The sequence below is a fragment of the Vibrio sp. Vb1166 genome (genome assembly GCF_033338695.1).
In the GTDB taxonomy this organism is placed as follows: Bacteria; Pseudomonadota; Gammaproteobacteria; order Enterobacterales; family Vibrionaceae; genus Vibrio; species Vibrio alginolyticus.
Genome location: NZ_JAWOTE010000018.1, coordinates 1 through 101,697 on the forward strand (window position 1 = coordinate 1; position 101,697 = coordinate 101,697).

Sequence of the window (101,697 nt, forward strand, 5' to 3'; positions counted from 1 at the left end):
TTCGATATTATCCATGACCATCCATATTCAATTTTATCGTGCGCTATAACGCCCTGTTAAGGGGTGAGCAACGCAATACCTAAGCTGCCGCATACCACCTTAAACACTAAACGCAACGCATAGTGAAAATGCCACGCGTTGCGAATCCCTCTTAAACAGTTTGTTAGCTGTGTTTTACAACACGAGCTTTGCTCCCAACATACCGAGTACTGCGATAGCTACCATCGTAAACCAAAGGTAAATCATAAAAGATAGGCATAACGAAAATAAACCTCTCACAGCTTTACCTAGATTTGCACCTTCATCGCGCTGTAAAAAATATGCTAGCTCTGCTGTAGGTATTGATCCAGCAAAACTCTTAAATTTGAGCTTTACCATCATCAGGCCCATTGAGACTGGAAGACTAGATACTAGTAAAATGATTCCCACCGAAATCCAGACATTCTCGGGGGATTCATTACCTAAAACTACTGCTGCCCCGAACAACACAAAAAGCATTCCCAGAAAACCCTTAAAAGATGACAACAACGAGTCTCTTGTTTTTATATACAGCCAGAATAGCGGCTTATCGTATTTTCTCATTTTTTCCTTAAACAGCTAACGCCCTGCTAAGGGGTGAGCAACGCAATACAAAAGCCGCCGCATACCACCTTAAGCACTAAAATCAACGCATAGCAAAAATGCCACGCGTTGCGAATCCCTCTTAAGCAGTTTGTTATGTGTCAAATTTTAAACTCGAACTTAGCTTTTTTAGGGCCAGTTTCCCCTTTTTTGGAAGGCGCATACTTCCGTTTTGATAATATTCGCACAGCTTCAGCATCGAATACTCCTTTAGGTACAGAATCAGTAACCATTATGTCAATCACATCACCCTGACTATTAATATTAAACGTGAGTACAACAGTACCGACTAATTTGTTTTTCCTTGAACCTTTATGATTCCTCGGCGATACACTGTCCCGAGCTTTGTGTTCTCGATAATTTGGGGAACTAGCACTTTCAATTAAACCAGCGCAGCCAGACAATAATGCCGCTATAAATAATATTAAAATCTTCATACTTAATCTTTGACAACATAACGCCTTGTTAAGGGGTGAGCAACGCAATACCGATGCCGCCGCATGCCACCTTAATCACTAAAAGCAACGCATAGTAAAAATGCCACGCGTTGTGAATCCCTCTTGAACAATTTGTTAGCTTAAATTATGTAGCACCAAACCAGACCACCCCAAAACAGAATATTCAAAGTCCAGACCATTACACTCTGAACTGGAAGCATATGAAAAACTAACTGGGGACATGCCTTAAGTTCACTAGGAGAGAACAGCATTTGCGGCTGAAAATCCCAACTAGTAGCTAAACGCAGACCTCTTTTGAATCTAGGATGATTCACCAAGTATTCAGCGTAGGATGAATAAATTGTCCATAACCCCAAAAAGCCTAGTAACTCAATTAGGGATATCACTTCCAAGCTAAATGGCAATAGTGAAGGTCCACCAATGAGCAAAATAGCTGCAAATATCCATTTTCTATTTCTCATTACACATCCTTTTTAATGATTTAAGCTAACGCCCTGTTAAGGTGTGAGCAACGCAATACCGATGCCGCCGCATACCACCTTAATCACTTAAACCAACGCATGGTAAAAATGCCACGTGTTGCGAATCACTCTTAAACAGTTTGTTATACCCGTGCTAGATTTTAGCTAGAATGTTCCAACTGCTATCAGCCAATAGTGCATCAATAACTGCTTCAGCCTCAAACTCAGTGAGTTGTTCGATTTCTACGAACGAAAATAGATATGACAAACAAAAGTTGAGAATGTAGGTTTCCCTTGCGTTCGGATCAATTGCAATGTCTCTGTCCACACCACCAACAGCATAATCGTAGATTCGGTCGAACAAGTGCTCGTCTTCAATACTGTTCTGTAAAGTACAATAATATGTACCGCACTCATACAAACGATCGAGACTATCAACCCCAAGAGAGCCACTGTGGAAGTCCTCAATCGCGAGTTCAAATGTATTTTTAACCCTGACCTTCCAGATTTCTACATCCATAACTTCTCCCGTTTTAGATAAAGGGTATAACGCCCTGTTAAGGGGTGAGCAACGCAATACAAAAGCCACCGTATACCACCTTAACCACTAAATTCAACGCATAGTAAAAATGCCACGCGTTGCGAATCCCTCTTGAACAGTTTGTTATGTGCGTTGCTCAAATTCATACTCTGTAAGACACCATCGCTTTGGACTTGACCAACTGATTTCTTTGAATGATGTTCTTAGGTCACCGCTCAATAAAAGTTGCTTCATAAAATGGCTAGGTGAAATATAAGCTTTATCATCGTAAGCAAACACAAAACCCTGCTTATTGAGCTCAAGCATCATCTGTTTGGTTTCCTTTGATTGAATCCCACCATTGAGATCAAGCTCATCAATACGACTGCTTGTATCACCATCTCGACTGCTATTGCTTAACTTTATTGAGGTATTATCTATGGCAACAACGTGCGCCGGAGGGACTTCTCCTGATTGACCAAACTCAACTTTGTAAGGAGGCTGTTTTATCATTTGATCTCCAAGCACATAACGCCCTGTTAAGGGGTGAGCAACGCAATACCTAAGCACCCGCATACCACCTTAAACACTAAACCCAACGCATAGTAAAAATGCCACGCGTTGCGAATCCCTCTTGAACAGTTTGTTAGGCGACATTTCTACGTTTAACTTCTTTCTCATACGAAGATTCGTTGTATAGCCAAATAGCCCAAAATGCGAAAAACATCCCGATCGTGTAAATTGAGTAATTAAGAGCATTATCCGATAAGAAAATCGTAATGCTTGCCGCATCAGAAGATGGATAAAGGAAAATAACATTAAAAATTATGTACAAAATGGCTGTGACGAAAGTTGTTCTGAAAAGCCAATTTAAACATCCTTTCTTTCGAGATTTTTGCCAATTATCAAATGCTTTACCATTCATTAATCCACTCCTTTTCTATTAACTGAATCTAGATTCACGCCAAGATACTATCACTACTCTATCGTTTATCTCATGTCGCCTAACGCCGCGTTAAGTGGTGAACAACGCCAACCACCATACCTAAGCCATTGTACCTTAAACACTTAAGCTAACTTGAACTGAAGTCGCCAAGCGTTGTGAATCCGCCTTAAACGCCTTGTTAGGCGAAGTTTCCTACCAGTGTTTAAGATGTTTTGAAAGCAGATTACCCGAAACAAAATAAGCTACCAAAAACCCGCTGACTTTTTGTGATTCAAGAACCATAAAAGCCACTATGTTTCAGCTCATTTACCCACAACCACGAAATGCGACCTTTCAGCGACAAAGTAGCTTTTGAACCTGAGAAACTAAAAGCTGCAAACTAGCAGCAAATTAGAAAGCTTCAGTTGACTTGCCCTTGCCACGCTTTGAGCCAGTGAGATTCACAACCAACCGACTGTGAAAACCAATGAGGCAACCAGCGAATATTGGCATGTTTTACGGCTGGAGAGATTCAAGAATTTGAGCCGACAATGTTGAATTGCCGACATAGAAAACCGAAAGCTCAAAGAGAACTAAGAAGATGAGAACAAAGAACTTTTCTGCCCGTCGCCTAAAGCCCTGCTAAGGGGTGAGCAACGCAATACAAAAGCCGCCGCAAACCACCTTAATCACTAAATTCAACGCATAGTGAAAATGCCACGCGTTGCGAATCCCTCTTGAGCAGTTTGTTAGTTTGCAAACCCAAAGCGTTGATTTTACGTTATTTTAAACTTTGCAAACAATAAGCTTTAAGTGTTTTGATGCACTTAAGCCAGGCGTAGTCTCAAAGCGGCTACTCAATGAAACCACGTGGAACAAACAACGCCGCAGAAAACGAACTTACAACACCAAAAAGCGCTTTTGGAAAACTAGTCTCACAATGCGGACTTTCAACGAAGTCACTGAAACCACATGAACTTACCACACTAGAGAAAACGTCCTCGCAGCGAGTAAATCGGCTTTTGCACCAATAAACTCAACGAGCAGAATTTCAGCAAAAAAGTTCGACTCAGTTAACCCGAAAGTCACCGCACCAAAGAACAAATCAACCGTTGAAACGACGCTAATTTGGGATTTTCACCACGCTAATTAACACTGAAATTGAACACCGATACGACAATTTCGACTTTGAGCTTTTACCACTAGATTTTGCTTTATAGCTGCGTTTTTCCTCTTGCAAACTAACGCCCAATTAAGGGGTGAACAACGCCTCCACCCAAACCTAAAGCATTGTGCCATAAACACTAAAACTGAAGTAGAAGTAAAAGTGCCAAGCGTTGTGAATCCCTCTTAAATTGCTTGTTAGGGCTATTTTACTTCGCTATACATCGTAAGTAACTGCTTAGAAAGATCTGAAATCGTTTGATCTTTCAGTGTTGTGTTCGAATCTTCGATTTTTTCTAAAACCTGAACACTCATGCCTACCGCATTGATGCGTTCCAAGATAGCTACATACTCTTTGGCTTGTGACATTGTCGATTTATAGAGCACTAAAAATGTTGCCCCTATGAAATTAACAAGTAAACCACTCACGGCTGATAGCAAAGCGGGTGTCAGTAATTCTGGATTTTCAAATGCTTTAACAACACCAAAGCCTATGAGAAAGAACCCTACTATCATAACAAGGCTAGTAAGCCAGAAAATCGAACGGACTTGATTCAGGTTTCTATTTAAATATGATTCGAGCTTTAACCGAGCGAGGTCCCAAGCTGCTTTAGGTTGATTAGGACTTTCAATTACTCTTTTTTCAGCTTCAACTACCTTCGCATCATCAGCGACAATTTCAATTGAACGTTGAAACGCAAAAATCACACTAACGATTGCGGCACTGATTGCAGCAAACGTGATAGCAGTACCTTCAAATAAGGGCTGAAATTCCCAAATGAACTTACTCAATGCTAGTGCTGCAATTGAGAGTAGAACGCTCACACATGAAGCGACTATTGCAGCTTTCACTAATTTATTACCGCGATTCCAAGCGATAAATAGCTCTTTCATTATATCGATGATTAAGTTCATCGAACCTCCAAACTTTTGATAGCCCTAACGCCCAATTAAGGGGTGAACAACGCCTTCCCCCAAACCTAAGCATTGTGCCATAAACACTAAAATTGAAGTAGAAGCAAAAATGCCAAGCGTTGTGAATCCCTCTTAAATTGCTTGTTATGTGCTTTTCTTGTTACGTTTCTTAACCTTAGAACCCCATGACTGCCAATGCTTCCCACCAATTGCCTGAGCGCTATGCCCCCGAGTTAGCTTCAGGTTTAACGAAGTATTGATCGCCCATGTTAAGTATTCTTTGGTACCGTCATTTTTTGCAGATGACATGATCTGTTCAAACTTACGCTTTGATTCTAGCGCCTTTTTATTCGCATGTTCGTCAGGAGACTCATACTCACTGATAGTGCTTTCTCGCCAAACTGCCATCATATTGTTCTGTCTAATGGCATGTCTCAAAGGTTCTAAGTCTATCTTTTTCCGCATATTTACTTTTTCCGAAGACTGGCACATAACGCCCTGTTAAGGGGTGAGCAACGCAATGCCGAAGTCGCCGCATACCACCTTAAACACTAAAACCAACGCATAGTGAAATTGCCACGCGTTGCGAATCCCTCTTGAACAGTTTGTTATGTGCGTGCTTAACCTGAACAACTGTACTCTCAGAACAGCTAATCGATATAAGAGGCGACCGCAACTGGACCAAAATAGAGTTCAAGAGCGAAGTAAAAAAGTACACTTTTAGAGACTTTCTTCTTTAAAAGCACTTTAACCATAAGAAGTGTGACAATGATGTATACGATGGCAACTAACATTCTATCCCTACATGTAGCTTGAGCCTAACCGACAACATTTAGTAACCCGAACAATCAAGATGCTGGAAATGCAAAAAAGATATACAAGACCGCACCAAATACCGAGCCAGCCATGAACAAACCCAACTTAAGTGCTGTACTTTTATCCGATTCCTTTTTGGACATAGTAATTCCTTTTACTAATTTAAAATGACTTGCATACACATCTAAACGTTACGAACACCAAAGCACATAACGCCGCATTAAGGTGTGAGCAACGCTACTACCAAACCTTAACCATACCACCGTAAACACGAAACCAAACCATGAGCTGAAAATGCCAAGCGTTGGGAATCACTCTTAAATGCTTTGTTATGTGAATTTTTACTCGTACTTTTTACTGTTGTGCTTTAACCAACCATGCGGGTGCCTATTGTTGGGATCGTGGTGTGTCCAGTGCATTACACCACCCTTTTTATTCCATTCATATTCACCGTAAAACTGAACTCGATCGCCGACTTTTAGATTGGGAATTCTTGGTGCTAAGTCGATGTTATGAGCAACAAGTAAAGTTTGCTTACTATCTAATTTGAGTATGAATTTTTGATGTCGACTTCCTTTGTTGTCATCTGGCAATAGGCGAATTACTGTTCCTGAACCTCGAACTTGAAGGTCACTTTGATGATTTTCAAACGCCTGTCCGAGCTTGTAGTCATTCGCTAGAGCACCAACTGAAACTAAGCAAAAAGCTGCTATAAATATTGCGAAGAACTTCTTCATATACTCAATTTCTCCAATTCACATAACGCCCTGTTAAGGGGTGAACAACGCTACCACCCCAGCCTAAACCATTGTGCCGTAAACACTAAAGCTAATTCGAACCAAAACCGCCAAGCGTTGTGAATCCCTCTTGAACAGTTTGTTAGTTGCCAAGCCTAAAGTTGCCAAGCCTAAGGCTTTAACTTGAAGTTGATTGCAGCTTTGCCAACACCGTCTTTGTGTGTTTTGAAAAACTCAAATCAGGCGCAGTTTCAAAGCGCCTGTCACTGAAACCACTTGGAATTTACAACGCCGTAGAAAACGGACTTTGAACACCAAACAAACCTTTTGGAACGATAATGTAGCAGAGCAGACTTTCAACACGCTAATCAGCGTCTGAAACAGAAAACTCAAACCGTACAAGGAACCAAAGCACGATTTTCACAAACCCAAAAACTAGGAATCGAAATACGAAAACCTAGTCAAAAACACATGGACATTAGCCTTAAAAATTCTGCTTTAGCTACGTTTTTCTCGTTGGCAACTAACGCCCAATTAACGTGTGAGCAGCGCAGACACTGAACTTGAACACTGCGCCGTAAACACTAAATTCAACCCGAAGTGAGAGCGCCAAGCGTTGCGAATCACTGTTGAATTGTTTGTTATGTTTTACCACAAACACATGATTTACTTGAGAAAGAACTGCTATTTCAAGCCAGTTTTCTGAACCAAACCACAACGCAAGAACCAACTTGGCCGCCAAAAGCGACTAACCCAAAACCAGAAATTCCACTTCCCTGCCCAATGAGGCAACCCGATCAATTAACAACAAGCGCCCTGTCTTTCCAACCAAAGCGCAAAACAATGCTGAATTGCCGAGGCAACTGCCAAGCTGAAACGCTGCTTGATTATGAACCTGAAAGCGACTTTGAGCCAGTTAAACACGAAGCCGACCACCACGACCTGACAATGAAGCAACCCGCGAACATTGGCATGTTTTAAGGGTATAGAGATTCAAGAAATTAGACCGACAATGCGAAGTTGCTGAGTCTACTAGGGACGAATCGCCAGAGGGACAAAGAACTAAAGCCTAAGATCTTTAAGCCTTTGAAATACAAGTAAACATAACGCCGCGTTAAGGGGCAGCAACGCGCTACCACCAAACTTCAATTTACCACCATAAACACAAATACCAAGATTTGAGCCAAACTCGCCACGCGTTGACTGTCCCTCTTGAACGCCTTGTTAGCTGTTTGTTACACCACTTCTTTTAGTGAACTTTTTATAGCCCAAATCAGCGATAGCCCAGAGCACAATAAATACGCCAAAATCTATAAGAAGCTTGGTTAAATCAAATGAGTCTGACATGAAGTTATAATTAAAATTGAAAAAGCTGAAAATCAAATTTGACCCAAGATAGGCAAATAAAAATAGGACAATATATTTCATGTTTAACCTTATGAGGAACTTTATATGCTTCCAGTGACTTTCTGAAAAATTCAACGGTCGTTAGAATAGATTACTTTTCTTGCAAAGTTAGTGCTTTTAAAACTCGCTCTCCAAATTTTAGATGCGCCACACAAACTTTAGCAAAGACAAAATAGCCTCACATGGAGTAAATCCACCCAGAGCAGCTAACGCCGCGTTAAGGGGCAGCAACGCGCTACCACCAAACTTCAATTTACCACCATATACACAATTGCCAAGATTTGAGCCAAAGTCGCCACGCGTTGACTGTCCCTCTTGAACGCCTTGTTATGAGCGTGGTCACCACTACCAAACGAACAATTTAAAGCAACTAAGAATTACAAAGGCGGTTAGCAGCCCCAGCCAACCAAGAGTCTTAGTGACAACTTCTGGTGAACTTGTGTTGAAATGAGGGAAAAGAATGACCCCAAAAGATAACATTGGTAAGAAACCATAGAGCTGCCCCATATATTTCGACGTTACTTCTGGAAATGGACCAATCAATTGATAAATAGCCAGATATGCCCCATAAACGCCAATAGCAATGCAAACCTCCTTTCGAGACGTTTCACTACCATCTGAGTAAAAATAGAACCCTACAAGGACAAAAAATACAATTACATCAATCAATGTAGATATCCCTTCCTTTCTTTGAAGCTCATAACGCCGCGTTAAGTGGTGAACAACGCCAACCAGCACACTTAAACCATTGTACCTTATACACTTAACCTAACTTGAACTAAAATCGCCAAGCGTTGTGAATCCGCCTTAAACGCCTTGTTAGTTTGTTGATAATAACTCCCTAATTCTCGTTTCTTGCCTTCTGACTTCACTCCAAAAACTTACAGGGGGGAAAACTAGACCACAGAAAAACATTATAATTGGTATAAATAATGGTAATTCAATATTCTCAGCACGATAGAGCATAACAACACTCGAGGCGCCAATAAAAACTAACCAGAAGAGCGTGAGGACTATGATAAGCGGGTGCATTCTCATTAAAATAGTTATTCTCGCCCCTGCATCTATATCTTCGACGCAGCCCTTAATTATTGGTGAAAAAGAGTTCCTACGGCGCAAATTTTTACTAATATCAAATGAATTAGTAAATACACTGCCAGTAAACTCTTTTCTCTTCCGTCTACGAAGCATTGTGGGCTTGTCTGTACGATCCTGAATTTTGTTTAATACTTCGTCTTTGGATAATGCACTATCAAATTGAAAGTCATGATACGGGATGAACTTCATACTTGCCTCAATAAACTAACGCCGCGTTAAGGGGTGAACAACGCTATGCCACCCAACATCAACCATTGTGCCATAAACACTTTAGCTAAACTTTAAACCAAAACCGCCAAGCGTTGAGAATCCCTCTTGAACGCTTTGTTATGTGACATTTTCAATAGCTTGTGCTGCGCTAAGAGTAACTTTACCCAAATCAGATTCTGTTTGTATAGCAAGATATTCACAGCCTTTGAACTCAAGTTGCATATACTTTGCTGTCAATTCAAATGGCTGTACGAAACAATCAGGCAGTTCCAAATTGTAACCTGTAGATAGAACTGAAATAGACTTACCCTTTAGCCTACGCCCCAATTCCTTTTCAATCGTTAAAAGGTCAGATAATCGGTCAAAGAAGACTTTTAGCTGTGCTGACATTGAGTACCAATACACAGGAGAAGCAAACACCAGATGATCCAAACTGAGTAGTTCATGGATTATGGGAAGGAAGTCATCGTTTTTATTTTCATGCGAATAGTCATAAAAACTTACGTTGAAATTAGATAGATCAAACAACTTTGCACCAGACTGTTCTACAAAAGAGTCTACTAATTTTCGGGTATTTCCGTCAGATTTAGAAGTACCCAAAATGACTGCAATATTCATTAAACCTCCATGTTACATAACGCCTTGTTAAGGTGTGAGGCACGCAATACCGAAGCCTCCGCATAGCACCTTAACCACTAAAACTAACGCATAGTAAAAATGCCACGCGTGCCGAATCACTCTTGAACAATTTGTTATGTAGCCGACTTTCAGCTTAGTGCTTTCTGCCCAATTAGGATTTTGGGGACAATACCAGCTTTGCGATACAAACCTAAAGCAGATTCATTGAAGGAATATACTTCTAAAAACAGCTCTTCTCCGCCGTTAGAAATAGCCCTTTCCTCAAATGCCTCTATTAGCGCCAATCCAACGCCTTGGCTTCTAAAGCATGAATCCACTACTATTTGTTCAATGCTCGCGATTTTTCGCTGTTTGAGCGTCCAAGACTTACGAACCCATAGCTCACCAAAAACAAAACCTACTAACTGCCCTTTGCTTTCGGCTACCAGAAAAATCGAGCTTTCACTTTTGATTATCTTGTGTAGGTCTATTTTTTGTTCAATTTCTTCCGGTGATAAAAAGTCATCAGGTAAATTTGCTTGATGATACTCATTAAGCTGAAACTGTAGTTTCTTGATAACACTGATATCTTCAATGCGAGCTTGCCGAATATTTAACATATATAAATCCTTTTAACTTACCGTCCTCTCGCGGCTACATAACGCCTTGCTAAGGTGTGAGTAACGCAATACAAAAGCTACCGCACAGCGCCTTAATCACATAAGCCACCGCAAAGTAAAAATGCCACGCGTTACGAATCACTCTTAAGCAATTTGTTAGTACATGCGCTACTTCTATTTATGCGCTCCAAGATATTGAAAACTAGCATAATATGAAAGGCTTTGAACACTGAAGTGAGACGGGCAGCTACAAAACTTTACCGCCATTAAGAGACGAAATTGAGCTAGAAGAAAAACGCACTGAATTCCCCTACTTTTACTTGCTTCAAATTAGAAAAGGATTCTTTCCTCGTACTTCAACAGCCACACCAAAAGTAATCAAGGTTCTCTCAAAAGCCACCACGAAAATGAAGAAGCGCCAAAGAAATAGACTAAGAGTTAGAAACCGTAAACGGTGAAATCAAAGCAAACACTCCGCATTTAGTGCCACCGGAAAGAACGTGAGCATCACTAACTGAAAGGTGTAAAGACGAGCGCCAAAACAGATAAACACCAAAACTTATGACCTTTGATGTCAAACCCGTACTAACGCCCTGTTAAGGTGTGAGCAACGCAATACCGAAGCCACTGCATACTACCTTAAACACTAAAACCAACGCATAGTAAAAATGCCACGCGTTGCGAATCACTCTTAAACAGTTTGTTATAAATCAATTCGTTTTGGTTTCGACTATAGCTGATGGCGCTTGAAAGTAATCTTGATAGAAAGCAGAATTTCCCACTTTGATACCAGCAGTGAATACCGCAATAATAAAAACAGCTGCACCTAGCCAGTGTTTCACTTCCACATGTTTAACCAACCATAATAAAGTTACCTTCTCGGGATAAGCAACACCATTGCTCTCTTGCTGTACACCTGCTTCAAGTTCGCTCGCTGTTTTTATTGTTTTACCAAAAACAATAGCTTGATTAACTATACCTATCGCTTCATTAATGTTGTTAACAGCGTCTTGCTTGCTTCCTATCCTGTACGTAACTAAAGCAGCCGATTTAGCTTGTTCAAATACACGTTCGTGCTTTTGGCTGAAGTGTAATAGTGGCTGCACTTCATCGCACCATGCTTCAAAATTTTCTATGCTGCCAAAGTTATAACCTCGGCGCTTTTGGTGCTTTTCTAACTCTTCAATAAATTCCACAAAACCTCCGTGATTTATAACGCCCTGTTAAGGGGTGAGCAACGCAATACCGAAGCCGCCGCATACCACCTAAAACACTAAAACCAACGCATAGTGAAAATGCCACGCGTTGCGAATCCCTCTTGAACAGTTTGTTACATGATTGTCACTATTTAATCCCAAAGCCAATCAAACACTTTCTTAACGCCGTACCCAACACCAACAGCAATAGCGACAGGCGCAGCAGCTGAGGCAAGAGACCCAGTAGCAACAGCGGCGACAACACCAGTGGCAGCTGAACCTCCTACTGTACTAGCGGCTGTTACACCAGCTACAGTTCCTGCTGTTGTAGACACAGCTGTCTTCGCAACTGCAGAAGTTAAAGCTACCTCCGCTGTCTTGGTTGCGGTCATTCTAGTTGCTTGCTGTGCCACTACTGAAGCTGTAGTTTCTACAGCTTTTCTTTTCATGTATTCATGTCCTGCTGCCCCAGCTACTGAAACAACATTATTTACTTGCGAGCTAGATTTAAAACCATTAAAACACCAGTTAACAAAATGCTCGCAATTATTAAAAACTAAGTTGTAACTATCTTCTCCGAGCTTTTCGTAAGCTCTCTGAACCCTTTCTTCTGCAGTATAAACTGGAACCAAATGAGTTTTAATACTCACATTATGTCCTTGTGAGAATTCGCTAAGCGTCGTGATTTCAATACTACCTTTATCCAAAAACTCTGAAAAACCCGAATAGTGAATAACCATACCGTCTCCGATATATAAGCCATGATGGGTGTAGCCCAACCGGGGTGAAACTAAATGATCGCCTTCATTCATAACTATATCCTTAAGTTTTGTAGCACTCTTTAAACGCTAGCTCAGATATTAAAAAGCATGTAACGCCCTGTTAAGGTGTGAGCAACGCAATGCCGAAGCTCCCGCATGCCACCTTAAACACAAAACGCAACGCATAGCAAAAATGCCAAGCGTTGCGAATCACTCTTAAACAGATTGTTATGCTTATGACTCGGAGGAGTTTGAGCTAGAGTTACTTGAACTTGGCATCATAGCTGCCGCGCCAGTTGTTTGTGACTGAGCTGATGATTGCTGACTCGTAGTTCCTTGAAGACCACTAGCACCTTGAAAACTCTCGTGTAGATCAGATGCGCGAGAACAACTGTTAGTCGCCAATTCTTGATTTAGTTGCTTGTTATCCGACATTGGTGTTTCCCCTATTGTAAACATACCTTGTGATGTTGATGCACCAAGCAATATAGTCATGACTATTGCTAGGTAAAATGAGCGTATCGCAGTTTTATCTAAAATATCGAGCTGGTATTGTTTAACTGACACATCCCTTTTGTTTACTAGCTCAATAATGAATGTAGAGTTCTTGCCAAAAATTGAGAGTACACAATAGATCGCGATTAAATAACTAGTAGCAGCCACCAAGAAAAAGCCAAGCTCATAGTATGAAATGCTTTTTGTTAACTGAAGTAGCGTTAGTAAGAAGCCAGTGCCGGCAACAGACAGAGTTAAGATGCTCTTATCTTTTTCTAATGTCGTATTGTAAAAAGAAGCATAAGATTGACTCTGAAACTCTACACTTGACAGCTGTTCAACTTCTTTGTCTGATAACCCTTCAACTTTCTCTGTCATGAAAATTCCATCGATAAAAAATAGACTGCGACATTATAACACGGCATACCAAACTGGTGGAATAAGCATAACGCCGCATTAAGGTGTGAGCAGCGCTTGGCTATACTTGAGCGAAGCGAAACTGCCAAGCGTTGCGAATCACTCTTAAATGCTTTGTTAGGCGATTGTTGCACGCAGATACTCCTCGTGCACTGACTCTCTCAAAGTCAACATATACTCAGATGTCCTATTTTCTGGAAGGTTAGTTTTTCTTTTAAGGCTGTCCGCATTTTCTTGCCAATAACGAAACCTTTGGAAAAGTTTACTCCCATGACCATATTTCTTCCCCCACATAGTAGAGAATGTATATTCAAGCCTGTCAAAGTAATCTTCTGGCTCTTCAGTAGAGCGAGGAAGCATCATATTTGCTGTTTTAGCAACAGCTTTGTCCATGCTAGCCAATAGCCACAACTGCTCAGGATCTTTGTTAGCTAATGTAAGCCAGTGCTGAAGTAATGCTAAATCCCAACCAGCATTCCTGACGCTTTTCATTGAGTTAGACTTGAGCATTCTAGGAACTTTCTCGCCACTAAAATATATAGCCATAAAGAAAAATGCAGGTGCACAAAACACATACTCCTCAAACATCCATTCTAATAATAACTTCACAGCTTCGTAATCGTTTTTGCACTTAGAACGGATACTCAGCCCCTTTTTGATGACGACTAGATTGAACTCAAAAGCTTTGACACGGTATTCCTTGTCAAAGTTAGCCAACTCGCCTGTTTGATAGCGAGGAGCAGCTTCAGAGGGGATAGAGTTAATGTTATTTAATGCAATATCCAAATATAAGTTTGCATCCAAATTATCTGCTGAACGGAAATAGCTCAGCTCTTCATCTGCACGTTCGACAGAAGAGTTCTCTATGTATTCATGATATGAAAGACCCGGTTCAGATTTTATATTTGAAGCATTGAAAAAGGCTTGAAGAGCGGCGGTCAGCCTATGACAACGGCTTGCTTCAAAGTCTGGCGACAAATCAATACCTTTAACCAAGTCAATTAAATATGAGACGATATTTCTATCAAGCAAACAGCTAACCTTTTGGTTACTGTTCAATAAATAATTTTCAAGTTTATATGCATGGTCAGAATCAATTCCATAGGGATTGAGTAAAACTTTTGAGTCAATCAATAGCTTTTCAATTTCTTTAAAATCGCTGAGCCTTTCTTGATAGATTAATACTTCCATACTTTCCTCAAATCGCCTAACGCCCTGCTAAGGGGTGAGCAACGCAATACAAAAGCCGCCGCATACCACCTTAAGCACTAAAATCAACGCATAGCAAAAATGCCACGCGTTGCGAATCCCTCTTAAGCAGTTTGTTATGTGTCAAATTTTAAACTCAAACTTAGCTTTTTTAGGGCCGGTTTCCCCTTTTTCGGAAGGCGCATACTTTCGTTTTGATAATATTCGCACTGCTTCAGCATCGAACACTCCTTTAGGTACAGAATCAGTAACCATTATGTCAATCACATCACCCTGACTACTAATATTAAACGTGAGTACAACAGTACCGACTAATTTGTTTTTCCTTGAACCTTTATGATTCCTAGGCGATACACTGTCCCGAGCTTTGTGTTCTTGATAATTTGGGGAACTAGCACTTTCAATTAAACCAGCGCAACCAGACAACAATGCCGTTATAAATAATATTAAAATCTTCATACTTAATCTTTGACAACATAACGCCCTGTTAAGGGGTGAGCAACGCAATACCGAAGCCGCCGCAAACCACCTTAAACACTAAAACTAACGCATAGTGAAAATGCCATGCGTTGCGAATCCCTCTTGAACAGTTTGTTAGGCTAATGATTCAATGGCTTGGAACCGAACTATACAAAAGTCTCTTTGAAAAAGATGCTTGAGGTTATTGAGTAACTCTTGTTCGGAATAACTGCTATCTATGTGAATTTCAGCTCCAACGACTGATGTAGAGTTTATCCCTTTAATTGCTTTAAAATCTTCAGCCAACAGTTTTAGTTGCTCTTCATATCGATCTTGCTCTAATACTGGAAATGGGCAATCTCGTCCCAAATCGTTTTCAGTTAACTTTCTAGTTTTAATAACAAAATTCATTTGATACTCCCATTAGCCTAACGCCGCATTAAGGTGTGAGCAACGCTTGGCTATACTTGAGCGAAGCGAAACTGCCAAGCGTTGCGAATCACTCTTAAATGCTTTGTTAAGTATAATTATTAAAGTATTACTCCCAAAATTGATGCAACTACTCCTAGCCACCCGCATATAAGTCGTCCAGTTGCCCTCAAGAAAAATGGTTTCGATTCGAAAATCGAATCAAGGTTCGAACGCTTCCAATTAGAGAAGAGTGAAACAAAGTAAAAAAAAGTAGCACTTACAATGATAGATTTTGGTTGTAAGAGGTAGTCCATCATGTCTCCTCCACTATTTTCGTATTCTATAGCCTCATTGAGGTGATTAACCTGCATAATTATAGAGTGGATAAAGACAAAACCAACGAGAAGCAAGACAATTCGAAAAAGCCAAATTTGAGCTTTTAAGACTAGTTTTTTGACTCTGTTTTCAAACTTTACGTTTACTTCACTAGGAAACATAACCGTGTACCCTAGTAACAAAATCCCTAACACACTAAAAAATTTGGAAATATCCAAAACACTCCCCTTATGATACTTAACGCCTTGTTAAGGTGTGAGGCGCGCAATACCGAAGCTTCCGCATACCACCTTAACCACTAAAACCAACGCATAGTAAAAATGCCACGCGTGCCGAATCACTCTTGAACAATTTGTTATGTACGTGCTAAAGGTACACTACTGACTCCACATTGTTGCCCTCAGGGTCAATCAAAAACGCAGCGTAGTAGTTTGGAGCATAGTGTTTTCGTAAACCAGGCTTACCGTTGCATTTACCACCTAAAGATAACCCCGCTTGATGAAACGCAGAAACTTGTAATTTGTTTGATGCAGAAAAAGCAATATGGCACTTAGAATTACTGAAGCCTTTTTCAATTAGAAACCTTACATTTGGCTCGCTCGAAAGCCCAAAGCCAGCAGCATTTTCATCTGACCACTTGAGTTCAATACCCAATGGCTCTAGCACATTCTTGTAAAACACACGACATTCTTCGAATGCAACTACCTTAATTTCAAAATGATCTATCACTCTCACTCCTTTAGAGTTGGTTACAATTTTCCTTAAAGTACATAACGCTCTGTTAAGGTGTGAGCAACGCAATACCGATGCCGCCGCATACCACCTTAACCACTAAAACTAACGCATAGTAAAAATGCCACGCGTTGCGAATCACTCTTAAACAGTTTGTTATGCCTTGCCCCACTCAGCTCGAAGGACTGCCAAAACCACTGTATCCCACCACTGTTCTTTGAAAAAACGATGTTCTCTAAAATGTGCTTCTTGGCACATACCAAGAGACTTACAGAGCTTAATAGCTGGCAGATTTTTACTGATTGTCTCCGCATAAATGCGGTGAACTCCCAACTCCGAGAACCCGAAATCTGCCAGAGCCAAGGCGGCTTCATGACTTAACTTATTGCCTTGAGAGAGTCTGGAAAATGCACAACCCATCGAAGCCTGTTGATTGTCCTCTAGCCGTAAACAAACAGTACCAACAAACTCACCTGATACCTTACACTCGACAGCTAATTGGTATGATTTTCTTGGTTTCTCAGAAGCCTGAGCGATAAACAAGTGTGTTAACTCTCGGTATTTATTAGGATCACAATCGCTTTCGTCATAGAATCGCTGATATTTAGCATCCTGAGACATAGCAACAAAAGCGTCTTCATCATTTGGAGTCATATCTCTGATAATCAGACGCTTAGTCTCGATTTTAAACATCGAAAGTTCCTTTTCCTTGCGAGGCATAACGCCCTGTTAAGGTGTGAGCAACGCAATACCGATGCTGCCGCATGCCACCTTAAACACTTAAACCACCGCATAGTAAAAATGCCACGCGTTGCGAATCACTCTTAAACAGTTTGTTATAGCGCTTTGCCGTTTACAAGTGACCAATGATGAGGCATTAATTCTCGTATAGTTTTGAAAACCAATGCATTCTCTGGAGTCGTAATTGCTGCTTTGACATCCCCACCCCAATGGACAAGGCGCTCTTGGCAAACTCCGCATGGTGACAAGATTAGAAATTCATCGTTCTCGCTCTCACGACACAAGCATAATGAGTGGGTCACTCGCTCATTGAGTTTGTGAGCCTCTAAATACGCTCCCACTTCCATGCATAGTGAAAGAGTATCGTTTTTAGTATCAGGAGCAATGCTTGTTAATATTTTTCCTGACTCTGTTCTAACAGCCGCAGCTCCACCCCAACCAGAAGGATATCGCATATTTACTAGTTCTATTGCTGCTTGATAGAGCTCTTTTTCGATATTATCCATGACCATCCATATTCAATTTTATCGAGCGCTATAACGCCGCATTAAGGGGTGAACAACGCCACCACCCAACCTAAGCTATTGTGCCGTAAACACTAAAGCTGATTCAAACCAAAACTGCCAAGCGTTGTGAATCCCTCTTGAATGCTTTGTTAGTTGCCAAACCTAAAGCTTTGATTTGAAGTTAATTACCGCTTTGCCAACACTTGCTTTACGTGCTTTGAAAAACTCAGTTCAGGCGCAGTTTCAAAGCGCCTGTCACTGAAACCACTTGGAACACGCAACGCCGTAGAAAACGAACTGACAACACCAAAAAGACCTTTTGGAGAAACAGTGCCACAAAGCTGACTTTCAACAAGTAAACCGGCTTCTGAAACGGCAAACCAAACTAGGAAAAGATCGAAGCTCAATTTCCGCGAACCAAGATCCCGAAGTTCGAAGTGCAGAATCAAGCAAAGCACACGAACGATTAGACCTAAACACTCTGTTTTAGCTGCGATTTTCTCGTTGGCAACTAACGCCTTGTTAAGGTGTGAGGCACGCAATACCGAAGCCTCCGCATAACACCTTAACCACTAAAAACAACGCATAGTAGAAATGCCACGCGTGCCGAATCACTCTTGAACAATTTGTTAGCAGTCAATTATTTCGACACTCTCATCTATATTTATACTCCCTTTAAATAAGACATGCGGTGTTCTGAAATAGAGAAGAGGGCTAGCTCCGATAGATATTTGTTGCGCATAGTAACGCTCAGTTTCTGGCGGCAAGTCTGACATCTCACTGAGCCGAGCAACATCAAACTTGAAGTAATCACTTTCTTTAGCAGACCACTCACCAAACTTTTGCTCTTTTGACCAAAAGAAAGTGCTATTGCATTCGTTCAACCCTAAGTTCAACGCCTCGAATCTAAAATAGCGCCCTAAATTCGATAGCTGCAGACCTTGTTCTATCAAAGCTTTTTTAATCTTATGAGGATGTATCGGACTTAAATGAAGTACGTCATTCCAGAGACAGTCTAGAGGTAATACCCTACGCTCTAATGCTCCCCCTCTGTCTCGATATTTCTTCACGTGAAACTGATACAAGTTGTCATGCACTTGTTTCAACTCATTGAGTGGAAACAGCATATTGCCTTGTAAATTGACAGGTACTCTGTGGTATAGATACATATTTAAATCCACCCATTGACTGCTAACGCCGCGTTAAGTGGTGAACAACGCAACCACCCAACTTAAACCATTGTGCCGTAAACACTTAAGCTGATACAAACCAAAAATGCCATGCGTTGTGAATCCGTCTTAAACGCTTTGTTATACGCGCAGTTCACGCAAGATCTGCTTCCGTAAAGTTCGTTTTAAACGTGAAAGCAAATGGCGTATCTCCGTTGTCTCGCAAATGTTGAAGGCGGGACAAAGCTTCTTGTGACGTTGGAATATGGCCGTCTTCAACCCACCATAGAACATAGGTATCTTCTGCCAATCGATGAAACCATTCGCTTTTACGGCGCATGAAATCTCTATGGCCAGTGCGAAACATAAAATTTTTAAGTGAGTCAGTAGTTTCCCAAACTGACATATTTACAATCATGTTTGGGTCATCAAACAACTTAATGTTCGTAGCATCACCGGAGTCGTCTTTTAAACGCCAGATAAAGCCTTCACTTTCTTCAGCTATGCCATTAACTAGGTCTAAATTGTCTACAAATTCTTTAATTTCAGGCGCATCCAAAGGATATTTGGCAAGCGCAATATTTAACTGTGCTAATTTCATTTCATGACCCTCCTTGGTCGATAAGCGTATAACGCCCTGTTAAGGTGTGAGCAACGCAATACTGAAGCTGCCGCATACCACCTTAAACACTAAACGCAACGCATAGTAAAAATGCCACGCGTTGCGAATCACTCTTAAACAGTTTGTTATGTGTTTTAGTCGTAGTTCCTGAAATTACTGATAACTTTATACGTAATACTACGGTTATTTGCTTTTAACACCTCAATAGTTGCACCTTGATAGCTGATAAAATTGCTTTCATTTAGGTCGTACTCAACATCCGTTGTAAACGGCATTCTTGCTGTGCTGCCACTAAATTCACGATAGGTAAAACGAATACGGTTATCTACTTTACCCGTATAAATTAAAGTTTGCTGAAAGGCACTAGAATCATAGATATTTTTATCGTAAATACGCCCTTGTGACGTGACGTTGTCAAGACTACTGCAGTCAGTTGCTTCAAGCATTAGTCCCATACTTGGATCATATAGGCAAGCCAGTTTGTTTTTTTCATCTACAACAAACATTGCCGTAGAGAAAGCACCTGAGAATGCGTGCCCTTTATCTTCTGGCTCAAAAATAGCCCGATTTTTAGAGCTTCCGACATAACCTGTTTGTATATACTTATTGGGCATCAACGTCGCCAATGAAATTGAAACCTCGTTGTATATATCGATAGCTCTTACTTCACTACTTAGCCCTTGACGTAAAAGGTTTTCCCCCAAAGAAACTGTTACCTCCCGCTCTAAAGGAGGATAGCTAAATTTTTTAGGTACAGGTCGTTGATATGTAGGAGAACCAGCACAGCCAGCGAGCGTTGCCGCAATGAAAAGAATACAAAAAGGCTTAATCATAAATATCTCAAATGTGTATATATTAGAGTGACTTATTATAAAGATCGCCCAAATTTAAAGTAAGGGGGGTATCAAGCAAATTTCACACATAACGCTCTGTTAAGGGGTGAGCAACTCAATACCAAAGCCGCCGCATACCACCTTAAACACTAAAACCAACGCATAGTGAAAATGCCACGCGTTGCGAATCCCTCTTGAACAGTTTGTTAGGCGACATTTCTACGTTTAACTTCTTTCTCATACGAAGATTCGTTGTATAGCCAAATAGCCCAAAATGCGAAAAACATCCCGATCGTGTAAATTGAGTAATTAAGAGCATTATCCGATAAGAAAATCGTAATGCTTGCCGCATCAGAAGATGGATAAAGGAAAATAACATTAAAAATTATGTACAAAATGGCTGTGACGAAAGTTGTTCTGAAAAGCCAATTTAAACATCCTTTCTTTCGCGATTTTTGCCAATTATCAAATGCTTTACCATTCATTAATCCACTCCTTTTCTGTTAACTGAAGCTAGATTCACGCCAAGATACTATCACTACTCTATCGTTTGTCTCATGTCGCCTAACGCCTTGTTAAGGGGTGAGCAACGCAATACCAATGTCACCGCATACCACCCTAACCACTAACACCAACGCATGGTAAAAATGCCACGCGTTGTGAATCCCTCTTGAACAATTTGTTATGTGAACATGCAAACTCAGTATCCAATATCTAGGATCAGAAGCAACGTTAATAAAAAAGGAGACCAGTACCATATGCTCCCTTTCCATTGACGAACTACTAAAGTTTGGTACAGCAAAGCGACAATTAATACTAGTTCTAAAAAAAGCTGGAAAGGAAAGATCAACAATGGGTAAACCATCCCATACCCAGGAGCTTGGCCTGCTTCACTAGGGTTACTCATTACACCGTTGATAAAGTGCTCGAAATATAAGTAAATGAAATGGTTCAGTGTTAGTGCAACTAAAACAAACCTCACAATGCTGACGCTCCAAGTTTATGATTTGAATTAGTATTTGTTCCAGTTCAGAAACTGTCGAGCATCATTTTTTCGTAAACTCGACATCAATCTCAGTTTTGTTCACATAACGCCCTGTTAAGGTGTGAGCAACGCAATACCGATGCCGCCGCATACCACCTTAAACACCAAACGCAACGCATAGTAAAAATGCCACGCGTTGCGAATCACTCTTAAACAGTTTGTTATGCCTATTTTAAGCTGAAGGGCTCAATCCCGATATCATGTGCTTTGTCAAACCGCTCAATCTTGTACAAAAAGGCATCGAAGTCATCTTTATTTTTCATCAGTAGATAATCTGAGTACAGCTTATAATAACTTTCTTCACCAATGTAAGGTCTAACGATATGCATACTTTTGATTGAATACTTTCTAATTTTAAATACCGAAGACTGATTGGATAGTAAAAATATAGAAAATATCAGCAAGCTAACTCCTACAACCACACCGCTCCAGCCCTTAACATATGTTGAAAGTACAGAGTTTATTGCCTTAGCTAAAAAACTATTGGGAAGGCTTTTTGTAGCGCTAAATATACAAAATAAACTCAAAATCATTACACCAAAGACAACGATAACAACAGATTGTCCCTCATAAGAGATCGTTGATGCAGTGGCATATATAGAGTCCTCATAGCTCTTAGACATAGAAGACAGAAAGTATGTTAATCCGCCTAAGAGGTAGTTAAGTAACGGAGATAATAACTTCTCCCAAACTCCACTCCCTATGGCACCTATAAGTATGGTTCCGCAAAATGCGAAGATGACTTTGAATATTTTATTCATTTAGTTCTATGTATCCTCCAATGAGCCAAATTTCATTAATAGGCATAACGCCCTGCTAAGGGGTGAGCAACGCAATACCGAGGCCGCTGCAAACCACCTTAATCACTAAATTCAACGCATAGTGAAAATGCCACGCGTTGCGAATCCCTCTTGAGCAGTTTGTTATGTGTTTTCATCCGAAGCTTTTGGAGCAGTGTTCTTTGCTATCTGAATCAATGTATATGATATGCCACATATGAAAAATTTGGCTATCCATAGCATTATCCCAGAGACGAGAGCTCCAATACCTAGTTGAATTCCATGCAAGACAGTGGAAAAGATACCAACTGCCACTATTAGTACTGCTAGACATGTTACAACAACATCCATGATTCTGATTAGTGACTCAAATCGCTCGACTTTTTTCATTTACACTCCCTGTAATTCATTTAAAAGCGGATATTATCTCATTTTAAGTAGCTGGCTCGACGCAATCCTGACCAATACACATAACGCTTTCTATACGGCGATTTGCCGTTTTTCTGGCAGGCTACCGCCTTCTTTCTTATCAAAAGCGCTATCAATCGTAGCACTTATATGCATGAAACAAATAGAAAAACAGTATGAATATGTGTGGTGGCGCGCGCAATTAGGCGGCGCACAGCACGCTAATTTCAAAAGTGGTGATACATTAACGGAGCTGTATAAATAAACAGGTTAATTTATCATGAAAAGTCAGTTTTTACTTAGTGTAAAAGAGCACATGCTTACTCGTCATTATGCGAATAAAACTATCGAAAGTTATCTATTTTGGATAAAACGTTTTATCACTTTTCACCAGCTCGCCCACCCATCAACACTAGCAGAAGATGATGTCATTCAATTTCTGAGTTACTTAGCGGTAGAAGAAAAAGTTGCGGTAAAAACGCAAGCTTTGGCGCTGAACTCAATATCATTTTTATATCGTGATTATTTTAAAACCCCACTATCACTTGATATGAGATTTCAGAAATCCTTGACCGAAAAGAAACTTCCCGTTGTGTTAACCAGGGAGGAGATCCGAAGATTCGTTCAGCATATCGACCCGAGGTATAGACTCCATATTCAGCTACTTTACGGCTCCGGGCTTCGAGTTATGGAATGTTTACGCTTAAGAGTTCAAGACATCGATTATGATTATGGTGCAGTTCGCGTTTGGCAAGGAAAAGGAGGTAAAAATCGTACAGTCACATTAGCCAAAGAACTACATGAACCACTCAAAGCTCAAGTTAATTTAGCAAGAAACTACTACTTTAAAGATAGGCACATGCCTGGTTATGCGGGCGTATATATCTCTGAAGGTTTACGACGTAAATACCCAAAAGCGGAGCTAGATTTTAACTGGCACTTTTTGTTTCCATCAACAAAGTTAAGCGCAGATCGAGACACTGGTGAACTCAGAAGGCATCATATCAATGAAAGCGCAATACAAAGAGCGGTAAAGCGCGCGGCAAGCGACGCAAGCATTGAGAAAACTGTAACTTGCCACACACTAAGACACAGTTTTGCCACGCATTTATTGGAATCTGGCGCAGACATTAGAACTGTTCAGGAACAATTAGGGCATACTGATGTAAAAACCACGCAAATCTATACTCACGTTATCGAGCGCGGGGCTGGTGGTGTGTTGAGTCCATTATCCAGCCTTTAGAAAAACAAAGCCACCTCGAAAGGTGGCTTTGTTTTATAACTCTTTATTGACGAACACCGAGTTTCACATTGCCTTTTGAATCAAACCAAAGTGCTTGCGAACGGCGACGTCCTATTAGTATCGGACCATCGTCATAAAAGAGAAAGTTCTTCCAGTGCTTTTTAAAAATAGACCATTTCGTTTCGATGACATTGTACTTCTCGTAGCAAAAGTAAACGGTTACATCGTCTTGCCAATCGATATGTGCCTCAGCTTCCGCTGGCATGTCAGGATCATCCGACTCCCACGCAGCCATCCAATCCACAGTTTCAGACCAATTCGCCTCATTCATTGGCCAGTCTTGGGAACTAAGTCTATCCATATCAGGGCTTTGAGCACTGATATTTTCTTTCCAAAATTGTGCTGAGCGGGCTTGGCTCATCGGCTTAATAAAAGCCAAATCTTCTTCTGGCACAGGCATCGACTGATGCGTAAAAATCCATTTTCTTTGGTATTCGTCCAAAGGCAAATAAGACATTCAGTCTCCTTTATTACGATTTCAGCCAACCTTTCTCTGTGGCTTCTTCAATCAACTCTTTCGCTTTGTCCCATAAGGTAACAGAGCCAAATTCAATTCGTTTATTAATGGTAAGTGCTTGTTCGCGTGAGACACCATGTTCCTTCCAACTCTGACCATTATTATGGTAGTTCAAGAGCATTGGAATTAACCGATCGAGTGCTTTTGCATACTTAGCATCATCGGTCTGCGCGGCTTCAAATTCATGCCAAAGCGCCAATAGCTCTTGCTCCTGATCGCTGGGTAACATACCAAACAAGCGCTCTGCGGCTCTGATTTCTTTTTCTGCTTGCTCTTGAGACGCAGCAGTATCATAAACAAAGGTATCGCCCGCGTCGATCTCTACTACGTCATGTATCAATAACATTTTCATCACTCGGCAAATATCAACAGGTGCATTCGCATGCTCTTCCATCAATATTGCCATCAGTGCGACATGCCAACTATGCTCACCACTATTTTCGAGGCGCCCTTCAGCACTTTTAACTCGAGTTCGGCGCAAAATGCTTTTGAGTTTATCGAGCTCGATTACAAGTGCTAACTGCTTTTCCAATCGTTCCATACTATCGTCCTTCTGGCTGCCAATTCGGATTAATAAGCGACGTTAGGACGTGGTCTTGCCACTCACCATTAATCAAAAGGTAATCTTTTGCATACCCTTCTCGGTTGAACCCTACATGCTCTAACACAGATTCACTACGTTTATTGTGAGGCATGTAGCCAGCTTGAATACGATGCAGTTTCTGGACATTAAACATGTAGTCGCAAGCCATGGTTAATCCACGACGCATATAACCATGCCCTTGCGCTTTTTCAGCGAGAGAATATCCGACGTTACAAGAATAAAAAGGGAAACGACTCAAACTACTAAAGGATATCGTACCTAGCATTTCACCCGAAGAGGCTCTGACTAAAAGGCAATAATACCCCAATCCCATTCGATGCAGCTCATTGAGCTTGATAAGCTTTTGCAACCAACCGTTCACTGAGAAAAAAGCCTCTTCACGTTTCGGTTCAAACGGTTTCAGGTATTCTCGGTTCGCTTGAAAATATTCGGCAATCATATCTGCGTCACCGATTTCAGCGGTACGAAGAAGCAAGTCACCGTCCAACTTATGAACGGCGATAGATGAGCTGTTATCTTCCATTACAAATGATTAATTCCGTCTTTTCGTTCAATTCGATTAATTCTTACGTATACCGTAATCACGCAGTTTATTAGCGATTGAGGTATGCGATACATTCAAGCGCTTAGCAAGCTTGCGGCTTGATGGGAATGACTGATACAAACGTTCCAGAACTTGAGATTCATAATCACGCATGATCTCATCCAAAGAACCGTCGATGTTAAGCGTTGCACTACCAGCGCCGACTGACTGAGGCTGAGGTAAATTGAAGTGATCCGCGTTTAGTATATCACCATCCATTTCCGTGAGCGCTCGAAGAACCATGTTATCCAGCTGGCGCATGTTTCCTGGCCACTGATAATTTGCAAGGGCATCAACTAGACCATCATCAAACTCTGGCTTATCAATCCCAAGCTGTTGAGCATGTTTCGCCACAAACAACTCAAGCAATGGTGCAACGTCGTTTGAGCGCTTACGTAACGGAGGAATGCTGAGCGTAAGTACGTTGAGACGATAATACAAATCTTCACGGAACATTCCTGCTTCAGAAAGCTCGGCAAGGTTATGTTTTGTTGAAGCGATGATACGAACATCGACATGCATCTCATCTTCTGCACCGACACGACGGAAATTCCCATCCTGTAGAAAACGTAACAGCTTGATTTGAAGGTGCGAACTCATTTCACCGATTTCATCAAGAAATACCGTGCCGCCATTTGCTTGCTCAAAGATGCCTTTGTGGCCTTGTTCATGATTGAATGAACCCGGCGCATGACCAAAAAGTTCGGTTTCTGCTACATCGTCAGGCATCGAAGCACAACTCAAAACTAGGAATGGCTTGCTCGCGCGGCTAGAACGGCTGTGGCAAGCTTTAGCAAGCATTTCTTTACCAGTCCCCGTTTCGCCCTCAATCAACAATGGTTGGTCAAGCACAGACAGCTTTTTAGCTTGGTTCATTAGTGCTTTATGACGGTTCGATATACCAACAAAGTGCTCAAAACCCAGAGGATTATGCAGCGGTAGTGCTTCTTCAATTCTGGCAACTTGCTGACTAGAGCGAATCGTCATTAGAGTACTCGCTAGAGTCGAGTTTTGCGCTTCGTCTCGGATATAAACGGGCATCAACTCTAGAACATAGTCCAAGCCATCAATCACAAGGTTTTCCCGCGTTCGACCATTAACACCTTCAGACCAACGAGAGAAACGAACACTTGGTAACAAAGCACCGATTTGAGTACCAATCACTTCTTGCTTGTGAAGGCCAAGCAATGAAAGTGCAGACATGTTTGCCATGTCTACGGCACCTTTAAGATCAATGGCAAAAACCGGATCGGGCAAGTTATCAACTAACGAGAGCAGCTCCGTATTGTGGCGCTCCATCGGCATAAACTGGATTTTACGTACGTCTTTCACCCCCGGAATACGGCGGATTTCAGCCATCAGCTCACTAAACGTATCAAAATCAATATCTGGGCAATTCAAATAGATAATACCGCTAATATCGATTTCGATACCACGCAAGTCGATGCTTTTAGACGCTAAAATATCGAGCAGTTCTCGGGTCAAGCCGAGTCGATCTTCACATAAGACTTCAAGACGCACTTAAAATATCCCAATTCACAACTGTCAGGAAAAGTTGACAGTAGTTTCTATCATGCTTGGAATGGCGTCAAGCAATCCTATCCATCAAAGTTGATATTCGTTACGGTTTCATCGTAATTGATGCAACTTTCGCCGCCACTGCCTTGCGTATGGTGCCCAACTTAACCTGACGGTCAGGATACCAGGGTAGTGGACGCAATAAGGTCATCGCTTTCAAGCCCAAACGTGCCGTTAGAATACCAACACCTAGTCCCTGCCCTGCACGAGCAGAAACTTTGCCAGCAAGATCCATCGACATCAAATCCATACTGGCATCAATAGCGAGCTCACTGGCTCCAGCCGCCGCCATATTGACAAATACCGCTCTTAGTAACTTGATGCGAGAGGCATAACCTAGCTCTACCCCATATACTTTGGAGAGGTTGTCGATCATTTTGAAATTTCGCCACGCCACCAGCAACATATCAGCGGCAGCCAGAGGGCTCACGGCGACTAGGGCCGCACACTCGGTTGCGTGCTGTGATACGATTTTCGTTGCCAACTTGTCTTGTTGGCTCACCACCATCGAGTCATACATATCAAGAATTTCAGCGTCACTATGAGCAGGGTTAATACTGTTCTGCCAACGATCAAAGCCCGGATTCTCTGCCATCACACCACTTTGTTCTGCTACGGTTTCGCAAAAGGCTTTCCCTTTCCCAACGCTCTCACTATTAACAAGTGCTTCTGCTTCTTCTTGAACACTAAAATGATTTCGTAGTTTTCGCAGTTTCCAAAGCTCTTTACCCATAGCTCCTAAACCAAGCGAAGCGATCGCAGCAATAAACCCCGTCCAGCTTAAGGCCAGCCAATCAGAAGCCTGAATTGCGGTTATAACCGAGTCCACCGCTTGCCAGCCAACCAAACCAGCAAAAGTTGCAAATGCGCCAGTCGCGAGCCATTTTCTGCCCGATTTTGGACGAATGACATGCTCGAGTTGCAATTCCTGTTCGGTCTCCTGGTGCGCTTCTTTAACTTCAACAGGTACAAATGTTTCTTTTTCGCCGAATGTTTGCTGCGCCGTCAACTCCGGTTGATTCGATTGCTGCTCTTTTTCCATTACCTTTTCAGAGAAAACTTGTTTTTGCTTCAACTCACTCATTTCAATTTATCTCCAATCAGGTAATCCAGTGCTTTGTCTAAGCGTATGTGCTTCACTGGCTCATCATTCGGTGAGGGCATCGGACGAAACGACGTAAAATCAAACCCGTTGTTTTGCCAATAAGCTGCATTTGGTAGCTTTTTCGGCACCTCTCCGGGAAACATAGTCATCGGCTCACCACCCAATGTTGTTCCTTGTAACGCCGGGATGGTCTTATCTCCAGAGGAAATAAACCCCGTCGTGGTTGCTTGGATGGAAGCGATACTCATGCAGCTCATCTCAATATTCTCGTAGGCTGCCGTTTGCCATGCTGGATGCACCATTTGTTGGAGCAGAGACACCAAATTTGGGTGCTGATCGGGCGTGATATGATCCGCTTTTGTAGCAGCAAACAACACTTTGTCGATTTTTGGTGAGAACAAACGACGCAAAAAGCTACTACGACCATAACGGAAGCTATGCATGATCTGTTCTAGCGCTTGGCGCATGTCGTAAAACGCTTCATCACCAGCATTGAGAGGCTGCAAACAATCCACCAGTACAATCTGGCGATCGAAGGTCGCAAAATGATGCTTATAAAACGCTTTCACTACTTTCTGTTGGTATTCCTGAAAACGGGCTTCTAGCATCGCTAAGTTACTGCCCTTGGACGCTTTGCTTTCCGAATCAACGCGACACGGGAAAAACTGTAGTACCGGCGCACCTGCTAGTTCACCAGGTAATACAAAGCGGCCAGGCTGAACCCAATGAAGGCCAACGTCTTTACAAGCATGAAGGTACTCGGTGTATGTGTGTGCAACTTTCTCAAGTAGTTTCTCATTCACTTCTGCAAAGAGATCCACTTTCTCCAGTTCAGAAAGCCAAGCTTTGGCTAAATCGCCACGCTGGCCTTTAAGTGCATCAAACTGAGTTTGCGACCACGTTGCAAAGTCCATGTCCAATAAAGGCAGGTCGAGCAACCACTCTCCTGGATAGTCGATAATATCAACATTTAAAATTGCGGTTTTACTCAACAGCTTTTTCGTAGTTTTATTTGGTTTGTACTTGAGCGCTAAGCGAATCTCACTCACATCACGTGTCGGTACTGGCCACTGAGGTGGAGTGGCATGAATTTGGCTCATCGCCTCATCGTAAGCAAAGCGTGGCACCATCATATTCGATTGAGGCTCACGCTTCGCCCCAATAAGGCGCTTATCTCTAGCCGCAGTCAAAAGAGGCAAATTGTCATGGGTTGCAGTATGAAGAAGCTGATTCACTAATGACGTGATGAATGCCGTCTTACCGGCACGAGAAAGTCCGGTGACAGCAATTCGAACATTAGAGTCCATACCTCTGTTGATAAAGTCATTAACTTCTTTCTTTATTCTCTTCATTACGCTTCTTTATCTTACTCCACTTTAAAACAACGTTGTCAGCGACTTCGAATTTCGATCTATGAATACTGTTCTATCCCGAATTCTATGAGTTTAACTTTATATACCTTAATAAAAGATGAACAAAACATCCGGCTTGATGCTGTATTAAAAAAAGAAAAGCCCCTGAGTGGTTCAGAGGCTTACTTAATCTACAGCATTAGTAACTCTATATGCGCTGATTACTATGTTAAACAGGAACCCGCTTTCTTTAAGCCTAGTCGTCTTCGATCAACTTATAGATAACAAATAGAGCGATTTCCAAAATCAACCACAACACACATGTGATGGTTACGTACTTTTCATCAAAGATGCTGATACCGTGAAGAATCAAGTCATAGCCAACAAAGCCACCTATCACTACAGCAAGAATAATTTGTAGAATCTGAATAAAACGAGGCATGCCGTCTCCTAATTATTGTTCGCATAACGTTTGATTGCTATGCCTAAAGGTTTATATCCTTAATTATATAGACAAAAAGTGCAGGTTTCGCTGCACTTTTGTCAATTGTTTGCTAGGTAAATCAGCACCTTGTCACATTCTCTCTACTGAGACGCAGCAAGATTGCCCTTTGCCTTATGCTTCCATCTCTTGAATTTTCACTTTCCAAGTGTCTGGACCGATTTGGTGCGCGTTAACACCATTTGAGTCGACAGCCACTGTTACTGGCATATCTTCAACTTCAAATTCGTAAATCGCTTCCATACCTAAATCTTCAAATGCGACAACGCGAGCTTTCTTGATCGCTTTCGCCACCAAGTACGCAGCGCCACCGACAGCCATTAGGTAAACCGCTTTGTGATTCTTGATAGATTCAACCGTTGCAGGGCCACGCTCAGCTTTACCGATCATGCCCATGATGCCTGTTTTTTCTAGCATCATATCGGTGAATTTATCCATACGCGTTGATGTTGTTGGGCCAGCAGGACCAACGACTTCATCACCAACTGCATCGACAGGGCCTACGTAGTAAATAAACTTACCGTTTAGATCTACGCCTTCAGGTAGACCTTCGCCATTATCTAGCATGCCTTGAATACGTTTATGCGCAGCATCACGACCAGTCAGAATTTTACCTGATAGAAGAACCGTTTCGCCTGTCTTCCACTCTTGTACTTCTTCTTTAGTAATTGTGTCTAAGTTTACGCGACGCGTATTTTCGCCCGCTTCCCAAGTAATGTCTGGCCAATCTTCTAGTTTAGGTGGTATTAGCTCTGCTGGGCCGCTACCATCAAGCGTGAAGTGTACGTGACGAGTCGCCGCACAGTTCGGGATCAAACAAACAGGCTTAGAAGCCGCGTGCGTTGGCGCAGTTTTGATTTTAACGTCGACAACAGTCGTCAAACCGCCAAGACCTTGCGCACCGATACCAAGTTTGTTCACGCGATTGAAGATATCCAAACGAAGCTCTTCTTCTGCGTTTTGTGGGCCACGGTCAATAAGCTCTTGAATATCGATGTGTTCCATTAGAGATTCTTTTGCCAATACCGCTGCTTTTTCAGCCGTACCGCCGATACCAATGCCAAGCATGCCAGGAGGACACCAGCCCGCCCCCATTGTTGGTAGCGTTTTTTCTACCCACTCAGCAATATCGTCAGATGGGTTTAGCATCACCATCTTAGTTTTGTTTTCGCTACCGCCGCCCTTCGCAGCGATCTGAATTTCAACTTTATCGCCCGGAACCATGTTGATATGTACGACGGCAGGCGTGTTGTCTTTGGTATTAATACGTTTACCAGCAGGGTCCATAAGTACTGACGCACGCAACGGGTTATCAGGGTTCGTGTACGCTTGTCGAACACCTTCATCTACCATCTGCTGAACCGTCATGTCGGTCGAATCCCATTGCACGCCCATACCGATGTTGACGAAACACGTCACAATACCAGTATCCTGACAAATTGGACGGTGACCTTCTGCGGACATTCGGGAGTTAATTAGGATCTGAGCAATCGCGTCTTTCGCGGCTTGACTCTCTTCGCGGTGATAGGCTTTTTCAAGAGCTTGAACAAAGTCTAGCGGGTGGTAGTAAGAAATATACTGTAGCGCATCAGCGACACTGCTGATCACATCCTGCTTGCGTATTACCGTCATTACATGCCTCGTTATAGTTATGCTTCCATTATTGGCTTGGCTTCAATCGTGTTTGTTAAGCTTATTGCTCTTTTGAGCTTCGTTTTTTATAAACAATTGTCGAACGGCTGATATCGACACACGAAATGCTGAAGTTGCCTACTTGTAAACCATCTCAAAACCCTATGAATAGAGGGAGTTTGGCTACACAGAGGAATATGATACTCTTGCTGCCCATGACATGCCATGCAGTGAACGATCTCTTTGTCACAAATTACACAAATGAACAACATGGACAATCAATTCATTGATTTTAAAGCGTTGGAATACGCACCAGAGTTTGCTCTTCACCTTTTTTCTCGCATTCAACACCTACCTTGGGCGATGTTGCTGCGTTCTGCATCAAAAACGCATATCGATAGCCGCTTCGATGTGTTGGTCGCCAACCCGATTGCAACGTTAGAAACCACTGCCGACAACACACAAGTTGAAACGCCATCGAATGCCTATTCAACTCAAGATGACCCATTCACGCTGCTTCATCAATTGCAAGAACAGTGGCTTCCTCACGTAGAGTTAAATAAAGAATTGGATTTGCCTTTTGTTGGTGGTGCGCTCGGTTACTTCAGTTACGATTTAGGTCGCCGCGTAGAAACGATGCCAGAAGTGGCAGAAAAAGATCTCAACACGCCGGATATGGCGGTAGGTCTGTATGAATGGGCCGTTGTTGTTGACCACAAGCTTAAAAAAGCATGCCTAGTTGGTCAGAATATCGAGCAAGCTTGGCAGTGGTTAAACGAGCAAAAAGCAGAACAAACCGTTGACTTCGCTTTGTCTGGTGCTTGGCAGTCAAACATGACGAAAGAGAGCTACGCTACTCGCTTTGACAAGGTGCAAGAATACTTGTTGAGCGGTGACTGTTATCAGATCAATTTGGCGCAGCGCTTTAACGCACCGTATCAAGGCAGCGAGTGGCAAGCGTATCTGAAATTGGAGTCCGCCAACCAAGCGCCATTCTCAGCGTTTATCCGTATGCCTGAGTCTTCGATTTTGAGTATCTCTCCAGAGCGCTTTTTAGAGCTCAAAGATCGCGTCATTGAAACAAAACCAATCAAAGGTACTCGCCCACGCAGCGAAGATCCAACGAAAGATAACGCTAATGCCCATGACTTGCAGACAGCGGAAAAAGATCAGGCAGAAAACCTGATGATTGTCGATTTGCTGCGTAATGATATTGGTCGAGTTGCATCACCGGGTAGCGTCCACGTGCCAAAGTTGTTCGATATTGAAAGCTTCCCTGCCGTGCATCATTTGGTGAGCACCATTCGTGCAAATTTGGATGAACAATACGCTCCTGCGGATTTGCTGCGAGCGTGTTTTCCAGGCGGTTCAATTACGGGCGCACCTAAAGTTCGCGCAATGCAGATCATTGAAGAACTGGAGCCGCATCGACGCAGCGCGTATTGCGGCAGTATTGGCTACATTTCACGCCATGGTCGTATGGACACCAGCATTACTATCCGAACTCTTGTAGCGGAACAAAACAAACTTTACGCTTGGGCTGGCGGCGGCGTCGTGGCAGATAGCGATTGCGCCTCTGAGTATCAAGAAACGTTGGACAAGCTTTCAAAGATTTTACCAGCGCTGCAATCGTAGATTTCAACCGCGGACAACGTCGCTTTAATGCTATTGACGAAAACAATCTAAAATGCCTCCAGAACGGATAATGCCGCTCGTTTAACAGCGAGTGGCATATTTCTGTATCTCATCACCCTGCACAGCGACGAAAGAGCGTGATACAGGTTCTTCTATTCAAGCACTTTGTGGTCAAATTTGTTTCATTACCCGCTCATCGTGCTGCTACTAGATTCTCAGTATCGCCAAGGCTCGCTAGAATAACCCAAAAAACATCGTTAAATGATCGACATTATCCAGCGTGGTGCGTTTTTTGTGTGCTTTATTTGCATGTACTTTAGCTTTTAGCCGTTGGCCAACAAAAATTCTTTTTTAAAAGGCAGCGTCTACTGCTCAAGCCACTTACACATAATCTGTTCAATATCGGTTGCGGTGTACGGCTTAGTGAGGATGTCGTCCATGCCTGAATCAATACACTTTTGACGCTCTTCGATGGTAGTGCCAGCGGTTAATGCAATAATAGGATGAGTAAAGCCACGCTCTCTCAGATACATCGTCGCCTCATAGCCATCCATTTCTGGCATTCGGCAGTCCATGAATATCAGTTCGTAGTCTTTACTTTTCACCGCTTCTAATGCTTCTTTGCCGTTGGCTTTTAAATCAGGTGTGATGTCGAGTTTTTTCAGCATTTGAGTAACAATGACTTGATTCATTCTGATGTCATCAACCACTAATATTGAGCGTCCTGCTAAATCGCTTCGCTCTATGGTGACCAATTCCCCCTCTGCTGTGCCTTGTGCTTGCCCTTCCTCAAGAGGAATAGCAACTTTAAAAGTTGTCCCTTTGCGCTCTTCACTTTCAAAGCTAATTTGACCTTGCATCAAATCCACAAGGTTTTTACAAATCGCGAGACCTAAACCTGAACCTTCAAAGCTGCGTTTCGCCGAGCGATCAACTTGGACAAATGGATCAAATAGTGACGGCTGTGCTTTTATTGGGATGCCAATACCAGTGTCTTCAACCTCAAAATAAGCCGTGCCGTTAAGCCATTCCACCCGTAACACGACGCCACCCAAGTGAGTAAACTTAATCGCGTTTCCCACCAAGTTAACCAAAATTTGTGTAATGCGCTCTAAGTCACCGACTAAAAATTCTGGAATCCCCAGCTTTTTGTCGATAGAGAAATGGATGCGTTTTTCAGCAGCCTTAGCTGCAAATACACCCATGATGGCTTTTTCAAGCTCCTCCCAGGCAAAAACTTTATGTATGATTTCCATCATACCGGCATTCATCTTACTGAAATCAAGAAGATCATTAATGATAACTCTCAATAAGTCCCCTGATTGAGTCAAATTGCTCAAGTATTGACGCTGCTCTTCTTCTAATTGGGTTCGACTCAATAACTCCGCACTACCCAATACGCCATTGAGAGGAGTTCGCAGCTCATGGTTAATCATGGCGACAAACTCCTTCGTCGCTTTTTCTGATTCCTCAGCCCGCTTTCTCAGCTCGACCTCTCGCTCTAAACTTAAGTGTCGACCAATAACACCATGAACTAAGTCAGACACGAGCTCCATCTGTTTGGAAATAAAAGACTGATCGATTTGATCTTGCAACACAGAGAAAATCAACTCCCCAACCGTTTCCCCATCAATGATAACTGGCAAATGCAAATTCTCTCCCTGCCAATTAGGAGAGGTTAAAATCTCGTTGTTATGACGAAGCTGTAAGTGACCAAAGTGATGACGACGTAATGAGCTCAGCTTTGCAGCGTCAAGAAACAAGTAAGCCGCAGAAATGATCGAGTTAGAAGTGAGCTGCTCAATAAAGCTCGCTATCATTGCTTCATCGAACGTGCTCGATAAAAAAGTACGACCGAACTTAATCAACGTGGCATCAATTTGCTCTTCAAACTCAAACTTACGAAGATCCTTTTTAGATTTCAGCTCTAGCTTTTTCAATGCAACACTGAGTTGCTGGTTGGATTCATATAACTCTAAGCTTTTCTGTTCCAACAGCTGCTCAGCTGCTTTTCTTGATGCAACTTCTCGTTTGAGTTTCCTTTCTAATGAGGAACTTCCCGTCATATCGTTCTTATTGAGCCTCTAACCAAAAACGTACTTTGCTGCCATCTTCTGACTGGTTTTGATGTTTGATATGAACTACCTCACCAAAATGTGCAGCACAGCCTTTTATCAATCCTAAGCATACGTGAGACATACATCTTGCGCTGTGGTAGTCAAATACCAATTGGGATTGGTTTTCACTAATGAAATCAAATTGCGGAGGGTTAGCATCAGGATAAAGCTTCTTAACTTCGACATGAATAAAGTCTTCAACATGGCGAACAAATTGAAACGTCGTTTCACACTGTTGTAAACTGGCGTGACTAGGAATGGAGCGAAGTAAATTCAAAAAGACGCACTCTCCAAACACCTCTTGTAGTTGCTCGGGCGGAACACCAGATACTTTACTGAGATTCACGATCAACTTAACTAAGTCTTTGTGATCGTAACTACCAACAGCGGTGTAAACACCTTCATCGTTAGAAAGATCGAGAACTTGGTCTAACACATCAAGACCGAATTTCTCTTCTACTAACTCCATGAACTCGGTGAAAATAATCCCTTTCATTGGCCAATACTTGCCCTATAGTGACGTCCTAAAATAAAGAATGGTGTATAACCTTATAAGTTTCAAATTAATATGTTCAAGCAGAGTGAGACACACAACACAAAGAGGGAAAGTGCTGGCGAGTGCTTTAATGCGAATGTTTTATTTGGTAACCAGTAACGATAACGCCATACGCTTTGCCGTCTTTGAGTATAATAAATAATGGTTAGGCACGATAAATAAGGACTCAGTTTGGTTATCGACAAAACTCATTTACTACAGAACTTTCAATTTCGGCTTCCAACGGGCTACCACAAAGAGTCCCTTGCACGACTGAAATGGATGAAAGAAAAGTCCCTGAGAGATGCGGCAGTCTTAATCGGTTTTGTGGAACGCGATGACGGGTTACAAGTCATTCTGACTAAGCGTGCAGCCCACTTACGCCATCATCCGGGACAAATCAGCTTTCCCGGTGGCAAATATGAGCAGGAAGATATTCAGCTCGTGAATACCGCTTTAAGGGAAACCAAAGAAGAAGTTGGGATAGAAGATGAGCATATTCATGTGTTTGGTCAACTGCCTACACTACCAACGATTAGTCAATTTAATGTGACACCTTTTTTGGCTTTTGTTTCTCCGGAATATAAAACGCATATTGACCCAAATGAAGTAGAGTCAGTTTTTGAGGTTCCTGCCAACCATATTCTGAACCCCAAAAAATTGTATAGCACCAAATTTGACCTAAAAAGAAGCAGTCATCGTGTATTTGCTATCCCATATAGACAGCATTTCATCTGGGGCATGACGGCACAAATTATCGAATCAATGCAAAAACATATTATTTCACATTAAACAGTTGTTGATATCGGTGCTTTTATAGGCGCGATCATTATGCGCATCAATATTAATAAAACGTTGCTTCATAAACATTCATTCACATTAGATTAATTTTCCATTTTCACCGCAAACGCTTGCGGTGAAATAAATTTATACAAACAGCCCTATTGATAAGTTTTTCTAATTTTACTCATTAGCAGAAATCACGAGTAGCACATCATTTTCGTGATAAAAAGCAGGTTTTTGACATATCATTCAATAAGCGTAAGCAATAAATGATTTAGATCTAATTTTCCTAGTGTAAAATCTTGCAAAATTACTCCCGACTTATTTCCTGTTCCCAAAATGAGTAACTAAAAAATGAATACAACTACTTCTGCGGTTTCTACCGCACAATCGTCTAGTAAGTTTTCTTACAAAGACTTTACCTGGTGTCTGTCCCTTTTTGGTACGGCAGTAGGTGCAGGTGTACTGTTCCTTCCTATTAAAGCAGGTGCAGGTGGCTTCTGGCCATTAGTAATCCTAGCCCTAATCGCAGCACCAATGACTTGGTTCGCACACAAATCTTTAGCTCGTTTCGTTCTTTCTGCGAAAAACCCTGAAGCGGACATCACCGACACAGTAGAAGAGCACTTTGGTAAGACTGGCGCAAACCTTATTACGTTCGCTTACTTCTTCGCTATCTACCCAATCGTACTTATCTACGGTGTTGGTATCACAAACACAGTTGACTCTTTCCTAGTTAACCAAATGGGCATGGAATCTATTCCTCGCTGGCTACTTTCTGGTGCACTTATTGCTGCAATGACAGCAGGCGTAGTATTCGGTAAAGAGCTTATGCTGAAAGCAACTTCAGCAATGGTTTACCCTCTCGTGTTCATCCTACTAGCACTGTCTGTATACCTAATTCCTGGTTGGAACACTTCAATGATGGAAGTGTCACCTGACTGGGGTGCAATGCCAGCTATCGTTTGGCTAGCAATCCCTGTTATTGTGTTCTCTTTCAACCACAGCCCAATCATTTCTCAGTTCTCTAAAGAGCAACGTCGTGTATATGGTGATGACGCAGTTAAGAAAACTGACGCTATCACTGGTGGCGCAGCAATGATGCTGATGGGCTTTGTTATGTTCTTCGTTTTCTCTGTTGTACTTTCTCTGTCTCCAGAGCAACTAGCAACGGCGCAAGAACAAAATATCTCTGTTCTCTCTTACCTAGCAAACGTGCATGAATCTCCACTGATCTCTTACATGGGTCCATTGGTTGCTTTCGCAGCGATCACCTCTAGCTACTTTGGCCACTTCTTAGGTGCGCACGAAGGTCTAGTTGGTCTAGTGAAATCTCGTTCAAAATCACCAGTAAGCAAGATCGAGAAGATGTCTCTAATCTTCATTGTAATCACAACTTGGATCGTTGCTATCGTTAACCCAAGCATCCTAGGTATGATTGAAACAATGGGTGCACCAATGATTGCGGCAATCCTATTCTTGATGCCAATCTTCGCAATGCAAAAAGTTCCTGCGATGGCTAAGTACAAAACTTCAGCACCTGTGCAAATTTTCACAGCAATCTGTGGTCTTGCTGCAATTAGTTCTGTAATCTACGGCGCTCTTTAATCATCTCTGCCCAGTGCAGTATGATTAATCCAAAAATATAACGATAAAATTAAGCCTCCCAACTCCCCTTGGGAGGCTTTCTTCTGAGGTAATCGATATGATTAGTGTTTTTGATATCTATAAAATCGGTGTTGGACCTTCAAGCTCACACACTGTAGGCCCAATGAAAGCGGGTAAAGAGTTTATTGATGATCTTCGTGCAATGGGAAAACTGCGCGACATCACTAAAATCACCGTTGACGTTTATGGATCACTATCACTGACAGGGAAAGGTCACCACACAGATATTGCTATCATCATGGGTCTTGCAGGCAACACTCCTGAGAAAGTTGATATCGATTCTATCCCGGGCTTTATCGCTCGTGTAGAAGAAACTGAACGCCTTCCTGTTGGCATGCACTGTCACACAGTATCGTTCCCACGTGAAGGTGGAATGAACTTCCACAAAACAAACCTAGAGCTACACGAAAACGGCATGCAGATCCACGCGTGGATCGAAGACGAAAAAGTGTACTCAAAGACTTACTACTCTATCGGCGGTGGTTTCATCGTTGATGAAGAAAATTTCGGTAAAGAAGCTGAGAACCCAGTAAAAGTACCTTACCCGTTTACAACGGCAGAGGAACTGGTTAACCAATGCCACGAAAGTGGATTGTCCATCAGCGCACTAACCATGAAGAATGAGCATGCGCTTCATTCAGATGAAGAAACTCGTACTTATTTCGCGAACATCTGGCGCACAATGCGCGAGTGTATGGATCGCGGTATGAATGAAGAAGGTATTTTGCCTGGTCCACTACGCGTGCCTCGTCGTGCAGCAGCACTTCGCCAGCAGCTACTTACTTCAGAAAAGACGACAAACGACCCAATGTCTGTTGTTGATTGGGTAAACATGTTTGCTTTCGCAGTAAACGAAGAGAACGCAGCAGGTGGCCGCGTTGTTACAGCACCAACTAACGGTGCGTGTGGCATCATCCCTGCGGTACTGGCTTACTACGATAAGTTCATCCAAACTGTGACTGAAAAAGATTACATCCGTTACTTTGCGGCTTCTGGCGCAATCGGTGGTCTTTACAAGCGCAACGCGTCTATCTCTGGTGCAGAGGTTGGCTGTCAGGGTGAAGTTGGCGTGGCATGTTCTATGGCAGCAGCAGGCCTTGCTGAGCTTATGGGTGGTAGCCCAGAGCAAGTATGTATGGCAGCAGAAATCGCGATGGAGCACAACTTAGGTCTAACGTGTGACCCAGTTGCAGGTCAGGTTCAGGTTCCATGTATCGAGCGTAACGGTATTGCGGCAGTAAAAGCAATCAACTCAACTCGCATGGCACTACGTCGCTCTTCAGCTCCAACTGTTTCTCTAGATAAGGTTATCGAAACCATGCTAGAAACAGGTAAAGACATGAACGCGAAATACCGCGAAACATCTCAAGGTGGTCTAGCAATCAAAGTGATTTGCTAATACGACTTTCTGAATACCAATCAAAACCCGAGTTTATGCTCGGGTTTTTTTATACCCCAAAAACCTAGGAGAATACGTTATCAGGACAAGTAAAAAAAAACCTAAAACGTTGAATATATCCAAATATTATGGATATCTCAGTAAAAAATCACATCTCTTCCCTAGCTTTATTGATAACGTAGCCAAAAATTAAACTTGGAGCACATCAACACATGATTAGGTTTGAAATTGGAAACCAAATCTGCGTTTGCTTGTCCGAAAACGAAATATCTCTAGAGCTCAATCAGTCACTCCACCACTCCATTCCTGTCAACCCAAATGAGTACGCCATTCTGTCAACTATCGCCACATACGGCAGTTTAAATACGCCGATTAGTCAGCGGTTAATAGAAAGCAAAATCACTCAACAATACAAAATGACACTGCCTGAAAATGGCTTTAAAAACGCGGTGGCCGCTCTAAGAAAGAAATTTCGCAAGCTCACGGAAGAACATTTAACCACTAACAAAAACATTATCGAAAACATTCACCGGACCGGATACTTCATTCCTTTTACTATGCAAAATAACCATCAGAATGGCATCGAACATCAACAGAAGATCAATCAATACACAACCAATAGTCTTCGCAAAGCGCTTCGTATTTGCCTGCGTAATAAAAAGATCTATTCAGAAGCAATGTGGGTTGTGTTGATCACTGCGATCATTTTCTTTGCTATCTGTTACTACGCGATAAACAGCATCGTTAAACATAATTATCTGGATAACGCCTTCGAAATTGCAGAGAACCTTTCCCGCAGGAGTTGCTTTGCTAATGAAAGCGAACTGAAGTCACTATTTGATAATGTGAAGTTGGTGGAGTCGAGCATGATGCTAGATCGTTTCAATATTCGATGCTTAGTCACTCCAGAAACCGTTGTCCCTGTCAGCAAAAAAGCGTTTGAAGAGTGGAGTAACAATAGCAATTACACTACCCAATCATTTGACTTAAATAACGCAACTGTTTTGGTTCGTGTTAAAAACATTAACTTATCCGACAATGTTGAAAATCATATTTCACGTTTTTTTCTTTCCGGTATGAAGCTATCAACGAATACCGGAACGTCGTTAGAGATTGGTAACACCAATGAACGCTTTTTCAATTATCACGTAAAGAATAGTGGCTATAAAGAGGTGTATTACATCTCTGGGCCGTTTCAAAGTATCATTCTACTGAGCTTACTTTTTCTCATTATACTGCGTCACCGCTCCCTACAAGCCTTTATGGCTTACTTGTGCGCAATTCGACAGTTCAAAATAAAACTGGAGCCGATTTATAACACTTCGGCACAAAAGATTGTGCACTACGAAGCTCTCTCCCGGTTTAAGGTAAAAAATACGCAACGGTTTATTGAAACACTGATCCGCAATGGATTGCTGCTAACTCATACCTTACTGGTGATTGATTCCATCTACACCAAACAAAAAGCGTTGCCCATCCCTATCAGCATTAACGTTTGTCCTTCTTTGCTGCGAGGGCGTAACTTTTCAATCCTATATAGAGAGCTATCTAATCGGGATTGCCGTTTGCTGACAATCGAAATCACAGAAAATGCATCGATGTACTATACCTCTGAGATTTATGACAATGTCGCGAAACTAAAAGCTCTGGATTGTAAAATCAGTATTGATGACTTTGGCACCGGCAATAATAATGTGGCGCTTATCAGCAAGCTGAATCCGGACTACCTCAAAATCGACCGAGAATTTGTTATTGGCCTAAAATCTGATGATAAAAAGATAGAAACCTTGCGTCAGTTAATTGCTATGGGCAATACGTATCGCTGCACGGTCATTGTTGAAGGCGTAGAAACGGCAGACAGTGCTCACTTACTCACAACATTGGGCGCCTATATTCACCAAGGTTATTATTACCCTCTTCATTGCTAGCTTTTCTTCACTCGGTTAGTTACTTAAAATAGATCTAATACTCTATAAAAACTCGTGGTGGCATAAAGGTATGCCGCCAATTTGTGATTGAGCGATGATTGCGATTAAACCCACCAAACTGAAAGATTTTTCAAGTTTGATGCAATTGGATGTGCAAGAAGAGCAAAAAGGATTTTTTACACCGTTTGAAATGGCTTATCAAAAACGTAGTAAGTCAGAGGCGTTCTTTACGATTTATTCTGATGATCTATTAGTAGGCTATCTTGTTATCGATAAAGGTTTCTCCCAACATGCGCCGTTTGCTAAACGATACGAACTGGAGCTTAAGTACTTGATGATTGATCAACGTTTCCAACGTCAAGGGGTTGGGAGTGAGGCATTGCGTAAACTGTTCCTTTATGCGTATACCATTAACCCTAAAAGCACCTCTCTTTGCGCCACTGTTCCACAAAGTCAGCAATACGCTATCAGTTTTTTTGATGCGTGCGGATTCATTAATACAGAGGAAACAACATTGGGTGATAATGAAAAAGAATGGATTCTACGACACCCATTAAGCTAACTGGTGAAGCATAATCAAAATTGGGCCATTCAGATACAACAAAGGCAAGCTTCTCGCTTGCCTTTGTTTAATGCTCAATAGAAAGTGACTTATTCGCCTTTGTAAATACAACCCGCTGTGCACGTTTCTTTGATTTCTACTTTACTTAGCAGTGGTAAGCTTGGCTTAAGCTGCTGCCAAATCCATTTTGCTAACACTTCGCTAGTCGGGTTCTCTAACCCTTCAATGTCGTTTAGGTAGTAATGGTCTAAGCGATTGTAAATTGGTTTAAACGCAGCTTTGATCTCTGCAAAATCCACTACCCAACCTGTATGTGGATCAACTTCACCTTCTACATAAAGACGAACAAGGAAAGAGTGTCCGTGCAAACGACCACACTTGTGACCTTCTGGTACGTGTGGCAAATGGTGTGCTGCTTCGAACATAAACTCTTTGTATAATTCTGTTTTCATCTTGATTCTCAGGCTTTAAAAAGACAGGCAATACTAAGGAATTCGCTGCCAAGAGACAAGCGTTACCCCATACAAGCGTAGCAAAAACTTCCGCTAGTTCCCGGCCTCTTTGCTATCACTCACACCAAAGCGCCGTATTTCTGTCACGCGCCAAACATTTGATTACACAGCACTCACATCACAATTACATATCCCCAACATGTGTGGGGTCACAATCATTCATTTCGTTGTTCGCAGTGCGCATTTGTGCACATTAATATTGTGCAGTTCGTTCCAATTACACTTATAAATTTATGCGCTCAACTATCACTTTTAAGCTCTTACTGGCGTTAATTGCTGTCTTCAGCTGCGTTCTAGCTGCCTCTACGGCTTACCAATACCATCAACAAAAAACCTTAATCAATGATGTTCTTAGTGAACAACTCCATGATAAGGCTAGTAATTATTTCGATAGCCTAAATATGATGATGCTTACGGGCACCATGTCGCAAAAAGAGACCTTACGTCAAAAAGCCCTGGCCCAAGAAGGCATTGAAGCAGTTCGCGTGTTGCGAGCTGATACTGTGACCAAACTTTACGGACCTGGGCAACAAAACCAGCAGCCTGTCGATGATATTGATCAACGAGCGTTGAATGGTGAACTGGTGATTGAACCAATCTCAGCCGATTGGGGCAAAGGGTTAGTAGTCGCGCTACCAATGAAATCGAGCGAAAATTACCGTGGCACCAACTGCGTTTCTTGCCACGTTGCACCAGCAGGAGAAGTGTTGGGCGCGATTCGCTTGGAATACAACATGAATCATGTCAATTCAATGATCAGTAAACAGGCAATGTTTGCGATGGGAATAATGGCCGTAATCGCATTTGTGGGCTTCATCATAACGATGAGTTTGATTCAGAAAATCATTGTACGACCAATTCAAAGAACGTCGAAATTCATGTCGAATGTGAGCCATAGCAAAGATCTATCTCAACGACTTATGCATCACCAACAGGATGAAGTGGGCCAACTTTCTACTGCCATCAATTCATTCATGGATACGGTCTCCGAAAGCTTAGAACGTGTGCAAGACACCTCTCACTCACTTGCCGACTCCGCGAGTAAACTAACTGCTGTCGCGCAGTCCACAGATAAAGCTGCCAATAACCAACAGCTAGAGACCAGCGAAGTACAAAGCAATATCACCGATATGCTGCAGCAACAAACTGCGGTTGAGGACTCGACTAACAACGCTACTGTTTTGGTCAATCACACCGTTGATGTCGCCACTCATAGTGCAAGCCAAGCACACAATGTAAGTGAAGACATCAAACAACTAGTAAGTAACATTGATACCGTACGGGAAAAAATCAGCTCTCTAAATCAAAGAACCGAAGAAGTGTCGTCCATTCTTGTGGTTATTAAGGGTATTGCAGAACAAACCAATCTGCTCGCGTTGAATGCTGCTATTGAAGCCGCCCGAGCCGGAGAGCAAGGGCGCGGTTTTGCGGTCGTCGCGGAAGAAGTGCGTAACCTGGCTTCTAGGACGGCTGAGGCCACTGGTAATATTGAACATATCATTTCTCAATTCCAGCAAGGAAGTGAAGAGTCATTAACTTCTGTTGATACCGTCTGCCAGTTTGCTCATCAACGCTCTGTCGATGTCGAGGCACTATCAGCCACAATGCATAACGTTGTTGACGAAATGCGCCAAGTGCTCAGACATGCAGAAGATATCCAAAACCAGACGCAAACCACATCTGATGTAAGTCAGCATATTCAATCTAAAATAGATGTGATCACACTGCATGCTAACGACACATCGCAATCAGCATCGCACACGCGTGATATTAGTGTTGATTTAGAGCATCTATCCGAACGTTTAGAGCAATTACTAAACCAATTCACACTTTCAGAGCACAAAAGAGTGAATAAATAGAGAGATTCTCCCCATCAAAACGAATATAAAGGTTGATGCGAGCGAATTGACAGGTAATATGTCTCGTTGAATCTGTAAAATGCTACCCAACTCAGCGCTTAGCTTGTTTTTTGAACAAAAATGTTATTAGACAAGTACTTTAAGTAAGCGTTGAGTTGAATTTTTACCTCAATGGAGAATATTGAAAACATGACTTACGCGCCTGTATCAGACGTATTGAAAGGTCAGCTAGCAGTAGACAGCGAAGTGACTGTTCGTGGCTGGATCCGTTCACGTCGTGATTCCAAAGCTGGAATCTCTTTCCTTGCCATATATGACGGCTCTTGTTTCGACCCGATTCAGGCCGTGGTCCCAAATAATCTTAATAATTACGAAGACGAAGTATTAAAGCTAACGACTGGCTGCTCTGTTGAAGTAACTGGTAAGATTGTTGAATCTCCTGCAAAGGGTCAAGACTTCGAACTTGCTGCCACTGACGTTAAAGTGGTTGGTTGGGTTGAAGATGCTGAAACTTACCCAATGGCAAAAACTCGTCACTCAATCGAGTACCTACGTGAAGTTGCGCACCTACGTCCGCGCACAAACGTAATCGGTGCAGTAGCACGTGTACGTAACTGCCTATCTCAAGCAATCCACCGCTTCTACCACGAGCAAGGTTACTTCTGGGTATCTGCGCCGTTGATCACGGCTTCAGATGCTGAAGGCGCTGGTGAAATGTTCCGCGTATCTACGCTAGACATGGAAAACCTTCCTCGCACTGACGCTGGTAAAGTGGACTACAACGAAGACTTCTTCGGTAAAGAGACGTTCCTAACCGTATCTGGTCAGCTAAACGCAGAAGCTTACGCTTGTGCGCTAAGCAAAGTTTACACTTTCGGCCCTACTTTCCGAGCTGAAAACTCAAACACAAGCCGCCACCTAGCAGAATTCTGGATGGTTGAGCCTGAAGTTGCGTTCGCAGAACTGGATGATGTAGCGAAACTGGCTGAAGACATGCTCAAGTACGTGTTTAAAGCGGTGCTTGCAGAGTGTCGTGATGACCTTGAGTTCTTCGCTCAACGCATCGACAAAGAAGCAATCACTCGTCTAGAGCAGTTCGTTTCTTCTGACTTCGCACAGGTTGACTACACTGACGCAATCCAGATTCTTCTTGATTCAGGCCGTGAGTTCGAATTCCCAGTTGAATGGGGTATCGATATGTCTTCTGAGCACGAGCGTTTCCTTGCTGAAGAACACTTCAAAGCACCTGTAATCGTTAAGAACTACCCGAAAGATATTAAAGCATTCTACATGCGTGCTAACGATGACGGTAAAACAGTTGCAGCGATGGACGTTCTTGCACCGGGCATCGGCGAAATCATCGGTGGTTCTCAGCGTGAAGAGCGCCTAGACATTCTAGATGCACGTATGCGTGAAGTGGGTATCGATCCTGAACATATGAGCTGGTACCGCGACCTACGTAAATACGGTACAGTGCCACACGCAGGCTTCGGTCTAGGCTTCGAGCGCCTAGTATCTTACGTAACTGGTATGGGCAACGTTCGTGACGTGATCCCATTCCCACGTACTCCTCGCTCTGCGAACTTCTAATCACTTTTTAGTGATATTGAATTAAAAAGACCTCCCATGTGGAGGTCTTTTATTTTGTACGATTGATTTTCTAGCAACCGGTGTATGCACTCTAGTTGTTATCTTCGTCGTCATCCTCATCTGCTCGCGCTGCGTATTTTACTCCAACCACACACAAGCCAAACATCACAAATGGGATAACGGCAGCAGTGTATTCCGTCCAAACCATATGAGAAAAAGATTTCGCCAATATCAAATGTGCAAACACCAACAAAAATGCGCTAAAAATAGCAACACCCATCAACCTAAGTTCATGCTTTACCAACTGCTTTTTCATTACGGCTCCTAACCTAAATGGTTGTCTGCCCATGATTGAAACACAGCTTCGGTATCGTCCACTGATACAGTTTGAGCAAAAAACAGGTAAACAGTTGGCTAATGAAGTAATTCTCCGACCGTCTTCACGGCTTGTTCTAATTCATCATTTACAGGTAACGATGTATTAAGCCTCAGGTAGTTCTCATAATTTGGAGCGACAGAAAACAACTGACCAAATGCTACAGTGATGTTCGCTTCCAATAACTTTTGATAAATCGCTTTTCCGCACTTTGTTTTCGGCAGTTCTATCCAAAGAAAATAGCCGCCTTCCGGTTGCGTGTAACGAATCGATTGGGGAAAGTACTTATCAACCAGTTCAATAAACGCCAATTGCCGCTGCTCAAGATTCTTTCGCAGTTTTCTAAGATGGCTATCATAACTATCGTTTTGCAAGTAATGCGCGATACCCTGCTGGATTGGTGCACTGCCTGACAACGTCGAGATAAGTTGCAGCTTTTGAAGTTGCTCATTGAAGCGTTTGTTTACCACCCAGCCCAGCCTATAGCCAGGACAAAGGCTTTTTGAAAATGATCCACAATGCAACACGCGCTCTTGTGTATCAAAAGCTTTAAGTGAGCTTGGCTTTTTTTCAGAAAAATAAAGCTCTGAATACGCATCATCTTCGATCAAGTACACATCGTATTTATCAGCCAGTTCGACGATACGTTGCTTCTGCCCGTCACTTAATAAGGTTCCTGTTGGATTGTGAAAGTTAGTCATTAACCAACATGCGCGAACATCATTGTCGGCAAAAGTCGCTTCAATTTGATCCACTGAATGTCCAGTTAACGGATCCACCGTTATTTCTATCGCCTTTAGACCTAAACGTTCAATCGCTTGAAGTGCGCCATAAAACGTCGGTGATTCAACTACAACAGTATCTCCAGGCTGGGTCACGGCCTGAAGGCTTAAATTCAACGCTTCTAATGCGCCAGAAGTAACGACAATATCATCATGGGTAAACACCATACCTTGTTGGATGTACCGTTGAGCAATCAAACGGCGTAGAGACTCACAGCCCGGCGGCAAGTTATCCAATAACGTCTCTACCCCCATCTTCCTGCCTGAGCTGGCTAGGTTGCGGTTTAGCGCTTCTAATGGGAACAATGCTGGGTCTGGAAACGCGGAGCCAAACTTCACCGCATTCGATGAGGCCTGATTTTTGAGGTAGTCGTAAAGTTCATCGTTGATGCTGGAGCGATAAACGGAAGTGGCTGGAGAACTCGGTTCGAAGCGGTCCAACTCCGCAGTCACAAAGTATCCAGACTGAGGTTTCGCTGCGACCCAACCTTGTGCTTCGAGCAGCTGATAAGCTTGTAATACCGTACCTGCGCTGACAGAATGGTTTCGGCTTGTTACACGCACTGATGGCAGCTTTTCCCCTGCTCTCCAAGTATTTTGCTGAATCTGCGTTTTGAACAGCTCAGCCAGTTGACGGTATCGGTTCATGTTTCCCTCATTTCACTTACAGCCGCACCATAGCATACTTCGCGCCAGCATTCTGATATGGGAGTATTCAATTTAGCAACGTAATTTATCAAGCTTATAATAGATATTTCAGCCACGAAGTGAGCGTTTATATCCCATACTTTGACCGTTACACACATATTGCCTCACATCTTTGCAATACCTAAAAGCAAGGTTTTACGTTGGACTGAGTGCGTTAAACTCACTTCGAGCTACGGTCTTTAAATCAGGAGGAAGCGATGAAAGTTTTTACAATGGACGATCTCTCGTATCGCGGAAAACATAAAGGTGTACATAGTTGGGACCATCCTGGCAGTACCACCCCTTATTATTGGCATCCTGATTGGCTGCATATCGCTGAAGATGCTTTGGGTGAACACAAAAAGGCTGACCTTGAAGTCCCTGATGGAGAAACAGCGACAGAAGAGCATGCAAAAGCGGCGATTCTCAAACACTTGAATGACAAGTAGTTTAGGCTCTATCACCGTTCAAGAATAGCATTAGGTAGGCGAATCCATCGTTGTATGCTTTAAACACAAATAAAGCTAAAACCTGCTAAATAGTAAATTCTTCTGAATGAGAAGTACGCACCTTCTATAGCGTTCAAAGGGCAAAATAAGTCGATTGTTATCACATTAATTTTCATTACATCTGTTACATTTAAATAGTAATGGTGATGCACACCTCAACTCATGGATTATGAGAGAAAACAATAATGGCGAAATACAACGAAGAAGATATTAAATACAAAGGTGAATCCAACGGCGTACATTCTTGGAGCTCTCCTTCCGGCCAACCTTATTACTGGCATCCAGATTGGTTACACGTTGCAGAAGATGCGACGGGTACGCATCCGAAGCAAAAACTTGAAGTTGAAAAGACAGAAGTACCAACCGAAAAGCACGCGTTAAAAGCGATCTTAAAGCATATGAATGACTGGGCGACTGAAAAGCTTTCTTCTAACCCTGACATCGAAACCAATGCGGTTGAGTCGGAAATCAATCTGAAGAAATAACCCCAACCGATATCCATACTTCTAACAGTAAACGCTCCACCTTTGGTGGGGCGTTTTTGTCTCAACAAATCCTCACTAGACAACTATAAACGCGTTAACGCAAAGCACTGAATTGAAACGATTGGGATGTGTGCAAAACTTCTCCAACCATGGCATAAATGCCCTTCAAACTCTGTGCCTACCAAACGTTTTCATGGCAAAAACTTTAGTTATGTTAGAATTCTGTTTCAAATCGCAACTTTTTTAGGTTTTCTTTTCAGTAACGGTTGTAACCAATATTGCTGAAAGGTATAAATGTTAGCACACCCCTTCGATTAACATGGATGAAGATTATGTTTGAAAAAGTAGTTGCCGCTCCGGCTGACCCTATTCTTGGCCTTACTGAAGAGTTTAAAAAAGATGCTCGCGCAGACAAAATTAACCTTGGCGTAGGTATTTACAAAAACGAGCAAGGCGAAACTCCCGTTCTTGCGACAGTAAAGAAAGCTGAAGCAGCACTTGTTGAAACTGAAAAAACCAAATCTTACCTAACCATCGAAGGCACAGCAGAGTACGGCATTGCAGTGCAAAAACTGCTTTTCGGCTCTGATGCAGAAATTGTAAACGAAAAACGCGCTAAAACAGCGCAAGCTCCGGGTGGTACTGGTGCACTACGTGTTGCCGGCGAGTTCATTAAACGTCAACTAGGCGATGTAAAGATCTGGATCAGCAACCCAACTTGGGCGAACCACAACGGCGTATTTACTGCTGCTGGTATCGAAACGGCACAATACAGCTACTACAATGCTGAAACAAAAGACAAAGACTTCGATGCGATGCTAAATGATCTGCAATCTGCGTCTGAAGGCGACATCGTGCTTCTACACGGCTGCTGTCACAACCCTACAGGGATCGATCCTACGGCTGAAGAATGGGAAACATTGGCGAAACTTATCGCAGAGAAGAAATTGCTTCCTCTGTTCGACTTCGCCTACCAAGGCTTTGCTAAAGGTGTGGAAGAAGATGCTGCAGGTCTTCGTACTTTTGCTAAATACAACAAAGAAATCCTAGTCGCGAGCTCTTTCTCGAAAAACTTTGGCCTATACAATGAACGCGTAGGTGCCTTCACGTTAGTAGCAGAGTCAGAAGAAGTCGCAACAACCGCATTTTCTCAAGTTAAAGCCATTATTCGCTCTATCTACTCTAACCCACCTGCACACGGCAGCGCTGTCGTGACTCACATTCTTGGCAACGCCGAAATGCGTGCGGAATGGGAAGCTGAAGTAGCAGAAATGCGTGACCGCATTCAAGAAATGCGTGAACTATTTGTAGCGACACTAAAAGCAGAGGGTGTGGACGCAGACTTTAGTTTCATCGAACGTCAAAATGGTATGTTCTCTTTCTCTGGTCTTTCTAAAGAGCAAGTTAACCGCCTTAAAGAAGAGTTCGGTATTTACATTGTCGGTTCTGGCCGAATCAGTGTTGCTGGTATGACGAAGTCAAATATGGGCCCTCTGTGTAAAGGCATTGCAGCGGTTTTATAATCGACTGTCGCATACTTCATTAAAAGGAAAGGTCAGCATAAGCTGACCTTTTTTGTTTTAACTTAACGCCAAAAACGAACCCGTCCGATCTAGTAGACAAACTTCAAACTCAGCCCAACTTCATTGACGTAATCTGAGCTTTCACCGCTGTAATCAGTATCTCTAAACTGATAAAAAAGACCAGTGCCGATGACTTTATGCCATTGGTAGTTAAGACCGATCTTAAAATTGTTCTCATCAACGATATCACTACTGTTCAACTCCACTTCAGCTGTCGCAATAAGCTTTTCACTGAGCAAGTAATTCACCCCAACAGTTACAGCTTGAATCAATTCGCTATCGGAAGACAACGTATTATCCGTTTTGTCGTCCGTCGCTTTCGCTTTGATTGCGCCTATTCCATATAGCCCGTAGATATCGAATTGCTCTGTAACTCCATAACGGTAACCACCACCAAACAAAAGGCGGTCAATGCGAAGAGTAAAATCATCCGGATGGAAAAACTGCGCTGAGTAATCAACATTAAACAACCAGTTCTCAGTAAACAAATAGTTACCACCGAGTCCAACTGTGGTCGCATTAGAGTTATCTAACCATTCTTCGTTTGTCGTTCCGGCACCAACATCCAAATGAATGTGTTCGTACCCAAATTTTTCTGCTTGGTCCATGACCGCTGCGCTTGATATCGCCGGCAAAGCAGCTAAAGAAACAAGCAATAAATTTCTCACCATTCGACTTCCTTTCATGAGAATTATCTAAACACTGTATTCCATCGCCTGAGCTACTTGGCTCAAAAAGAATAGCGTAATCTAAAGACGTGATAACGATCTGAAACAGCCAAAGAGCTAATCATTCATCACGAAGAAAACATATCGACGACGTCTTTTTCAATTGAGGTGATCATATAGTAGTAAAAATGAAGCTCCCTTATCGTGCGATATGTCAGAATCTTATGACTGAGCACGAAAATCGCGGTTCAGATAAGACTCTGTTTTAAAACTAAGTTAAGATTACTTTATTATTTGCGAACTAAAAGGCGCCTTCGATGGATGCAGAACTTCTCGAGATTTACAACTTTCTCGCCAAGTATCCCCCGTTCAATGAACTCCCTGAAGAAACACTAAACAAGGTGACAGAGAGTGTCGAAATCTCGTACTACCGAGAAGATACCCCCATCATCCATTTTGGAGACTATATCCAAGATTTATACGTGGTGCGAAGCGGTGTTGTTGAAGTTTATCGACGCAAAGGTGAGCTGTATAACCGCCTTGACGAAGGTGACCTATTTGGCCAGATGGGCATGCTCACCAATAACAAAGTCCGCTTTCCGGTAAAAGCCATTGAGGATACCCTGCTCTACTGTATTCCTGGTGACATTTTCCAAGAAATTTACGATAACTTTGATTCCTTTGCGGATTTTGTTGAAGTTGAAAATAGCGCTCGTTTACGCCAAGCCATTTCAGAAAACAAAGACGCCAATGACCTGACGACGTCAAAAGTGAAAACCTTGCTGACTGGCGATGCTCATACGATTGATCGTGGTCAGACAATCCAGCAAGCCGCGCAGCAAATGGCGAATGACAACGTATCGGCTTTACTTATCGTCGACCCAGATTTCGTTCGTGACGAAGACGATCCACAGTCCCCAGTACTTGGTATCATTACTGACCGTGACTTGTGTACCCGTGTGTTAGCTGAAGGTTTGTCCCCACAGGACGATGTGTCTAGTGTGATGACCACGGAGGTCATGTCTCTTGACCACAACGCTTACATCTATGAAGCAATGTTAACGATGCTGCGTTACAACGTACATCACCTACCAGTGGTAAAAAACCAATTACCAATCGGTATTATCGAAACAACCGACATTGTTCGTTATGAATCTCAGAATTCGTTGTTGTTGGTGAGTAGTATTTTCCAACAACAGACTATCGAAGATTTAGCAGTTGTTGCCGAAGAAGTGAAAAGCAGCTTCGTGCGTTTGGTCAATGAAGATGCCAACTCTCACATGGTGGGTAGCGCGATGTCGGTCATTGGCCGAAGCTTCAAACAGCGTCTGCTAGAAATGGCAGAAGAAGAGCTTGGCCCACCGCCAATTCCTTATTGTTTCCTTGCACTTGGCTCAATGGGGCGAGATGAGCAACTGTTGGTAACTGACCAAGATAACGCCATCATTCTAGATGAGACTTATCAAGAAGAGAAACATGGTAAATACTTCGAAGCCCTAGCAAAATACGTCAGCGATGGGTTAGATGCCTGTGGCTACAAATATTGCACAGGCGATATTATGGCAACCAACCCACTATGGCGCATGACTCGTTCAGAGTGGGAAGAGTGTTTTGCTGACTGGATTGATAACCCGAACCCGAAAGCACTACTCAACGCCTCCATCTTTTTCGACTTGGATGGCGTCTATGGCCGCTTAAAATGGGCAGAACAGTTAACCAGCTTTATTGTTCGTCGCGCTCGAAAGAACAACCGCTTCTTAGCGTGTTTGGCTCGTAACGCACTAAACAGAACACCACCTCTGGGCTTCTTTAAAGACTTCGTGATGGAAAAAGATGGCAGACACAACAACTCCATCAACCTCAAACGTCGCGGTACTGCTCCTCTGGTCGACTTAATTCGCGTTCACTCTCTGGCGGTTGGTTCACGTGCACAGAACTCGTTTGAGCGTCTTGACGACATTATTGATGCTGGCATTTTGCCAAAAGGTCGAGCACAAGACTTAAAAGACGCGTTAGAATTTATTTCCATGGTACGTATTCGTCACCAAGCGACGGATGTGGAACTAGGCATTGAGCCTGATAACAATATCGAACCGGAAAACCTCTCTGAGTTTGAACGTCGCAACCTAAAGGATGCATTCCAGATCCTAAGCAATGGTCAAAATTTCCTTAAGTTCCGCTACCAAGCGAACAAGAGCTTTAAGTGAGGTTTAGCATGATTAAAAAGCTCTTTCAGAAGCCAACCATTCAGTGGCCAACGAAGTTTGAACAAAAGCTGGAGATGGCGAAGGATGAGAATTTAATTGCGTTTTATAGCAACAAGCCGCCTGCTCCAGAAACACCGTTATCTGAGGTGGAGTTCGTGGCGTTAGATTTCGAAACGACGGGTTTGAATCCTGAAAAACATGACATCATTACTATTGGTTTGGTGCCGTTTAACCTGAAGCGAATTTTCCTACGTAACTCGCGTCATTGGAAGGTACGTCCACAGCGTGCACTCGATGAAGATTCAGTCATTATACACGGTATTACTCACAGCGAATTGATCGATGCACCTGACTTAGGCGATATCTTAAGCGAGCTGCTACCATGCTTAAGCGGGAAAATCATTGTTGTTCATTACCGTCGTATCGAGAGAGAGTTTCTGGATAAAGCGCTCAAAAGCCGTTTAGGGGAAGGTATTGAGTTTCCTGTTTTAGATACGCTGCACCTTGAAGAAACGATTCAACAGAAACGTTCAGGCTCTCTCTGGGAGCGTTTAAAAGGGAAAAAACCAGAATCGGTTCGGCTAGCGCAATCTCGACGCCGTTATGGGCTGCCAGACTATACGCCTCACCATGCATTAACCGATGCAATTGCTACCGCAGAGCTACTGCAAGCGCAAATCGCCCATCATTACAGTGAAGAGCAACCCATCAGTGAGTTCTGGCTGTAATATACTTCACGCTTAATAGCGATCAAAAAAGGAGCCAGATGGCTCCTTTTTTTTGCTTAGCTTGAGACAAGATTACAGCTTAAAGCGTTGAATCTCTTGTTCAAGTTCGTGTGATAGCTCAGACAGGTGAGCAGCTTGTTCTGCTGCTTGATGAGCTTCGACTGACAACTCGTTAGACACGTCACGAATACCTTCAGTGTTACGAGTGATCTCAGTGGTTACCGATGCTTGCTCTTCTGCTGCTGAAGCAATCTGCGTTGCCATATCACTGATACGCTCAACAGCAGTGTGGATTTGCGTCAAGCTCGCTGCAGCCGCATTGGCATCATCAACACTGGTATCAGCTAGACGACGACTGTCACCCATAATACCGACCGCTTTGGCTGTTGTGCCTTGTAGCATCTCGATAGTTTCTTGAATCTCTTGCGTTGAAGCATGAGTACGTTGGCTCAATACGCGGACTTCATCTGCAACCACAGCAAAACCACGGCCTTGCTCACCTGCACGTGCCGCTTCGATCGCCGCGTTAAGTGCAAGTAGGTTCGTTTGCTCTGCAATGCCTTGAATCGTTGATAGAATCGTATTGATGCTATTTCCGTGTGCTTCTAGCTCTTGAATCACATCAGTAGCAACTTGAACTTCTTGCGCTAAGTTCTGAATAGAGCCTTGCGTTTGAGTTACTTGGCTTGAACCGTGTGAACAAGCTTGAACCGCTTCTTCTGAGTTACTTGCCGTACTATCAGCATTACCTGCAATTTCTTGTGTCGCTGCTGCCATTTCGTTCACAGCCGTCGCCACCATGTTGATTTCATCTTGCTGGTAAGAGATACGCTGACTACGCTCCTCAGCTTGCTGTGCTGTCGTGCGTGCTTGCTCTGAAAGCGCAGAAGATACGTGGCTAAGCTTAGTAACCATTGTGTGCATGTTGCCAACAAAACGGTTGAAGTTTTCCGCCAGTTTACCTACTTCATCATCACTGCGTGGTTCTAGGCGTTGCGTTAAGTCACCTTCGCCAGATGCAATTTCTTCCAGTGCATTTGATACGCGGTTCAAGTCACGGAACAAGAAACCAACTAGCCAAGAAACTGCAAGAATAACCACAATCGTGATCGCCACAGCAGTGAACAATAGATCTCGTAGCAATACCGCATGACCTGCTTCTTCTGTTGCGCGATCCATTTCAATCGCAAACATCCAATGCGTACCAGGAACTTTATTGAAGTAGTAAAGCTTCTCTTTTCCTTTGATTACCGTATCTTCGATACGACCTTCATCGGCGGCGCGCTCAATTGCCTCTTCTGAAAAATCTTTTAGAACACTGGTGATAGGCTTAAGCGTCAAGCTTTTATCTGGATGCGCTAAGAAGGTGCCTTCATTCATGTCGATTAGCATCGCATGCGCGTTTTCACCTGCATCTAAGTTAATCACATCGCTGATAAGCTGATCGATCAGTACGTCCGCACCAACAACACCAACAAACTGACCATTTTTCATTACTGGCTCAGCAATGGTCACAAGTAGTGCATTCGTGATTGCGTCTTGATATGCGGCTGTGATGATTTGCTTACCCGCGGCATCAGCATCCTTGTACCAAGGACGTGTGCGAGGGTCATAATCAGCACGGTTACGCTCCGGATGAGAGCGGTACATATCACCGTTTGGTGTACCAAGGAAGATGTCATCGAAGCCACCAGCCTTGCGAGCTTGTTGTAGGAAAGGAACAACGTCTTGCTCGGTCGAGTAGTCGTTGAACGCAGTGGCAATATCTTTACGGATATTGACCCAATCAGAAATTCCCTCTGACGCAGTAGTACTAAGACTTTGCGCACGTGAATAGACACCTGAACGAGTCTGATCAAATAATTGACCAGCCGACAACCAAGTAAGTGCTGTTGCCATCACAACAACAGCAGAAAGGCTTGCGCCTATAAGCTTTTGTTTTAATGATAATTTCATATTTATAGTTTTTTGAGTTGGGAGAACAGTTAAGGTGCATGAATATTACACACTTTTTTACGACTATTCACTAATTTTTAAAAAACAAAATAGCACATTAACTCTTTGTAAAATATGAACTTTCATGTGTCATTTTTTTGTCTCGAGCGTCATAAAAACCGCACAAAAAAAGCCAGCAAATTGCTGGCCTTTTGATTAATTGTTAGTCAAACGGTTTTATAAAATGCCGAATTACTGACGCTCAGTTCGCATACCCATCAATAAGCTCACACACATTGCAAGCAGAATGAAGGTAAATGGCAGTGCTGTAGAAATGGCACCAGCCTGAAGAGCTTGAACCGCCTCGGAGCCACCAATCCATAGCAGAGCAACCGCAATTGCACCTTCCATGAATGCCCAGAAGACACGTTGAAGTACAGGTGCATCGACTTTACCACCTGCCGTGATACTGTCGATAACAAGTGAACCAGAGTCAGAAGACGTAATGAAGAACACAAGTACCAGCACAACAGCGATGATAGAAAGCATGCTACCAAATGGAAGAACATCAAACATTTGGAACATAGCAAGTGATACGTCAGTCAAGCCATTTGTGCCCAGCTCACCTACTTTATCAACAACTTGCTCGATCGCCAGGCCACCAAATACAGACATCCAAACAACGGTAACCGCCGTTGGAACCAGCAGAACTGCTGTGATGAACTCGCGAACGGTACGGCCACGAGAAACACGCGCGATGAACATGCCTACGAATGGCGACCATGAAATCCACCAAGCCCAGTAGAACACTGTCCAGCCTTGGAACCAAGCTTCGTCCGTACGACCAAACGGGTTACTTAGTGGGATGATATTCTCTACATATGCCATAAGTGTGGTTGGAATCGAACCTAGGCTCGCCGCCCAACCGATAAGACCAACAAGGAGAAGTAGCAAGAACGCCACAACCATGTTGATGTTACTAATGACTTTAACACCACCATCGATGCCGCGTACGACTGAAACAACAGCAAGTAAAGTCACCACGGTAATAACGACGATTTGCAGACCTAGGCCTGGCTCAACACCAAATACGTGATGAATACCACTTGCTGCTTGCTGCGCACCTAGACCTAGGGATGTAGCAAGACCAAATAAAGTCGCAAGCACAGCCAGAATGTCCACAATGTGGCCAGCCCAACCCCATGCACGATCACCCAGAAGTGGGTAGAAGATCGAACGCATAGATAGCGGTAAACCTTTGTTGTAGGCAAAGAATGCTAAAGAAAGTGCTACAACACCGTAAATTGCCCATGGGTGAAGGCCCCAGTGGAACATCGTTGCACCCAGTGCCAATCTCGCGGCTTCTGGTGTATTTGCCTCAACACCAAGTGGCGTTTCATACCAACCGGTGAAGTAAGCGACAGGTTCTGCAACACTCCAGAACATTAAACCGATACCCATACCAGCTGCAAATAGCATTGCAAGCCATGACATAAACGAGTAATCGGCAACAGCGTCTTTACCACCTAGTCGGATCTTACCCATTGGTGAGACGATAAGCGCCAAACAGAAAATAACGAAAATGTTACCTGCAATAATGAACAACCAATCGAATGAACCAATAATTTTCCACTTCAGCCCATCAAGTGCCGTCTTTGCGGTATGTGCATCTAGAACTAATGCAGCGACAAGAAACAGCGCAATTAAACCTGCACTAATACCAAAAACTGGGTTATGAACATCAAAACCCCATTTTTGAACGTTGTCCTGACCTACCGTATAGTCGGTACTATCGATACTGTACTTATCTATACCCTTTGTCATCGTTCCTCTCTATTTTTGTAGTGTTTTTACGTACCAAACAAAAAATCTTTCGAACACGATACGTTTTGCATTCCGTGAAGGCGCAAGATCCTATCATTTGACACGTTTTTGTCTATCTTTTTGCTATTAAAAAAATCCAATAACTTACTTTTCACTGTGTAGTTACGGCCTTTGATAGAACAAATCACTACTACAATAGTTAGACCACAAACATTTATTGCTATAATAATTTTAGCTCTTCTTATTTTGTCGAAAAGGCGCGACAAAATGGTATTGAGGACACGGCGTAAAATTGTAGAGGTAATTTTTGATTTCCCCCCTTTAAATAAGGGCGCATTTAAGTTAGTGTCGCCTCGATAAATGTTCCCTACAGACTGGATGAATAAATTGGAAAAGTACGAAGAAGTATTGGTCTCGATTCGTCAGATCATCCGCGCTATTGATTTACATTCTAAAAAGCTGAGCAAAGAGTCTGGATTGACTGCTCCACAGTTGATTTTGATGCGCGCTATCAATGACTTAGATAACGTGACGATTAAACAGTTGTCTAGCCACACTAACATGAGCCAAGCGACCGCAACGACCATTCTAGATAGACTAGAACGAGGCCAGTTTGTTGAGCGTCAGCGCAGTGTTCAAGACAAGCGTAAAGTGCATGCTGTACTTACGAGCAAGGGCCAAGAAGCCTTAAAACAAGCACCAACGCCGCTGCAAGAGCACTTCATTAATCGATTCCAAAAATTGGAAGAATGGGAGCAATCCCTTCTACTATCTTCCGTTCAACGCATCTCGACGATGATGAATGCAGAGGACATCGATGTTGCTCCAATGCTAGAGCTTGGTAGCATTACCAAAGCCGATTAGTTTCGCTCCCACGTGCTCGCTTTTTGCGGGCACTACTCTCCTACTCAGTCAACCCAGTTTCAAACGCATATTTTGCTAACTCTGCCGTCGAATGTAAGTCCAACTTGTGCTTAATGTTATGGCGATGCGTCTCTACCGTTCGATAACTAATATTGAGTAAAGTGGCGATTTTCTTGCTGCTGTTTCCTTGAGCAACTAATTTAAGTACCGCTTCTTCCCTGCGGCTGAGAGGATTCGTTTTTTGCGTGGCAGGCACCACTTCTTGGGTAAAGAGTGTTTGTGTGACGGATTCACAGAAATACGTCGAGCCTTGGTTCACCGTTTTTATTGCTTGCACCATTTTCTCGGCCGAGATTTCCTTGAGCATATATCCTACGGCACCAGCTTGCATAACCTTCATGATGTACTCGCGATTATCGTGCATGGTCAACATAAGTATTTTGCTCTCTGGGCGAGCTTCTTTAATCACACCAGTCGCTTCAATACCGTTCATTATTGGCATGCTGATATCCATCAATATGACATCCGGTTGCAAGTGCTTTGCGACCTCTATCGCTTCCAAACCATTACTTGCTGTACCCACCACTTCGATGTCAGGCTCTAACTCCAAACGAGCCATGAAGCCATCCAACACCACTTGATGATCATCGACAATCACTACACTAATCGGTTTATCCATAAACTATTTCATCCAAATTAAGCAGCACGGTAATCTCTGTTCCCAAGCCAAGCTCACTCATTAGCTCAAATTCACCACCGATGAACTCTACACGCTCTTGCATGTTCCTTAACCCAATCCCTTGTTGGTGCACTGCTTGGTTAACCACAAATCCAACGCCATCATCACGTATGAGTAATTGCAGCATATTGCCCATTTTTTGCAAAGTAACTGTTACTTTTTTCGCTCGCGCATGTTTTTCAATGTTATTCAAAGACTCCTGAGCGACGCGATATAGCGTCGTTGCGACTTCCGAAGTCAGTTTGTGCTGCTGAGTATCGAAATTGCTCTCGATATCAATCCCGGAATGGGAATGAAAATCCTGTAGCAAGGTCGTCAGTGCTGCTTCTAAACCGATATCATCGAGGGCGCTTGGACGGAGCTGATGAGAAATATGCCGCACCTCATTTATCGCGGTGACGAGCGATCGTTGTGATTTATCTAAGTGGGATTTGAGTTTTTCGTCTTCCAGTCTATGACTCATTAAGTCTAAATGACATTTACTGGAGACTAACAACTGATTGATTCCATCGTGCAGTTCTCGCGCTAAATGCTTTTTCTCATCTTCTTGGAACATCACGGTTTTATGTGCCAATTCTTTCAGGTTCTTATCAGCGAGGCGATGCTCGTGCAGATTGATCGCCAGAGTGAGAACAATGATTACAGCAACGGTCACCGCTAAGATCACGACGACTGAGAAAAATGTCGTTTCGATATTTTTGTTCACTGCCGCGCGCATATTGGCGACTTCTCGGCTGACATCCTCAATATACAGCCCAGTCCCTATCATCCACTCCCACTTATCGAGCCATGCAGCGTAACTAAGCTTAGGGACGACTTCACCCGTAGATGGCTTTTGCCACAGGTACTGATGAAATCCACCACCTGATTGCGCTTGATACAATAAAGCTTCGATTAAGCGATCGCCATTTTCGTCTTCAAGATAGAGTAAGTTTTCCCCGACAAGCTCCGGAAGAACTGGGTGTACAAGGTTGGTACCATATTTATCATAAGCAAAAAAATAGCCGTCCGACCCATAACTCAAACGATTTAAAATCGCTTTCACACGCGTTTTGGCAACACTCTCTTCTAAAGTCGGATCGTTGTAGATGTAAGAAATGGAGTCAAAAGCGACGTCGACCGTATCTTTCAGCGCCGCTTCTTTTGATTGGATCAGGTTTTGATGAAAGATCTCCACCTCCCTTTTGCCAAGGGTCTTAGTTTGATAGATAGAGATCCAGCTGATACTCGCTGACACCAATACCACGGGTATCAGTGTCAGCAGAATTAACTTTGCTTTGAGAGGCATCCCTTCCCTCCATGAAACGCTGCCTTTACAGCTTACTATCTTAGCAGTACAAACGAATCGATTGTGTCTGCATAGACATAATTAACAGCTTAACAACTTGTCTCAAAAGGTAAAAACTCTCAGTTCACAAAATCTCTTTATTATCGAGTGATTAACTCATACCGTAAAAACCTGGGAAAAACAGCAAAGACGCCAACACAACAATCTGAATCGCGATGAATGGCATCACACCTTTGTAGATATCACGCGTAGTAACCCCTGCTGGAGCGACACCTTTTAGATAAAACAAACTAAAGCCAAATGGCGGTGTGAGGAACGACGTCTGCAAGTTCATCGCAATAAGAATCGCAAACCACGTCATATTAATGCCCATCAATTCAGCGACTGGCGCAATAATTGGCACGATGATAAAACAGATTTCAACGAAGTCGATAAAGAAACCTAAAATCAGAATCACCACCATGGTAATAATAAGGAATCCCCACTTTTCACCCGGCAGTTCTAACATCCACTCTTCAACTAAATAATCACCACCAGTGTAGGTAAATGCCATTGAGAAGGCGGTCGCACCAAGTAAGATCGCAAAGACCATTGCGGTTACTTTAACTGTCTCTTTTGATGCATCATAAATCATCGACCAACTAAACTGCTTATACAATAGCGATAAAATAATCGCACCTGCACCACCCAGTGCCGCTGACTCTGTTGGTGTTGCAATCCCTGCAAAGATGGAGCCCAATACCACGATGATCAATGCTAAAGGTGGCAATACAGCTTTCAGTGCGGTGAGCACTTCTTGTTTACGACTGATCGACTCATCGCGCTCTATCGCCTGTGCGGCTTGAGGGTTCAACTTCGCGTAGATGAGAATATAGATCACATAGGCGCCAACAAGTGTAATACCGGGCCAGATCGCAGCTTGAAATAGGTCCCCTACCGGTACGCCAAGTACATCACCCAACAAGATCAACACGATAGAAGGTGGGATAATTTGGCCCAACGTGCCAGACGCACAAATAGTCCCACACGCTAAACCTTTGTCGTAATTGTACTTGAGCATCACAGGAAGAGATATTAAGCCCATCGCAACAACTGATGCGCCTACCACACCCGTTGAAGCCGCAAGCAATGCGCCAACTAACACGGTAGAAATAGCGATACCACCGCGAACGCCACCGAACAAACGCCCCATTGATTCTAGTAGCTGTTCAGCAAGCTTCGTTTTCTGTAGCACTAGCCCCATAAAAACGAACAGCGGTACGGCCATTAGCACCGTATTTTCCATAATGGACTGAATTCGATATGGCATAAAAGCAAACATCTCGATGCCTTCAGCCCAAACACCAAAAATCAGCGCGATACCACCAAAAGTAAAGGCAACGGGAAATCCCAATAGAAGCGCAAAGAGCGCAACAAAAAACATCACTATACCGATCATAATGACTTCCTTTTACGACTTACCGTTATTACCGGCATAGATGAGATGAGGGTTGACAATTTTGTTGATTGAATGAAGTAACAATCCAATACCACTCACCGCCATAAAGAAAAATGACAGCGGAATCATCGCTTTGATAATCCAACGATATGGTAAGCCACCTGGGTCACCAGACGTCTCGCCTAACGCGTAACTTTCCTTAGCGAAATCAACACCAAACCAAGCTACCAGTAGGCAAAAAGGGAATAAGAAAAATAGTGTGCCTATGATGTCGATGATGGATTGTGCTTTGTAAGATAAGCGTTCATAAAAAATGTCGACGCGAACATGGCCACCGGACTTAATTGCGTAAGGCACACCAAGCAAGAACACGGCAGAGAATAGATGCCATTCCATTTCTTGGAATGCGATAGACACATCATTAAACACGTAACGCATGACAACGTCGTACACAACGTTTGCTAACAACAAAATAAACAGGATGCTGGATAACCATCCGAGGAAATCGCTAAAGCGGTTAAATAATCGCTCAATATAAATAAGACTTCTCATTCCGAACTCCGTGGAACGTTTAGATGCGCTCCGCTATGGTGCGGAGCATTCATTATGAAGTTTTCTTGGGCTTCGATAGCAGGCTAAACCTCTCGGCATCGCCTGCTTCATAACGTTATTGTTGAGCTTGACTGTTTAAGTACGCTCGGTGCGAAATATCTGACCATGGTCGAACTTGATTCATATAGTTCGCTTGCGACTCTTGAATCTCTTTCGCCAAAGCATCTTTTTCTGCATGTTCTTTCAACAAACGATCGTTTGCTTCTCGCAACGCAGCTACTACTTCAGGTGGGAAATCTTTTACTTCAACATTTGGGTATTCAGACTTAATAGATGCCCAGTTTTTGCCACTTTCGTGTTTCGATTGCGTGTACATATCGTAAGCGGCCGTTTTCATGGCTACTTGCAAAATCGCTTTTAGGTCATCAGGTAGACGATTCCAGGTACGCTTGTTAACGAGGAACTGAAGCTCAGTCGCTGGCTCATGCCAACCTGTGTAGTAGTAAGGCGCGATTTTGTGGAAGCCCATACGTAGATCCAGCGATGGACCAACCCATTCCAAGGCATCAATTGTGCGACGCTCTAGAGAAGTATATAGCTCACCAGGGGCGATATTCGTTGGCTTGGCACCTAACTCAGCCAAAATCTCACCAGCAAACCCTGGGATACGCATTTTCAAACCCTGTAAGTCCTCGACGGACTTGATCTCTTTTTGGAACCACCCGCCCATCTGAGTATCGGTATTACCGCCAGGGAAAGACATCAAGTTATGTGGAGAGTACACTTTTTCCATCAGCTCCATACCACCGCCGTAGTAAAACCATGCATACTGCTCAGTTGGCAACATACCGAAGGGCATAGAAGTGAAGTAAAGTGTGTTTGGAACCTTACCCTTCCAGTAATAAGACGCTGAGTGACCCATGTCATACTGACCCGACTTAACCATATCAAACACCCCAAAAGGCGCTTTATGCTTGTTTGCGGAATCAATGCGGATTTGCAAACGTCCGTTGGACATCTCTTCCGCCATTTTGGCCATGTTTTTTGTGGTATCACCAAAAATTGGGAAATTAGGCCCCCAAGTTTCAGCAAGCTTTAAACGATAGACTTTTTCAGCAGCGTTTACAGAAGTCGCTGCGAGTGCCATCGCGGCAGCGACAGCGGTTGTTTTGAGCACTCGTTTTAAAGATTTTTGGATTAGACTCATCGTTCACGTCCTTTATCACCAAGGTTATTGTTGTCATCCATTTCATTAGGATTGGCTGTATTCGGTATAAAAGATGTAACAATGTTGTCTAATGCGAAATGGGCATGAACACGGAAGCGAGTAATTCATCAATAAGGCATTAGCCTAAGGTATTACGTACAAGTACGTAGGACAACCGTCATGACAAAAGACTGTTAATAGCAAAATCAATAAATTATATTTTTATCTATGAATAAAAATAAAAGACAATACGTACGTATTTTTCTGCCAAAAAATTTACATAGTATTTAAGAAAATGTGACAAACCACTTATTGGCAGTGTTAAAGTCAGTACTTAATGCATTATTTCCAATACCAAGATAAAAAAATACCTCGGCATCGGCCGAGGTATTCAATCTAGAACGGTAGCGGTAATTAAACTGCTTTGTAGATAACTTTGTTACCTGCTAACTGCTCTTTTTGAACTAGGTTTTCTTCAAGAAGCTTCTTTAGTGCGCCAGTAGCCCATGATGCCGCTTTAGTATCTTCTTGACCTGCAGCTAGACCGATGCCTTTAGGGTTAATACCTTCAGCATTCGCCATAACGATGTCTAATACTTGTTGTTGCTTAGGAGTAAGGGCAACATCAACTGTTTTCACTGCAGCTACTTTTTTATCAGCTACTACTTTCTCCGCAACAGCTTTTTCAGCAACAGAAGGTGCTACTGCTTTTTCCGCAACAGGCTTCACTGCTTTAGGTGCTGCAGCTAAGTTTGCTACTGTCGCTTTAATGCGTTTTTGCAGTTTCATCTGCACTTTACGCTTATGAGCAAGTCTCATTGAATATTTCTCCAGTTCACTGCATCTCAGCAGGGATGAAAATTTGAAGCGCGTTTTATACCAAAATTCACAAGCAATTTGTAGGTTTTAGCGGCGAAACGCGATGAAAAATGCGCTCAAAGCATAGAACGTCTACTATTTAATCAGATATTTTATGAACGGATTTATTGAATACTGGGTATAAAAACAGAGGTTTGTTTTATTTTAAATGCAAATCAATGCACATAAAGCTACCCACTTATTTTTGGACAAGTATTCGATGAGGTTATAAGCATGGAAACGCTGCACCTAACAAATTCACATTTCAAACCCGACTCCCCTATCAACAGAATACTTTTGTTGCTTGTTGCACTCATCACTTTGTTTTTGGTTGCCATTTCTCCGGGATGGAAGCAAGCCATGTTGTCGGTCATTTTGATGTCTGCAATCGTTGGTTTCGCCATCTTGATGATTAAGAAAAGCCAAGTCACTTTTACGCTGACAGCTTCTCACTTTCAGCAACACCTTTTTAAAGGAGGTTGGGTCGTCCGATGGCGAAATATTGAGTCAATCGGTATTTGTAGCTACCAACAGGAAGGGTGGCACCAACCGCTACCTTGGATCGGTATTCGTCTAAAACACTACTCACCCTACTTAAATTCAATCTGCCCTCGTATAGCGACAGAAATTCTCCTCAGCCAGCGAGCACTGCTTTACTTAGGCGCGAAACAAAATCAGTGTGAAGATAAGTTTGAGGATATAGTGCTTGACCCTAAACCGTATATAAACAGAGATGGGATTGAGTACAAAGGTTTGTTAGCGATGCTCGCCAACCGGATGAAGTATCAGAGAGGCTTTTATGGCTACGATCTATTTATATCAGCAAGTGATCTAGATCGTGAGGCTGAGGATTTTGTGGGACTGACTCGGCGATACTTAGCTGCCGCCGAGCCAGAATAATGCTTAGTACACGCACTTTTAGTAAAGCGGCATCTCGTCAGCAACGAACGGGTTAGTTTTACGCTCATGACCGAAAGTCGATTGAGGGCCGTGACCAGGGACAAACGTGACATCACTGCCTAAAGGCCACAATTTCTCTTTGATAGAACTAATCAACGTATTGAAATCACCTTGTGGGAAGTCAGTTCGACCAATGCTACCGTTAAACAAAACGTCACCCACAAACGCTAAACGCGCTTCTTCACTGTAAAGCACAACGTGACCAGGTGTATGACCAGGTGTGTGGAATACGTTCAGCACTTGATTACCGAAAGTGACAGTGTCACCCTCACTTAGCCATTGGTGCGGTTCAAACGCTTCTGTCAGTGGGAAACCAAACATTTGGCTCTGACCTTCCAAACCTTGCAACCAGAAGTTATCTGCCTTGTGAGGACCAACAATCTCTGTACCGCCAAGCAGTGCAGACAGCGGCTCCGTGCCACCTACGTGGTCCAAGTGACCGTGTGTTAGCACTAGGTTTACCACGTCAACACCCAGCTCTTTGATAAGCATAGCGAGCTGCTTTTCATCGCCGCCTGGGTCAACCACAATGCCTTTCATGGTTTCGTCACACCAGACAATAGAACAGTTTTGAGAGAAAGATGTTACTGGAACAACTTGGTATTTCAGAGCCATAGATAACCTATACCGAATAAATTTGCGTGAAAACTGCCGCAACTATGACACTAAGGCCTAGCGACTTCAAGCTTTGAACTGTGGGTAATCGACGACGTTCTGAGACTAGAAACCTTGTCTCAACTGGCACTACCAGGAACGAACAGCACCCGTATCGATATGAACAAAGTTACTGCCTGGATAATAACCCACGCCACCGGCTTTTAGGCTTAATGCAGCATCACGAACCGTTGAAAGCTTCACGCCGTCTAAACGGAAATCAATGGCCTTTCCTTCCATGTGCATGCTCTTTTTCGCTACACGAGAAGACCCGTTGCGCAGCGAGGCGTTAGTGGCAGGAGAACGGTAACCTGAAATGACGATCACCTCTGCTTCTGTACCAATTAACTTTTGAATTTGACTTATTTGATCGAACAAGCGTCTATCCATGGGATGAACCTCATTTCGTCGATGGTCTCGACAAAACTCATTCAGCCTTTGCAGTTCATCATTAATGTATCGTTTTCCATCGAAATAGCATGTTTCGAGGATCTCTCCAGTATTAAGGTTGTTCATCGCCAGCGCACGTGGCTCGTCAGGGAGTGAAGCCCAAGAAAATGATGGCAGGGCAGACGCCAACACCACACCACCAGCGGTCATTTTAAGGAAATCTCGGCGGGAAAAGTTACGACTTACCATTTCAAAATACAGTGCTCAACAACTAGACAAGTCGTGGACATTAACCAAACACATTTGTCACGTCAAATGCATAAAATGCTCCATCTTGATTTTCAGATGCAGTAATTATTGATTAATTATTGAACGAAAAGAGAATTCTTCGTTTTGTAAATTTTCCTTAAAGATTTCAACTGCGGTGATCGTACTTATAGATATCATCACGGTAGTAAAGCGTTCCCTCTTCCAACCATGCTGTTTGATAAATGATGTGTACTTGAATGCGCTCTCCCAAAGGAACTGACGTGTTAGACCGACGAGAACTTTCTCGCTTTTTCGCTAAACGTTCTTCCAGCCCCTGAGTTTTGAACAGAAGTTCTGCTAACTGGTCTGCATGTTCTACACGAACACATCCTGAGCTGAATGCGCGTCTGTCCTGTTCAAACAAGTTCTTACTTGGCGTGTCATGCAAATAAATAGCTTGTGGGTTAGGCATATTGAACTTGTACAATCCCAGTGCATTTTGTAAGCCCGACGCCTGTCGCATACGATAAGGAAATGTTCTCGGATTCACCGTTGCCCAATTGATGGTTGTAGGGTCAATAATTTCGTTCGAAGTCCAAGACCGAATGATTTGAATGTTATGGTTAATCAAATACATCGGATTACGTTTTACTTTAGGAATAATGTCTTTAACCATGATAGTCCAAGGCACGTTCCAAGTTGGGTTGAGAATAACTGAATCCAATGCCACCGACATGATGGGTGTTTTTCTTGATGCTCTCCCTACCACAACTTTAGACTCAAACAAGGGTTGACCGTCATGCCAATACGTGACTTCGTATCCAGGCACGTTAACAAAGACAACATTATCCCTTTCTTTCGACCAAATTCTTGAACGCTCAGAATTCAACGCCAGCAGATGCAATCGCTCTTGAGGAGAAAAGTTGATCCACCGAATGGTATTCGGGCCGATAACGCCATCTTCTTTCAAACCATGAATACGCTGGAACTCTTTTATCGCAAGCTCTAATTGTTCGTCATATTCTTCAGTGACTAAATCCAAGTAAGAAACATCTACGCCTACGATCTCCATTCGCTCAATCAATAGGGGTCTGTTTTCTAATATATCGCCAACACGTGCTAGCCCAGTTTGTTGATAGGCAGGATATTGGTACTGAGAATGTTCCGATAGCGAAGAATAGGCGGAGTAGAAAGCATCATCTGTTTGTAATGGAGACCGGAGACTTGCCAAAAACTGACCAAGTTTGCCAACCGTAATCTCATTACTCAGAACCGATAAAGTATCGATGCTAGGAGCGGGTAACGTAACATGGGCTTTGTCTGTAAATAGCCAATTAATCCCTTCTTCGGGGAGTTGCTCAAGATAACTAAGGTACATCAAGAGTGAATCTGTCATCACTAAATCGAAGTCGAGATTATCTCCCTGCCACCTTACTTGGTTTATCCGGTGAAGTTGATTTTCGAATTCATCGGTGACATCCGCAAGTGCAACCAGGTTTACTTGAAAAAGAAACTGCTCAATATCACTTTCATTTTCCCAGTTCAAACGGTAATTGGTGCTTTGATACAGTTGATCAATCACCTCTGGATAATGGATCATTTTTTCTACAGACAGCTTTTGTACCGCTCCCTCTTGCTCGACTTGCGCTGAAGCTTCGAGAGAAACGACGGTGGAAAAGCTGCAAAACGGCACCAGAAGTGCCGTCATGATTAAAACCCTAGCAAACACTGAAATGATCCTTGCGCTACTTGCCATAATAAAAAGTATGGCAAATATCTCACAGCTTGCAGGTTTAAAATTAAGAATCTGATGCCGAAAACGACAACAAAACTCTCTATAAGTAATTACTCAATGATCTTTCTAGATAATTCTCGACCAATGGTTGTCCCATTGCACTCCGCTTGCGAAGGTACTTTTTGACTCCTCTGGTCTTTGCTCTACCACTTTTCCCGCCCCAGAGCTGACTCGGAACTCATCGCCATAGACCACAACACCGGAGGCATCTGGTAACGCACTTAGCTCGACCAATTTGCCCGTAGATTTAGACCATATACCATAACAACTGCCCGGAGGCGAAGTGGCTAAGATCCATTCATCGGTTGCTGCAATACTCGCAACGTAGTGATTGAAACGCGCCCACTCTTCAGGCTCAGCTTGAAGATCTTGCATTTCACCACCACGCGTGTGCATGGCGATCAAGGCTGGATACTCATCCGGCTCACCACGATATTGCTGCCCACAAAGCACGGTTTCCGCACCATCATGGGCTAAGTGGCGAATACTCAACTTGTGATCCGGTAAAGAAACCTGATCCAGCAACGCACCATCTTGTGAAAGATAACTTAAGCTCGGTTTCATCGTTTCAAGGTTCAGTGGTTCACGGCCGTTGGTGTGTACGCCACCGACGCCAATCGCTAGTGCGCCGTCAGGCATCATGATCACTTCATGCGGGCCAAGGCCAAAACCTGTTAACTCATCGATTTTTTGATATTGCTTCTGCACATCATAAACACCAATGATCCCGCGACTTGTCCCCCTCTCCCCTTCTGTGGCAAATAGCAATGTGCCGTCATGGGAGTAAACGCCATGCCCATAGAAATGGCGATTTGGCTTTGCTAGTTGCAGTTTGATCATCTGCCCTGAGCGATAATCAAATACCATGAAGAAAGTACCTGGTCGACGACCAAAAACTACGGCGTGGCCTTGTTGGTTGGTTGCTACACCGTGACCACGCTCAGGAATCGGCAATGAAGATAGCGGCATACCATGCTCATCCGCTACCACCGCTGCATATTTATCTCGGCCAATGATAGAGCAGCCGATCAACGCAGGCTCACGTGAGCTTGTTGAAGCACAACCAAATGGCATCATAGGTGTAGCCGCCCCGAATAGAGCGGCTTTCAGTAAGTTTCGGCGGGTTTGATCAGTCACCATCGGTTGCATTAAATCCTATAACCACGCCAAGCTCGATCGCCACTTCTTCGTGAATCAGGTACTTCAATTGCTCTAGCTTATTGTACTGAGCGAGCACCATGCGATAGCCTTCTTTTGTTTGTAGTGCAGCAAACAAGCTCTTATCTTCTGGCCAAGTTTCTAACGCCATTTCAAACTGATGAACAACACGGTCTGCGAGATCTTCATGGCCTTGCTCTCTTAGTAGCGCATCTAGACCATTCCCGTTAGCAAAGTACAACGCTTCCATCCCTTGAAGGTTGGCTTTTAAGTTTGAAAGCGAGGTCTCTGAACGCCACGATTCTGAGAAATACGGGCGAGGCTTGCCAATCTTCGCTAGCGGTCGACTCAACTTCTTCATGCTGTATTCAAGCTGATTAGAGAGCAGTGAAATGTACTCAGATTCCCATTCCGTCATCTCTAGCGATTTCCAAGGATTCTCTGCCCAAGAATCCGCAATGATCTGCGCTTTGTTATCGAGGTTTTCTGCAATCGAAACGCCTGTCGCACAAGTATTGTTGTTGCTAGATAAGGTCGACGCTTTATCGTAAAGCAGCCATTCCAGTGCCCCTAAACCTTGCACGGTGACACTTTGGGTGGAAATATCTTCTGCACTCCAAGCTTGATCAGATTTCGTCAGTACAGACATCTTACGACCAGTGGTGTTCTTTTTATCTGGCCAAAACTGAACATTCCAGCTTTGCTCCAACGCCATAGCAGGGCCACGTTCTTGACCTTGTAACGCCATCCACGCAAGCATAGTTTGATGCCATTGCTGTTTTACTTGTGCATCATCTTTCGACTCTGATGCGCAGTAATCCGCGAAGCGTTGTTCAAGTTCTGTGGTTTGCGCTAAAAACGTCTGCGCTGATTGAAACTCGACCTCGTACACGCTTTGAGAAATATGGCTTGTACTCTCAGGCTTGGCTGAGCTCGAACCGACGGTCGATTGGCAACCAACCAAACTTAACGTTGCAGCAATCGCACTCACTAACAGTGTTTTTTTCATGGTTGCTTCCTTATAGAGAGTTCAGAAACGCAATCAATGCGTCACGTTCTTTTTTGTTCAGTGCCAAAACGTTTTGTTTCGCCGTTTCAGCTTCGCCGCCGTGCCACAACACCGCTTCCATCAGGTTACGAGCGCGGCCATCATGTAAGAAGTAAGTGTGTCCGTTTACTTCTTCGGTATAACCAATACCCCATAGCGGTGCCGTTCGCCATTCACGGCCGTTTGCTAAGTATTCCGGACGGTTATCGGCTAAGCCTTCACCCATGTCATGCAGAAGCATGTCTGTGTATGGGTGGATAAGCTGCTCAGAAAGCGCTGGTAACTCTGGTCGCTTGGCCGTTTTAACACTGGTCTTATGGCAGCTTTCACAGCCAGACGCAGCAAAGATTTGCTGACCAAGCTTCACATTAGGATCATTGATATTACGGCGAATAGGTACTGCTAAGTGCTGGCTGTAAAACTCAACGAAGTCGAGAATATTTTCACTCACTTCTGGTTTACCGCCATTTGGCATGTCGTCACAAATACTTTGTTTCGAGGTGCAGTTTTCGTTCGGGAATAAATGGCTCGTAAGACCCACATCACCATTGAACGCCGCCGCATTTTGCTGCATTAGCGTCGGTTGTCCTGCTTTCCAGCCAAAACGACCAATCGAGAAGTCGTCCTTCTCAATATCCCACACCTTATTGACTTTGCCTGAGATACCGTCTTTGTCGGCATCTTGTTCATCAGCCCAAGCAAGTAGCGTTTCGTCGGGAATACTCTCTAACAAACCAAGGCCGATCATTGGCGGTGCCACGCGTGCTGAGAACTCGGTATCAGGGTGCATATCGCCGTAACCCAGATCGGTAATGTTCAAATGAGGTTTTCTTAGCGTCACCGTCGTACCGTCTTTAAATTTCACTGGGACATCGGTGTAAGTGATTTCGATTTTGCCTTCTGGCGTTTGATCTTGCAGGGCGAAATCTTGAAGCTGGCCACCATAAGTCGGCTCAGGTATGCCGCCATCTTTGATGTAAGCTTTCTTTTGTTCTGGCGTCATCGCAGGAATGCTTAAGCGCACTAACATAGACACGGCATGTAAATCATCTTTCTCTGGCGGATGACCACGACCGTCTTTGATGTGACAATTCTGACAACCATTGGTGTTAAAAAGCGGGCCTAAGCCATCACGAGCGTCTGTTGACGCTGGCGCTTGTACCCAAGGGTTGCGGAAAAAGCTGTTACCGACGCTAAAATCGAGGCGTTTGCTCATTGGCAAGTTAGCAGCAGGAAGAGAATAGGCATTCGCGCCGTCTTTTTTAACACTGGTTTTGCCACCAGACTTAACATCATAAGCCATGGCAGAAGAAGAAAGGATCGCGGCTAGCGCAGAAATTAGGTATGGCTTCATATCATTGCTCTACATAGACAACAAGGGTGATAACAACGAGCTCAAACGTCAAAAGGGCTCACAAAGAGCCCTTATTTATTATGGTTTTCTTATTAAAACTCGTGGTCAGCAGTATCAGGGCTTAGGCTGTCGATGCCGACAATGCTTGCCGCACGCTCAATCGCACCGGTTTGTGCTACCAACGACATGATGGTGTCGTTTACTAGCGCGTTGCCTTGTGCGTTACCCGCTGCAATAAGTTGGTCAAAGTGCTGGTTGTTCTTCTCTGCAGAAGTCACTAGCTCACCAACTTGGCTACGTGTTGTATCAAACTGCTTTTGAATTTCGGTCGCGGCTTTCTTGTCTTTTTGAGCAACAAGGTCAGCGATACTTGGACCAGATAGCGCTTTGCCGTTTACACCTTTGTATGTACCTGTGTAAACGTTGTAGATGCCTTGCTCATTGTAGTAGTGAGAGTTGTGCGTGTTGTCTGAGAAACAATCGTGTTCGTCTTCAGTCGAGTTTGCCTCTAGTGCCACCTTCATGCGCTCACCCGCTAGCTCACCTAGAGAAAGAGAACCCATGCCGAATAGCATCTTACGTAGACCATTCTCAGCAGATTCATTTAGTAGCTCTTCACGGTAGTTGCCTTTCACTTCTGCGGACCACTGCTTTTCCATCCACTCAAGGTCTTGAACCAGTAGATCAGCGGCCGCTTTTAGGTACTCACCACGACGATCACAATGACCATTCGTACACTCAGAACCGACAACGAAATCAGTGTAAGCACGTTGACCTGCACCCGCGTTAGTGCCGTTTAGGTCTTGACCCCAAAGCAAGAATTCAATCGCGTGGTAACCTGATGCAACGTTTGCCTCAGAACCGCCTACTTCGTTTAGATCCGCTAGCAATTCTGGAGTGATTTTTGAAACGTCCAGTTTAGAAGCACCGATCTGTAGGCTAGTGTTCGCGATGATGTTGGCAGCAGCGCCCTCGTTACCCAATTCGTATTGGTAATCAGCCGCTACGTAGTCAATCAAACCTTCATCAAGTGGCCATGCGTTCAGCTGACCTTCCCAATCATCAACAATCGCGTTACCAAAACGGAAAACTTCAGACTGTTGGTAAGGCACGCGAGAATCTAGCCAAGCTTGTTTTACTTCTTCAAGCTTTTTCGCTGATGGTGATTGTAGAAACTCGTCGATTTTCACATCAAGCGCTTTCGCTGTTGTTACTGAATCAGCAAATACAGCATGGGCAACGTCCGCGTAATGTTCGACTACTTGTTGTTTAGTTACTGTGGCAGCAACGGTAGAACCACTGGCAATGAGGAGTGATGCAGCAATAGATTGGACTAAAACTTTTTTTGCATTCATCTGAAGGATCCTTGTTGAGCTTTTCAATTATCGTATTGGTAGTGCTAATTATTCTTATTTGCACTTTAGTCTCGAGATAATACAAATTTACAATTTATTTGCAACTCCAGATACAAAAAAACCTCATAAAAATGAGGTTTTTCACAGACTTTATTGTCAGTTTTATCTTTAGGATTAAACCTTTAGGTCATGTTTTCCGTGAGAGACTTTTGCCTTCAGATAATTTTCGTTGCCATCTTTGATATGTGCAGAGGTATTGACAACCTCGCCAATTTCAATTCCGTACTCAGATAACTCACGAATTTTCTTAGGGTTGTTCGTCACGAGGCGGATCTTATTCACGCCTAAAGCTTCTAGCATTTGTGCTGCTTCTGTGAAATCACGCAGGTCATCATCAAAGCCCAAATGGTTGTTAGCTTCGTACGTGTTCATGCCCTGGCTTTGTAAGCGGTATGCATCGATCTTATTGTACAAACCAATACCACGACCTTCCTGACGGAGATACAAGATGATACCACCGGACTCGCCCATGCGATTGATCGTCTCTTCTAGTTGCTCACCACAGTCACAGCGTGAAGAGTGGAACACATCGCCTGTCAAACACTCAGAGTGCATACGAACTAAAGGCATGTCCTGAGTTTGGTCCGCTTGTTTAAAGATAATAGCAACATGCTCTTTGTCTGTCTTCAGACCATGGAAAGACAGAATTTCGGCATCAATGTTACTTTTTGCCCCGACTTTAAAATCTACTCTGGCACGTACTTCCGCCATATCTATACTCACTCGATTTATTGCTTGATGCGCTTGATGCGTTTTCGTTATTGCATTCATGGGATTTACTCGTTGCTCTTCAACTATGGGGACTGATACCGCATTTTGCAATATAGAGATCACAATTGAGGGCAGTTATCCACTCAAGACAGCAAAAGAGAAACACTCTCCAACTGAACAATTGTTATATTATAACAATTTAAAAAAACTACAATAAAAAACCCCAGACAAATTTTGTCTGGGGTTTCAAGAAGGTCGTTTGGTCTATCTTTTAATGGGTCTGACTGCGCTTCCAAACGGCGAGTTCAATCCAAACTGCTTCGAGTTCTTGGATTTCCTCGTCGGTCAACACGGCGAGCGTTGAAGTAACTTGAGGCAGGTTCGGTGATTGCAATGCACGAATCTGCGAATAGAAGTCTTTTTTAAGTTGTAATATAACTGAATCCACTGCGTGCACCTATTTCGTTCTTTTATTACTTATCCAGCTCAAAATTTTTATTTTCTTTATACTGGAAACTTCATAAATTCGGAAAAATGATAACATTCTGCTTGTTAAGTGCACAATTTATTTTTAATAGTGGAATAACGGTCACATTAATTACGCTTCACCATTCGGATCGAATATAAGACAAAAAAGATCAAAAATAGCACAGGAAAGATCCACAACAGCGCCGTGGAATAATTTAATGGTGGTTGATACAGAACAATATTCCCATAACGAGCAACTAGATAGTCCTTTATTTCTTGATCTGAGCTGCCTTCATTGGCCATCGTATACACTTTCAACCTCAGGTCTTTGGCCGCCTGTGCATTAGACTCGACAAGGTTTTGGTTTTGACACTGCGGGCAGCGTAATGTCTTGGCTAGCGAGGTTGCACGCTGTTGCACTTCAACAGAATGAAACTCAAACAGATCAACATTCTGTTCTAAATCCGCACTTATCGTGAAAGGAGAAAATAGTATAAATAGGATTAAAGTGAGGAGAAGATTATTAAATCGAAACATTCAAGTATCCTGAAAATATATCGTTCCATTTATCTGCCGTTAGCTCTCCACGATATTTGATCAATATACGACCATTTGGATCAATCAAGTAAGTTTCCGGCGTTCCGATAACACCTAGCTCCACAGCGAGCTTTCCATTAGGGTCACTAATTACTTCAATATATGGATTTCGTTTAGAGCTCAAATATTCACGAGCGGCTTGTTTTTGATCTCTATAATTCAGCCCAATAATAGGCACACCGAGTTCTGCTAACTGCAATAACTCTTCATGCTCTCGTTTGCATACTCCGCACCAAGATGCCCAAACATTCAATAATTTATATCCGTCGCTTTTGAACAACTGCTCAGAAACCATGTCATCAGAGATCAGAGAAGTAGAGCGAAAATTCGGTGTCTCTAAATTTCGTTGTGGGGACAATTCAACATGTGGTCGCTCAGACAAAGCCACCGCAGTTACTACAGCAAACACGGCAACAGCCACAAACAGACCTGCGAGTTTAAGCGTATTTCTCGATCGCATTGATAGCCTCTCTCCTTTTCTTTAGGCCGGTTAATAGCGCACCAAACACAGCTAGTAGCCCGCCAGACCATATCCACCAAATACCTGCGCGGTACTGAACTTTAATCGCATAAGCATGAGTATCGACTTTGTCACCCAATGTCACGTAATAATCGCCATGCCATAGTGAACGAATCGCAGGCTCGGTCATATTCATCACTCGCACAGGGTAATGACGCTTTTGCGGGTTGAAATTGAGCATGCGGCCATCTTCCAAGTGCAAGGTGATCTGTCCTTGTTCCGCGGTGTAGTTTGGCCCCACCAGCCATTCGATACCATGATAATCGATAGTGATCCCCGCCCTTTGTTGAGAACTGCCGGGTTCGACACGTAAATTGTGTTCATATGAGTAGTGACTGTTGAATACAGCTCCACTCACCGCCAGCGCAAAACCGATATGTGCCATCACGATTGGCATGAGTTTGCGCTTATTGGAACAACGAAACAGCATAACGAGATGCGCCACAATCACCCAAGTAGCCAATATTATGGTTAGCAATACTTCGAAATGCAGTGCGTGCACTAAGAAGATAAACCCGATCCCAGAGACAAGAGATAACGCAATACTGATCGCAATATCAGCGCTTACACTCGGCACTGTGCCTTTTGTCCATTTCAGCAGCGGCATGAAAGCTAAGGCAATCAGAGCCAGTATGCTTAATGGAAAGGTCAAACTATTAAAGTAAGGTGCGCCAACCGAAATGTTCCCTAAGCCGAGCAGTTGATAAACCATCGGATAAAAAGTGCCAAGAAAAACGATGGCAGTCGCAACAACCAGCAGCCCTTTGGCGATGTAAGCAGTGTAAGCTCGGCTCGTTAGAGATTGAAGTTTAAAACGAGGGAGTTGTTCTCCTCGCAAAATCAATACGCCAAAAGTGATGATGACAAGCAAGCTCAATACACCAAGCAGCACCAAACCTTTAGTTGGGTCCACCGCAAAAGCATGCACTGAAGTCAGCACACCAGAGCGCACCACGAATGTCCCTAAAATGCTTAGGCTGAACGTAGCAAACGCCAGTGCGTAGGTGCTCCAAATTGCGCCTCTGCTGCGTGTTGCGACAACACCGCTGTGCAACAAAGCAGTACCAGTAAGCCAAGGTAGTAAAGAAGCGTTCTCCACAGGGTCCCAAAACCACCAGCCGCCCCACCCTAGCTCATTGTACGCCCACCATGATCCCACCAAGATACCCATCGTGAGCGTTCCCCATGCAAAAAACGCTGCGCTTCGAGCAACCACATACCAATCGCTCATCGGTTGTTTACCCAATAGCGCCGCTAATGCAAAAGCTAATATTGCTGCGTAACCGACATAACCGAGATAAAGCAATGGTGGATGAATGATAAGCCCAACGTCTTGCAACATTGGATTTAGATCTCGCCCTTCCGAAGCCAATAATTGGGCATATTCGAACGGGTTAGAGGTCATTAACGTGAACCATGCAAACGTCCCAATCAGAACGTTCATGATTCCTAAACAGTCACCAGTATATTGGGCGTTGAGCGGTGACTTAAATGCAATAAACGACGCCCATAAACTCAAGGTTACGACCCAAAACAACATGGAGCCTTGGTGCCCGCCCCAAGCGGCAGCAATCTTGAATGCTACGGGGAGTTGACTGTTGGAATGCGTAACAACATATTCCAACGCGAAGTTGTCTTGCACGAAGCAGACGATCAGAAGTGCTAAACAAATGAAGGAAGCTAAGCTAATGATGTGGGACATCGCGACTTGATGCGGCAATGTCGCCTTCTTACTCATAGCACGACGTAGCCAATGCAGCAACGATGCACAAGTCGATGTTACAGCCACCAATATCAGTAAGAAGAACCCTAGCTCAGCTTCCATTTATCCCCCTTACACTAAGGTCATTTGACCGGCATAGAGAATGAAAGTACGCAGCATAAGTACGCCAACCAAGCTCAACGTCGTGACCACAAAAACGTAACTGCCTTTGTGGCGCACTTCAGAAGGCGCCAACCAATTGAGAGTCAAAGGCGTTATCATGCCGATGAACACTACCCCACCCCAGAACCATTGAGCCCAGAATCCACTCGAAATAGCATTCCAAGCCGCGACTTCGTTCTGACCACCGCTGAAGATCAGTCCGGTAAAGAAGGTCACTAAGACAAACAGCTCAAACAATACTACTGGGCGTTCAAATCCGTGTACCCAAGACACACTTGGGCTGCTGGTCGACTCTTTAAATACCAAGATACCGAACATCAAGCATGCTGCTGCACCCGAGGACAAACTAGAGAACAGGAACAAGATTGGCAGTACTGGATTGTTTAGCATTGGGTAAGTCTTCAACGCAGACAATAGAAAGCCAGTGTACGCTGCAAGTACGATGGCTAAGAAGCCCAAGAATAATTCAATTGCGTTGTTGGCTTTCCCCGCCTTAATCAAAATGCCATCGGCAAAATCCAGCAGTTTGCTTGGTAACTTCCCTTCACAGAAGCTGATGATTTGATGGCGGAAGATAACGCCAATCCAAACAAACAGCACTAGCATGTACACTTGGAACAAGATCACGCCCATCGACATCACAGACGTTGGGTTGTAGTAGATCATGATCTTCCAAAACTCTAAAGGCTTGGTTAAATGGAAAATCAAAATTACCAACCCAGCAATGATGCCAAATGGTGCGAGCCAAGCCATCGCTTTCATGATGCCGTTGTTTGCGGGATCACCTTCAATCACTTTGCGTTTTAAATAGATAGAAATAATCACCGCACCCGCTGACATCCCAGCAAAGAATAAGTAAATCGCGATGATCCAATCCCAGACTAACGAGTCAAAGTGGAATGCACTTTCGAAGCCGTTCATGATGACACCTCCCCTTTGCTATGCGGAATTTTGTACAGTTTAGGTTGCGTACCTAAATGCGATTTATCGCGATAGACAACATGGCTTTCGATAGCTTTGCTCACCTCGCTAGTTGGGTCATTTAAATCACCAAAGATGAGTGCTTTTGTTGGGCAAGATTCCACGCAAGCTGGCTGCTTACCTTGCGCTAGGTTGGTATCACGGCAGAAGTTACATTTATCCGCAGAGTGATCGACTGGATTAAAGAAGCGCACTTGGTAAGGGCAAGCAGCAAGGCAATAACCACATCCGACACATTTCTCTTTGTGTACATCCACGATGCCGGTCGCTTCATCTTTGTATGCAGCGCCTGTTGGACAAACGTATACACATGGTGGGTTATCACAGTGCTGACAGGATTCGCGAGTAAACTGGTATTTCACATCTGGGAACTCGCCAATCGGTTCACTGCGATGAATTTTAAGTCGCGTTACGCCTTCAGGGACTTTATTTACTTCGCGACAAGCATCGGTACAAGCGGTACAGCCAATGCAGGCATTTTCATCATGAACCATACCCATGCGTTTCGCTTGTTCACGGTTGCTGGTATAAAGAGAGGAGCTAACAACGGAAGTGCCTGCAACGCCTGTAGTTAAAATCAACGCGCCGCTGCCGGCTAAAAAGTTTCTTCTCGAACATTTCATGCTATCTCTCCTCTTCTTTGGCAAGTTCAGGTTCGACGGCAAATTCAGAGTGACAATCCACACACTGCTTGATCAGTTGTTTTCTGTCGTACGACAACGCTTTGGTTTTCGCTGTGTGTACATCGTGGCAATTTGAACAAGTGAGGTTTTTGGCGTGCACATCGTGCGTCCAGTGGCTTTCTCTCAGTTGTGTCGGTGCATGGCAATCCACACATCGGCTGTTGGCTTTAAGAATCATGCTTGGATCAAGGAACACTTTGTCGTGTACCTCTTTCGATTGCGCGGCAGAAAACTTAATCACATCAGGCGCGCCTTCACGGTGATCAGGGCCGATGTTGCTATGGCAGTTAGTGCAATTGAGCTGCTTACCTTGACTCAATAACGCTTGCGAATCATGCGATAGATTCAGAGTCTCTTTGGCGTCCTTATGACATTGAAGACACTTGTAGTCTCGGTCACGGATCAACTCGACTTGATGACGCTCAGCTTGAGCACCTTCAATCGGCTCTGAAGAAGTCGCATGGGCGGCGATGGAGAAACCATAGATGGCAAAGACGAAGAGAAGTTTCAGCATTGTCTCTATGGTCAATTTTATATTGCCCATATTGTTCTTTCCTTAGCTCGACAATAATTGATAACTATTCTCAATTATTTATTTGAGCGACAATTAATTTCCTCTGAAGATATTTTTTAGATCTTCAAATGACATCAATTCTTATTTCGGAAAGCCACAACGCTAAACCTATATTTATAATACCTCTATTATTCATAAGGGGTAGAAACACCTGCTCAAAAAGCGAACTAAATCACCCTATTTTTAAAAAGGTTAAAACCCCAAGGCATTGTAGAACAATGACTTAACAACTACCACTTTAGAGGTATATAAATTCAAACATGACTGAGATCACTGGTGTAAATTGATCTAAAACAAGACAAGATTCACTCACTATTTCATCTATCCAATTAAGCAATATTATTAATCGTAGATCTCCAGTTCTTATTTGGAATAGCTCCTCACAACGCTGCTAATAAAAACGAATATGGAGATAACACTGTGAGCATAAAACACTGGATGAGCGCACCTATTGCGGTTGCGACCTTATTCGCCAGCCAATTATTTTTGGTTGGCGCTCCGTTAGCGGCAGAAGAGAAGGATTTTATCGATCCTCGAAATGACGCCTTTGAACAGAACCATCCCGACCAATACCACTCTTGGAAAGCAACATCCGAAAGTGAGCACATAGAAGATGCTCTAAGTGAAGACCCAAACATGGTTATCCTGTGGGCAGGTTATGGCTTCGCGAAAGACTACAACAAAGCGCGCGGTCACTTTTACGCACTTGATGATGTTCGCCAAACCTTACGTACTGGCGCACCAACCGACGAGAAGTCCGGGCCTATGCCGATGGCGTGCTGGAGCTGTAAAAGCCCAGACGTTGCTCGCGTGATTGATGAACGTGGTGAAGACGGTTATTTCGAAGGTAAATGGGCACGCTTAGGCTCAGAAATCGTCAACCCTATCGGTTGTTCCGATTGCCACAACACGGGCTCTGAAGCCTTCAAGAAAGGCGAACCCGCGCTGGCACTGACTCGCCCATACGTCGAGCGTGCTTTTGATACTATTGGTAAAAACTTTGATGAACAGTCTCGCCTAGATAAGCAAGCATCGGTCTGCGCTCAATGTCACGTTGAATACTACTTCACCGGCCCAACTAAAGCGGTTAAATTCCCATGGGATATGGGCACCACCGTTAATGACATGGAGAAATACTACGACGCGTTGAATTTCAAAGATTGGACGCATGCCGTATCTAACGCGCCGATGCTAAAAGCACAACACCCGGGTTTCGAAACTTGGAGAGCGGGTATTCATGGTAAAAACAAAGTGGTGTGTGTGGACTGCCACATGCCTAAAGTGACCAAAGAAGACGGTACGGTGTACACAGACCACAAAGTGGGTAACCCATTTGATCGTTTTGAAGACACCTGTGCGCAATGCCATACCCAAACTAAAGAGCAGCTACAAGGCATCGTCTCGACTCGCAAAGCGCAAGTACTGAACATGAAGCTAACCGCCGAGAAGCAAATCGTAGCGGCACACTTTGAAGCAGGCGCAGCGTGGAAAGCAGGTGCAACAGAAGCAGAGATGGAACCTATCCTACAAGATATTCGCCATGCACAATGGCGTTGGGACTACGCGATTGCTTCTCACGGTGTCCACATGCATGCTCCTGAGGTAGCACTAGAAGTACTTGGTACTGCAGTTGACCGCGCTGCTGACGCCCGTACCAAGTTGGTTCGCTTACTGGCAACCAAAGGCATTACTGACCCTGTTCAAATTCCAGATATCTCGACCAAAGCGAAAGCACAGCAAGCACTGGGCATGGATATGGATAAGATGAACGCAGACAAGAAACACTTCCTAGAAACGGTGGCACCAGAATGGGATAAAGCAGCAGCTGAACGCGAAGCCACATATTAGTCTAACTTGCAGAGGTTAGTTTATAGATACAACAAGGGGCGTACTGAACGCCCCTTTTTTTTGTTTATTTGTTTCTTTGTTATCTTTATTTCTTCATCCCCGATTCTATCGAGAGACAAAATCGAACGTACTAGCGACGAGGAAGCCTAGGTCTAGGTTGAATATTTGGACGTGCTTTAGGTATCTGCACATTTGGACGAGCAACTGGACGCTGGATCTTCGTTTCCGGTAATGCTTTTCTTTGTTGAACCTTTTCTTTCACCGCCTTGCCTTGTAAAGTCGCTGGTTCAATATGCTCCGGACGATTCTCCCATTGGGTTCGAATCTCTTGCTTTTGCTCGTCAGGCAGTGATTGCCAATGATCGTCAAGTTGGCGTTTCATGTTATCGATATTGGCGGACATATCGTCGTCTTTCCAATCTTCGACTTTGTCTTTGATGGATTGCTGTTGGTCTTCATCTAAACCATTCCACCACTCTTCCAGTTTCTCTTTGTATTCATCGTCGTTATCGCAACAGCCCGGATAGTAATAAATCCAGTAGTCGTCATGATCGTACCACCACGGATCGTAATAACCCGATGAATAATAAACCATAGAGGAAGAGCCAGAATGATCGGAAGAGCTACAACCCGCCAGCACAGAGCCGCACAGCAAAACCAATATGCTTAGTGCTTTATTTTTCATTCGTTGCCCACCTTTCTCTCTATTGCTTGTTAAATTGTACGCTTACAATAGCTCTTTTGCTTTGTTAATAGAGTTAATGATTTGCACCCTATCTAAATTTGGATCATTAGAATCTAATAATATTACCCAGGCATCAATCGCTTCCTGAAATCGGAATGACAGAAAATGATCATTTGCGATCAAAGACAAAGCGGCTTCATTGTGCGGTTCTATCTGCAAAGCTTGCTCCAAAAGCAAGCTAACTTCTTGCGTCATTGATTGCTGGTGAATGTAGTACAAGGTAGTCGCCTTTGCAGCAAGTTGCGTGGCACTGACTGGCTCAGTCAGTTGGATCGCGTAATCAAAACAAATCAACGCACCGTCAAATTCACCCTCTAGCAGGTAGCCCTGCCCGAGTTGGAACCACAATTCAGCGTTGTTCGGATCTTCACGCAACTGGTCTTGAATCTCTTTCATGATGTCACGAGCAGTCATCATTCGTGACATTTCCGCGTGTATTGGTTTAGGCGGTGTTTGATGAAGCAATAAGAAACTGGCACTCGTCACGACAAGTACTAACAGGCAAAAGCCAAACCATTGAGCAGGTTTAGCTTTTGATGCACTCAGTGATAAGAGTACGATAAACAACCCCATCAGAGTGATGGCAGCGAAAAACCAAACAGACATAACACGTCCTGTAAACAAAGATAACGTCAGTGTACGCATTTCTTACTTTAAATGCGTTGATACAGATACAAAAAAAGCCGAGCAACTAAGGGCTCGGCTTTTCATATCAGGATAACGATGTAAGATTACTCTTCGTTACCTTCCTCTGCATCATCAGCAGCTGGAGCGTCTTGCTGCGTATTTTCATCTGTTGACTCTAACGCTTCTGCATCTTCATCAGCAGGCAGCTCTTCATCATCAACTTCTTCAATACGTTGCAAACCAACAACTGATTCATCTTCCGCAGTACGGATAAGCGTTACACCTTGTGTGTTACGACCAACTTGGCTAACTTCACCCACACGAGTGCGTACTAACGTGCCAGCGTCGGTGATCATCATCATTTCATCACCTTCAACAACCTGGATAGCACCAACTACCGGGCCATTTCGCTCAGAAACTTTGATAGAAACTACACCTTGAGTGCCACGACCTTTTGTCGGGTACTCGCTAAGTGCTGTACGTTTACCATAACCGTTTTCTGTAACCGTTAGGATATCGCCTTCGTGCGAAGGAACAATAAGTGATACAACTTGGTCATTTTCAGCCAGTTTCATACCACGAACACCAGAGGCGGTACGACCCATAGGACGAACACCTTTAAACTTGATCTCTGGCTGACCATTCTCATCAAGAACTGGTTTACCATTTTCATCAAGTACTGGAATCTCTTCTGCTTCTTTAAAGCGAACCACTTTACCCGCTTTAGAGAACAGCATGATTTCGTTTTCGCCGTTAGTGATATCCACACCGATTAACGAATCGTCTTCACGTAGGTTCACAGCGATTAGGCCGTTTGAACGTACGTTTGCAAACTGGTTCAACGGCGTTTTCTTAACCGTACCGTCACCTGTTGCCATGAAGATGAATTTGTCTTCAGAGAATTCATCAACACGTAGAATCGCGGTAATGCGCTCACCTTCTTCTAATGGAAGGATGTTCACAATTGGCTTACCACGCGCAGTACGGCTCGCTAGAGGCAATTGGTAAACTTTCAGGCGGTATGTCTTACCACGAGTAGAGAAACACAAGATGTTATCGTGGGTATTCGCCACTAGAAGACGCTCGATATGGTCTTCATCTTTCATCTTAGTCGCACTCTTACCTTTACCACCACGGCGCTGTGACTCGTAGTCGCTCAGTACTTGGTACTTAACGTAACCACCGTGAGATAGAGTAACAACAACGTCTTCACGTGCGATCAGCTCTTCCATGTCAATATCATGGCTCGCAGCTGTGATTTCTGTACGACGAGCGTCACCAAAGCCGTCACGAACCGCTTCAAGTTCCTCACGGATAACTTCCATCAAACGCTCAGTGCTCGCAAGGATATGCATGAGTTCAGCGATTTCTTCTAGAAGTGTTTTGTATTCGCCAAGAATCTTCTCGTGTTCTAGACCTGTTAGTTTATGTAAACGTAGATCTAGGATAGCTTGTGCTTGTTGCTCAGTCAGGAAGTACTGACCATCACGAATACCGTATTCAGGCTCTAGCCATTCAGGGCGCGCAGCATCTGTACCAGCACGCTCAAGCATTGCTGAAACGTTGCCTAAATCCCAACCACGAGCGATAAGACCCGCTTTTGCTTCAGCCGGTGTAGGTGCCTTACGGATAAGCTCAATGATTTCATCAATGTTAGCAAGCGCTAGAGCTAAACCTTCAAGGATATGAGCACGTTCACGCGCTTTACGCAGTTCGAAGATAGTACGACGTGTCACAACTTCACGACGGTGATCAACGAAGCACTTCAACATATCTTTTAGGTTGAATAGCTGTGGCTGGCCATTGTTTAGGGCCACCATATTGATACCGAAAGTGGTTTGCAGCTGAGTCTGAGCGTAAAGGTTGTTTAGAACTACTTCGCCCACAGCATCGCGCTTACACTCAATAACAATGCGCATACCGTCTTTATCTGACTCGTCGCGCAGTGCACTGATGCCTTCTACTTTCTTATCTTTAACTAGCTCAGCGATCTTTTCGATCAAGCGAGCTTTGTTCACCTGGTAAGGAATTTCAGTGACGATAATGGTCTCTTTACCATTCTTCTCCACTTCGATGTCCGCTTTCGAACGCATGTAGATTTTGCCACGACCTGTTTTGTACGCGTCTACAATGCCTTTACGACCGCTGATAAGCGCCGCCGTTGGGAAATCAGGACCAGGAATGTAATCCATTAGTTCATCAATAGTGATTTCTTCATTATTGATGTATGCAAGACAGCCATCAATCACTTCGCCAAGGTTATGAGGCGGGATGTTGGTTGCCATACCTACTGCGATACCAGAAGCACCGTTAACCAATAGGTTTGGAATTTTAGTTGGAAGAACCGCTGGGATCTGCTCAGTACCGTCGTAGTTTGGTACGTAGTCTACGGTTTCTTTGTCTAGGTCAGCCAATAGTTCATGGGCAATTTTGGCCATTCGAACTTCGGTGTAACGCATTGCCGCAGCAGAGTCGCCATCGATCGAGCCAAAGTTACCTTGACCATCGACCAGCATGTAACGAAGCGAGAACGGCTGAGCCATACGTACGATTGTGTCGTACACAGCACTATCACCATGTGGGTGATATTTACCGATTACGTCGCCGACAACACGGGCTGATTTTTTATATGGTTTGTTCCAATCGTTGCCTAGTACGTTCATCGCGAATAAAACGCGGCGGTGTACTGGTTTTAGGCCATCACGCACATCTGGAAGAGCACGACCCACGATGACTGACATCGCATAGTCTAGATATGAACCTCTAAGCTCATCTTCAATGTTTACGGGCGTGATCTCTTTAGCTAAATCGCTCATAGAGCCATTATCCCTCTATTATCTGATCGTAATTACGATACGTGTAAGGTGCAAAAATATAACACACAATTCATCACTTCGGCATCACTTTCCCTCTCCTTTTATCAGGTTGTGAGCTTGGTTATGAATCAAATGTCGAGAATTTGCACACTCATCCCATATCTTTCTGATTAGTGGTTATATTTCGGTCAATATTGAGCAAAATCGGACTCTTTACGCGGAAAAGCGATGTAAATTCCTTTAACTACACAACGCGAAAATGCAGGTTTTAGAGTTATTGTCACTGGCACCAGTTCAAGGATGAACCAAAAACAATAGTTAGCGCTTTACAAATTACAGGCACCTGTCTCGATTGCCGCGCCAGTGAACTCTGTCATTGTCCCTTAACTAAGCACATCGAGGTTGTTTGGGTGTAAAACGTTGGAGTATACTGGCGCCCTCTAAAGGACTCAGATTGAATGCAATAAAACCAATTATGACTAAAGCACAAAACGTCGACCCAAGTGAAATTAAGAAATTCGAGGACATGGCTTCTCGATGGTGGGATTTAGAAGGCGAGTTTAAGCCGCTTCATCAAATTAACCCACTTCGTTTGAACTATGTACTTGAAAAAGCAAATGGCTTGTTTGGCAAGCGCGCACTTGATGTCGGCTGTGGTGGTGGCATTCTTGCTGAAAGCATGGCAAAAGAAGGCGCTATTGTGACGGGGCTTGATATGGGTAAAGAACCATTAGAAGTCGCGCGACTACATGCATTAGAAACAGGTACTCAACTGACCTACATTCAGAGCACAATAGAAGACCACGCTATAGAAAACGCAGGAACTTACGATGTCGTGACTTGTATGGAGATGCTTGAACACGTTCCAGATCCTCTCTCCGTTATCCGCTCTTGTGCTGCACTAGTCAAACCCGGTGGTCACGTGTTTTTCTCAACTTTGAACCGAAACATTAAGTCGTACTTATTTGCTATTGTCGGTGCTGAGAAGCTTCTTAAGATTGTTCCTGAAGGCACTCATGAGCACGATAAGTTTATCAAGCCAGCCGAAATGATGAAGATGATAGACCAAACTGACCTGACGGAAATGGGCATTACTGGGCTTCATTACAACCCTCTAAATGACAGCTACAAACTCGGTCGTAATGTAGATGTAAACTACATCGTTCATACTAAAAAATACTGAACGCTATTAAGTTAAAAAATGAGTTTTGTGATTGACATTTTTTAAAGAAAATGAATCGGAAGCGGTAGCACATAGTTGCCGCTTTTTTTGTCTTTTTATGGCTAAAATTCGTGCTCTAGATTCCATTTTGACCAAGCTATTTTTCGTAGATAAAAACGGCCAAAGATCAAGGAAAATATTTTTGCATGCGGTTATTTCTAAACCGATCTCGAAACCGTACTTTTAACCATTCAAGTCTGCCCTTTTCTCATCGGTTAGTGTTCACTTACTGATTTTTTTCATTTTGTCAGTTATCCACAAGTCATCCCCGATCTGTACCTTGATAAATCAGTGTAATAGCACTATCTTGTAACCCGCAAACAAATGAACCCCTATATGTTGTGTTTAAGCGACAATATATAGATAGACTTTGATCACAAAGCCGCCGCAAGCTTTACTCATATTGCACATAAACAAACAAAAATACGGCTTTTATCAGTTTTCTTAGGGAAATAAAGCAGAATGAACCAACAACTTACCGTCACCAAGCGTGATGGCCGTAAAGAAAGTATCGATCTGGATAAAATCCACCGCGTTATCACTTGGGCTGCAGAAGGTCTAGATAATGTTTCGGTTTCTCAAGTAGAACTTCGCGCTCACATCCAGTTTTACGACGGCATCACAACGACAGATATTCACGAGACAATCATCAAGTCTGCGGCAGACCTGATCTCTGAAGAGACTCCGGATTATCAATACCTAGCTGCTCGCCTAGCGGTATTCCATCTGCGTAAAAAAGCGTATGGCCAATACGAGCCACCAACGCTTTATGATCACGTGTCTCGCCTCGTCGATATGGGTAAGTACGATCAACATATTCTAGAAGACTACACAAAAGCAGAACTCGACGAACTTGATGCGTACCTCGACCATAAACGCGACCTAAACTTCTCATACGCGGCAGTTAAGCAGCTAGAGGGTAAGTACTTCGTACAGAACCGTGTTACGGGCCAAATTTACGAAAGTGCTCAGTTCTTGTACATCCTTGTAGCAGCGTGCTTATTTGCGAAATATCCAAAAGCGACACGTCTTGATTACATCAAACGTTTCTACGATGCGACATCGACATTTAAGATTTCTCTACCTACGCCAATTATGTCTGGCGTGCGTACCCCTACTCGCCAGTTCAGCTCATGTGTTCTGATCGAGTGTGGAGACAGTCTTGATTCTATTAACGCAACAGCAAGCTCAATTGTTCGTTATGTATCTCAGCGCGCTGGTATTGGTATCAACGCAGGTCGTATCCGTGCATTAGGCTCAGAGATTCGCGGTGGTGAAGCATTCCACACTGGTTGTATTCCGTTCTACAAGTACTTCCAAACAGCAGTAAAATGTTGTTCACAAGGTGGTGTACGTGGTGGCGCAGCTACTGTGTTCTACCCAATGTGGCACGGTGAAGCACGCTCACTAATGGTACTTAAGAACAACCGTGGTGTTGAAGAAAACCGTGTTCGTCACATGGACTACGGTGTTCAGTTAAACAAACTGATGTACCAACGTTTAGTTGAAGGCGGCAATATTACGCTATTCTCACCATCTGATGTACCTGGTCTGTACGACGCATTCTTCGAAAACCAAGAAGAGTTTGAGCGTCTATACGTGAAGTACGAGAACGATCCTTCAATCAAGAAAGAAACGGTTAAAGCGATTGAAATGTTCACTCTGCTAATGCAAGAGCGTGCATCAACGGGTCGTATCTACATCCAGAACGTGGACCACTGTAATACTCACAGCCCATTTGATTCTGAAGTCGCTCCAGTTCGTCAGTCGAACCTATGTTTAGAAATCGCACTGCCAACGAAACCATTAACTAACGTTGAAGATGACTCAGGCGAGATCGCACTGTGTACGCTTTCTGCATTCAACTTAGGTGCTATCAAGTCTCTAGATGATTTCGAAGAGCTATCCGATCTTGTTGTTCGTGCGTTAGATGCACTGCTTGATTACCAAGATTACCCTCTACCAGCGGCATACAAATCGACTATGAACCGTCGTACGCTAGGTGTTGGTGTGATTAACTTTGCTTACTACTTAGCGAAGAATGGCGTGAAATACTCTGACGGTAGCGCGAACGGCCTAACTCACCGTACGTTCGAAGCAATGCAGTACTACCTATTGAAAGCATCTGTAGCACTGGCGAAAGAACAAGGTAAGTGTCCTTCATTCGACGAGACGAACTACGCGAAAGGCTTACTGCCGATTGATACGTATAAGAAAGATATCGACCTAATTTGTGACGAAGCGCTGCACTACGACTGGGACAGCCTACGTAAAGAAATTATGGAGCACGGCCTACGTAACTCAACACTGACTGCGCTAATGCCTTCTGAGACTTCTTCTCAGATTTCAAACGCAACTAACGGTATTGAGCCACCACGTGGTTACGTTTCAGTAAAAGCTTCGAAAGACGGTATCCTGAAGCAAGTTGTACCAGAGTTCACAGAACTTAAAGACAGCTATGAACTGCTTTGGAATATCGGTTCGAACGACGGTTATCTACACCTTGTGGGTATTATGCAGAAGTTTGTTGACCAAGCTATCTCTGCTAATACTAACTACGACCCGTCACGTTACGAGACTGGCAAGGTTCCAATGAAGAAACTACTTCAAGACCTGCTAACAGCGTATAAGTTTGGTGTGAAAACGCTTTACTACCACAACACTCGTGATGGTGCGAAAGATGAACAGAAAGACGCTGTTCAACCACAAGATGACGATTGTGCTGGCGGCGGTTGTAAGATTTAATCTTCCCGTACCTAGCGAACCCGTAAAGACAGACTATCGATAACCTCCCCCTTACGGGGAGGTTTAAAAGGAATTGAGGCATTATGGCTTACAGTACTTTTAACCAAAAAAAGAATGACCAATTGAAGGAACCAATGTTCCTAGGTCAATCAGTAAACGTTGCACGTTACGACCAACAAAAGTTTGAGATTTTCGAAAAACTTATCGAGAAACAACTTTCTTTCTTCTGGCGTCCAGAAGAAGTAGACGTATCTAGCGACCGTATCGATTACAACAAACTGCCAGATCACGAGAAGCACATCTTCATCTCTAACTTGAAGTACCAAACGCTTCTTGACTCTATCCAAGGCCGCAGCCCTAACGTGGCACTGCTGCCGCTTGTGTCTCTGCCAGAACTAGAGACTTGGATTGAGACTTGGTCTTTCTCTGAAACGATTCACTCTCGTTCTTACACACACATTATTCGTAACATCGTGAACGACCCTGCGGTGGTGTTTGATGATATCGTTGAGAACGAGCACATTCTGAAGCGTGCAAAAGACATCGCGCACTACTACGACGATTTGATTCAAGCGACGAATGATTACCATCGCTACGGTGAAGGTGAACATGTCCTTAACGGTGAAACGGTTAAGGTTAGTCTGTACGATCTTAAGAAGAAGCTGTACATCTGTCTGATGTCTGTTAACGCATTAGAAGCTATTCGTTTTTACGTAAGTTTCGCATGCTCTTTCGCTTTCGCAGAACGCGAACTAATGGAAGGTAACGCGAAAATCATCAAGCTGATCGCTCGTGACGAAGCACTTCACTTAAACGGCACGCAGCACATGATCAACCTGCTACGTAACGGTCAAGATGACTTCACTTTTATGCAAATCGCAGAAGAGGCAAAACAGGACTGTTTTGATCTATTCAAAGAAGCGGCTGAGCAAGAAAAAGAGTGGGCAGAGTATCTATTCAAAGATGGCTCTATGATCGGTCTAAACAAAGACATCCTAAGCCAATACGTTGAATACATCACAAATATTCGTATGCAAGCGGTAGGTCTACCAGCAGCGTATCCAGAAGCAACAACTAACCCAATTCCATGGATTAACGCTTGGTTGTCTTCAGATAACGTTCAAGTTGCGCCTCAAGAAGCAGAAATCTCTTCTTACCTTGTGGGTCAAATTGACAATGAAGTTCGCGCAGATGACTTCGAAGGATTCGAGCTGTAATGGCAACACTCAAAATCAACAAACTGATCAGCATTGAATCCAACCCTTCCAATACGATTTTGGAAACAATGGAGCAAGCTGGCCTATTACCAGAATACAACTGCCGTGATGGGCACTGCGGCGCCTGTCGCTGCAAATTGGAGTCTGGTGAAGTGGAGTATGTTGGTTTTGCCATGGCTTACACACAAAGTGATGAAATATTACCTTGTATCTGTAAAGCAAAATCAGATTTGTCACTTAGCGGCGTTAACTACGCGATGAAAGAAAAGCAGCGCGCATAACGTTGACTCGACGGTATAAAATGCAAAAGCCAAGGCAATCACCTTGGCTTTTTTGTCTCTCAGACTACTGTAGAAAGCTTTGGTTATAAAGCACTGCTCGGGAGGTGCATCTCTTTAACTTTCTCTAAAAATGCATAATGCGCAAACATCGGTTTACGTTCTAGGTAGCGACGCAACAAGTCTAGAGCTGCCGTGCTGATCACTTTAACTTGATCACTGCGCTGATACTTTTTCGAGAGTTTATATAACGCTCCCCACTCGCCTGACGGTGTCGATAAAGCGACGGAAAAAACGCCCTCTTCAATATGGCCAGTGACGAGTGATAAATCCGTCCCACACTTCTCTCGCGTAGCACCAGCCAGAGCAAACGTTTCTGCTAATGGATCTCCGCTGTTGGCCATCGCTTGAGTCAGGCTCGGTAGTATCCAACCATGCCCTAGTTGTTTTTCAGCGTTTTCATCACCGTTTAGCCAGTACGTTAAGTATCCTCCGCTACTTTTTTCGGAGGTCGACACTGTTAGTCCTTTATCGACCAACAACTGGCCGACATTTTCAACCATAGGTAAATCAATACTAACGGTATTACTCTCAAGGTGTTTATTAATTATCTGTACTAGTTTCAAACGCTGTTCAATCTGATCTGAAGGACCAAAAAGTTTCACTTCAATAAAAGGCAAGTAAGAGCGATACCCTAGCTCATAGCCTTGAGGAAGTTTTAGCTGATCTAGCTTATCTGAAATACCGGATTCAGATAGACCAAACGTGTAGATTCGACTACAACATGAACCTTGAACATCGGGAAACACTCTTCTCAGATCGGGAAGAATTTGCGTCTCTGCCATGAGCTTAAATTCACTTGGTACACCCGGTGTGAAATAAAAAATGGCATCATTAATCAGCATTTTGAAACCGCAAGCAGTGCCTATCGGGTTGTCCAATATCTCTGCCGTTTCTGGCAGCATTGCTTGCTTTAAATTACTGTCCGGCATAGGGATGCCACGTCGAGCATACAAACTTTCTAGATGCTGCAACCACTCTTTGAATAGCACCAGTTTACAATCGGCGGCTCTCGCGGCGGCGGCAGCACTCATGTCATCCGTTGTAGGGCCTAAACCACCATTAACAATAACCACATCGTTGTTAAAGCTGAGCATTAAAAACTCTTCAACCAAACTCGATAGGCTATCACCAACCGTTGAGCGCTTTGTTAAGCCAAATCCATGTTGATAAAACAGGCTAGACAACCATGCCGCATTAGTATCAACAATATCACCGTGGAGGACTTCCTCACCAGTACTAAGCATTGCTATTTTCACAACTGACTCCTGAACGTAAGCACAATCCTATTTTCGTTATAGCGCTTATTTTTCTTTTTATTTGGACAAATCTCGCCGAGGTTTGTTGGGACTAAATAAGGGTCAAGTGTTTAAATGATTGATGTTTTGAGGGATAATTACGAGCCCGAACATACACCATTAACTCGGAGACCTTTGTGTCAAAATCATCCATGTTCAAGACGACTCTAACAGGCCTTTGCTTGGCTTCGTCAGCGCTTGCGCACGCAAGTCACTATGACCTAAGCCGTCATACAGAGTTTTCTTACACACCTGATTGTTTGTCAGGTTACTGCGAAACGACGACTCTGTACACCTTCGAGGCTCAAAATCGCGGTGTTATGTATGAACAGAATAGTGATGATTCGCTAAACCTTGACGCAGGGCTTCAGCCTAAACATCTCATCATCCCTCAAGATAAAGACTGGGATTATCTGATGGGTCAAACCTACACCATTCTAGGTCTCAGTATCGCGACCGTAGGCATGATGACTTTTCTTCCAGAAAGTATCACCAAATGGGACGAAGAAGACCGAGACATGAGTAAGTTGGGGCAAAAGTGGAAAGATAATGTCTCTGACGGCCCCGTTTGGGATCGCGATGAACATGTCCTCAACTACATCATGCACCCATATTTTGGCGGTGTTTACTACACGGCAGCACGTCACGCTGGCTATAATGAATTTCAGTCGTTTTTGTACTCCGCAACTATGTCGACGTTCTTTTGGGAGTATGGCGTGGAGGCGTTCGCAGAAGTACCATCTTGGCAGGATATTTTTATCACACCATTCTTTGGTGCTGTTGTTGGTGAAATGATGTTAACGGCTGAGCAAGACATTATTGCAAACGGCGGCGAAGTTATGGGCTCTGAAACCGCAGGTGATGTTTCGCTCTTCTTCTTAAACCCTGTTGGACATATTCATTATTGGGTAACTGATGCATGGGGCGGTAGTGCAGAACTACAATTCAATTCATCACCTTGGTTTGGAAACCAAGATGTTGCAAAATTCGCCATGGACGCAGGCGCAAACTACGACAGTCAATTTTATGGTGTCGAGTTAAAAGTAACCTTCTAATCCTAAGTTGATACTCGGTAAAAAGCAGCCTTACGATGGCTGCTTTTTTGTGCTCTGAACATTGTTTTAATTATTTGCATCACGAATTAGTGTTAAAAATTGACTTTCATCAAACATTACCCGCCCTTAGCACCTACACTAAATAAAAGGATTTATTCCAATAACTTAAGTAGCACGTTTATTCGTACTGCGTCCAAACCTTGATTCCAGGAGGGGACATTATGAACACCGTATTTATTGTTAATTTTGTCGGACAAGCGTCACCCGCCACGATTAAAGAGCTCGCTGCAATCACACACGAAAACGGCGGGAAATGGCTGATCAGCAAAGTAAACTTTATCGAAGACCAAGTTGCAGGTGTCATCAAAGTAGAGCTTCCAAGAGAAAATGCCGACATCGTTAAACAAGCGTTCTCTTCTTGTCAGACTCTTGTTGTTAGGTTCGTCGACTCTGAGCCTCACTCATATCGTGAAGACACTATCTTCCAACTTCGTTTAGATGCCAACGATAGAGCGGGTATTGTGAATGAAATTACTCACGTTCTCGATAATCAAGGTATCTCAATTTTAGATATGGATTGTCAGCGTGTATTCATTGCAGGAGGCGGAGGGGTAAGCTCTAGCTTATTCAGCGCTAAAATGGCGATAAAACTACCTAGCGAGCTAGAAATTGAAGACATAGCCAATGAGTTAGAATCTCTGAGTGAAGACACTCGTGTAATTGTAGAAAGCTAACTGCATACCTTTAACGCTTCCCCAATAAAAAGAGCAGCAATTCAGCTGCTCTTTGTCGTTCTAATACTCAATACGTTTTATATCACTGACCACTGAGACAGTGAACGTTTGAAATCAGAGTAGTCAAATTCATTCAGTTTTTGAATGTCACCATTCGAGCGTTCACAGTAGACCGACGGCATACGTAGACCGTTAAACCAGTTCAGTTTCACCATGGTGTAACCGGCACTATCTAGAATATGCAGACGCTGTCCTATCTCTAGAGGCTGTTCGAAGTTCGCCACGCAGAACTGGTCTCCAGCCAAACAAGAGCACGAGCCGATCACATACTCGTGTTCACCATTTTCAGATGCTTCAAGAATTGACGCTGGCTCATTGTAGATCAACGTATCTAAGCGGTGAGCTTCTGTGGCTGAATCGACAATCGCCGTCTTCTTTACGTTCTCAACGATATCAACCACAGTGACCACTAGGTCAGTCGTCTTGGTAATGATCGCTTCGCCCGGTTCTAGGTACATTTGCACGCCGTGTTTTTCAGCAAACGCTTTCAGCGCTAGGCCAAGCTTTTCGATGTCATAACCCGGCCATGTGAAGAACACGCCGCCGCCCATGCTTACCCAGTCCAGCTTATCTAGGTACTCGCCAAACTGAGCTGAAATAGCATCGAGTAAGCCGATAAACGCATCCACGTCTTTGTTCTCACAGTTCATGTGGAACATTACGCCATCAATACCATCAAAAATTTCCGGTTTGATGTGATCAGCCTGAACACCAAGACGAGAGAATTGACGCGCTGGGTTTGCTAAGTCTTGCCCTGCATAGCTCACACCTGGGTTTAGGCGCAAGCCAATCGATGCTTTGCCTTCGACAATATGACGATAAGCCGCTAGCTGTGACTGAGAGTTAAAGATCATCTTGTCACAGATGTCCGCCACATCGCGAACGTCATCTTCGCTGTAACCCACACTGTATGCGTGTGTCTCACCACCGAACGTTTCGTAGCCAAGCTTCACTTCAAACGGGCCAGAACTTGTTGTTCCGTCTAGGTAAGGCTTGATGATGTCGAATACACCCCATGTTGAGAAGCACTTCAGTGCTAATACAAGCTTCACACCAGAGATGTCTTTTAGCTGTTTTGCTTTCTCTAGGTTCTCAATCAGCTTGTCTTCATTGATCATGAAGTATGGCGTTTTTAGTTCGTTTTGTTGCATTTTGATACCTTACGTCCCTTCGCCTTAGCAAAGACACTATAAAATCGAACAAAGCCGACGCAAGTGCATCGGCTTAAACGTACAAATAAGAGTCGCTAAATTCTTACTTCAATTTATGGATAACAGGTTGTCCTGGCTCCAGTTCTTGAACATGCCAATCTAGACCAATAGATGGCATGGTTTCTAGGAATGGGTCTGGATCTAGCTGCTCCATGTTGAACACGCCTTTGTCTGCCCATTTGCCACGGAAGAACTGCAAAGCCGCAGTGATCGCTGGTACGCCAGTGGTGTATGAGATAGCTTGGTGTTCAACATCTTCGTATGCGACTTCGTGATCAGCGTTGTTGTAAATAAATACACTGCGCTCTTTACCATCTTTCTTACCTTGAACCCAAGTACCGATACACGTTAGGCCAGTGTAGCCTGGCGCGAGTGATGTTGGATCTGGTAGTAGTGCTTTTAGCACGTGCAAAGGTTGAACAACCGTACCGTCATGAAGCGTTAGTGGATCTGGGCTGAGTAGACCGATGTCGCGCATCACATTGAAGTAGTTTAGGTAACGGTCACCAAAGCCCATCCAGAATTCGATGCGTTTCGCAGGGATGAACTCTTGCATAGATCGAACTTCGTCGTGCGCCATTGAGTACACTTTGTGTGAACCACAATTCGGGAATTCAAACTCAAGCATACGTGAGTGACAAGGTACTTGTTTCCACTCGCCGTTTTCCCAGTAGAACGAATCGCCTTGAATCTCAAGCATGTTCGTTTCTGGATCAAAGTTAGTTGCGAACTTCTTACCGTGGTCGCCTGCGTTTACATCCATTACGTCGATAGTATCGATTTCATCGAACAGATGTTTCACTGCGTATGCGGCAAACACCGATACTACGCCCGGATCGAAACCAGCACCAAGAATACCTGTAATGCCCGCTTCTTCAAACTTCTCACGGTAACCCCACTGCCAATCGTAAGCTTGAGGTACTTGTTGGCCTTCAGAGCACAAATCAACCGCAACAGATGTATCAAGGTATGACACTTTAGCTTGGTAACATGCTTCCATAATAGACATGTTCACCCAAGGAGGACCTGCGTTGATCACTAAGTCAGGTTGTACTTCTTTAATTAAAGCAACTAAAGAATCTACGTCGTCCGCGTTTACCGCTCGCGCTTCTAATTTCTTAGTTGAATCTTTCAGATTGTTTTTCTTCTGAATCGATTCGATGATTTTCTCACACTTACCTACGGTACGTGATGCGATTGTGATATCACCCAGAACGTCGTTGTTTTGTGCTGCTTTATGTGCAACTACCCAGCCAACGCCGCCTGCACCAATCTGTAGAATTGCCATAGTTTTCCGTTACCTTTGTTAAACTAGCTCTGCCGCTAGCGTATTGATTTTTGAGAGCAAAGATTCAAAGTCCGCCGTCGTCAGACACGGGTTCAAAATCGTAAATTTCAATGCAGTTTTATCGTCGACAATGGTTTCACCCAATACCGCGATACCGCGTGTTAACGCTTCTAAGCGCAACGTTTTGTTCAGTTCATCAAGATCCGCTGATTCATGTGTCGCGCGGAACAGAACCGTAGACAGTGATGGTTCAGCCAACAACTCAAAGTGTTTGTTATCTCGAATCATGTCTGCCACTTCAAGCGTCTGTTCAAGCAAATGATCATACATATCGCCTAGGGCTTTTGGCCCTACGCTTTGCATCGTCATAAACACTTTGAGCGCATCAAAACGCTTAGTTGTCGCAATAGACTTATCCACCAAGTTCGGTAGTTCGTCGTGTTCGCGGTTCAAATAGTCTGCATGGTGAAGCAGGAATTTAAAGTTAGACTTGTCATTTACCAATAGCGCACCACAACTGATGGTTTGGTAAAACAGCTTATGGAAGTCTACGCTGATGGAATGTGCACGCTCACAACCTTTCAGACGCGCTTTTTGGCTACTTAGAATCAGAGCTCCACCGTATGCACCGTCGACATGCATCCACATGTCATGTTTCGCTGCCATATCGGCGATAAAGTCTAAGTCATCAATAGCACCGTGGTCCGTTGTGCCCGCTGTGCCAACAATGGCAAATGGGATCAAACCTTCTGCTTTGGCCTGATTGAGAACTTCGTCTAATTTAGTGACATCCATCGTTCCATCGGCATTAGCATCGACAGTCATGACCGCTTTTTCACCCAACCCCATCCAAGACGCTGATTTTTGAACCGTGAAGTGGGATTTTTTCGAACATACAATACGTAGCTTGTCTGCGTATTCAGGAAGGCCAAGCTTTTGAATTGAGTGTGCACTGAGTTTGTCAGCAATCCAATCTCGCGCAAGCATCAAACCCATTTGGTTACTTTGCGTGCCGCCGCTCGTGAAGATACCGTCCGCTTTTGCACCTAACTCATATTTATCGCATAGCCAGTTCACAACTTTCTGTTCAACATAAGTCGCTGATGAAGCTTGATCCCATGAGTCCATCGACTGGTTCAAAGCCGCAATCATTGCCTCTGCCGCAATCGCTGGCATCAACGGTGGAGTATGCAGGTGAGCAATACAATCTGGATGTTGAGTAAAAATTGCGTTTTTCGCGACCAGATCAGCAGCATCGTCGATAACGGATTTAAGAGGCGCATTTCCATTATCAAGATCAACGTCGTGAATCGCTGCTTCCAATGCTTTTGGATCCATACCTGAATACGGTGCAGTCACTTGTTCAAACACTGACTTCATTGCCGTAGTAGTGTGATTCATCACCGAAGCAAATTCATTGCTGCCCATCTCTCCTGTGTGGATGAAATGCTTCTTCCATTCATCTTGTGGCTGAGTTTCGATGTGACTACCGCCAGCGGCTAAAATCGCGTCTTCAAATACACGTAAAGCAAAGTCGATTTGCTCAAACGAGATGATAAGAGGAGGAAGGAAACGAATTACTGCGCCTTCGCGTCCACCTTTCTCAACGATCAAGCCACGCTCGAGTGCTGCGCGTTGAATAGAAAGTGTGAGTTCACTATCCGCTTGAGGTTCACCAAATTTATTGAGCTCACCGTCTGGATTTTTAATCTCCACGCCTAGCATCAAACCTTTGCCACGAACCTCTGCAATACAGTTCACACGCTTTTGAATACTTTCAAGGCCGTAGCGCAAGTACTGACCCGCAATATTGGCATGCTCAACAAGATTATCACGCTGGATAATTTCTAATGCTTTCGCACCAGAGACCATAGCTAGCTGGTTACCACGAAATGTACCTGTGTGCTCGCCCGGCTTCCATGTATCATGTTGCTTGTTGATAACCAATAGCGACATTGGTAAGCCACCACCAATTGCTTTTGATAAACACAGAATATCTGGAACAATGCTCGACTCTTCGAACGCGAAATTGTAGCCAGTTTTACCAACACCACACTGGATCTCATCGAAGATCAGTAAGATACCGTGTTCATCACAAATACGACGTAACTCTCGTAGCCAGAATGCTGGCGCAGGAACAACACCACCCTCACCTTGCACTGGCTCCACGATAATCGCGGCAGGCTTCATAATGCCTGACTCATCATCGTTTAAAAGACGATCGATATAGCGAATACTTGCTTTCGCACCTTCATCACCGCCAAGCCCAAAAGGACAACGCAGGTTGTATGGGAAAGGCATAAAGTGCACATCCGACATCAAACCAGTTCGACGAGCTTTCGTGCCTAAGTTACCCATCATCCCCATCGTACCATTAGTCATACCATGGTATGCGCCACGGAAGGCAAACATAGTGTTGCGACCGGTAGTCTGTTTCGCGAGCTTGATAGCAGCTTCAACCGCATCAGCTCCAGACGGGCCACAAAATTGGATAACGCTGTTCTCGCTTAACTCTTGAGGAAGAAAAGACTTAACGGATTGAATAAACGTCGTTTTTGCTGATGTTGCAATATCTAGCGTCTGATATGGCAGTCCTGAATCTAATTGTTCTTTCAGCGCTTGGTTTATTTCAGGATGGTTATACCCCAAAGCTAGAGTGCCTGCCCCCGCAAGGCAGTCTAGAAAGATCTGTCCACGCGTATCTTCAACCAAGCACCCAAAGGCTTGTTTAATTGCGATCGGCAAACGACGTGGATAAGAACGTACTTCAGATTCATGCTCAGCCTGATCAATCAATACTTGATCTGGCGTTAAGTCATACGTTCCCTCAACGATAGGAACCTGAGACGAAAAAATGTTTGCGATATTGCTATCGACTTCAAAGGCAGTGCTCATACTACATAATCCCTTGAATTATAATAATTCTGTATCCTGTATTAATAATCATTAGAATGAAATTACAGGAGGTGTGAATACCCCTCCGCATTTGTCAGTGCATAAATGACAAATACAGATCATCCGCCACGATACTCGCGGCTTTATATGTAAAAGGGATTAATCAAGGTTCTGTAATGCACCCGTTTTGTAAAACAGGACATTTCGGCAGTATGAAGCTGATTAGTGTGTGTTTATTCAAAGGTTTCAATGTTGGGTTTCCCATTAATATGCCGCGTTTACAGCATTAGTATCCCGTCTATCGACAAAAGGCTTTGCCGATACCTACCCTACGCAGTGTCACAATCAGCTTGAATGGTCACTACGCGTATCCCCCAGAGATCAAACGTTGTTAATTACGCTCCGAGATTGCGCGCGAATTTATCACAAAATAAAATCTTCTGGCAACGATTTTTCATATTAGTAACAGTGATGTAAATCACAACAAAACATACCCCATCGAAACTCGCATGTTCATATTCATGAGCTAAGCTTTTCTGCTTCTCTCAAACAGCTGTTATTTAAACAAATATTCTTGAGATATCATCACCTCATCCAACAGAGGTTTAAGGTTGTGCTGCTTAATCGTAAAACATTCCTTTCTATATCCGGAACATTTAAAAAGATAGCATTCTCGTCACAGCTTTGCCTGGAGCAAGAGTGGTTATTCTCCACAAGTGATGGTTTAAACATAGACTAGTAGGAATGGCTAAGATGCTTTGCAATGGCAGAATGAACAATCACTTGAGTCAATGAGACAAAGGGTTCGTTACTTAACGAAGTCTGTGACAGAAAAGAAGTTTGAGATTTTCAAAAAATACGAAAAAGGCCTAACATTTTCATGTTAGGCCTTAAATCTGGAGCGACACACGAGGTTCGAACTCGTGACCTCAACCTTGGCAAGGTTGCGCTCTACCAACTGAGCTAGTGTCGC

96 protein-coding genes and 1 tRNA gene are annotated in these 101,697 nt (G+C 43.5%); 24 read left to right on the forward strand and 73 right to left on the reverse strand.

Translation table 11 applies throughout. The annotated features are described in order from the left end of the window. Positions 1-174 precede the first annotated feature (174 nt). From R7E51_RS16915 to R7E51_RS16965, 9 genes are all read right to left on the reverse strand, one after another. Positions 175-582: a hypothetical protein gene (locus tag R7E51_RS16915; protein ID WP_140144552.1), complete on the reverse strand. Its 408-nt coding sequence runs from the start codon at positions 580-582 to the stop codon at positions 175-177. A gap of 140 nt (positions 583-722) precedes the next feature. Beyond that, on the reverse strand, positions 723-1,058 hold the full coding sequence (locus R7E51_RS16920; RefSeq protein ID WP_042524632.1) for an energy transducer TonB: 336 nt from the start codon (positions 1,056-1,058) through the stop codon (positions 723-725). A 140-nt stretch (positions 1,059-1,198) separates the two neighbouring features. Beyond that, on the reverse strand, positions 1,199-1,540 hold the full coding sequence (locus R7E51_RS16925; protein ID WP_053807656.1) for a hypothetical protein: 342 nt from the start codon (positions 1,538-1,540) through the stop codon (positions 1,199-1,201). A 154-nt stretch (positions 1,541-1,694) separates the two neighbouring features. Further along, entirely contained in the window at positions 1,695-2,060 is a 366-nt protein-coding gene (locus R7E51_RS16930) for a hypothetical protein (protein ID WP_005388821.1), read from the reverse strand. A 144-nt stretch (positions 2,061-2,204) separates the two neighbouring features. Then, positions 2,205-2,573: a hypothetical protein gene (locus tag R7E51_RS16940; protein WP_053306471.1), complete on the reverse strand. Its 369-nt coding sequence runs from the start codon at positions 2,571-2,573 to the stop codon at positions 2,205-2,207. A gap of 133 nt (positions 2,574-2,706) precedes the next feature. Next, a complete protein-coding gene (locus tag R7E51_RS16950) occupies positions 2,707-2,985 on the reverse strand; it encodes a hypothetical protein (RefSeq protein WP_033007115.1) in 279 nt (92 codons plus the stop codon). A 1,368-nt stretch (positions 2,986-4,353) separates the two neighbouring features. After that, entirely contained in the window at positions 4,354-5,064 is a 711-nt protein-coding gene (locus R7E51_RS16955) for a TRADD-N-associated membrane domain-containing protein (protein ID WP_206957855.1), read from the reverse strand. Between the two features lie 144 nt (positions 5,065-5,208). Continuing rightward, on the reverse strand, positions 5,209-5,529 hold the full coding sequence (locus tag R7E51_RS16960) for a hypothetical protein (protein WP_053300079.1): 321 nt from the start codon (positions 5,527-5,529) through the stop codon (positions 5,209-5,211). Between the two features lie 692 nt (positions 5,530-6,221). Further along, positions 6,222-6,617, reverse strand: coding sequence for a DUF3465 domain-containing protein (locus R7E51_RS16965; protein ID WP_115386085.1), 396 nt, complete (start codon positions 6,615-6,617; stop codon positions 6,222-6,224). 843 nt (positions 6,618-7,460) lie between these two features. Between R7E51_RS16965 and R7E51_RS16970 the strand changes: the two genes are divergently transcribed. Further along, the gene (locus tag R7E51_RS16970; protein WP_206957857.1) at positions 7,461-7,598 is read left to right on the forward strand and encodes a hypothetical protein; all 138 of its coding nucleotides are present in this window, start codon (positions 7,461-7,463) and stop codon (positions 7,596-7,598) included. Positions 7,599-8,369: 771 nt separating this feature from the next. Here the strand turns inward: R7E51_RS16970 and R7E51_RS16975 are convergent. The 19 genes from R7E51_RS16975 to R7E51_RS17070 all read right to left on the reverse strand — a co-directional run bounded on the left by R7E51_RS16975 (position 8,370) and on the right by R7E51_RS17070 (position 22,263). Then, positions 8,370-8,693 carry a hypothetical protein gene (locus R7E51_RS16975; RefSeq protein WP_206957859.1) on the reverse strand — a complete coding sequence of 108 codons (324 nt, stop codon included), beginning with the start codon at positions 8,691-8,693 and terminating at the stop codon, positions 8,370-8,372. Positions 8,694-8,843: 150 nt separating this feature from the next. Next, a complete protein-coding gene (locus R7E51_RS16980) occupies positions 8,844-9,311 on the reverse strand; it encodes a hypothetical protein (protein WP_052238276.1) in 468 nt (155 codons plus the stop codon). Positions 9,312-9,449: 138 nt separating this feature from the next. Beyond that, positions 9,450-9,950, reverse strand: coding sequence for a flavodoxin family protein (locus R7E51_RS16985; RefSeq protein WP_206957862.1), 501 nt, complete (start codon positions 9,948-9,950; stop codon positions 9,450-9,452). 149 nt (positions 9,951-10,099) lie between these two features. Beyond that, on the reverse strand, positions 10,100-10,570 hold the full coding sequence (locus tag R7E51_RS16990; protein ID WP_005386960.1) for a GNAT family N-acetyltransferase: 471 nt from the start codon (positions 10,568-10,570) through the stop codon (positions 10,100-10,102). 710 nt (positions 10,571-11,280) lie between these two features. Continuing rightward, on the reverse strand, positions 11,281-11,766 hold the full coding sequence (locus R7E51_RS16995; RefSeq protein ID WP_206957864.1) for a hypothetical protein: 486 nt from the start codon (positions 11,764-11,766) through the stop codon (positions 11,281-11,283). 152 nt (positions 11,767-11,918) lie between these two features. Next, positions 11,919-12,578 carry a lecithin retinol acyltransferase family protein gene (locus R7E51_RS17000; RefSeq protein ID WP_017633721.1) on the reverse strand — a complete coding sequence of 220 codons (660 nt, stop codon included), beginning with the start codon at positions 12,576-12,578 and terminating at the stop codon, positions 11,919-11,921. Between the two features lie 183 nt (positions 12,579-12,761). Then, a complete protein-coding gene (locus R7E51_RS17005) occupies positions 12,762-13,400 on the reverse strand; it encodes a hypothetical protein (protein WP_025548892.1) in 639 nt (212 codons plus the stop codon). A gap of 156 nt (positions 13,401-13,556) precedes the next feature. After that, positions 13,557-14,630: a hypothetical protein gene (locus tag R7E51_RS17010; RefSeq protein ID WP_206957868.1), complete on the reverse strand. Its 1,074-nt coding sequence runs from the start codon at positions 14,628-14,630 to the stop codon at positions 13,557-13,559. Between the two features lie 141 nt (positions 14,631-14,771). Continuing rightward, positions 14,772-15,107 carry a TonB family protein gene (locus R7E51_RS17015; RefSeq protein WP_206957870.1) on the reverse strand — a complete coding sequence of 112 codons (336 nt, stop codon included), beginning with the start codon at positions 15,105-15,107 and terminating at the stop codon, positions 14,772-14,774. A 135-nt stretch (positions 15,108-15,242) separates the two neighbouring features. Beyond that, positions 15,243-15,518: a hypothetical protein gene (locus R7E51_RS17020; protein WP_038887404.1), complete on the reverse strand. Its 276-nt coding sequence runs from the start codon at positions 15,516-15,518 to the stop codon at positions 15,243-15,245. Between the two features lie 702 nt (positions 15,519-16,220). Beyond that, positions 16,221-16,583: a VOC family protein gene (locus R7E51_RS17025; protein ID WP_206957872.1), complete on the reverse strand. Its 363-nt coding sequence runs from the start codon at positions 16,581-16,583 to the stop codon at positions 16,221-16,223. Between the two features lie 159 nt (positions 16,584-16,742). Continuing rightward, entirely contained in the window at positions 16,743-17,279 is a 537-nt protein-coding gene (locus R7E51_RS17030) for a GNAT family N-acetyltransferase (protein ID WP_033907129.1), read from the reverse strand. Positions 17,280-17,422: 143 nt separating this feature from the next. Continuing rightward, positions 17,423-17,833: a cytidine deaminase gene (locus R7E51_RS17035; RefSeq protein WP_031781297.1), complete on the reverse strand. Its 411-nt coding sequence runs from the start codon at positions 17,831-17,833 to the stop codon at positions 17,423-17,425. A gap of 185 nt (positions 17,834-18,018) precedes the next feature. Continuing rightward, on the reverse strand, positions 18,019-18,375 hold the full coding sequence (locus R7E51_RS17040) for a hypothetical protein (RefSeq protein ID WP_206957930.1): 357 nt from the start codon (positions 18,373-18,375) through the stop codon (positions 18,019-18,021). A gap of 87 nt (positions 18,376-18,462) precedes the next feature. After that, positions 18,463-19,002: a hypothetical protein gene (locus tag R7E51_RS17045; RefSeq protein WP_083151407.1), complete on the reverse strand. Its 540-nt coding sequence runs from the start codon at positions 19,000-19,002 to the stop codon at positions 18,463-18,465. Positions 19,003-19,156: 154 nt separating this feature from the next. After that, complete coding sequence (locus R7E51_RS17050) at positions 19,157-19,603, reverse strand: DUF3291 domain-containing protein (RefSeq protein WP_206957874.1); 447 nt, start codon at positions 19,601-19,603, stop codon at positions 19,157-19,159. Between the two features lie 155 nt (positions 19,604-19,758). Then, a complete protein-coding gene (locus tag R7E51_RS17055; protein ID WP_072606224.1) occupies positions 19,759-20,457 on the reverse strand; it encodes a hypothetical protein in 699 nt (232 codons plus the stop codon). Between the two features lie 206 nt (positions 20,458-20,663). After that, entirely contained in the window at positions 20,664-20,942 is a 279-nt protein-coding gene (locus R7E51_RS17060; protein WP_033007115.1) for a hypothetical protein, read from the reverse strand. A gap of 727 nt (positions 20,943-21,669) precedes the next feature. Then, positions 21,670-22,263: a hypothetical protein gene (locus R7E51_RS17070; RefSeq protein WP_206957876.1), complete on the reverse strand. Its 594-nt coding sequence runs from the start codon at positions 22,261-22,263 to the stop codon at positions 21,670-21,672. Positions 22,264-22,969: 706 nt separating this feature from the next. Between R7E51_RS17070 and R7E51_RS17075 the strand changes: the two genes are divergently transcribed. Then, a complete protein-coding gene (locus R7E51_RS17075; protein WP_017636093.1) occupies positions 22,970-23,932 on the forward strand; it encodes an integron integrase in 963 nt (320 codons plus the stop codon). A 43-nt stretch (positions 23,933-23,975) separates the two neighbouring features. Here R7E51_RS17075 and R7E51_RS17080 read toward each other — a convergent pair whose 3' ends face one another. From R7E51_RS17080 to R7E51_RS17115, 8 genes are all read right to left on the reverse strand, one after another. Beyond that, positions 23,976-24,449 (reverse strand): DUF2947 domain-containing protein, encoded by a 474-nt coding sequence (locus R7E51_RS17080; protein WP_017636094.1) that lies wholly within the window; start codon positions 24,447-24,449, stop codon positions 23,976-23,978. Between the two features lie 13 nt (positions 24,450-24,462). Then, positions 24,463-25,050, reverse strand: a complete 588-nt coding sequence (locus R7E51_RS17085; protein ID WP_005376917.1) for an HD domain-containing protein — start codon at positions 25,048-25,050, stop codon at positions 24,463-24,465. 1 nt (position 25,051) lies between these two features. Next, complete coding sequence (gene rimJ / locus R7E51_RS17090; RefSeq protein WP_005388271.1) at positions 25,052-25,636, reverse strand: ribosomal protein S5-alanine N-acetyltransferase; 585 nt, start codon at positions 25,634-25,636, stop codon at positions 25,052-25,054. Positions 25,637-25,672: 36 nt separating this feature from the next. Next, positions 25,673-27,217 (reverse strand): transcriptional regulator TyrR, encoded by a 1,545-nt coding sequence (gene tyrR / locus R7E51_RS17095; RefSeq protein WP_017820442.1) that lies wholly within the window; start codon positions 27,215-27,217, stop codon positions 25,673-25,675. Positions 27,218-27,317: 100 nt separating this feature from the next. Beyond that, a complete protein-coding gene (locus R7E51_RS17100) occupies positions 27,318-28,358 on the reverse strand; it encodes a YcjF family protein (protein WP_005388274.1) in 1,041 nt (346 codons plus the stop codon). Further along, positions 28,355-29,731, reverse strand: a complete 1,377-nt coding sequence (locus R7E51_RS17105; RefSeq protein WP_064368575.1) for a YcjX family protein — start codon at positions 29,729-29,731, stop codon at positions 28,355-28,357. Before R7E51_RS17105 ends, R7E51_RS17100 begins: the two co-directional genes overlap by 4 nt. A 256-nt stretch (positions 29,732-29,987) precedes the next feature. Beyond that, positions 29,988-30,173 (reverse strand): hypothetical protein, encoded by a 186-nt coding sequence (locus tag R7E51_RS17110; protein WP_005376906.1) that lies wholly within the window; start codon positions 30,171-30,173, stop codon positions 29,988-29,990. A 174-nt stretch (positions 30,174-30,347) separates the two neighbouring features. Next, the gene (locus R7E51_RS17115) at positions 30,348-31,865 is read right to left on the reverse strand and encodes a fumarate hydratase (protein ID WP_017636098.1); all 1,518 of its coding nucleotides are present in this window, start codon (positions 31,863-31,865) and stop codon (positions 30,348-30,350) included. A gap of 270 nt (positions 31,866-32,135) precedes the next feature. Here R7E51_RS17115 and pabB point away from each other — a divergent pair, with 270 nt between their 5' ends. Further along, entirely contained in the window at positions 32,136-33,500 is a 1,365-nt protein-coding gene (pabB, locus tag R7E51_RS17120) for an aminodeoxychorismate synthase component 1 (RefSeq protein WP_054577019.1), read from the forward strand. Positions 33,501-33,865: 365 nt separating this feature from the next. Here pabB and R7E51_RS17125 read toward each other — a convergent pair whose 3' ends face one another. Both R7E51_RS17125 and R7E51_RS17130 read right to left on the reverse strand, forming a co-directional pair. Next, complete coding sequence (locus R7E51_RS17125; protein WP_206957878.1) at positions 33,866-35,566, reverse strand: ATP-binding protein; 1,701 nt, start codon at positions 35,564-35,566, stop codon at positions 33,866-33,868. 7 nt (positions 35,567-35,573) lie between these two features. Continuing rightward, a complete protein-coding gene (locus tag R7E51_RS17130; RefSeq protein ID WP_005388282.1) occupies positions 35,574-36,113 on the reverse strand; it encodes a heme NO-binding domain-containing protein in 540 nt (179 codons plus the stop codon). A gap of 231 nt (positions 36,114-36,344) precedes the next feature. Between R7E51_RS17130 and R7E51_RS17135 the strand changes: the two genes are divergently transcribed. The 5 genes from R7E51_RS17135 (at position 36,345) to R7E51_RS17155 (ending at position 42,492) form a co-directional block, all read left to right on the forward strand. Next, positions 36,345-36,944, forward strand: a complete 600-nt coding sequence (locus R7E51_RS17135; RefSeq protein ID WP_005376901.1) for a CoA pyrophosphatase — start codon at positions 36,345-36,347, stop codon at positions 36,942-36,944. Positions 36,945-37,289: 345 nt separating this feature from the next. After that, entirely contained in the window at positions 37,290-38,543 is a 1,254-nt protein-coding gene (locus tag R7E51_RS17140) for an aromatic amino acid transport family protein (protein WP_005388284.1), read from the forward strand. Between the two features lie 97 nt (positions 38,544-38,640). Continuing rightward, positions 38,641-40,002, forward strand: coding sequence for an L-serine ammonia-lyase (locus R7E51_RS17145; RefSeq protein ID WP_042522776.1), 1,362 nt, complete (start codon positions 38,641-38,643; stop codon positions 40,000-40,002). A gap of 212 nt (positions 40,003-40,214) precedes the next feature. Beyond that, a complete protein-coding gene (gene tpdA, locus R7E51_RS17150) occupies positions 40,215-41,930 on the forward strand; it encodes a cyclic di-GMP phosphodiesterase TpdA (RefSeq protein WP_042522777.1) in 1,716 nt (571 codons plus the stop codon). Between the two features lie 94 nt (positions 41,931-42,024). Beyond that, on the forward strand, positions 42,025-42,492 hold the full coding sequence (locus R7E51_RS17155) for a GNAT family N-acetyltransferase (RefSeq protein ID WP_017636099.1): 468 nt from the start codon (positions 42,025-42,027) through the stop codon (positions 42,490-42,492). A gap of 89 nt (positions 42,493-42,581) precedes the next feature. Here the strand turns inward: R7E51_RS17155 and queD are convergent, their stop codons facing one another. Further along, a complete protein-coding gene (queD, locus tag R7E51_RS17160) occupies positions 42,582-42,944 on the reverse strand; it encodes a 6-carboxytetrahydropterin synthase QueD (RefSeq protein WP_005376896.1) in 363 nt (120 codons plus the stop codon). Positions 42,945-43,237: 293 nt separating this feature from the next. On the opposite strand from queD, the gene R7E51_RS17165 reads away from it, so the two are divergent. Together R7E51_RS17165 and asnS are read left to right on the forward strand one after the other, a co-directional pair. Continuing rightward, entirely contained in the window at positions 43,238-44,863 is a 1,626-nt protein-coding gene (locus R7E51_RS17165) for a methyl-accepting chemotaxis protein (protein WP_042522778.1), read from the forward strand. A gap of 189 nt (positions 44,864-45,052) precedes the next feature. Further along, positions 45,053-46,453: an asparagine--tRNA ligase gene (gene asnS, locus R7E51_RS17170; protein WP_017636101.1), complete on the forward strand. Its 1,401-nt coding sequence runs from the start codon at positions 45,053-45,055 to the stop codon at positions 46,451-46,453. A gap of 91 nt (positions 46,454-46,544) precedes the next feature. Here the strand turns inward: asnS and R7E51_RS17175 are convergent, their stop codons facing one another. Beyond that, positions 46,545-46,769, reverse strand: coding sequence for a hypothetical protein (locus tag R7E51_RS17175; RefSeq protein ID WP_033905633.1), 225 nt, complete (start codon positions 46,767-46,769; stop codon positions 46,545-46,547). Between the two features lie 98 nt (positions 46,770-46,867). Next, a complete protein-coding gene (locus R7E51_RS17180; RefSeq protein ID WP_206957880.1) occupies positions 46,868-48,259 on the reverse strand; it encodes an aminotransferase-like domain-containing protein in 1,392 nt (463 codons plus the stop codon). A 257-nt stretch (positions 48,260-48,516) separates the two neighbouring features. Between R7E51_RS17180 and R7E51_RS17185 the strand changes: the two genes are divergently transcribed. The 3 genes from R7E51_RS17185 to R7E51_RS17195 all read left to right on the forward strand — a co-directional run bounded on the left by R7E51_RS17185 (position 48,517) and on the right by R7E51_RS17195 (position 50,815). Next, positions 48,517-48,747, forward strand: coding sequence for a hypothetical protein (locus tag R7E51_RS17185; RefSeq protein ID WP_033905637.1), 231 nt, complete (start codon positions 48,517-48,519; stop codon positions 48,745-48,747). A 245-nt stretch (positions 48,748-48,992) separates the two neighbouring features. Then, positions 48,993-49,292, forward strand: a complete 300-nt coding sequence (locus R7E51_RS17190) for a hypothetical protein (RefSeq protein ID WP_005376885.1) — start codon at positions 48,993-48,995, stop codon at positions 49,290-49,292. A 332-nt stretch (positions 49,293-49,624) separates the two neighbouring features. After that, on the forward strand, positions 49,625-50,815 hold the full coding sequence (locus R7E51_RS17195) for an amino acid aminotransferase (RefSeq protein ID WP_042522780.1): 1,191 nt from the start codon (positions 49,625-49,627) through the stop codon (positions 50,813-50,815). An 89-nt stretch (positions 50,816-50,904) separates the two neighbouring features. On the opposite strand, the gene R7E51_RS17200 is transcribed toward R7E51_RS17195, so the two are convergent. Then, positions 50,905-51,546, reverse strand: coding sequence for an outer membrane beta-barrel protein (locus tag R7E51_RS17200; protein WP_064368581.1), 642 nt, complete (start codon positions 51,544-51,546; stop codon positions 50,905-50,907). 314 nt (positions 51,547-51,860) lie between these two features. Here R7E51_RS17200 and R7E51_RS17205 point away from each other — a divergent pair, with 314 nt between their 5' ends. Beyond that, entirely contained in the window at positions 51,861-53,750 is a 1,890-nt protein-coding gene (locus tag R7E51_RS17205; protein ID WP_033905640.1) for a DUF294 nucleotidyltransferase-like domain-containing protein, read from the forward strand. 8 nt (positions 53,751-53,758) lie between these two features. After that, the gene (locus R7E51_RS17210) at positions 53,759-54,478 is read left to right on the forward strand and encodes a 3'-5' exonuclease (protein ID WP_005376881.1); all 720 of its coding nucleotides are present in this window, start codon (positions 53,759-53,761) and stop codon (positions 54,476-54,478) included. A gap of 72 nt (positions 54,479-54,550) precedes the next feature. On the opposite strand, the gene R7E51_RS17215 is transcribed toward R7E51_RS17210, so the two are convergent. Both R7E51_RS17215 and R7E51_RS17220 read right to left on the reverse strand, forming a co-directional pair. Beyond that, positions 54,551-56,434 (reverse strand): methyl-accepting chemotaxis protein, encoded by a 1,884-nt coding sequence (locus R7E51_RS17215; protein WP_005376880.1) that lies wholly within the window; start codon positions 56,432-56,434, stop codon positions 54,551-54,553. A gap of 231 nt (positions 56,435-56,665) precedes the next feature. Continuing rightward, entirely contained in the window at positions 56,666-58,237 is a 1,572-nt protein-coding gene (locus tag R7E51_RS17220) for a BCCT family transporter (RefSeq protein WP_005376879.1), read from the reverse strand. Between the two features lie 387 nt (positions 58,238-58,624). Between R7E51_RS17220 and R7E51_RS17225 the strand changes: the two genes are divergently transcribed. Next, positions 58,625-59,101, forward strand: coding sequence for a MarR family winged helix-turn-helix transcriptional regulator (locus tag R7E51_RS17225; protein ID WP_005376877.1), 477 nt, complete (start codon positions 58,625-58,627; stop codon positions 59,099-59,101). Positions 59,102-59,141: 40 nt separating this feature from the next. Here the strand turns inward: R7E51_RS17225 and R7E51_RS17230 are convergent, their stop codons facing one another. From R7E51_RS17230 to R7E51_RS17255, 6 genes are all read right to left on the reverse strand, one after another. Beyond that, positions 59,142-59,780: a response regulator gene (locus R7E51_RS17230; RefSeq protein WP_005376875.1), complete on the reverse strand. Its 639-nt coding sequence runs from the start codon at positions 59,778-59,780 to the stop codon at positions 59,142-59,144. After that, positions 59,773-61,128, reverse strand: a complete 1,356-nt coding sequence (locus R7E51_RS17235; protein ID WP_005386831.1) for a cache domain-containing protein — start codon at positions 61,126-61,128, stop codon at positions 59,773-59,775. Before R7E51_RS17235 ends, R7E51_RS17230 begins: the two co-directional genes overlap by 8 nt. A gap of 151 nt (positions 61,129-61,279) precedes the next feature. Further along, positions 61,280-62,566 (reverse strand): TRAP transporter large permease, encoded by a 1,287-nt coding sequence (locus R7E51_RS17240; RefSeq protein ID WP_005376871.1) that lies wholly within the window; start codon positions 62,564-62,566, stop codon positions 61,280-61,282. Positions 62,567-62,578: 12 nt separating this feature from the next. Continuing rightward, complete coding sequence (locus R7E51_RS17245; protein WP_053306570.1) at positions 62,579-63,118, reverse strand: TRAP transporter small permease subunit; 540 nt, start codon at positions 63,116-63,118, stop codon at positions 62,579-62,581. A gap of 115 nt (positions 63,119-63,233) precedes the next feature. Then, entirely contained in the window at positions 63,234-64,325 is a 1,092-nt protein-coding gene (locus R7E51_RS17250; RefSeq protein ID WP_017636112.1) for a TRAP transporter substrate-binding protein, read from the reverse strand. Positions 64,326-64,739: 414 nt separating this feature from the next. Then, the gene (locus tag R7E51_RS17255) at positions 64,740-65,144 is read right to left on the reverse strand and encodes a hypothetical protein (RefSeq protein WP_005376863.1); all 405 of its coding nucleotides are present in this window, start codon (positions 65,142-65,144) and stop codon (positions 64,740-64,742) included. A 273-nt stretch (positions 65,145-65,417) separates the two neighbouring features. On the opposite strand from R7E51_RS17255, the gene R7E51_RS17260 reads away from it, so the two are divergent. Beyond that, positions 65,418-66,083, forward strand: coding sequence for a DUF2982 domain-containing protein (locus R7E51_RS17260; protein ID WP_005386825.1), 666 nt, complete (start codon positions 65,418-65,420; stop codon positions 66,081-66,083). Positions 66,084-66,101: 18 nt separating this feature from the next. Here the strand turns inward: R7E51_RS17260 and R7E51_RS17265 are convergent, their stop codons facing one another. From R7E51_RS17265 to nrfB, 15 genes are all read right to left on the reverse strand, one after another. After that, entirely contained in the window at positions 66,102-66,758 is a 657-nt protein-coding gene (locus R7E51_RS17265) for an MBL fold metallo-hydrolase (RefSeq protein ID WP_005386824.1), read from the reverse strand. A gap of 129 nt (positions 66,759-66,887) precedes the next feature. After that, positions 66,888-67,436: a DUF882 domain-containing protein gene (locus tag R7E51_RS17270; protein WP_031778936.1), complete on the reverse strand. Its 549-nt coding sequence runs from the start codon at positions 67,434-67,436 to the stop codon at positions 66,888-66,890. A gap of 166 nt (positions 67,437-67,602) precedes the next feature. Continuing rightward, positions 67,603-69,144: a L,D-transpeptidase family protein gene (locus R7E51_RS17275; protein WP_005376852.1), complete on the reverse strand. Its 1,542-nt coding sequence runs from the start codon at positions 69,142-69,144 to the stop codon at positions 67,603-67,605. Between the two features lie 153 nt (positions 69,145-69,297). Next, complete coding sequence (locus R7E51_RS17280; protein WP_017820460.1) at positions 69,298-70,380, reverse strand: DUF1513 domain-containing protein; 1,083 nt, start codon at positions 70,378-70,380, stop codon at positions 69,298-69,300. Further along, positions 70,361-71,398: an imelysin family protein gene (locus R7E51_RS17285; protein ID WP_005386819.1), complete on the reverse strand. Its 1,038-nt coding sequence runs from the start codon at positions 71,396-71,398 to the stop codon at positions 70,361-70,363. Before R7E51_RS17285 ends, R7E51_RS17280 begins: the two co-directional genes overlap by 20 nt. Before the next feature lie 10 nt (positions 71,399-71,408). Beyond that, a complete protein-coding gene (locus R7E51_RS17290; protein ID WP_206957882.1) occupies positions 71,409-72,791 on the reverse strand; it encodes a di-heme oxidoreductase family protein in 1,383 nt (460 codons plus the stop codon). Between the two features lie 92 nt (positions 72,792-72,883). Beyond that, the gene (locus R7E51_RS17295; RefSeq protein WP_206957884.1) at positions 72,884-74,146 is read right to left on the reverse strand and encodes an imelysin family protein; all 1,263 of its coding nucleotides are present in this window, start codon (positions 74,144-74,146) and stop codon (positions 72,884-72,886) included. Between the two features lie 174 nt (positions 74,147-74,320). Beyond that, complete coding sequence (locus R7E51_RS17300) at positions 74,321-74,917, reverse strand: GTP cyclohydrolase II (RefSeq protein ID WP_025767283.1); 597 nt, start codon at positions 74,915-74,917, stop codon at positions 74,321-74,323. 271 nt (positions 74,918-75,188) lie between these two features. After that, positions 75,189-75,365, reverse strand: a complete 177-nt coding sequence (locus tag R7E51_RS17305) for a hypothetical protein (protein WP_020480909.1) — start codon at positions 75,363-75,365, stop codon at positions 75,189-75,191. 146 nt (positions 75,366-75,511) lie between these two features. Beyond that, positions 75,512-75,922, reverse strand: coding sequence for a heme lyase NrfEFG subunit NrfF (nrfF, locus tag R7E51_RS17310; RefSeq protein ID WP_017636119.1), 411 nt, complete (start codon positions 75,920-75,922; stop codon positions 75,512-75,514). Then, complete coding sequence (locus R7E51_RS17315) at positions 75,909-76,442, reverse strand: DsbE family thiol:disulfide interchange protein (RefSeq protein WP_025767281.1); 534 nt, start codon at positions 76,440-76,442, stop codon at positions 75,909-75,911. The genes nrfF and R7E51_RS17315 overlap by 14 nt, the downstream gene beginning before the upstream one ends. Further along, entirely contained in the window at positions 76,420-78,327 is a 1,908-nt protein-coding gene (locus tag R7E51_RS17320) for a heme lyase CcmF/NrfE family subunit (RefSeq protein ID WP_206957885.1), read from the reverse strand. The genes R7E51_RS17315 and R7E51_RS17320 overlap by 23 nt, the downstream gene beginning before the upstream one ends. A 9-nt stretch (positions 78,328-78,336) precedes the next feature. After that, on the reverse strand, positions 78,337-79,308 hold the full coding sequence (nrfD, locus tag R7E51_RS17325) for a cytochrome c nitrite reductase subunit NrfD (RefSeq protein WP_206957887.1): 972 nt from the start codon (positions 79,306-79,308) through the stop codon (positions 78,337-78,339). Further along, positions 79,305-79,991, reverse strand: coding sequence for a cytochrome c nitrite reductase Fe-S protein (gene nrfC / locus R7E51_RS17330; protein ID WP_005376833.1), 687 nt, complete (start codon positions 79,989-79,991; stop codon positions 79,305-79,307). The genes nrfD and nrfC overlap by 4 nt, the downstream gene beginning before the upstream one ends. A 1-nt stretch (position 79,992) precedes the next feature. After that, complete coding sequence (nrfB, locus tag R7E51_RS17335) at positions 79,993-80,595, reverse strand: cytochrome c nitrite reductase pentaheme subunit (RefSeq protein ID WP_005376830.1); 603 nt, start codon at positions 80,593-80,595, stop codon at positions 79,993-79,995. A 450-nt stretch (positions 80,596-81,045) separates the two neighbouring features. Between nrfB and nrfA the strand changes: the two genes are divergently transcribed. Then, entirely contained in the window at positions 81,046-82,473 is a 1,428-nt protein-coding gene (gene nrfA, locus R7E51_RS17340) for an ammonia-forming nitrite reductase cytochrome c552 subunit (RefSeq protein ID WP_031778935.1), read from the forward strand. A gap of 130 nt (positions 82,474-82,603) precedes the next feature. Here nrfA and R7E51_RS17345 read toward each other — a convergent pair whose 3' ends face one another. From R7E51_RS17345 to gyrA, 3 genes are all read right to left on the reverse strand, one after another. Then, positions 82,604-83,158, reverse strand: coding sequence for a hypothetical protein (locus R7E51_RS17345; protein WP_206957890.1), 555 nt, complete (start codon positions 83,156-83,158; stop codon positions 82,604-82,606). A 42-nt stretch (positions 83,159-83,200) separates the two neighbouring features. Then, positions 83,201-83,824 carry a TPR domain-containing protein gene (locus R7E51_RS17350; RefSeq protein WP_025767276.1) on the reverse strand — a complete coding sequence of 208 codons (624 nt, stop codon included), beginning with the start codon at positions 83,822-83,824 and terminating at the stop codon, positions 83,201-83,203. Between the two features lie 125 nt (positions 83,825-83,949). Then, on the reverse strand, positions 83,950-86,661 hold the full coding sequence (gene gyrA, locus R7E51_RS17355) for a DNA topoisomerase (ATP-hydrolyzing) subunit A (RefSeq protein WP_017636128.1): 2,712 nt from the start codon (positions 86,659-86,661) through the stop codon (positions 83,950-83,952). A gap of 475 nt (positions 86,662-87,136) precedes the next feature. Here gyrA and ubiG point away from each other — a divergent pair, with 475 nt between their 5' ends. The 4 genes from ubiG (at position 87,137) to yfaE (ending at position 92,126) form a co-directional block, all read left to right on the forward strand. Continuing rightward, positions 87,137-87,844: a bifunctional 2-polyprenyl-6-hydroxyphenol methylase/3-demethylubiquinol 3-O-methyltransferase UbiG gene (gene ubiG / locus R7E51_RS17360; RefSeq protein WP_005376820.1), complete on the forward strand. Its 708-nt coding sequence runs from the start codon at positions 87,137-87,139 to the stop codon at positions 87,842-87,844. A 501-nt stretch (positions 87,845-88,345) separates the two neighbouring features. Further along, positions 88,346-90,628, forward strand: a complete 2,283-nt coding sequence (gene nrdA / locus R7E51_RS17365; RefSeq protein WP_005376819.1) for a class 1a ribonucleoside-diphosphate reductase subunit alpha — start codon at positions 88,346-88,348, stop codon at positions 90,626-90,628. A gap of 83 nt (positions 90,629-90,711) precedes the next feature. Continuing rightward, positions 90,712-91,845 (forward strand): class Ia ribonucleoside-diphosphate reductase subunit beta, encoded by a 1,134-nt coding sequence (nrdB, locus tag R7E51_RS17370; RefSeq protein ID WP_005376818.1) that lies wholly within the window; start codon positions 90,712-90,714, stop codon positions 91,843-91,845. Then, complete coding sequence (gene yfaE, locus R7E51_RS17375) at positions 91,845-92,126, forward strand: class I ribonucleotide reductase maintenance protein YfaE (RefSeq protein WP_005376817.1); 282 nt, start codon at positions 91,845-91,847, stop codon at positions 92,124-92,126. The genes nrdB and yfaE overlap by 1 nt, the downstream gene beginning before the upstream one ends. Positions 92,127-92,209: 83 nt before the next feature. On the opposite strand, the gene R7E51_RS17380 is transcribed toward yfaE, so the two are convergent. Then, a complete protein-coding gene (locus R7E51_RS17380; protein WP_115386155.1) occupies positions 92,210-93,442 on the reverse strand; it encodes a CinA family nicotinamide mononucleotide deamidase-related protein in 1,233 nt (410 codons plus the stop codon). Between the two features lie 191 nt (positions 93,443-93,633). On the opposite strand from R7E51_RS17380, the gene R7E51_RS17385 reads away from it, so the two are divergent. Together R7E51_RS17385 and R7E51_RS17390 are read left to right on the forward strand one after the other, a co-directional pair. Then, positions 93,634-94,536, forward strand: a complete 903-nt coding sequence (locus R7E51_RS17385) for a DUF3943 domain-containing protein (protein ID WP_031777259.1) — start codon at positions 93,634-93,636, stop codon at positions 94,534-94,536. A 221-nt stretch (positions 94,537-94,757) separates the two neighbouring features. Next, positions 94,758-95,270, forward strand: coding sequence for a glycine cleavage system protein R (locus R7E51_RS17390; protein WP_005376814.1), 513 nt, complete (start codon positions 94,758-94,760; stop codon positions 95,268-95,270). A gap of 77 nt (positions 95,271-95,347) precedes the next feature. On the opposite strand, the gene nspC is transcribed toward R7E51_RS17390, so the two are convergent. The 4 genes from nspC to R7E51_RS17410 form a co-directional block, all read right to left on the reverse strand. Next, positions 95,348-96,481 carry a carboxynorspermidine decarboxylase gene (gene nspC, locus R7E51_RS17395; protein WP_017820473.1) on the reverse strand — a complete coding sequence of 378 codons (1,134 nt, stop codon included), beginning with the start codon at positions 96,479-96,481 and terminating at the stop codon, positions 95,348-95,350. A 103-nt stretch (positions 96,482-96,584) separates the two neighbouring features. Beyond that, positions 96,585-97,829, reverse strand: coding sequence for a carboxynorspermidine synthase (locus tag R7E51_RS17400; protein ID WP_012841628.1), 1,245 nt, complete (start codon positions 97,827-97,829; stop codon positions 96,585-96,587). 18 nt (positions 97,830-97,847) lie between these two features. Beyond that, positions 97,848-100,724 (reverse strand): pyridoxal phosphate-dependent class III aminotransferase, encoded by a 2,877-nt coding sequence (locus R7E51_RS17405; RefSeq protein ID WP_206957892.1) that lies wholly within the window; start codon positions 100,722-100,724, stop codon positions 97,848-97,850. An 897-nt stretch (positions 100,725-101,621) separates the two neighbouring features. Next, positions 101,622-101,697, reverse strand: a tRNA-Gly gene (locus R7E51_RS17410).

Coding starts and splice junctions, on each gene's coding strand:
- R7E51_RS17005 (WP_025548892.1), bottom strand. CDS start 13,400: ATGACAGAGAAAGTTGAAGGGTTATCAGACAAAGAAGTTGAACAGCTG.
- R7E51_RS17180 (WP_206957880.1), bottom strand. CDS start 48,259: ATGAACCGATACCGTCAACTGGCTGAGCTGTTCAAAACGCAGATTCAG.
- R7E51_RS16960 (WP_053300079.1), bottom strand. CDS start 5,529: ATGCGGAAAAAGATAGACTTAGAACCTTTGAGACATGCCATTAGACAG.
- R7E51_RS17145 (WP_042522776.1), top strand. CDS start 38,641: ATGATTAGTGTTTTTGATATCTATAAAATCGGTGTTGGACCTTCAAGC.
- R7E51_RS17140 (WP_005388284.1), top strand. CDS start 37,290: ATGAATACAACTACTTCTGCGGTTTCTACCGCACAATCGTCTAGTAAG.
- R7E51_RS16925 (WP_053807656.1), bottom strand. CDS start 1,540: ATGAGAAATAGAAAATGGATATTTGCAGCTATTTTGCTCATTGGTGGA.
- R7E51_RS17055 (WP_072606224.1), bottom strand. CDS start 20,457: ATGATTAAGCCTTTTTGTATTCTTTTCATTGCGGCAACGCTCGCTGGC.
- pabB (WP_054577019.1), top strand. CDS start 32,136: ATGGACAATCAATTCATTGATTTTAAAGCGTTGGAATACGCACCAGAG.
- R7E51_RS17270 (WP_031778936.1), bottom strand. CDS start 67,436: ATGGTAAGTCGTAACTTTTCCCGCCGAGATTTCCTTAAAATGACCGCT.
- R7E51_RS17075 (WP_017636093.1), top strand. CDS start 22,970: ATGAAAAGTCAGTTTTTACTTAGTGTAAAAGAGCACATGCTTACTCGT.
- R7E51_RS16985 (WP_206957862.1), bottom strand. CDS start 9,950: ATGAATATTGCAGTCATTTTGGGTACTTCTAAATCTGACGGAAATACC.
- R7E51_RS17245 (WP_053306570.1), bottom strand. CDS start 63,118: ATGAGAAGTCTTATTTATATTGAGCGATTATTTAACCGCTTTAGCGAT.
- R7E51_RS16980 (WP_052238276.1), bottom strand. CDS start 9,311: ATGAAGTTCATCCCGTATCATGACTTTCAATTTGATAGTGCATTATCC.
- R7E51_RS16955 (WP_206957855.1), bottom strand. CDS start 5,064: ATGAACTTAATCATCGATATAATGAAAGAGCTATTTATCGCTTGGAAT.
- R7E51_RS17405 (WP_206957892.1), bottom strand. CDS start 100,724: ATGAGCACTGCCTTTGAAGTCGATAGCAATATCGCAAACATTTTTTCG.
- nrdA (WP_005376819.1), top strand. CDS start 88,346: ATGAACCAACAACTTACCGTCACCAAGCGTGATGGCCGTAAAGAAAGT.
- R7E51_RS17100 (WP_005388274.1), bottom strand. CDS start 28,358: ATGAGTGAGTTGAAGCAAAAACAAGTTTTCTCTGAAAAGGTAATGGAA.
- ubiG (WP_005376820.1), top strand. CDS start 87,137: ATGACTAAAGCACAAAACGTCGACCCAAGTGAAATTAAGAAATTCGAG.
- R7E51_RS17260 (WP_005386825.1), top strand. CDS start 65,418: ATGGAAACGCTGCACCTAACAAATTCACATTTCAAACCCGACTCCCCT.
- R7E51_RS17070 (WP_206957876.1), bottom strand. CDS start 22,263: ATGAATAAAATATTCAAAGTCATCTTCGCATTTTGCGGAACCATACTT.
- R7E51_RS17205 (WP_033905640.1), top strand. CDS start 51,861: ATGGATGCAGAACTTCTCGAGATTTACAACTTTCTCGCCAAGTATCCC.
- R7E51_RS17060 (WP_033007115.1), bottom strand. CDS start 20,942: ATGAATGGTAAAGCATTTGATAATTGGCAAAAATCGCGAAAGAAAGGA.
- R7E51_RS17165 (WP_042522778.1), top strand. CDS start 43,238: ATGCGCTCAACTATCACTTTTAAGCTCTTACTGGCGTTAATTGCTGTC.
- R7E51_RS16930 (WP_005388821.1), bottom strand. CDS start 2,060: ATGGATGTAGAAATCTGGAAGGTCAGGGTTAAAAATACATTTGAACTC.
- rimJ (WP_005388271.1), bottom strand. CDS start 25,636: ATGGAAGATAACAGCTCATCTATCGCCGTTCATAAGTTGGACGGTGAC.
- R7E51_RS17215 (WP_005376880.1), bottom strand. CDS start 56,434: ATGAAATTATCATTAAAACAAAAGCTTATAGGCGCAAGCCTTTCTGCT.
- R7E51_RS17230 (WP_005376875.1), bottom strand. CDS start 59,780: ATGGATAAACCGATTAGTGTAGTGATTGTCGATGATCATCAAGTGGTG.
- R7E51_RS17275 (WP_005376852.1), bottom strand. CDS start 69,144: ATGACGGCACTTCTGGTGCCGTTTTGCAGCTTTTCCACCGTCGTTTCT.
- R7E51_RS16915 (WP_140144552.1), bottom strand. CDS start 582: ATGAGAAAATACGATAAGCCGCTATTCTGGCTGTATATAAAAACAAGA.
- R7E51_RS17300 (WP_025767283.1), bottom strand. CDS start 74,917: ATGGCGGAAGTACGTGCCAGAGTAGATTTTAAAGTCGGGGCAAAAAGT.
- R7E51_RS17240 (WP_005376871.1), bottom strand. CDS start 62,566: ATGATCGGTATAGTGATGTTTTTTGTTGCGCTCTTTGCGCTTCTATTG.
- R7E51_RS17390 (WP_005376814.1), top strand. CDS start 94,758: ATGAACACCGTATTTATTGTTAATTTTGTCGGACAAGCGTCACCCGCC.
- asnS (WP_017636101.1), top strand. CDS start 45,053: ATGACTTACGCGCCTGTATCAGACGTATTGAAAGGTCAGCTAGCAGTA.
- R7E51_RS17030 (WP_033907129.1), bottom strand. CDS start 17,279: ATGTTTAAAATCGAGACTAAGCGTCTGATTATCAGAGATATGACTCCA.
- R7E51_RS17190 (WP_005376885.1), top strand. CDS start 48,993: ATGGCGAAATACAACGAAGAAGATATTAAATACAAAGGTGAATCCAAC.
- R7E51_RS17315 (WP_025767281.1), bottom strand. CDS start 76,442: ATGCGATCGAGAAATACGCTTAAACTCGCAGGTCTGTTTGTGGCTGTT.
- R7E51_RS17045 (WP_083151407.1), bottom strand. CDS start 19,002: ATGTATCTATACCACAGAGTACCTGTCAATTTACAAGGCAATATGCTG.
- R7E51_RS16970 (WP_206957857.1), top strand. CDS start 7,461: ATGCTGAATTGCCGAGGCAACTGCCAAGCTGAAACGCTGCTTGATTAT.
- R7E51_RS17000 (WP_017633721.1), bottom strand. CDS start 12,578: ATGAATGAAGGCGATCATTTAGTTTCACCCCGGTTGGGCTACACCCAT.
- yfaE (WP_005376817.1), top strand. CDS start 91,845: ATGGCAACACTCAAAATCAACAAACTGATCAGCATTGAATCCAACCCT.
- R7E51_RS17295 (WP_206957884.1), bottom strand. CDS start 74,146: ATGAATGCAAAAAAAGTTTTAGTCCAATCTATTGCTGCATCACTCCTC.
- R7E51_RS17085 (WP_005376917.1), bottom strand. CDS start 25,050: ATGGAACGATTGGAAAAGCAGTTAGCACTTGTAATCGAGCTCGATAAA.
- R7E51_RS17200 (WP_064368581.1), bottom strand. CDS start 51,546: ATGGTGAGAAATTTATTGCTTGTTTCTTTAGCTGCTTTGCCGGCGATA.
- R7E51_RS17115 (WP_017636098.1), bottom strand. CDS start 31,865: ATGACGGTAATACGCAAGCAGGATGTGATCAGCAGTGTCGCTGATGCG.
- R7E51_RS17400 (WP_012841628.1), bottom strand. CDS start 97,829: ATGGCAATTCTACAGATTGGTGCAGGCGGCGTTGGCTGGGTAGTTGCA.
- R7E51_RS17220 (WP_005376879.1), bottom strand. CDS start 58,237: ATGACAAAGGGTATAGATAAGTACAGTATCGATAGTACCGACTATACG.
- queD (WP_005376896.1), bottom strand. CDS start 42,944: ATGAAAACAGAATTATACAAAGAGTTTATGTTCGAAGCAGCACACCAT.
- R7E51_RS17255 (WP_005376863.1), bottom strand. CDS start 65,144: ATGAGACTTGCTCATAAGCGTAAAGTGCAGATGAAACTGCAAAAACGC.
- R7E51_RS17290 (WP_206957882.1), bottom strand. CDS start 72,791: ATGAAGCCATACCTAATTTCTGCGCTAGCCGCGATCCTTTCTTCTTCT.
- tpdA (WP_042522777.1), top strand. CDS start 40,215: ATGATTAGGTTTGAAATTGGAAACCAAATCTGCGTTTGCTTGTCCGAA.
- R7E51_RS17350 (WP_025767276.1), bottom strand. CDS start 83,824: ATGTCTGTTTGGTTTTTCGCTGCCATCACTCTGATGGGGTTGTTTATC.
- R7E51_RS17155 (WP_017636099.1), top strand. CDS start 42,025: ATGATTGCGATTAAACCCACCAAACTGAAAGATTTTTCAAGTTTGATG.
- R7E51_RS17105 (WP_064368575.1), bottom strand. CDS start 29,731: ATGAAGAGAATAAAGAAAGAAGTTAATGACTTTATCAACAGAGGTATG.
- R7E51_RS17235 (WP_005386831.1), bottom strand. CDS start 61,128: ATGCCTCTCAAAGCAAAGTTAATTCTGCTGACACTGATACCCGTGGTA.
- R7E51_RS16965 (WP_115386085.1), bottom strand. CDS start 6,617: ATGAAGAAGTTCTTCGCAATATTTATAGCAGCTTTTTGCTTAGTTTCA.
- R7E51_RS17320 (WP_206957885.1), bottom strand. CDS start 78,327: ATGGAAGCTGAGCTAGGGTTCTTCTTACTGATATTGGTGGCTGTAACA.
- nrfD (WP_206957887.1), bottom strand. CDS start 79,308: ATGAACGGCTTCGAAAGTGCATTCCACTTTGACTCGTTAGTCTGGGAT.
- R7E51_RS17130 (WP_005388282.1), bottom strand. CDS start 36,113: ATGAAAGGGATTATTTTCACCGAGTTCATGGAGTTAGTAGAAGAGAAA.
- nrfF (WP_017636119.1), bottom strand. CDS start 75,922: ATGTTTCGATTTAATAATCTTCTCCTCACTTTAATCCTATTTATACTA.
- R7E51_RS17035 (WP_031781297.1), bottom strand. CDS start 17,833: ATGGATAATATCGAAAAAGAGCTCTATCAAGCAGCAATAGAACTAGTA.
- R7E51_RS16940 (WP_053306471.1), bottom strand. CDS start 2,573: ATGATAAAACAGCCTCCTTACAAAGTTGAGTTTGGTCAATCAGGAGAA.
- R7E51_RS17020 (WP_038887404.1), bottom strand. CDS start 15,518: ATGAATTTTGTTATTAAAACTAGAAAGTTAACTGAAAACGATTTGGGA.
- R7E51_RS17080 (WP_017636094.1), bottom strand. CDS start 24,449: ATGTCTTATTTGCCTTTGGACGAATACCAAAGAAAATGGATTTTTACG.
- R7E51_RS17195 (WP_042522780.1), top strand. CDS start 49,625: ATGTTTGAAAAAGTAGTTGCCGCTCCGGCTGACCCTATTCTTGGCCTT.
- gyrA (WP_017636128.1), bottom strand. CDS start 86,661: ATGAGCGATTTAGCTAAAGAGATCACGCCCGTAAACATTGAAGATGAG.
- R7E51_RS16950 (WP_033007115.1), bottom strand. CDS start 2,985: ATGAATGGTAAAGCATTTGATAATTGGCAAAAATCTCGAAAGAAAGGA.
- nrfC (WP_005376833.1), bottom strand. CDS start 79,991: ATGAAATGTTCGAGAAGAAACTTTTTAGCCGGCAGCGGCGCGTTGATT.
- R7E51_RS17385 (WP_031777259.1), top strand. CDS start 93,634: ATGTTCAAGACGACTCTAACAGGCCTTTGCTTGGCTTCGTCAGCGCTT.
- R7E51_RS17010 (WP_206957868.1), bottom strand. CDS start 14,630: ATGGAAGTATTAATCTATCAAGAAAGGCTCAGCGATTTTAAAGAAATT.
- R7E51_RS17050 (WP_206957874.1), bottom strand. CDS start 19,603: ATGAAATTAGCACAGTTAAATATTGCGCTTGCCAAATATCCTTTGGAT.
- R7E51_RS17185 (WP_033905637.1), top strand. CDS start 48,517: ATGAAAGTTTTTACAATGGACGATCTCTCGTATCGCGGAAAACATAAA.
- R7E51_RS16990 (WP_005386960.1), bottom strand. CDS start 10,570: ATGTTAAATATTCGGCAAGCTCGCATTGAAGATATCAGTGTTATCAAG.
- nspC (WP_017820473.1), bottom strand. CDS start 96,481: ATGCAACAAAACGAACTAAAAACGCCATACTTCATGATCAATGAAGAC.
- R7E51_RS16920 (WP_042524632.1), bottom strand. CDS start 1,058: ATGAAGATTTTAATATTATTTATAGCGGCATTATTGTCTGGCTGCGCT.
- R7E51_RS17175 (WP_033905633.1), bottom strand. CDS start 46,769: ATGAAAAAGCAGTTGGTAAAGCATGAACTTAGGTTGATGGGTGTTGCT.
- R7E51_RS17210 (WP_005376881.1), top strand. CDS start 53,759: ATGATTAAAAAGCTCTTTCAGAAGCCAACCATTCAGTGGCCAACGAAG.
- R7E51_RS17265 (WP_005386824.1), bottom strand. CDS start 66,758: ATGGCTCTGAAATACCAAGTTGTTCCAGTAACATCTTTCTCTCAAAAC.
- R7E51_RS17285 (WP_005386819.1), bottom strand. CDS start 71,398: ATGAAAAAAACACTGTTAGTGAGTGCGATTGCTGCAACGTTAAGTTTG.
- R7E51_RS17015 (WP_206957870.1), bottom strand. CDS start 15,107: ATGAAGATTTTAATATTATTTATAACGGCATTGTTGTCTGGTTGCGCT.
- R7E51_RS17125 (WP_206957878.1), bottom strand. CDS start 35,566: ATGACGGGAAGTTCCTCATTAGAAAGGAAACTCAAACGAGAAGTTGCA.
- nrfB (WP_005376830.1), bottom strand. CDS start 80,595: ATGGGCAATATAAAATTGACCATAGAGACAATGCTGAAACTTCTCTTC.
- nrdB (WP_005376818.1), top strand. CDS start 90,712: ATGGCTTACAGTACTTTTAACCAAAAAAAGAATGACCAATTGAAGGAA.
- R7E51_RS17280 (WP_017820460.1), bottom strand. CDS start 70,380: ATGCAACCGATGGTGACTGATCAAACCCGCCGAAACTTACTGAAAGCC.
- R7E51_RS17110 (WP_005376906.1), bottom strand. CDS start 30,173: ATGCCTCGTTTTATTCAGATTCTACAAATTATTCTTGCTGTAGTGATA.
- R7E51_RS17345 (WP_206957890.1), bottom strand. CDS start 83,158: ATGAAAAATAAAGCACTAAGCATATTGGTTTTGCTGTGCGGCTCTGTG.
- R7E51_RS17250 (WP_017636112.1), bottom strand. CDS start 64,325: ATGAGTCTAATCCAAAAATCTTTAAAACGAGTGCTCAAAACAACCGCT.